We start from the raw sequence: 111,125 nt of genomic DNA, 5'->3' as shown, positions 1-111,125 counted from the left end.
ACAAGCTGAAGTCGATCCGCCAGCTCGATATCCTCGATTGCAATGGCGGCGATCACGGGCAGGCCTTCGCCACCAATTTCAATCCGGAAATCAACATCCGCGAAGTCACCGCGCCTGCGCGCCACTGGGAAAACGGCGAATTCGTCGAGACCCCGGCAATGGGCAAGAAGGTCGAATTCGACTTCGAGGCGGTCGGCCCGAAGAACATGTACATGATGTATCACGAGGAGCTCGAAAGCCTCGCCAAGTTCAACCCCGAGATGGAGCGGGCGCGCTTCTGGATGACCTTCGGCGATGAATACATCAAGCACCTGACCGTGCTGCAGAATGTCGGCATGACACGGATCGACCCGGTCAAGTATCAGGGCAAGGAAATCATCCCGCTGCAGTTCCTCGCCGCCGTGCTGCCCAAGCCCGAAACGCTGGGCGAAACCACCAAGGGCAACACCAATATCGGCGTGATCGCGACCGGCGAGGCGCTCGACGGCTCGGGTGAGAAGACCTTCTACATCAACAATATCTGCAGCCACGAAGCGGCTTACGAGGAAACCGGCAACCAGGCGGTTTCCTATACCACCGGCGTCCCCGCAATGATCGGCAGCGCGATGATGGTAACCGGAAAATGGACCGGCGACGGCGTGTTCAACATGGAAGAAATGGATCCCGATCCCTTCATGGACATGCTGAACGACCACGGCCTGCCCTGGCAGGTCAAGGAACTGGACGGCCCGGTCGGGTTCTAGCGGGCAAGCCCGGCGTGCGGACGCGACCTTGATCGCCGCGAGCGAGGGGGCGACGTCCGCCGCGGCAAGCCAGATGAATACCGCTTTAAAAGGGAATTGACGCCATGGAAACCAAAGCTGGCGATCCGGGCGCTTTTGCCCAGTTCGACCTCGACCGAGTGGACAGTCCCGCCTTCGTGGTCGACGCGGCGAAATTGCGCGCCAATTGCCAGGTGCTGGCCGAAGTGCGCGATGCGGCCGAGATCAAAATGCTCAGCGCGCTCAAGGCCTTCTCGATGTGGGCGACCGCGCCGATTATCGGCGAATATCTCGACGGCGTGTGCACGAGCGGTCTGTGGGAAGCGCGGCTGGCGAGCGAGTTCTACGACGGCGAGATCGCGACCTATTCGGCGGCCTACAAGCCCGAGGAACTCGACGAGGTCTGCCGCCTGTCCGACCATGTGATCTTCAATTCGCCCGGCCAGCTCGAACGCGCGACGCTGATCATGGAGAACGCGCGCGCCGCAGGGCAGGATTTCGATGTCGGGCTGCGGATCAACCCGCTGCACCCCACGGGCGAGGTGCCGCGTTACGATCCCTCCAGCCCGGGCAGCCGGCTGGGCTTCCCGCTCGACCAGCTGACCCCCGAAATCATGGCGCAGGTCGACGGGATCCATTTCCACAATCTGTGCGAGCAGGATTTCGAGCCGCTGCTGGCCACCTGGGACAAGGTGTTCGACGCCATCGAGCCGTGGTTCGGCCAGCTCAAATGGATCAACATGGGCGGCGGGCACCACATCACCCGCGCCGATTACCAGCGCGAGGAGCTGATCGAGTTCCTGCGCGATGCGAAGGATGATACCGGCGCCGAAATCCATCTCGAACCGGGCGAGGCGGTCGCGCTCGATGCGGGCATATTGGTGGGCACGATCCTCGATACCGGTTTCAACGGCCTGCCCGTCGCGGTGGCCGACGTATCGGCCACCTGCCACATGCCTGACGTGATCGAGGCGCCCTATCGCCCCGCCATGCTCGGCGAGAGCAGTGACGAGGCGGTCCCCGCGGTGCGGATCGGCGGCCCGTCCTGCCTCGCGGGCGATGTGATCGGCGATTACCGGATTCCCGGCGGGGCGGACGTCGGCAAGCGCTTCGCCTTCCTCGATCAGGCGCATTATTCGATGGTCAAGACCAACACCTTCAACGGCGTCCAGCTGCCCAGCATCTACCTCTGGGACAGCGACAGCGACCAGCTCGAACTGGTCAAGGAGTTCGGTTACGACACCTTCCGCGACCGGCTGAGCTAGGGTTGCGGCCGGGGTGCGGAACACAGCGCCGTCTCAGCCTTTGATAGGGTAAGACGACGAGGCTGAACGCTGCGATTCCGCTTGCTTTATCGCGCATCTCGCTTATGTGCGCCGCTCCGCTGCCCCAAGGGGATCCGATCCGCAAGGCAGCCTTGTCTGAAACCTAGCCGTTTTGGGGGTCCCTTGAGTTGCACACATTTCCTGACGCCCGGTCCGTAGTTCGCGCTCTCCAGCCGGACGAACCGATCATCCTTAATCGCCCGCACGCCGCCGCGCGCGCCGCCCGATTCTTCGTCGAGAAGTTTCCGGGCAAGTCGCTCTATGCGGTAAAGGCGAATCCCTCGCCCGACCTGCTGCAGGTGTTGTGGGACAATGGCGTGACGCATTACGACGTCGCCTCGATCGCCGAAGTGCGGCTGGTGCGCGCCACGCTGCCCGGCGCGACGCTGTGCTTCATGCACCCGGTCAAGGCGCCCAGCGCGATCCGCGAAGCCTACCGCCAGCACGGCGTGCGCACGTTCAGCCTTGATTCGGTCGAGGAACTGGAGAAGATCGTCGAAGCCTGCCGCGACGATGAAGGCGAGCCGGCGCAGGACCTGCGCCTGTGCGTCCGGCTGCGCGTGTCGAGCGAATATTCCGAACTCAGCCTCGCGTCGAAATTCGGCTGCGACCTGACCGAGGCGCCCGCGCTGCTGCAACAGGCGCGCCAGCATGCCGACTGGCTGGGAGTGTGTTTCCACGTGGGCAGCCAGGCCATGACGCCCTTTGCCTACGTCCAGGCGCTCGAACGCGTGCGTATCGCCATCGGCGAGGCCTCGGTGGTGATCGACATGATCGATGTCGGCGGGGGTTTCCCGTCGGTCTATCCGGGGATGGAGCCGCCGCCGCTGGAGGACTACTTCCAGATCATCCACCAGAACTTCTACAACCTGCCGATCGCGTACAACGCCGAGCTGTGGTGCGAACCCGGCCGTGCGCTGTGCGCCGAATACAGCTCGCTTATCGTCAAGGTCGAGAAGCGCCGCGGCGAGGAGCTGTACATCAACGACGGCGCCTATGGCGCGCTGTTCGATGCCGCGCATGTGGACTGGAAATTCCCCGTCCGCGCGCTCGAGGACGACCTCATCAAGCCGGACATGGATTTCGCCTTCTACGGCCCGACCTGCGACGATGCCGACTACATGCAGGGCCCCTTCGTCCTGCCCGAGGATATCCAGGCGGGCGACTATATCGAGATCGGCATGCTCGGTGCCTATGGCGCGGCGATGAAAACCGACTTCAACGGTTTCGGCGCGGCCGACCGCGTGCTCGTCACCGACGAGCCGATGGCCAGCCTCTACGACGGCAGCCGCCAACGTCCTGCGGCGGACAATGTGGTGAGCCTGCGCTAACCATTTGCTCGACGGATCGACTCAATAAGCCCCGGCAGCCTCGCGCTCGCCGGGGCTTTTTGCTTGCATCACCCGGCGCGGACCTGAATTCTCCCTCGCGAGAGAGAAGGGGAGAGACTGCCGCATGATCGAATTCTTCACCGCGCCTGCGCCCAATGGGTGGAAGGTCGCCATCATGCTCGAGGAATGCGGGCTCGCCTACGAGCCGCGCTGGGTTAATCTGGCGGCGGGCGACCAGCATTCGCAAGAATATCTCGCGATCAATCCCAATGGCCGTATTCCCGCGATCACCGACCACGCGCCCGCCGACGGCGGCGAGCCGGTGACGGTGTTCGAATCGGGTGCGGTGCTGCTGTATCTGGCGGAGAAGGCCGGGCGCTTCCTGCCGACCGATTTGCGCGGGCAATCGCGCGTGCGGCAGTGGCTGTTCTGGCAGGTCGGCCATCTCGGCCCGACGCTGGGCCAGCACGGCCACTTCCACCTCTATGCCGAAGAGAAACTGCCCTATGCGATCGAGCGGTTCCACCGCGAGGCGCTGCGTGTCTACGGCGTGATGGATCGGCAACTGGCACAGGAGGAACACCTCGCCGGGGCGGATTACACTATCGCCGACATGGCCTGTTTCCCGTGGGTGCGGACATGGAAGGCGCAGGGCATCCCGCTGGCCGACTTTCCGCATGTTAAGCGGTGGTACGATGCCCTCAAAACGCGCGAGGGGCTGCGTCGCGGGGTGGCGCTGGGCAGCGATATGGCGCGGCGCGGGGAAATGAGCGCGGCGGAACGCCAGAACCTGTTCGGCACTGCCAAGGCGCGCGTGCAATGACCGTGCGGGTGGAGTTCTTCTTCGACCTGTCGAGCCCGTGGACACGGCTGGCCTTCGCCAACATCCGTCCCGCGCTGGACGGACTGGACTATTCCATCGCCTGGCGGCCCTTCTTGGTCGGCGGGGTGTTCAACGCGGTGAACCCGTCGGTCTATGAAAGCCGCAAGCCTGAAAACGCCGCGCGGCTGGCGCGCAGTTTCGGCTGGCTGAAGCAGTGGGCCGAACTGGCAGGCGTGGGGATGAACTTCCCGTCCGAGCACCATCCGCTGAAATCGGTCAACGCGATGCGCTTCTGCTGCGCGCTCGAGGAAGAGCAGGAGGCGCTCGAGCGCTTTGCCCATGCCGCGTTCGAGGCCTATTTCACCCACGCCCGCAATCTCGACGACCCGGCCGTGCTGGTGGCGGTGGCCAATGAGGCAGGGCTGGGCGGCGCGGCGCTGGCCGAGCGCGCGGCCAGCCAGCCGGTCAAGGATTGCCTGCGCGCCAACACCGACGAGGCGATCGCGCGCGGGGCATTCGGGTCGCCGACGATCATCGTCCACGATCCCACCGGCGAGGAGCAGCTGTATTTCGGCAACGACCAGCTGCCGCTGGTGCGCGCGAAGGTGGCGGCGCTGGCCTAGCCGTATTCGGCGCGGTGGGCGTCGAGCACCGGTTTGACCCGGCCCAGCGCCGCGCCGATCAGCTCGGGCAGCTCTTCCGCGTCGAGCGGCAACAACGCATTGTGCGCGGCCGCGATGCAGCCCGCGTCGGCCCAGTCGATCCCCAGCTCGATCGCCCATTCGCGGAATTCGTCTGCCGCGCCCGCACGCGGTTCGAGCGCCTTGGCCAGCGTCGGGTGGAAGCCGAACCGTCCGGTAAAGGGCAGCAGCGACAGCGGGAAACCCTTGCGCAGGTAGACGAAGGTGTCGTCGACATGGACCGTGCCGCTCGCGCGGTGCAGCGCCAGCACCGAGGAGAAGTGCACGCTCTCGTCGTCGCTCACCAGCGTCACCCCGCGCGGGACCGAGAAGGCGAAATCCTCGGCATACAGCTCGGCCAGCGCATCGTGTTCGCAGCGCAGCGTTTCCCACGGCAGTTCGGGCAGGTGATCGACATGGCGCGCCGTGCCGTAAAGCTTGGCCTGCGGGAAAGCCGAATGCATCCATTCGCAGTGCAGCGTGTGGAAGGGGTGGAGGTTGAGAATCGCCTCGACCTTCGTCCCGCCATCGGTCAGCGCGTCCACTTGGGCGCGGATCGCGTCGGTCAGCGGATAGCTGTCGAGAAAGACGAAATTGCCGCTCGCCAGCCGGACGAGCGCGCATTGCGTGCCGATATCCACGATCCCGCCAAGCCGCAGGCTGCCGCGCAGGCTCCAGAAGCCTTCGCCGAGGTCGACGAGCCGGTCGCTCATGGAAAGCCTACGAAGCGCGCGGCCTCGTCCACGCTCTTGCGTTCGCTGACCACCGCATTGGCGGGGAAGCTCTCGTCGGGCCAGCCCAGCGCGACCGCCTTCATGATCACCTGGTCGTCCGGGATGCCCGCATGTTCGCGCACCACCGGGCTTTGCATGATTCCCTGGCTGTTGATCACGCAGCCGAGCCCGCGGCTCCATGCGGCATTGACCAGCGCGGTGGTGACCGCGCCGCAATCGAAAGGCGTGTCGTCGCTGCCCGACAGCTCGCGGTCGTAAGTCACGATGACGCAGACCGGCGCGTCGAACTGGCGGAAGCCGCGCAGCACCCAGTCCTGCCGCTTTTCCTTGTCGTCGCGTTCGATCCCCATCGCGCCGAACAATTGCTTGGCGACGCCGACCTGGCGTTCGCGGTGGACGCCCGCGAAGGGTTCGCCGCGGCGGAACTCGCGGCTGTCGGGCTCGCCCGCGAGGATGCGTTCGGTATTGCCCTTGCGGATCCGGTCGAGCGGTTCGCCGGTGATGACGTGGAAATGCCACGGCTGCGTGTTCATCGAGGTGGGCGAGCGCATGGCGAGCGTCAGCACTTCCTCGATCACCGCGCGCGGCACCGGCTTGTCGAGATAGCCGCGGATCGAGCGGCGTCCCATCACCACTTCGTCATAGGTCATATCCGGATTGCCGCTCATTCAGTCTCGCTCCCGTAAGTTTCACTGCCATGCCTAGCGCGCCATACCGACGCGGACAAATCCCCTACGGGATTGCGGGCAGGCAGGTTCCGATGTCCGGCGCGGAAAACAGGCGGCAATCGAAGAATATTGCTTCGCCGCCATTGGCATTCGCCGCGGCGAAACTGAACCGCAGGCTGCGCCGTGCTGCATCGCTCAGCGGCAGGCTGGCCGGGACCTGCGCGGGATCGCTCCAACCCTGCACGCGGCAGTAGCCGCCGCCCGCGCACAGGCTGCGCGCCCGCTCGAGCAGCGCGGCCGGCGAATCGCCCGGCGATACGAGGACGAAATGCACGCCTGCGCCCGGGCCGGGCTGGCCGGAGGATGCGGCTGCGCGCGGCGGCTCGCCGGCGGCGCGCGCCACGCTGTCGCGGGTGATGCTGCGCACCGCCTCGCCGCTGCCCAGCAGTCCGGGCAGCGCATTGGCGGCAGCGGTGGCAAGCGCGGTGTCGCGCAGCCGCAGCGGATCGGGTTCGCCGCCCGCATAGCGTGCCGAGAGCGCCTGCCGGCTGCCCCAGAAGCCGCGCCAGCGGAAGAAGATATGCGGCCCGACCTTGGCCACCTTGTCGAGCCGGTCGCTCCACCACGGGTAGACATAGTCGGCATGGAAATGCGTGGCATTGCCGACGGGGGCATGCGTCGCGCCGCCCAGCATGTCCTCCGCCCGTGCGCGCGCCGCATTCCATGCCGCGTCGGAATAGCGCCGCGCGAGCGAGCCGTCGCAGGTGAAGCTGAACTGGCAGCCGGTGGGCCGCTGCGAGCCTTCGAACACCACCCCGCAGACGGTGCCCGCAAAGGCCGGATGGCGCACGCGGTTGAGGATCACCTGCATCACCGCGCGCTGGTCGCCATCGGCGCCGCCCGCCTCCGCCATCCCGGCGAGCGCGAGGCAGTCGCGCGCGCGCAGGCGGTCGGCCGCATTCCCGGCAAAGCCGAAGGGTAGGGGCGCGCCCGGGCCGATGGCTGCGAACGCCACCGCGGCATTGCGCGCCTGCGCATCGCCGGCGGCCAGTTCGGTCCCGACCACAGTGTCTTCGGGCGAGGCGGGGAGGTCGGGAAGCGGTCCGTCCGCAGCGGCAGGTGCCGGGTCGGCCGGGGCCACGCCGGACGCAGACCAGCCGCTGACCACTGCGAGCAGGACGAGCGGGAGCAGCACCAGCGCCGCGAAGGCGGCCAGAGCGGCGCTATCGCGCGGCGGTTCGGCAGAGGGGGCGGCGCTGTCCATTACGGCTATCTAGGCGCAATTCGCGCCCGCACCAGCCGCAAGGCGCGCCGGTCAGGCCGCCTTGGCCAGTTCCATGTCCATCCGGTCCCAGATCTCGACCAGCGCGCCGACCAGATCGTCCATCATTTCGGCGGTGTGCGCAGGGCCGGGGGTGAAGCGCAGACGCTCGGTGCCGCGCGGGACGGTGGGGAAATTGATCGGCTGCACATAGACGCCGTATTCGGCGAGCAGGATGTCGCTGATCTTCTTGGCATGCACCGGGTCGCCGACCATCAGCGGGACGATATGCGTGACGCTGTCCATCACCGGCAAGCCCGCGTCGCGCATCTTGGTCTTGAGCAGTTCGGCGGCGGCCTGCTGGCCTTCGCGCTCGACGCTGCTTTCCTTAAGATGCCGCACCGAGGCAAGCACGCCCGCTACCAGCGCGGGGCTGAGCGAGGTGGTGAAGATGAAGCCCGGGGCATAGGAGCGGATGCAGTCGATGATCTTCTTGTCGGCCGCGACATAGCCGCCCATCACGCCGAAGGCCTTGCCCAGCGTGCCTTCGATGATGTCGATCCGGTGTGCGGCCTCGTCGCGCTCGGAAATCCCGCCGCCGCGCTTGCCGTACATGCCCACCGCGTGGACTTCGTCGATATAGGTCAGCGCGTTGTATTTTTCCGCAAGGTCGCAGATTTCGTGGATCGGGGCGACGTCGCCATCCATCGAATAGACGCTTTCGAAGGCGATCAGCTTGGGCGTGTCGGCATCCTCGGAGGCGAGCAGTTCTTCGAGGTGCTCGAGATCGTTGTGGCGGAAGACGCGCTTCTCGCAGCCCGAATTGCGGATCCCCGCGATCATGCTGGCATGGTTGAGTTCGTCGGAGAAGATCACGCAGCCGGGCAGCAGCTTGGCCACGGTCGACAGCGTCGCATCGTTCGAGACATAGCCGCTGGTGAACAGCAGCGCGGCGTCCTTGCCGTGCAGGTCCGAAAGCTCGGCCTCGAGCTGGACGTGGTAATGCGTGTTGCCGCCGATGTTGCGCGTGCCGCCCGAACCCGCGCCGACATCGTGCAGCGCCTCTTCCATGGCGGAGATCACCTTGGGGTGCTGGCCCATCGCGAGGTAGTCGTTCGAACACCAGACGGTGACCGGCTTGGGCCCGTTGTGACCCGCGAAACAGCGCGCGTTGGGGAAGGCGCCCTTGTTGCGCAGGATATCGATAAAGACGCGATAGCGGCCTTCCTCGTGCAGCCGGGAAATCGCTTCGTCGAAGATCTGGTCGTAGTTCACTGGCGTAGTCGCCCGTATCTGCGCCGCCTTCCGCGGCCATCCTGTGCGGGTCGCCCTAATCGAATACGTTGCAAATCGCCACCGCGATCTTTGCGAGTGGTTCGCAGATCAGAACGCGCGCAGATCGTCGATCCCGTAGCGCGCGAAGGCCGGCGCAAGTCGTTGGAAATCGGCCAGCTCTCCCGTTCCTACCGCGAAATCGGGGGCACTGCGCGCGAAATCCTGCCCCTCGGTCAGCGATACGATGCGCCGCGCGATCCCCTCGGCGCCGTGGATGAACGCCACGCCTTCGCCGAACGCCTGCCGCAATTCGTCCTCGAGCAGCGGGAAATGGGTGCAGGCGAGGATCACCGTGTCGAGTCGCTCACCGTGGTTCTGCAGCACCAGCCCCGCTGCAGCGCGCGCGACATCGTCGACATCGACGCTCTCGCCACGCAGCTTGGCCTCGCCCAGCGCGACGAGGTTGTTCGCGCCGCAGCGCAGCAGCGTGCAGTCGCCGACGAATTCGCGTTCGAGCTCGTCGACATAGGCCTGCCGCATCGTCGCCTCGGTGCCCAGCAGGCCGATTACGCCGGTCCGGGTCATCTTCGCCGCGGGCTTGATCGCGGGCACCGTGCCTACGATCGGCGTTTCGAGCACGTCGCGCACCATGCCCAGCGCGATCGTGCTGGCGGTGTTGCAGGCGATGCAGATCAGCCGCGGCTGGTAGCGTTCGGCCATCCGCCCGAGCAGCCCGGCAACCCGGGCGGCGATTTCGGCCTCGCTCTTCGCGCCATAGGGCAGGCCGGCCATGTCCGCGGCGTAGATCACCGGTGCCTGCGGCAGCAGCTCGCGCAGCTCGCCCAGCACGGTCAGCCCGCCGACACCCGAATCGAACAGCAGGATGGGTGAGTCTTGGGCCGGTTGATCCAATTCCGTGTGTCCTGCGCTTGTCGAGTGGCCGTGTTTCCATTTAGGGCGGTAGAAGAAAGTGCGGGGTTTCGACAAGCTCGGCTCGAACGGTTTCCTGTTTTGCGGAGTGTGCTGTGCCGACCGATATGACCACCAACCTGATCTGGGCCGCGCTGCTCGGCTATCTGATCGGCTCGATTCCCTTCGGTCTGCTGCTGACCAAGGCGGCGGGCATGGGCGACGTGCGCCAGATCGGCAGTGGCAATATCGGCGCCACCAACGTGCTGCGGACCGGCAACAAGGGGCTCGCGGCGGGCACGCTGGTGCTCGACCTGCTCAAAGGCTTCGCGCCGGTCGCGGTTGCCGGCCATCTGTGGGGCGAAGTGGCGATGGCGTTTGCCGCCGGGGCCGCGGTGCTCGGTCACTGCTTCCCCGTCTGGCTCGGCTTCAAGGGCGGCAAGGGCGTGGCGACCAATGCCGGCGTGGCCTTCGGGCTCGCCTGGCCGCTGGGGCTGGCCTACGCCTTCGTCTGGCTCAGCGTTTTGGCGATCTTCCGTATCTCCTCGCTTGCCGGAATGGCTGCGGTGGTCGCGGCGGCGGCCGCCGCGCCGCTGTTCGGCTATCCGCAGTTCTTCCCCGTGCTCGGCGCGATCGCGCTGTTGATCATCTACCTCCACCGCGAAAATATCGCGCGGCTGGCCAGGGGCGAGGAGCCCCGCGTCGGCGGCAGCAAGGACACCGCCGGGGGATGACCGGCGCGGCGACCTCGGCCCTGTCGCAGGACGAGGCTTTCGCCCGCATCCGACTGCTGCGCTCGCCCAATATCGGCCCGGTGAGCTATGCCATGCTGCTGCAGCGTTTCGGCAGTGCGGTGCAGGCGCTCGAGGCGCTGCCCGATCTGGGCCGGCGCGGCGGGCGCCAGTACCGCGCCACCGCCGCCGAGACGGTGGAGCGCGAGGTCGAGGCAGTGCGCAAGGCGGGCGCGAAATACCTGTTCCACGACCAGCCCGATTACCCCGCGCTGCTCGGCCAGCTCGAAAGCGCGCCGCCGATCCTGATCTGGCGCGGCGATCTGGCGCTGGCCGCACGCCCCTGCGTCGCCATGGTCGGAGCGCGCAATGCCAGCGCGGCAGCGGTCAAGCTGGCGCGCGATTTCGCCAGCGGGCTGGCCGAGGCGGGTTTCACCGTGGTTTCGGGGCTGGCGCGCGGGATCGACGGCGCCGCGCATGAGGGCGCCTTTCCGCACACCGTGGGCGTGATCGCCAGTGGGATCGACATTGCCTATCCGCCGCAGCACGCCGATCTGCAGGAGCGGATCGCCAGCGAAGGGCTGCTGCTGGCCGAACAGCCGCCGGGCACCGAACCGCGTGGCAGCCATTTCCCCAGCCGCAACCGGATCATCGCCGGGCTGGCAGGCGGGACGCTGGTGGTGGAGGCGGCGGTCAAATCGGGCAGCCTCATCACCGCGCGGCTCGCGGGCGAGGCGGGGCGCGAGGTCATGGCGATCCCCGGCAGCCCGCTCGAGCCGCGCAGCCACGGCTGCAACCACCTCATCCGCGAAGGCGCGGTGCTGGTGCAGGAGCCGGGTGAAGTGGTCGAACTGCTGAGCACCTTCGCCGGCGAACCGCGCTCGACCTTCCGCGAACCCGCCAATGGCTTCGACTACACGCCCGAGGACATCGCTGCGGCCGAGCCCGCCGATATCGCCGCGCGGCTCACGACCGCACCGGTGGGGATCGACGAACTGATCCGCCAGTCGGGTGAAAGCGCCGCCGCGGTGCAGCTCGCGCTGCTCGAACTGGAGATCGCCGGTCGGCTCCAGCGCCATGCCGGGGGCCGCGTCAGCGTACGCTGACGGCATGCGCGGCCAAGTCGGTGCGGGCGGGCCTGGGCGTTTTGCCGCTTGACGCCTTCCGAACCCCGGTCCCATTTTCGCGCGTATACGCACGTACACACGTAAGGGACTGCCCACACCACCATGCAACTGGTCATCGTCGAATCGCCCGCGAAGGCGAAAACCATCGAGAAATATCTCGGCAAGGACTTCAAGGTTCTCGCCAGCTACGGTCACGTCCGCGACCTGCCGCCCAAGGACGGCAGCGTGCGCCCCGACGAAGGCTTCGCGATGGACTGGGAACTCTATCGCGACAAGCAGAAGCGCTTCAAGGAAATCAGCGACGCGTCGAAACAGGCCACCCGCCTCGTCCTCGCGACTGACCCTGACCGCGAAGGCGAGGCGATTTCGTGGCACGTCCAGGAACTGCTCAGGAAGCGCAAGACGCTGCCCGAGAAGGTCGACCGCGTGACGTTCAACGCTATCACCAAGCAGGCGGTGACCGAGGCGATGAAGACCCCGCGCGAGCTCGACCAGCCGCTGATCGACGCCTATCTGGCGCGCCGCGCGCTCGACTATCTCTATGGCTTCACGCTGTCGCCGGTGCTCTGGCGCCGCCTGCCCGGCGCGAAAAGCGCGGGCCGCGTGCAGTCGGTCGCGCTGCGGCTGATCGTCGGCCGCGAAATCGAGATCGAGCATTTCCGCGCCGACGAATACTGGTCGGTGATCGCCAAGCTGCAGCAGGACGGCAGCGAGTTCGACGCGCGGCTGGTCAAGTACGGCGGCAAGAAGCTCGACAAGCTCACGCTGGGCGATGAAGCCAGCGCCATGGCCGCCAAGGCGGCGGTCGAAGCGGGCAATTTCACGATCGAGGAGATCGAGACCAAGCCGTTCAAGCGCAATCCCGCGCCGCCGTTCACCACCTCGACGCTGCAACAGGAAGCCGCGCGCAAGCTGGGCTTCTCCGCGAGCCACACGATGCGGCTCGCGCAATCGCTCTATGAAGCGGGCGCGATCACCTACATGCGTACCGACGGCGTGCAGATGGATGGCAGCGCGATTTCGGAATGCCGCAAGGCGGTGTCCGATCGCTATGGCGGCCATGCGCTGCCCGAAAAGCCGCGCATCTACCAGTCGAAGGCCAAGAACGCGCAAGAAGCGCACGAAGCGATCCGGCCGACCGATTTCTCGCGCGACCGCGTGGGTTCGGGCGACGAGGGCAAGCTTTACGATCTGGTGTTCAAGCGCGCGATGGCCAGCCAGATGGCGGCCGCGCAGCTCGAGCGCACCACGGTCACGCTGCGCGAAGCCACCGGCCAGCACGAATTGCGCGCCACCGGCCAGGTGGTGAAATATCCGGGCTTCTTCGCGGTCTACCAGGAAGGCCGCGACGATGCCGATGACGACGAGGACGGCCTGCTTCCCGCGATGAGCAAGGGCGACAGCCCGCTCAAGCGCGGCGTTGACGCCAACCAGCACTTCACCCAGCCGCCGCCGCGTTTTTCCGAAGCGAGCCTGGTCAAGCGGCTCGAGGAGCTCGGCATCGGCCGCCCCTCGACCTATGCCAGCACCATCCAGACGCTGCGCGACCGTGCCTATGTGCGAATGGAGAAGAACCGCTTCTTCGCCGAGGAAAGCGGGCGACTGCTGACTGCTTTCCTCGAACGCTTCTTCCCGCAATATGTCGCCTTCGACTACACCGCCGGGCTCGAGGACGAGCTCGACACCGTCAGCGACGGGCGCGAGGACTGGAAGAAGCTGCTCGAGGCCTTCTGGCGCGACTTCAAGCCCAAGACCGAAGAGGTGATGGACAAGAAGCCTTCGGAAGTGACCGAGGTGCTCGACGAATTCCTGTCCGACTACCTGTTCCCCGAACGCGCCGACGGCAAGGACCCGCGCCATTGCCCGCTGTGCGAAACCGAAGGCCGCGAAGGCGGCCGGCTGGCGCTGCGCGGTGGCCGCTATGGCGCGTTCGTCGCCTGCGCCAATTACCCCGACTGCAAGTTCACCCGCCAGTTCGCCAAACCCGGCGGCGACGGCGATGACGGCGCCGATGACGGGGTGATGGGCGAGGATCCCGAAACCGGCCTGCCGGTCGAACGCAAGACGGGGCGCTTCGGCCCCTACATCCAGCTGGGCGAAGGCAAGGAAGCCAAGCGCGCGAGCATCCCCAAGGACCTCGACGATTTCGATCTCGAATGGGCCCTCAAGCTGCTCAGCCTGCCGCGCATCGTCGGCCAGCATCCCGAGACCGGCAAGGATATTGAAGCCGCGATAGGACGTTACGGCCCGTACCTGCGGCATGATGGCAAATACGCCAAGCTGCAGAGCACGCGCGACGTGTTCGACACCGGCATGAACGCGGCGGTCACGCTGCTTGCCGAAGCCGCCAATCGCAAGGGCGGCACGCGCGGCAAGGCTGAGCCGATCAAGACGCTGGGCGAACACCCGACCAGCGGCGGCGAGATGAAGGTGATGCCGGGCCGCTACGGCCCCTATGTCACCGATGGCACCACCAATGCCACGATCCCCAAGGACATGAAGCCCGAGGACGTCACCGAGGCGCAGGCGATCGAACTGATCGATGCGCGCGCCGCCAAGGGCCCGGCAAAAAAGAAGAAGGCCGCGCCCAAGAAGAAGGCGGCAGCGAAGAAGAAGCCCGCCGCCAAGAAGGCCCCCGCGAAGAAGAAGGCCCCGGCCAAAAAGGCAGCTACCAAGAAGGCGGAGGCCGGTTGATGGCGAAGGAGCGCTTCGAACGCCACAAGCAGCCGTGGAAGTCCGAGGAAGCGGGGCAATTGCGGCTGCTCGCGGGCAAGGGCAAGGGCCTCAGGGAAATCGCCAAGGCGATCGGCCGCAGCGAGGAATCGACCAAGGACTTCGCCAAGAAGAACAAGATCGAGATCCTGAAGAAGCGGTAGGGGACCGCCCGATCAGAGGCGCACGTAACCCGCGGCGAGGGTTGCCGCCAGCGCCACCATGCTGGCGCCCAGCGCCCATGCCGCGGGGCGGGCCTCGCGTCCGCCATAGGCAAGCGTGACACCCAGTTTCACGCTCATATTGGCAAGGATCGTTCCCGCGATGGCAAGCGCGGCGAGCCGGGGGCGATGGTGCCCGGCTCCAGCCCGCCGGCGGTTACGATGGCGGCATCGACGTCCATGCTGCCCATCAGCAGCAGCAGGACTGCGATCCCTTCCTCGCCGAAGCGCGTTTCGGCCCAGCGCGCGGCGACCGCAGCCACGGCCACGAAGGCGACGAAGGTCAGCGCGGGCAGCATGGCGATCGGATTGCCGGGCGGGGCGGGGCCAGTGGTTGCGGGCGCCGCTCGGTAGAGCCACAGCGCCGCAGCGAAGCCCGCCAGCAGCGCCGGGGCGACGAGGATCGCGAAATCGGCCAGCAGGCTCGTTGCCAGCACCGCGACCAGGATGATCACCCGCAGATACATGACCGCGCTGGCCAGCGCGATGCCCGCGTTCTCCGCACCGTGCCCGGCGCCTGCGCCAAGCCGCTGGGCGAAGGAATGCGTCACCGCGGTGGAACTGTAGGCGCCGCCGATGACGGCGGTCGCAATGGTCCCGCGGCGCGCGCCGAACAGGCGGTTGGCGACATAGCCGGCGAAGGAAAAGCCGGTGACGATGATGACCACCAGCCACAAGGTGCGCGGCTCCCACGCGTCGTAGGGGCCGTAGCGCCCTTCGGGCAGGAAGGGGAACACCGCCAGCGCGATCACCGCATAACGCGTGAAGGCCTTGATATCGGCTTCGTCGAGCGCGCCGACCCAGCGGTGGACTTCGGTGCGCAGCGCTAGGATCAGCGTGACCACCGCCGCGCCCGCAACCGCGAGTGCCTCCTCGCCGATCCCGGCCAGGAACCCGAGGCCCAGCGTGACCATCGCGGCGATGGCGCTGGTCGCATCGGGCCGGCCGCTGTCGAGCACCGCGCGTGAATAGCCGATCGCGACGATGGCGGTGGCCGCTGCAACCAGGAGACCCGAGGCCGCTGCGAAGCCGTGGCCCGCGATGATTCCCGCGACGCCTGCCGCGGCGCCCAGCAGGGTGAATGTGCGAATCCCGGCAACCCGCATGCCGGGGGTTTCGTCACGCAGCTTCCATCCCCGTTCGATCCCCACCAGCAGCCCGGCCGCGAGCGCGGCAGCCATCTGGGGGAGGGAATCGATCGCGAACATCTGCTGGATGAAGAGCTCCTAGCTCTTCCAGTCCAATCCCATTTCCTCGAACATTTCCTTGTCCTCGCTCCAGCGTTCGTCGGTCTTCACGTGGAGGAACAGGTGGACCTTCTGGCCGAGCAGTTCGCTCAGCTCCTCGCGCGCGGCCTGGCCGATCGCCTTGATCCGGCTGCCACCCTTGCCGAGCACGATCATCCGCTGGTTGTCGCGCATCACCACGATCTGCTGGTGGATCTCGACGCTGCCGTCCTTGCGCTGGATGTATTTCTCGGGCCGCACCGCGCTGTCGTAGGGCAGTTCCTCGTGCAGCTGCTGGTACAGCTGCTCGCGCGTGATTTCGGTGGCGAGCAGGCGTTCGCTGGCATCGCTGACCTGGTCTTCGGGATACATCCACGCGCCTTCGGGCATCATGGCAGCCAGCGCGTCCTTCATCTCGTCCACTCCGTCGCCGGTCAGCGCAGAGACGAAATAGACCGTCTCGAATCCGACCTTTCCGGTCAGCTCCTGCGCCAGCGCCAGCAGCGGTTCCTTCTTCGCCCGGTCGACCTTGTTGAGCACGAGGATCTTGCGTTCGGGCCGCGCGGCGATCTGTTCGAGCAGCGGTTCCAGCTCGTGCCGCCGCTGCTTGAGCGGATCGACCAGCAGCAGCAGCGCATCGGCCGCCTCAGCGCCTTCCCAGGCAGCGCTGACCATCGCCCGGTCGAGCCGCCGCTTGGGCGCGAAGATGCCCGGCGTGTCGACGAGGATCATCTGTGTGTCGCCGTGCAGCGCGATGCCCATCATCCGCGCCCGCGTGGTCTGCGCCTTGGCGCTGGTGATCGCGACCTTCTGGCCGACCAGCTGGTTGACCAGCGTGCTCTTGCCCGCATTGGGCGCACCCAGCACTGCGACCACGCCGCATTTGGTTCTTTCCTGCGTCACCCGAATGTCTCCATGAATATGCGTGCCGCCTGTTTTTCGGCTTCCTGCTTGCTGCCCGCGGTGCCTTCGGCCTCGCCGACCTTGTGGACTTTCACCCGCACGGTGAAGCGCGCCGCGTGATCGGGGCCCGACCGCTCGATCAGCTCGTATTCGGGCGGGCGCCGCTGATTGCCCGCGGCCCATTCCTGCAACGCGCTCTTGGGGTGTTTCGACTTGCCCGCGCCGCTTTCCAGCGCCGGACGCCACAGCAGGCGCACGACGTCGCGCGCCGCGGCGAAGCCGTTGTCGAGGAATTGCGCGCCGAGCAGCGCTTCCATCACGTCGCCGAGGATGTTGTCGCTGTCGCGGCCGCCATCGCTGCTCGCCTGGCGCGAGATCCGGATATGCGGCGCCAACCCGATGCCGCGCGCCACCTGCGCGCACATCGCCCGGCTGACGATCGCGTTGAGCCGCTGCGCCAACTTGCCCTCGGGCGCTTCGCTTTGCGCATAGAGCCAGTCGGCGATCGCGAGGCCGAGCACGCGGTCGCCGAGGAATTCGAGCCGCTCGTAATCGCGCGTTTCGCCCATGCTGCCATGCGTCAGCGCGGCGAACCACAGCGCCTCGTCCTGCACGGTGAAGCCCGTGCGGGTCAGCCAGTCGCGGGCATCCGGGTCGAGCGCGCTCATATGTCGGCCCCGATCCGGTCCCAGCGCGCGGCGGTGAACCAGGTCCACGGCAGCAGCCATTCGGCGCTGCCGTCGGTCGACCACAGTACGCGGCTGGCGCGGCCCACCAGCAGGTCGGTATCGACCAGTCCGACGCCACCGTCGCGCACGGCCGGGAAGCGGCTGTCGAGCGAATTGTCGCGGTTGTCGCCCATCACGAACAGCTGGCCTGCGGGAACCACGATCGGCGCGGCATTGTCGGGGTCGATGCGCAGCGGGTTGCCGCGTTCGTCGGTGGCGACACCGCGCGCGCCATCGCTGAGGAAGCGCGGCCCGACGGTGCCGAAATCGATCGTCAGGTAGCTTTTGCCCGACGGCAGGGTCTCGCGGAACTGGCGGTAGCGGCAGGTGGTCCCGCCATCGACCACGACCCCGCCATCGCTGCGGCAGGCGGTGTTGGGGCCCATCGCGATATCGGCGGCGCCCGCGGGCTGCTTGGGCAGCGGCGCGCCGTTAAGGATCACGCGGCCGTTTTCCAGCGCCAGCGTATCGCCGGGCAGCCCGATCACGCGCTTGACGTAATCCGCGCCGGTCACCGGATGCTTGAAGATGACGACATCGCCGCGGTCGGGCAGGCTGGCGAAGATGCGCCCGTCGAACAGCGCCGGTTCGCCCGGCAGCGACAGGTTGGAAAAGCCGTAGGGCCATTTCGCCGCGACCAGGTAATCGCCATTGCGCAGGTTCGGCAGCATGCTTTCGCTGGGAATGGTGAAGGGCGAGAAGATGAAGCTGCGGAAGATCAGCACCGCGATCACCAGTTTGGTGACGAACCACAGGAAACTGCCAAGGCTTTCCTTTTTCTCGGTCTCGCCCGGGCCGGCGGCAGGCGTAGCGGTATCCAGCGTTTGCTGTGTCATGCGGGGTTCTCAATCATTGCCGAGTTCCCTAGTCGCAGGAGCGCAGCCATCAAAGGATTTTTGCCCGCCATGACCACCGCCGCCCAGCTCTGGACCCGCCTGGAAACCCTGCCGCGCCCGACACTGGGCGAATTGTTCAGCGCCGCGCGCGATGGCGGCGAAGGCGCTGACGAGCCCGGCGGCGCCGACCGGGTCGCGATGCTCTCGGGCCGGATCGAGCTCGAGGAGGGCGGGATCCTGTTCGACTGGTCGAAGACGCATCTCGACCGCGCCGTGGTCGCGGGCTTCGAAGAGCTGGCCGAGGCGATGGACTTCGCCGGCATGCGCGCAAAGTTGTTCGCCGGCGAAGTGGTCAACCCGACCGAAGGCCGCGCCGCCGACCACGCGACGCTGCGCGGCACGGGCGAAGGCGCCAAGGTCGAGGAGGCGATGGCGCTGATCGACCGCATGGGCATGCTGGTCGAGGCGATCCACCAGGGCGCGCTGGGCGAGATCGAGCACCTGATCCACATCGGGATCGGCGGCAGTGCACTCGGCCCCGCGCTGGGGGTCGACGCGCTCGGCCGCGACCTCAGCTATTGCGACGTCCATGTCGTCTCCAACATCGACGGGGTCGCGCTCGAGGCAGCCTTCGCGAAATGCGACCCGGCCAAGACGCTGATCGCGGTGGCGAGCAAGACCTTCACCACCATCGAGACCATGACCAATGCCGCCAGCGCGCTCAAATGGCTGGGTGACAATGGCGTCTCCGACCCCGGTGGGCGCGTCATCGCGCTGACTGCCAATCCCGAAGGCGCGGTCGAATGGGGCGTCGACGAAACGCGCATCCTGCCGTTCCAGGAAAGCGTCGGCGGGCGCTATTCGATCTGGTCCTCGATCGGCTTTCCGATCGCCATGGCGGTGGGGATGGACGATTTCCGCGCCATGCTCGCAGGCGCCAAGGCAGTGGACGAACATTTCCGCGACACCGACGGCGCGGCCAACCTCGTGCTGCGCGCGGCCTTTGCCGATCTCTACTACACCCGCGTGCGCGGCTGCCAGACCCGCGCGGTGTTCGCCTATGACGAACGGCTGGGGCTGTTCCCCGACTACCTCCAGCAGCTCGAGATGGAATCGAACGGCAAGCGCGTCACTGCCGACATGCAGCCGGTCGATGGCCCGACCGCGCCGATCACCTGGGGCGGGGTGGGTACCGATGCGCAGCACGCAGTGTTCCAGCTGCTCCACCAGGGCACGCATCTGGTGCCGGTCGATTTCATCGCCAGCATCGCCCCGGGCGACGAGCTCGACCCCGCGCACCACCGCATCCTGCTGATGAACTGCTTTGCGCAAGGCGCGGCGCTGATGGCGGGCAAGCAGGGCGAGGACCCCGCTCGCAATTACCCCGGAGACCGCCCCAGCGCGACGATCCTGTGCGACGACCTCGACGCCGCCGCACTGGGCGCGCTGATCGCCTTCCACGAACACCGCGTCTTCGCCAGCGCGGTGTTGATGGGGATCAATCCCTTCGACCAGTTCGGGGTCGAACTGGGCAAGCAGATGGCCAAGGCGATCGAACAGGGCGGCGAGGCGTTCGATGCAAGCACCGAGGCGCTGCTGGATGCCGCTGGGTTGGGGTGAGCAACTTCAAACCAGCACGAAATACATCACAGCCAACGCGCCCATCACCACTGTGCCCGTCAGGCTCAGCGCCTTGATTGCGGTGCTTGGCCTCGCGTCGGTGGGCAGTTCGCAGCGCGTCACAACGAGGTAGTTCAGCAGCGCGAGCAGCGGCGCGACCACGAAGGTGGCGCTGGTCACGAAGTCGAGGAAGCTCGTGAACGCGCCCATCGCGGTGAACAGCACTAAGATCGACAGTCCGGCCAGCGCCAGCGTGCTTAGTACATATTGCGTGCGCGTGCCGCTCTGCTGTTCCGCGCCGCGCAGGACTTGGATCGCGGCGGGCAGGGTGCGGGCATAGGCGTCGATCGCGGCGATCACCGTGGTCAGCATCACCGAGAGCGCGGCCACGGCGGCCAGCGCTGCGGCGGTCGGCCCGAGCGCTTCGCGGTAGAGGTTCACCAGCTGGCCCGCGAAGCCCGGCGCATCGGACAGCGGGGCGATATCCTGTGCATGCATCACGCCCGCGCCCATGATGCAGAAGCACAGCGCCATCAGCGTGGTCATGACATAGGGCCACAGGAAGCTGCTGCGCGCCTGCGCTAACGTGGGATGTGCGCCTGTGGGCAAAGTGCGGTCGGCTTCCACCTTCCACAGCGACAGAGCGACCGAGACGTCGAGCGGGTTGGGCATGAAGCCCGCCAGCGCGACGATGAACAGCAGCGCGGCGGTCTGCCGCGTCCAGCCGAAATCGGTCAGCGTCGCCCATTCGACGCGCGGCAGGACCATGATGGTGGCCGCCACCGTCGCGATGACGAGGAAGGCGAGCAGCACGCCGTTGACCCGGTCGAGCAGCCGGTACCCGCCGGCGAAGAGCAGCGCGGAGGCGAGCGCGATCACCAGCGATCCCATGACCGGCAGCGGCAGCAGCGGGCCGAACACGGCAGCGAAGATTCCTGCCGTCGCTGCGCCCAGCGCGGCATAGACGATCGGTACCAGCGGGATCACGGCGACGAGGAACAGCCACACCGCCCATGGGCCCAGCTCGCGATAGCCGGACAGCAGCGAACGCCCGCGTGCATGTGCGTAATCGACGCCGAAGCGGTAGGCGGGATATTTGAGCAAGGTCGAGAGCACGATCACGCCCAGCAGGGCGACCCCGAACATCGCACCCGCGCGGGTCGATTGCACGAGATGCGAAGTACCGATGGCAGAACCGGTAAAGATCAGGCCGGGGCCCGCCAGACGGCGCAGGATCGCGTTTCTCATCTTATATCCCCAAGGCTCCGCAAGGCGCGGACGATGCTTCCGAAATTGCCGGTCACGCAAGCGAAATGATCGTTCGTTCTTGCGAAACAAATTGACATTCCGCGCCTTTGCGCCCATCTGCACTCCATCGAAGCGCGCTAGCCAGCGTGAAGCGGCGATCGGTTTACAGCGATTGCCCCGGCCGCGCCTCGGTTCCTTTTTCCAGACTTCCCTATTCACGCGGGTGGTTTCAAACCCCGCGACCGCGCCCGGATTCCGTCATGGAACGCTGAGCGCGCCGCATTACGAATGCGAGTTTTCATGACACAGTTTTCCGATCTTGGGCTGTCGCAGCCCGTCCTTCAGGCGCTTGACCTCAAGGGCTATTCCACTCCCACACCGATCCAGGAAGGGGCGATCCCGCCCGTTCTCGAAGGGCGCGACCTGATGGGTATCGCGCAGACCGGCACCGGCAAGACCGCCGCCTTCATGCTGCCCAGCATCGACCGGCTGCGCGAAGCCGACAAGCAGACGCCGTTCAAATCCTGCCGCATGCTAGTGCTCGCCCCGACGCGTGAACTGGCTGGCCAGATCGCCCAGAGCGCGAAGGATTACGGCGCGCTGGCGGGCCTCAAGGTCCATTCGATCGTCGGTGGCACCTCGGTCAACAAGGACCGCAACAAGCTTCACCGCGGCACCGACATCCTCGTTGCCACGCCCGGCCGGCTGCTCGATCTGATCGACCAGAAGGCCTTCACGCTCGACAAGGTGGAAGTGCTGGTGCTCGACGAGGCCGACCAGATGCTCGACCTCGGCTTCATCCACGCGCTGCGCCGGATCAGCCAGCTGGTCCCCGAAGACCGCCAGACGCTGTTCTTCAGCGCCACCATGCCCAAGCAGATCCAGGAACTGGTCGGCAAATACTGCCGCAACCCGGTCAAGGTCTCGGTCACGCCCGAAAGCACCACTGCCGAACGCATCGACCAGTATCTCTTCATGGTGCAGCAGGACGAGAAGCAGACGCTGCTCGAGATGATCCTGTCCGAACGCCACCAGGTGCCGGGCAAGTTCGAGCGCGTGCTGATCTTCGCGCGCACCAAGCATGGCTGCGACCGGGTGGTAAAGAAGCTGGCGCAGGTCGGCATTCCCGCCAACGCCATCCACGGCAACAAGAGCCAGCCGCAGCGCGAACGCGCGCTCGACGAGTTCAAGCGCGCCAAGACGCCGATCCTGATCGCGACCGATGTCGCCGCGCGCGGGATCGACATCCCCGGCGTGAGCCATGTGATCAATTACGAACTGCCCAACGTGCCCGAGCAATACGTCCACCGCATCGGCCGGACCGCGCGCGCGGGCAAGGATGGCATCGCGATCGCCTTCTGCGCCGAGGACGAGCGCGATTACCTCAAGGACATCCGCAAGAAGACCGATGCCGAGTTCGAACGCCTGCCGCTGCCGGACAATTTCCGCGCGGTCGTCGAAGGCGTCGGCCCGACCAAGCGTGCGGCCCCCGGCCAGCGTATGGCCAAGCCCAAGGTTCGCCCCACCGGCGACGCGGCGAAGCGGGCCAAGCCCAAGGACAAGCATCCCGCCCGCAAGGGCCGTCCCAGCGGCGCAGGCGGTCCGGGCGGCGGCGGAAACGCCGGTGCCGGCAGGCCCGGCGGTGGCCGCAGCCGCAATCGCCGGCGCAGCAGCGCCGCACGCGGCTAACTGTCAGGGGCGGGGCCGGTCGTTTCCGGCTCCGCTTCCCCGTTCATCAGCCGCAGCCGCGCAAAGGCTGCGGGCTGGTGGTCGGCCAGCCATTCGAGCATCCCTTCGCGGATGTCGCAGCGCAGGTCGAACAGCGTGGGCGAATCCTTCGCGCTCATCAGCAGCCGCACCTCGATCGCATCGCGCTTCGTGTCGGTCACCTGCACCACCTGCACGCGGCCGTCCCAGCGCGGATTGTCCGCGATCTGGCGTTCGAATTCGGCGCGGATCGGGGCGATCCGGGTCGCCGGGTCGAGATAGAGCATCACCGAACCCAGCAGCTGCGCGGTTTTCTTGGTCCAGTTCTCGAACGCGCCCTCGAGGAATTGCGATGTCGGCACGATCAGCCGCCGCTCGTCCCAGACCTTGACCACCACATAGGTCGTGCGGATGTCCTCGATCCGCCCCCATTCGCCTTCGACGATCACCACGTCGTCGATATTGATCGGCTCGGTCAGCGCCATCTGAACGCCCGCGATCAGCGATTTGAGCGCGGGCTGCGCCGCCGCGCCCACCGCGAGGCCGGCCAGGCCCGCCGAGGCGACCAGGGTCACCCCGATATCGCGCACGCCGGGGATCGACAGCAGCACCAGCCCGACGGTCACGAAAATGATGATGAAGGTCGCGATGCGGCTGAGCATCGTCAGCTTGGTGCGCTGGCGCCGGGCAGAGAGATTGTCCTCCACCGAGATATCCGCGCGCAGCTTCATCGCCTCGATCAGCGCCTGCAAAATCGCCAGCGCGATCCACCCGATCACCGCGGGCATGACAAAGCCGGCGACGCGTTCCCACACCGTCTCGAAGGCGGGAATCTCGCGCGCGGTCAGCACCAGCGCCAGCGCCACCAGCGCAAAGCGCGTGGGCATGGCGAGCCGCCGCACCAGCATCTCGTCCGCCTCGCTCCGCGTGCGCCCAACGACGCGGCGGAGCAGGCGGAACACCACCCAGTGCAGAAGCAGCGCGGCCAGCGTCGCGGCCACGGCCAGCGCCAGCAGATTCCATGGATGCGGCAGGATCGCCGTCCCGCGGGCGGCGTAATCGGCAAGCGTATCGGTCATGCGGTCTCCCGTTGGATGCATGCGGACAGGGCCGGCATCCCCTCCCAGGGACTTGCCCTTCCAACCCCGGTTCCCGCCGCGCGGTTCCCGCTTGCCTCTTGTGCCGCTGCGCGCGAGGCCCCAAGTGCGGCGCGCATTCACAACGGAGACAGGCTTTGGCGTCAGCACCCACCGGCGAGTACGATTTCGACCTTTTCACCATCGGCGCCGGTTCGGGCGGGGTGCGCGCCAGCCGCGTGGCGGCCGCGCACGGCGCGAAGGTGGCCGTGGCCGAGGAACACCGCGTCGGCGGGACCTGCGTCATCCGCGGTTGCGTGCCTAAGAAGATGCTCGTCTACGGCGCGCATTTCGCCGAAGACCTGAAGGACGCGCGCAATTTCGGCTGGTCGACCGAGAATGCGACCTTCGACTGGATCACGCTGCGCGACAATGTGCTGAAGGATGTCGAGCGGATCGAGGGCGCCTATACCAACACGCTCGAAAGCCACGAGGTGACGATCTTCAAGGAACGCGCCGAGATCACCGGCCCGCATGAGATCACGCTGGCGAGCGGCAAGGTCGTGACCGCGAAAACCATCTTGATCGCCACCGGTGCGCGCCCGCGTATGCCCGAATGCCAGGGCGCCGAACATGCGATCAGTTCGAACGAGGCGTTCCATCTCGACGAATTGCCAAAGAAGATCATCATCGCGGGCGGCGGCTATATCGCCAATGAATTCGCCGGCATCTTCAACGAGTTCGGCAGCGAAGTTCACATCGTCAATCGCGGCGACCGGTTGTTGCGCAGCTATGACGAGGCGGTGCGCGACCGGCTGCTGCAGATCTCGACGATGAAGGGAATCCAGTTCCGCTTCAACACCACCTTCGAATACATCAAGCCGTGTTCGGAAGGCGGCTATTTCGTGAAAATGTCCGATTGCGACGAGGAGAAGGCCGATCTGGTCATGTTCGCGGTCGGCCGCGTGCCAAACACCGAGGGGCTCGGCCTCGAGAATGCCGGCGTCGAACTGGGCGAGGGCGGCGAGGTCAAGGTCGACCGCTTCAGCAAGACCAATGTCGATCACATCTATGCCGTCGGCGACGTGACCGACCGCGTGCAGCTGACCCCGGTCGCGATCCGCGAGGGCCAGGCCTTTGCCGACAGCGTGTTCGGCGACGGCGACCCGGTGGCGGTCGACCACAGCTGCATCCCCAGCGCGGTGTTCAGCCACCCGCCGATCGCCGCGGTCGGCATGACCGAGGGCGAGGCCAAGAACCAGCTCGGCAGCGTGAAGGTCTATCTGTCGGACTTCCGCCCGATGAAGAACGTGCTTGCCGGGCGCAACGAACGCAGCCTGATCAAGATGATCTGCGACGGCGACAGCGGGCGCATCGTCGGCATCCACATGATCGCCCCCGAAGCGCCCGAGATGATGCAGGCTGCCGCGATCGCGGTGAAGGCCGGGCTGACCAAGGAAGACTTCGACGCCACCACCGCAATCCATCCGACCATGGCGGAGGAACTGGTGCTGATGCGCTAGGGCGCGGCGCCTTCCGCCTCGATCAACAGCACCCAGTCTTCGCCATCGCCCGAGGACGGCGGTACGAAGGACTGGATGCCCTGGCTCTGTTCGCTGCGGAAGCGGTAGGTCGCGCCGTAGCGCGGGTCGAACCAAGACTGCGTGTGCATCCCCCCGTCCAGCGCGCCGAGGTCGATGGTGAAGGGTGCGCCGCGCGGCGAATAGGCGATGATCCGCTGCCCGTCCGCCGCCCGCGCCAGCCGCACCTTGGCGGCGCCATGCCGTGGCCCGTCGAGGATCAGGTCCTGCCGCGGTTCGAGTGTGGCGAAGTCCTGCGCTTCCATGAAGCGGCGCAGCAATCCCATCTGGCGCGCCCCCGGATCGTCGATCGCATCGGACCATGGCCGGTTCGCGCCGATCGCGGGATCGCGCCCCGGTGCCCACATCTGCCACACATTGTTATTGCCATAGGTGTGCCCCGCCGCCCCTGCGAGCACTGCCCACCATGCCGCCTGCCGGGCATCGTCATCGTCGAAGCGCAGCCGCGGGTCGTGGCCATGGTTGTAGAAGCCGACCGGAATGCCTTCATACCGCGGTTCGCCGTCGATCACGGGGCGGCGCGGGGTCAGCGCGCGGTCGTGCTCGACATAGAGCCCCGTATCGAGATCGCGCGCCGCATGCGACGACTGGTTCATGTAGAAATCGAGCCAGTCCGCATCGCGCACCTGCGCCGATGAGAGCCCCGGGCCGCGGGGGTGGAAAGTGATCAGATGCCGGCCGCCGTCGACCTCGCGCAGGCCGCGCGCCATCGCGTCGATGATCGCGCGTTCATCGGCGGTGCGCACGTTCGAATCGCCGCCGAGGATCCAGATCACCCCCGCATCGCGGTAGCGTTGCCCGAGGAACCGCCCATAGGCATGCGCGCTGGCCGGCGTGAAAATCTGCGTGTCCCCATCACGCCAGTACCGCCCCCACGAAGGCAGCAGGCCCACGGTCAGCCCCAGCGCATTGGCACGCGCCACCACATGGTCAATATGCGCGAAATAGGCCTCGTTGGGCTGCGCCGGATCGCGCACGATCAGCGGCAGGTCGCCATAGGCATTGGGTTCGTCCAGGCCGCGCAGTTCGGCCAGCGCCACCGCCTGGATCACGGTGAACCCCTTGTCCGCGCGGTCCCGCAGATAGATTTCGGCCTCCTCGCGCGTCAGCCGGTGAAACAGCGCCCAGGCGGTATCGCCGAGGTAGAAGAACGGCTTGCCCTCGCTGGTCTGCAGGTGACGCCCGCCGGGGGCGATTTCGAGCGTGGGCCGGGGGTGTGCCGCCGTGGCCGGACCGCCGACCGCGGCAGCGACCCCGGCCAGCACCAGCGCCGCCGCCGCCGCGCGCCGTATCGATTTCGGATATGCGAATGTCGTCATGCTGTCCTCCCCGCCCGGCTCGCCACCACATGGTAACCGGTGTCATAAAGCCTGTTCGGGCACTGCCGCAAGCTGAAAAACGGGCGGCTGCGGCATGGTCACGACTGGGGATGGGACGGCGGGACGTCGGCGTGGTACGGTGCGCCATCGCGCGGCGCAGGCATGTCCGCTTTGCAGGAGTACAGCATATGACCACCGCACCCGATGCTTTCCGCATCCGCGAGGCCGTCGCCTATTTCGACGCCAGCACGGATCTCGAGGAAGCGATCGACGAGCTGCTCAGCTCGGGTTTCGACCGCGCGGAAATCAGCCTGCTGGCGACCGAGAGGGCGGTCGAGGACCAGCTCGGTCACCGCTATCACAAGGTTGCCGAGCTGGAGGACGATCCCGCCGTGCCGCGCGCGATCTACATTCCCAGGGAAGCGATCGGCGAGGCGCAGGGCGCACTGGTCGCCACGCCGCTCTACCTGGCGGCGATGACCGCGATCGGCGGTATCGTGGCCTCGGGTGGCTCGCTGCTGGCAGTGATCGTCGGCGCGGCGGTTGCAGGCGGGGCAGGGGGCGCGCTGGGCGCCGGGGTGGCCCGATTGGTGGGTGACCGGCACGCCGAAAACCTGCAGAACCAGCTTGAACATGGCGGGCTGCTGCTCTGGGTGCGCACCTGGGACAGCGGCGACGAACAACGCGCGGTCGACATCCTGACGAAGCATTCGGGTCACGATGTCCATGTGCATGGCTCGCCGCAGAACTGACCGTATGATGGGAGAATTACAGTGATTGCGAAGATGGTGGCACTCGGGCTCGCAGGGTTTACCGGATACGCGCTGTTCAAGCGCAAGGACGCATCCCGCAATGCTGCCTTTGCGGAAGACCAGCCGCATAATTTCCATACCGACGTGCGCGATGCCGGTCCCGGCGCTATGCGCGACCCGGAGGCGCGCGAATGGACCGAGACCGACGAGGATCTCGACGAAAGCTTCCCCGCCAGCGATCCGCCGGGTGGCTATTGATCCGCGCGGGGCATGACCGGGTGAATTGAATGGCGGCCAGGCTCGTCCAGATCTATCTGCCCGAAGACCGGGTACGCGATCTGGAGGTGATCCTCGATCGCCACACGCGCCGGTTCTGGCGGGAAACCGTGCCCGGGGCGCAGGAAAAATACACCTGCATCGTCCAGCAACGCTATACCGAACGCCTGCTCGCCGATCTGGACGAAGCCTTCGCAGACCTGCCCAACTTCTCCGCGCTCGTGTCCGAGCTGCAGGCGGTCCTTCCGATGGTCGAAGAAACGCCGGTCACCGAATTGCCGCTGTCGCCCGACCTGCCGACCCCCACGCGGATCGAGCGGTTCTTCAGCCGAGACCGGCTCAGCACCGATGAACTCTACGACGACATCGAGGAAAGCCTGCATCCCGGGCCCGCCTATTTGCTGACGGTGACGCTGTCGGCGATCATCGCCGGCCTGGGGATGCGCAGCGGGCAGGCCGCGGTGGTCATCGGCGCAATGATCATCGCGCCGCTGCTCGGGCCGACGATGGGGTTGGCGCTGGCGGCCACGGTCGGCAATTGGAAGCTGGGCCGGCAGGCGGCCGCGACGCTCGCCATCGGCTGCGTCCTCGCAGTGCTCGCGGGTGTCGTCCTCGGCATGACGGTGGCAATCGATCCGCTGGTGCCCGAATTGAAGAACCGCACGCTGGTCCAGCCCGCCGATATCGCGCTGGCGCTGGCCTGCGGTGCCGCGGGCGTGCTGGCGTTCAGTCGCGGCGCCTCGCTTGCGCTGGTCGGAGTGATGATCGCCGTCGCGCTGGTTCCGCCCCTGACCGCAGCAGGCATCTATACCGGTGCGGGCATTCCCGAAGCGGGCGCCAACGCGCTGTTCCTGTTCACCGTCAACCTCGTCTGCGTCAATGTCGCGGGGATCGCGATGTTCTTGATCCAGGGCCTGCCGCCGACCAGCTGGCGGATGACCAGCGGGATCATGCTGGTGTGGGTGGTGCTGCTGATCCTGCTGATGTCGATGATGGCGGGGCGGATTTTCCTCGGCTTCGGCTCGTGGGACTTCGTTATGGACTACCTGACCGCCAGCCGCTGAACGGTGGGGATTGCCGCCGCGGTAGCGCCCGGCGGCTGCGCTGCGCCCGTGCGGCACACCTGCCCGGGGGACCTGGCAGCGGACCAATAAACCTAGGCCCGGCGGATTTCCCTGCTATCGGTGCGGGATGACACCACGTCTCCATCCCCGGGAAGAAGAACGGCTGCGCGAGCTGCGCCGCTACAATATCCTCGACACCGAGCGTGAACGCGATTTCGACGATCTGGTCGAGATCGCGTCGCAGATCTGCGAGGTCCCGGTTTCGGTCGTCAATTTCATCGACGAGGGCCGGCAGTGGTTCAAGGCCGAGGTCGGGCTGGGCGTGCGCTCCACCCCGATCGAAACCAGCCTGTGCGGGCATGTGATCCTCGAAGGCGATTTCGTCGAGATCCCCGACACGCTGAAAGACGAGCGCATGGCCGACAACCCGCTGTGCACCGAGGACCCCGGTTTCCGGTTCTACGCCGGCGCGGTGCTGCGCACCGAGAAGGGGCTGCCGCTGGGGACGCTGTGCGTGCTCGATCACAAGCCGCGCACGCTCACGCCGCACCAGCGCCGCGTGCTCGAGGTGTTGTCCAAGCACGTGATGCGCGAACTCGAACTCCGGCTTGCGCTGGCGCAGGAACAGACGCTCCGGCGCGAGGTCGACCACCGGGTCAAGAATTCGCTTGCCTCGATCGGGGCGCTGCTGTCGATGAAGGCGCAGCGGGCAACCGATGAAGCGGTGCAGACCGCGCTCGAAGACGCCAGCATCCGTATCCGCTCGCTCTCATCGCTGCATGCCGAACTGCACGATCTGGCGCAGGGCGAGCGGGTGGAGCTGCGCTCGCTGTTCGAACGAATCGAACGCGATTTGCGCCAGCTGCTGCCCGACGGGATCAGGCTGGTGATCGAGGTCGGCGACGACCGCGTCTCGCCCAGCCTCGCCAATGCGCTGCTGCTGATCGTGAACGAATTCGTGTCGAACAGCGTCAAGCACGGGCTGCAGGACCGCAGCGGATCGATCGCCATCGCCATCCGCGTGGGCGACGACGGCTGGTCGATCGCCTGCAGCGACGATGGCAGCGCCACCGGTGCGGATGCCGAACGCGCGGCGCTGGCCAAGGGGCTGGGCACGCGTGTTATCCAATCGCTCGCCTCATCCTTCGGCGTGACGCCCGACTGGAGCGCAAACGGGTCGGGGATGCACCTGAGGATCGACGCTGCAGCCTAGGCGGGCTGCTATGCCGGCGGCGTTCGGAGGCGTTCCACTGCCAGCATCGCGCGGGTCACGCCCACCGCGCGCAGCTCCTCGGGCCACGGCCCGCCGGTCGCGGCCGCTTCCACGGCCAGCGCCATGGCGGGCGAGGTCTGCAGGCCGAACCCGCCCTGTCCCGCCAGCCAGAAGAAACCCGGCGCTTGCCGGTCGAAGCCCGCCACGGGCAGCCGGTCGGGGGCAAAGCTCCTGAGACCCGCCCATTTGCTCGCCAGCTGCCGGATTGTCAGCGTGGTGGCCTGTTCGACATTCCACGCCGCCAGCGCGACGTCTTCCTCTTCGGGCTGCGCGTCGCAGGGCGCGCTCGGGCCTTCCTCCATCGGGCTGGCGAGCAGCCGGCCATTGCCCTCGGGCTCGAGATAGAAGCCGGGGCCCACGGTCTTGGTGAAGGGCCAGTCGCGCACCGCGTGCTCGGTGTCGAAAGTGATCACCGTGCGCCGCAGCGGGGTGATCCCCAGCGGCGCGATACCGCCCAGCGCCGCGACCGGGTCGGCCCAGGCGCCCGCGGCATTGACCACCACGCGTGCGCTGTAGCTTGCCCCCGGCGTATCGGCAGTCCAGCGCTCGCCCGCGCGCGCCAGCCCCTCCACCGGGACGCCGTTCGCCAGCTTGCCGCCGCGCGCCAGCAGCTCCTTGCGATGCGCCTCGAGCATGGCATGCGCGTCGAGCTTGCGTGCATGCCGGTCGAGCAGCGCGCCGCTGATGGCGCCGTCGCCCTCGCGCAGCACCGGGGTGAACGCGCGCGCCTCGGCGGGGGTCAGTCGTTCGACGCGCGGCTCCCAGTCCCGGTAATTGGCTTCCAGCCTGTCGAGCGCCGCTTCCTGTCCTTCAAGCGCGATGAACAGCGCGGGATGCGGCGTTGCCCCGGGTTCGGCCAGCAGCGGCATGCTCGCCGCGGTCAGCGCGCGCACCAGCCAGGCGTCCATGTCGAAATGCGCGAAGGCGGCGCTGCGGCCCGAGGAATGCACACCGGGCGCGGTTTCGGCCTCGACCACCTGCGTGGTCCCGTGCCGTGCCAGCCGCGCAGCGGCGGACAGCCCCGCGATCCCGGCGCCCACCACGAGGAAATCGACCTGTTCCATAGCGACTCCGTTGCCCGCTGCGGCCATTCTGCCTAGTCTCGCGCCTAGCAAAACAGCGGGGGCGCAGACAGATGGCAATGACGATCCTGGTGACCGGGGGCACCGGCTATATCGGCGGCGAGGTGATCGAGCAGCTGCTGGCGCGCGGACACAGCGTCCACACCACGGTCCGCGATGCCGCGAAGAGCGAACCGCGGCTGCGCGCGCGCTGGAGCGATGCGGGTGAGCGGCTGAAGGTGTTCCAGGCCGATCTGCTCGACGATGCCGGCTGGGCCGAGGCCAATGCCGGCTGCGACGCGGTGGCGCATGTCGCCTCGCCGTTTCCGCTGGCGACGCCCCGGGACAAGGACGAGCTGGTGGTGCCCGCGCGCGAAGGCACGCTGCGCGCGCTCGATTTCGCGCACCGCGCGGGCATCACACGCTTCGTCCAGACCAGCAGCGCGGCCGCGATCGCCTATGGCCAGCCGGACAAGGACCATTTCACCCATCTCGACTGGACCGACCTGACCGCCGGCGTGCCGCCCTATATCGAGAGCAAGACCGTGGCCGAACGCGCCGCGCGCGACTGGGTCGCGATGCACGCGCCGGGCATGGCATTCTGCTCGATCAATCCGGTGGCGGTGTTCGGTCCCGTCCATGACGACGACCTGTCGACCAGCGTCGCGATGGTGAAGAAGATCATCGACGGTTCGATCCCGCTGCTGCCCGACATGGGAATCTGCGTGACCGACGTGCGCGATGTGGCCGAAGCGCATGTCCGCGCGCTCGAGGCCCCGGCACAGCAGGTTCGCGGCGAGCGTTTCCCGACCAGCCAGAAATTCCTCTGGCTGCGCGAAATGGCGGCGATCATCCGCCAGCGCGTGCCCGAGCATGCGGGCAGGGTGCCGAGACGCGGCATGCCCAACTGGCTGGTGCACATGCTTGCGCCCTTCATGGACGAAATGAAGCAGGTGCGCGGCGAGCTCGGCAATGTCCGCGACGTTTCCGGTCGCCACACCGAAGAGGTGCTCGGCTTCACCTTCATCGCCGCCGAACAGACGCTGGAGGACACCGTGCGGAGCCTCGTGGCAAAGGGCATCGTCACGCACTGACGGGGGCATTGCATTGCCAGTCCGCCGGGGCTTCGGCACAAGACGCATGAAACGAATCGTTGACGGGAAATTGACATGAACATGCTGGCGTCGCGCGGGCAGCTGCGCGCAAGTTTCCTTCGCTGGGCGCTCTTCACCGTGCCGCTCTGCGTGCTGCTCGGCTTTCTGTCCGGCCAGCTGGGCAGCCCCGACACCGCTTGGTTCCAGTCGCTCGTCAAGCCCGGCATCTATCCCGAACCCAAGTGGTTCGGCATCGTCTGGACGATCCTCTATGTCATGATCGGCTTCGCGCTGGCTCTGGTCGCCTCGGCATGGGGCGCGCGCGGCCGCACTGCGGCGCTGTGGGTCTTCGCCGTGCATTTCGCACTCAACCTCGCGTGGAGCTATGTCTTCTTCGGCGCCCAGCAGATCAGCGGCGCGCTGGCACTGCTGGTGGCGATCGTGCTGACGCTGCTGGTGGTGATCGCGCTGTTCTGGCGCGTCCGCCGGCTCGCCGCGGTGCTGCTGCTGCCCTATCTCGCCTGGGTCTGCTTCGCCACCGCGCTGAATTACCAGTTCCTCCAGCTCAATCCGCAAGCCGATGGCGGCACGCCGGAAGGCGCGGTCGAGCGGGTGAGGATCTAGTTTTTGCTTTTCGCACCGACATCCGTCGGTGCATCCTCGGGGCTGTTCCTTCGCTTCGCTACGGGCCCCTGCGGGCGCGCGGTCGCGCTTGCCGTTCGCTGGTCGCGAACGGGACTCGCTCGTTACCATAGCGGGTCGCACTGGTCCCGAGCCGCAGGCGAGGCAAGGGCGACCGCCCGCCCGCAGTGGAATCGAAGCGACAGCTGAGATGGCTGAAAGCCACCCGACCTTCAGGTCGCATGAGCGAGGATAGCCTAAGGCCGCGGACGCGGCCGCCGGCGCTTGAGGCTAGACAAAAGCAGCATCCCGTCCCATCTGAACCCTATGCAGAGCCAGAATCCCCTGATCGCCGATTTCGTCAAACTCGCCAATTCGGCAGCCGGTACGCTGGCCGGCATGGGGCGCGAGGCCCGCGACGCCGCGCGCGAACGCGCCAAGGAAAGCTTCGGCGGGATGGACTTCGTCACCCGCGAGGAATTCGACGCGGTGAAGACGATGGCCAGCAAGGCGCGCACCGAAGCGGAAGACCTCAAGGCCCGCGTCGCAGCGCTGGAAGCCAAGATCAAGTGACCGTCGCCCCTGCGCAGGCAGGGGCCCAACTGACGTCGCAGTCCGCGATAGAACGCTCCATAAGTCGACTTCGCCGTCTTCGCAGGATCGATGCGAGCGGCTAAGGCCGCCCCATGCAGCTTTCCGCTCCCGCCATCCTGCTTGCCGCGCGTGCGCATGGCGAGACCGCGGTCATTGCGCGGATGCTGACCGAGCAGCATGGCATGGTCGCCGCTTATGTCGCAGGCGGGCGCGGGCGGCAGCTGCGGCCGGTGGTGATCCCCGGCAATATCGTCCAGGCGGAAATCCGCGCGAAGTCGGATAGCCAGCTGCCCTTCGCCCGGCTCGAACTGGTCGCCAGCCGCGGGCCGTGGCTGGGCGAGCCGCTGGCGGCTTCGGCGATCAACTGGGTCACCGCGCTCACTGCGAGCGCGCTGCCCGAGCGCAATCCCTATCCCACGCTCCATTCCGCGCTCGGCGGCTTGCTCGATGCGATCTGTTCTGCCGACAGCGCACGGCAGTGGGTCGAGGCGCTGGCGGTCTATGAAGCGCTGCTGCTGCGCGAGCTGGGCTATGGCGGCCAGCGGCCCGCGATAGCCGGCCTCGGGCAGGCCTTGGAAATTCTTGATCGGCAGGAGCCGCTGATCGCGCGCTATTTGCTTGCCGACACCCGCGCCGACGTGATGGGCGCGCGAACGCTGCTGCGCCAGCGACTGGAACGGATGGTTTAGCCGCGTTCAAGAATGGTTCGTCGCCCCGGCCCATGCAGGGGCTTAGACACTGTCCGTTGAGCGCCCCAAGGGGCAGAAAGGCTCCTGCGCAGGAGCGACGAGGCTGGAGAAACACGCTTGAAAATCGCAATTTTCGCCGGCGACGGCATCGGGCCCGAAGTGATCGCACAGGCGCGCCGCTTGCTCGAAACGCTGGAGCTGTCCGGGCTGACGCTGTTCGAGGGCGATGTCGGCGCCGCCGCCTATCGCCGCCATGGCCACCCGCTGCCGCAAGAGACGCTCGACATGGCGCGCGCCGCCGATGCGGTGCTGTTCGGCGCGGTGGGCGATTTTTCCTGCGACGACCTGCCGCGCGAACTGCGCCCCGAACAGGCGATTCTCGGTCTGCGCAGCGAGCTGGGGCTGTTCGCCAATTTGCGGCCAGCGGCCGGCTTCCCGGGGCTCGAACACCTGTCCTCGCTCAAGCCCGAAGTCGCGCGCAGCATCGACCTGCTGGTGGTGCGCGAACTCAATGGCGATGTCTATTTCGGCGACAAGGGCGAACGCGGCAGCGCGGGCGGGCGCGAGGGCTGGGACATGATGTCCTATAACGAAGCCGAGGTTCGCCGTATCGCGCACAGCGCGTTTCGCGCCGCGATGGGGCGCGGCAAGAAACTGACCAGCGTCGACAAGGCCAATGTCCTCGAAACCAGCCGCATCTGGCGCGAAACCGTGATCGAAGTCGCGCAGGAATATCCAGAGGTCGAACTTGACCACATGTATGTCGACAATGCCGCAATGCAGCTGGTCAAGTCGCCGGGCCAGTTCGACACGATCGTCACCGGCAATCTGTTCGGCGATATCCTGTCCGACCAGGCCAGCGCCTGCGTCGGCTCGATCGGCCTGCTCGCCAGCGCGTCGCTGGGCGAACGGCGGACCGACTACGGCACCTTCGGCCTGTACGAGCCGATCCACGGCAGCGCGCCCGATATTGCCGGGCAAGGCAAGGCCAATCCGGTCGCGGCCGTGCTCAGTCTCGCCATGCTGCTGCGTCACTCGTTGGGGCGCGAGGAGGACGCCGTCCGGATCGAGCGTGCGGTTGAGGCGATCCTTGCCGATGGCGTGCTGGGCGGTGACCTCGGCGGCAGCGCTACGACGCAGGAAGTCGGCGATGCGATTGTTAGGAAGATTGTAACCATATCTTGAGGATTGCCGCATAACCGGGTCATGCAATGGACATGACACCGCAGATGCAGCCCGATCCGGCTACCTCCACCGCTGCCAGCGCTCGCCCGCTGGAGCTGGCGATCATCCTGCCCACGCTCAACGAGCGCGACAATCTCGCCCCGCTGGTCGAGCGGATCGAAGGCGCGCTGGGCGCATCGGGCTGGGAAGTGCTGGTGGTGGACGACAATTCCGCCGACGGTACCAGCGACGAAGCACGGCGTCTGTCGCTCTCGGATCCGCGCGTGCGGGTACTGCAGCGCATCGGCCGGCGCGGCTTGTCGAGCGCGGCGATCGAGGGCTTCTGCGCCACTGCGGCGCCCTATGTCGCGGTGATGGATGCTGACCACCAGCACGATCCCAAGCTGCTGGTCGACATGCTTGGCGCGGTGAAAGCGGGGGACGCGGATGTCGCGGTCGCCAGCCGCTTCGCCGAAGGCGCGAGCATGGAGGAATGGGGCCGCCCCGACCGCGAGAAGCTTTCCAGCGTCGCCAACATGCTGGCGCGCAAGCTCACCGGGGTCGAACTCAGCGACCCGATGAGCGGCTTCTTCCTGCTGCCCAGCGCGACGGCTCGGCGGCTGGTGCCCAGCCTTTCGGGCATCGGCTTCAAGATCCTGCTCGACCTGCTCGCCACTTCCGAAACACCGCTCAAGGTGAAGGATTTCCCGATGAATTTCTCCGCCCGCCGCTCCGGCGAAAGCAAGCTCGACCGCGCGATCGCGCTCGATTTCCTCGCCGGGCTGTACGACAAGAGCTTCGGTCGGATCATTCCGACGCGCTTCGCGCTGTTCGGCACGGTCGGGGTCATCGGCATCGGCGTGCACATGGCGATCCTCTATGCCTTCATGCTGGTGGCAGGGACCAATTTCGGCTGGAGCCAGGCGGTCGCGACTTTCGGGGCGATGACCTTCAACTTCTGGCTCAACAATTTCCTCACCTATCGCGACCGCCGGCTGAAAGAGGCGGACCGCCTGTTCTGGGGCTGGCTCAGCTTCATCGCCGCATGTTCGATCGGCGCCTTCGCCAATGTCGCGGTGGCCACCACGCTCAACGACCGGGGCTTGCACGAAGTCTTCGCCGCGCTGGTCGGGATCGGCATCGGCTCGGTATGGAACTACGCGCTGTCGAGCCGCTTCGTGTGGGGGCGGTATTAGGTTTGCCGCCGCAAGGTTAGGACATCCGTCCTGACTCTGCGGCGGCCTCAGCCCACGCCTGAGTTTTTGTTGTGTGCGCCTTCGACATCCGTCGAAGGCTTGCGGCACCAGCCCACTCCCCCACCCGGCCACCCAGTCAGTATGATCCCGTGGGTGGCCGGGTGGGGGAGTGGGCCGGTGCCGCCGCAAGGGAAGCGCGGATGTGCTTCACGCACCCCACCAAAACCCTACCGCCAGCTTTCCATCCAGGTCCACACGGCGAAGCTGTCGGGGCCGGCGAGCGGCGCGGCGCTGATGATCGGGTAGAACCACGCGAACACCAGCACGCTGCCGATCACCGGCGCCAGCGCGCTCTTGCGCCAGCCGCCCTGCCACAGCGCATCGCACACCAGTGCCAGCGCGGCGAGCAGCGCCATGCTCGGCAATGCGTAATGGTAGTAGAACTGCACCGGCTTGGTTGCGACCACCCAGAAACCCAGGCTCGCCGCATAGAGCAGCGCCGTGCCCAGCGCCGCCCAGTGACGGCGCATCACCCCGTGCCAGGCGCACCACGCCAGCGCGGGCAGGCCGAGCAGCATGGTCAGCGGATTGCCGATCAGCATGATCCCGCGCTGAATCCCCGCGACCGGTTCGTAGAGATACCAGATCGATCGCGCATTGAGCACCCATTGCTCCCAGGTCGACTGGTAGGGATGGGGCTTCAGCACCTGCTCCTGCTGCGACAGCATGAACTGGTGGTGGAATACCAGCCCCTCGGTGATCGGGTGCAGGCGGAAGAAGAAGGCCGGCAGGTAGGTCGCGGCATAGACCGCCAGCGGCACTGCGCCAAGCCACAGTGCGGCCTCGAGCAGCGTGGTCCCCGGGACGGGCGCGCCGCGGCGGCTGAGCAGCAGCCGGCGGCGACCCGCCAGAGTGCGCGCGACGAGGAAGGTCAGCCCCGGGAGCATGGCGACAACCAGCGCGTTCCATTTCGCGCCCATCGCCAGCCCCAGTGCGATCCCGGTCAGAGCCAGCCGCCAGCGACCTTGCTCCGGTTGCCGGATCGCGGCGGCGAACTGCCATGCGGCCAGCGCGAGGAAGGCGAGGTAGACGATGTCGAGCATGGCGATGCGCGCATGCACGAACAGGTGGAAACCGGTCGCCAGCAGCACGCCGTAGGCGAGGGTGGCGAAGCGGCTGGCGCTGGCGAACCACAGCGCCCGCATCGCGCCGAACAGCGCCAGCGTGCCCAGCAGCGTGGGCAGCAGCCGCCAGCCGACCGGATTGTCGCCGAACAGCGCGATCCCCAGCGCGATCAGCTGCTTGCCCAGCAGCGGGTGTTCGCGATTGGTGAATTCGCCCAGCACCAGGAGCTCGCGCGCGGCGGGGAGGTAGTGGACCTCGTCGAAATAGGGATGCGGCACCGCGGTCAGATACGGCAGGCAGCCGAGCCAGAAGACGAGCGCCAGCGCGGCGCACCAGCGAAGCGGATCCTGGACCTGTTCGGGCGCGCGGCTCATCGCGGACCGGCTTAGGTAAGCCGCGCACCCGCATCAAGGCGGATCAGCCGGTTGTGCGCCGTTCCAGCCAGAACAACCGGGCGACCATGACGAGCAGCCCGATGCTGGCAGTCGCCGCCACGAACAACAGCCACTGCGGCACCGCCATCCCCTGCGCGCGGGCGCGCGGAACGACGAAAAAGCACGCGATGCCCAGCGCGAACAGCAGGTCCCACCACACCTGGATGCCCCACAGGTTCGAAGTGTGGTTAACCCACACCGGCATCACGCCGTCGCGGGCGATCGTCACGGCGGTAAAGAGCCCGAAGCCCGCCGCAAGCAATGCGGCGAGGAGCGGATTGCCCGTCTCGGCACGAGCGGTCAGGATATGGGCGAGGGCGGCCAGCACTCCCACCAGCCCGGCAAGGAAGAGGATTACGTAGGGTGTCACGGTAGTCGGCTCCCGAATCGGATGTAGCGAGTGCTACACTTGTAGCCCCTTGTAGCGACTGCTACAAGATGCGCATGTCACCCGCCCGCATGTCCCGCGAAACGCTGCTGCCATTGCTGGCGGCGCATGTGATGGCGCACGGGCTCGCCGATGCCTCGCTGCGTCCGCTTGCCAGGGCGGCAGGGACCAGCGACCGCATGCTGATCTACCATTTCGGTAATAAGGACGCGCTGGTCGCAGCGCTGCTCGATTACCTTGTCGCCCGGTTCGCCGACGCGCTCGATTCCGCTTTCCCGCAAGCGCGCAGTGCCTCGCGCCGCGCCTGTGCGGAAACGGTCTATGCGGTTACGGGGCAGCCCGCATTCGCACCCTTCCTGCGGGTATGGTGGGACATCGTCGCGGGCTGCTCGGCCGGGAATGCCGCCTATCTCGCGGCGGCCGGCGGGATGATGGAGGTCCTGCTCGAATGGGTGGTCGATCACCTGCCGGCGAGCGATCCCGATCCGGCTGCGGGCGCCCGTGCGGTGCTGACCGCGATCGAGGGTGCCCAGGCGCTGCGCGCGGTGGGGCGCGGCGACATTGCCGAAGCGGGGCTTGCAGCCTTGGAAGGGCGACCCGCTTGATGCGCGCCGCGCGCGTGCTATCGCGCCTGCCATGAAGAACACCACCGGCACCGACCGTTCGATCACCTCCCGCTGGCGGCCCGCGACGCAGGCGGTGCGCGGGGGCACCTGGCGCAGCGAGCAGGGCGAGACCAGCGAAGCGCTGTTTCTCACCTCGGGCTACAGCTACGACAATGCGCAGACCGTCGCCGACCGCTTCGCGGGCGAGGATGCGGGCATGACCTATTCGCGCCTGCAGAACCCCACGGTCGCCATGCTCGAGGAGCGCATCGCGTTGATGGAAGGTGCCGAGGCATGCCGCGCGCAGGCCAGCGGGATGGCGGCGATGACCACCGCGCTGCTGTGCCAGCTTTCGGCGGGCGACCACGTGGTCGGCGCGCGCGCGGCCTTCGGTTCGTGCCGCTGGCTGCTCGATCACCTGCTGCCGCGCTTCGGGATCGAGACCACCGTGGTCGACAGCGCCGATAACGATGCGTGGGAAGCCGCGATCCGGCCCAACACCAAGGTGTTCTTCTTCGAAACCCCCGCCAACCCCACGCTCGACGTGGTCGATCTGGCGCATGTCTGCGCCGTCGCCAGGGCGCATGGCATCACCACCGTGGTCGACAACGCCTTCGCCACCAGCGCGCTGCAGCGCCCGATGGATTACGGCGCCGACGTGGTCGCTTACTCGGCCACCAAGCTGATGGACGGGCAGGGCCGCGTGCTCGCGGGCGCAGTGTGCGGATCGCAGCAATGGATCGACGAGGTGTTGCTGCCCTTCCAGCGCAACACCGGCCCCAATATCTCGCCGTTCAACGCCTGGGTGGTGCTCAAGGGGCTCGAAACGCTCGACCTGCGCGCTCGCCGCCAGAGCGCGAATGCGGTCGAACTGGGCACCTTCATCGAACCGCGGCTGCCGCGAATCCTGCACCCCGGGCTGGCCAGCCACCCGCGGCACGATCTGGCAATGGAACAGATGGTCGCCACCGGCCCGATCTTCGCGCTCGACGTGGGCGACCGGGCGACCGCATTCAAGCTGCTCGATGCGCTGCAGCTGGTCGATATCTCGAACAATATCGGCGACTCGCGCAGCCTGATGTGCCATCCCGCCAGCACCACGCACGCGGGCATGACGCAGGAGGCGCGCGACGCGATGGGCGTGACCGAAGGCCTACTGCGGATCAACGTGGGGCTCGAGGATGTCGAGGACGTAAAGGAAGACCTCGACCGCGCGCTTACCGCCGCGGGGCTCTAACCCGCCGCCGCGTTCAGCCGCGCCACGCGTTGCGTGTCGCCACCCGCTCCAGTTCCTCGCCCAGCGCATGCGCGGTGGTGAGCGCATCGGTGCAGCGCGCATCGTCGGTCAGCGCGCCATGCACGTCGAGCCCGCCGCCGCCGATCAGCGCCATCAGCAGCCCTTCGTCGCGCGTCATCCCTGCTGCGCAGCACGGCGCGAGCAGGATCTTGCGCCGCGAGGTGCGCGCCAGGTCGACGACCAGCGCGCGCGTCAGCACCAGCAGCCGCCGGAACTTCGCGCCGCTGGCATCGAGCGCGAGCATGGTCGCCCGCGCATCGTGCAGCCCGTGACCGGCGATCCGGCGGACGAGGACAAGCCCCAGCGTCTGGTGCCGCCGCGCAGGGAGCGGAAGGTCGAGTGTGGTCGAGATCGTGCGAATGGGCCATGCAATCTCCTTTGCCGGCCACCATCCTATGCTATTGCAAATCACTCGCAAGTATTATTTGCGGCTCTTCCACCGCCCGATCTCCCCCGCGGCACGCCCTATCGCCCGCGATAGGGTTCGCAGGCGACTCCGTCATTGTCGCGGTCGAGCGCGGGGCGATAGCCCGGCTGTCCGCGCAGGATCGGCGCGGCGCGTGCGGCGCGGGCCGCATCGCAATTAGCGAAATAGACGCCCCCGCGCAGCTGCGCAGTGGGGGCTTGCGGGCTGGATCGGCGGTTGCGGTGACAGTGATAGCCGCCGCTCTGCCGGTTGTTGTGGCATCCCTCGGCGTTCAGTCCGCCCGGGTGCGCCTGTGCGGGCGGTGACGGCAGGGCCAGCAGTGCACAGGGCAGCAGCAGGGAAAGATGTTTCATCCTCGCCTCCCTAGCACGCAGGCGTTATCGCAGTGAAAAGGGGAGGAACACGATGACTGCAACCGTCGAATTCATTTTCGATATCGCCGCGCCCAATGGCTATCTCGCCTGGTATCCGCTCAAGGACATCGCCGCGCGCACCGGGGCGCGGCTGGAGGTCACGCCGGTGTTCCTCGGCGGGATGCACAAGCTGACCGGCAATGCCCCGCCGATGATCCGCGATGCCGGGGTCAAGGGGAAGGTCGCCTATGCGGCGCTCGAGTTCCAGCGCTTCGTCGACCGTCACGGCATGCACCGGTTCAGGATGCACCCGGCATTGCCGTTCAATTCGATCCTGCTCCAGCGCGTGCTGGCGGCGGCGGCTGACGAAGCGCAGCGCCAGGCGCTCGTCGAAGCGCTGCTGCCGGCAGTGTGGGAACGCAACATCGATTGCAGCGATGCCGACGCGGTGGGTGCGGAATTGACGCAGGCGGGCTTCGATGCACGGGCGCTGCTGGCCGCGGCGCAGGACCCGGCAGTGAAGGCGCGGCTGGCCCAAAACACCGAACGCGCGGTCGAGCGCGGCGCCTTCGGCATCCCGACCTTTTTCGTCGATGGCGAGATGTGGTTCGGCAAGGAACGCCTGGGCCAGCTCGAGGATTTCCTCGGCGGCGGACAGCCTTAACCGAGCAATACCGCGATGATCGGCAAGGGCAGCGCCAGCGCCATACCCGATAGCAGATCGCCGCCTTCGTCGCGCACAAGACGCCTCAGCAATGCATAGAACATATTCCGACTCCCCCCGGTTGTCGGACCAACCAATCGGCCGTGCGACCCGAATGGCTCCGGCAATAATCAGGTGCGACCCTGCCATCCGTAATGCACCCGAGGGCTTGGGAATATCTCTACGATCCCGGTAAACCGATGTTAACTTGCCGCATTGCGGAGGAAAATTTTGCCCGTTTCCTTGCGCCACACGGTTGGCGCGCTAGATTGGGGGGTGATCAAGGAGCTCTTCCAGCATGCCGCCATGACCGACGGGATTACCGTCCGGGTCGCGGTGAACTTCCTGCCCGAACAATCGCAGCCCGACGCGGGCAAGTGGTTCTGGGTCTATCACATCCGCATCGAAAACGGCTCGCACGAACAGGTCCAGCTGATGACGCGCCACTGGCGCATCACCGATGGGGCCGGGCTGGTCAGCCATGTCGATGGCGAAGGCGTGGTCGGCGAACAGCCGGTGCTGAAGCCCGGGCAGAGCCACGATTACGTTTCGGGCTGTCCGCTCGACACGCCGCATGGCTCGATGGAAGGGTTCTACACCTTCAAGGCCGAAGATGGCTCGCCGCGCGAAGTGCGCATTCCCTTCTTCCCGCTCGCCGCGCCCGCCACGGCAAACTAGGCCGCGCGGCCGCAGGCACGCAAGCGGCGCGGGCTGGCTAGCGCGCCAGGCCCGCCTCGGCTTCGACGGGGCCCGATACCGGGCGATCGAGCACGGCTTTCGCCTCGGCTTCCAGCCGGGGCGTCAATTTCGCGGTACGCGGTTCCAGCGGCGTGCCGTCCCCGCGTTCGCCATTGGCCTCGATATCGGCCAGCAGCAGTTTCATTTCGGCGATTTCCCTCACCTGGGCCTCGATGATGGCATCGGCCAGTTCGCGCACGCGCGGATCGCTGATCGCGGCGCGCTCGCTGGTGAGGATCGCGATCGAATGGTGGGGGATCATGGCCTTCATCCACGCCTCGTCCTCGACCGTGTGCTGGCTGCGCACGAGGAACAGGAACAGCGCGAAGCCAACGCAGGCGAGGGCCATCACGGCGATCTTGGTGGCGAGGCTGCGGTACATGCCCCACATGAAGCCGAGCATGATCACGATCATGGCCATGCCCATCATCAGCGCCATCCACATGCGCGTCTGGCTGAAGAAGGCGTGGTCGAGCTCCCACAGCGCCGAATATTTCAGCACGAACATGGTCACGATGGAGGTCGCGATCATGGCGAAGAAGGTGGGCCACATGCCGTGGCCGGAACTGCGCTGTTCGTCGGTCATCGATTCTCCCCTTGTCGGGAAAGCCAACGGGCGGGCGCCGCGCGTTGTTCCGGCCCGCGGGGGTTACTCTTCTTCTTCCTCTTCCTCGCCGCCGAACTTGAAGCTGCCGACCTTGACCTTCGGTTTCAGGCCGAGCCAGTCGGCCAGTGCCTCGAACTCGCGCATGGCGGGATAAGTGGCCAGCGCCGCGCGGCTTTCGTCGAGCCGCAGGACGAGGCTCTTCTTCTTGCGCCTCAGCGCGCTGGTGGTGAGCGACATGCGGCTGCCGCCGCCCAGCCGCCGGGCGAGGCGGTAGCCCAGGCCCCAGGTGATGCCTTCGCGCAGGTCGTCGTCACTTGCCAGTTCGCTCAGCTTCTCGGGCACGTCGGTGCGGCCCATGCTGCCGAACAATGCGGCGCAGATCATCGCACGGCCGCGCGCGTCGAGGTCGATCCAGCGCTTGCCCAGCGGCCATTCGATCGCATGGCTGACGCGCAGGTTGGGTTCGACCCGCTGCAACGCGCCCGACAGCTGCGCGGCGGCCAGCCGCAGCCGCTCGTTGACGCTGCCATCGCCATCGGTGAGGCTGACCGTCCAGGCGGACAACAGCGTCGCATCGGTGATCGAGGCGTCGCGCGGCGAGGCATAGGCGGTAACCCCCGCGAGCAGCGGGTCGGCCTTCATCTGCGCCGGTTCGAGGCGCGCGTAGAGCAGGCCCTCGCGCAGGCCCCAGGACGAGAATATCAGCTCCTCGGGACCGATCGTGTCGAGTAGCGGGCGCAGCAGCGCGGCGGCGTCGGGCAGGTAATGCGCGCGCATCGCGCTGATGCCCGAGATTTCCATCAGCTGCTCGGGGTCGGCGGCGACCAGCTCCTGCGCCAGCCGGTGCGCGTCCTCGGGGGCGAGGGAAAAGCCGTGCGGGTCGGTCAGCGGATAGTCGAAATAGCGCATCGCATAGGCCGCCAGCGCGCGCCACGTGCCGCCGATCATGTACATCGGCCCGGGGTGCGCCGCGGCCCAGCCGGCCGAGCCGAGCTGCTTGCGCACCGCCTGTTCGAACGCTTCGGACCCGCGCGCGCGCAAGGCCGGCAGGCGCAGCGTGCCGAGCTGCAGGCTGGCGGCCTCGTGGCAGCTGTTGTCCGCCACCGAGACGAGTTCGAGGCTGCCCCCGCCGAGGTCGGCAACCACGCCGCGCGCGCCCGGGAACGCGCCGAGCGCGCCCATCGCCGAGGCGGTGGCTTCCTCCTCGCCCGAGAGCAGGCGCGGCTCCAGGCCGAGCGCAGTCACCCTGGCCAGGAATTCGCTGCCATTCGTCGCGTCGCGCGCGGCGGCGGTGGCGACGGTCTGGACGTCCTCCACCCCCAGGTCATGCAGGATCAGCGCATAGCGCGCCAGCGCGGCCAGCGCTTCCTCGGCGGCTTCCTCGGGGATCGCGCCGCTATCCGCCAGATCGCGGCCGAGCCGGGCGGAGACCTTCTCGTTCCACACCACTTCGGGCGCGCGCGCGGTGCCTTCGTAGATCACCATGCGCACGGTGTTCGAACCGATGTCGATGACCGCGCGCGGCGGCTGGATCAGGCGGCGCTGCCACTTGGCCGAACGCGACTTGTTCATTCGCTCGCTCCTCCCAGCGTGAGGCGCGGGACCTCGTGCTCGGCCAGCGCCGCACCGCGGCCCGACAGCGAGGGGTTGGCCATGAAATACTGGTGGCAGTTGAACCCGCCGTCGCCTTGCCGCAGCCGGTGGTACTGGCCATCGGGTTCGAGCTGCCAGCTCTGTTCGGTATCGAGGATATTGGCGAGCATGACCTGTCCCAGCACCTGATCGTGCACTGTTTTGTTGGTGATCGGCATCATCACCTCGACCCGCCGCAGCAGGTTGCGGCTCATGGCGTCGGCGCTGGTCAGATAGACCTTCGCCTGCCGGCTCGGCAGCGCCTTGCCATTGGCAAAGGCCCAGACGCGCGAATGTTCGAGAAAGCGGCCGATGATCGACTTGACGCGGATGTTCTCCGACACGCCCGGCAGGCCCGCGCGCAGGCTGCAGATGCCGCGCACCATCATGTGGATCTCGACCCCCGCCTGGCTGGCTTCGTAGAGCTTGTCGATCATCGGCCGGTAGGTGATCGAATTGAGCTTCGCCCAGATCCCCGCCGGCTTGCCCGCGCGCGCATTGGCGATCTCGGCGTCGATCAGGCTGAACAACCGCGCCTGCAGGTCGATCGGCGACAGCGACAGCTTTTCCAGATCGTCGGGCTCGATATAGCCGGTGATGAAATTGAACACCTTGGCCGCATCGCGCCCCAGCGCCGGATCGGCGGTGAAGAAGCTGAGGTCGGTGTAGATCTTGGCGTTGATCGGGTGGTAATTGCCCGTCCCGAAATGGCAGTAGGTGCGATAGCCGTCCTCTTCGCGGCGCACCACCAGGCTGACCTTGGCGTGCGTCTTCCATTCGGTAAAGCCGTAGATCACCTGCACGCCGACGCGTTCGAGCTCGCTGGCCCACTGGATGTTGCGTTCCTCGTCGAAACGCGCCTTCAGTTCGACCACCGCGGTCACTGCCTTCCCGTTCTGCGCCGCCTCGATCAGCGCCGCGATCACCGGCGACTGGTCGCCCGCACGGTACAGCGTCTGCTTGATCGACATCACCGCCGGGTCGCGCGCGGCCTGCCGCAGGAAGTCGACCACCACGTCGAAACTCTCGAACGGGTGATGGATCACGAGGTCCTTCTCGCGAATGGCGGAAAAACAGTCGCCGTCATGTTCGAGGATCCGCTCGGGATAGCGCGGGCTGAAGGGTTCGAATTTCAGATCGGGCCGCGGTTCGTTGCAGATCGTGGCGAGATCGGCGAGGCCGAGCATCCCGCCCGACTTGACAATCATGTTCTCTTGCACCTCGAGCTCCTCGCGCAGCATCGTCTCGGCGATGTCGTCGCATTCGTCGTCGAGTTCGAGCAGCACGGTACGGCCGCGGCGGCGCCGCTGGATCGCCGTGCGGAAGTAGCGCACGAGGTCCTCGGCTTCCTCCTCGACCTCGATATCGCTGTCGCGCAGCACGCGGAACACCCCGTCGCCGAGCACCTTGAAGCCGGGGAACAGCTGGTCGGCAAAGCGCGTCACCAGCTGTTCGATCGCGACATAAATCGCCTTTTCCCCCGGCACGCGGACGAAGCGCGGCGCACCGCTGGGGATCAGCACCATTTCGATCAGGTCGGCCTGGCGCTTGCCGCGCTTGAGCCGGAAGATCACGCCGATCCCCTTGTTGGCAACGAAGGGGAAGGGGTGGCTGGGGTCGATCGCCTGCGGGGTGATCAGCGGCAGGATGTCGCTTTCGAAATATTCGGCCAGCCAGTCCTGCTGTTCGGCGGCCAGCGCGCTGGCCGGGGCCAGCACGATGCCTTCTTCGGCCAGCAGCCCGCTCAGCCGGTCGAGGCTCTCCTGCTGGCGGTCTTCCAGCCGCAGCAGCTCGTCGCGGATCGCGGCCAACTGCTGGCGCGGGCTGGCCCCGTCGATCGCCTGCGTTTCGATCCCGCGGTTCACCTGGCCTTCCAGCCCGGCGATGCGGACCATGGTGAATTCGTCGAGATTGCTCGCCGAAATCGACAGGAAGCGCAGCCGTTCGAGCAGCGGGTAGCGTTCGTTCTCGCTTTCGGCGAGCACGCGCCGGTTGAACGACAGCCAGCTCAGCTCGCGGTTGGTGTAAAGGTCCTGCGCGGCGGCCGGGACGTCTTGCGCTCCGGCATCATTGGCCGGCGCCTGGGGGGAGGTTTCTGCAGTCATGGTGGTGCGGTGTGGAACATGGTCCTCGCATATGACGGTTGCGCGACAGTGTGGCCGACCGGCGCGCTAAAAGAAAGGGCGGGCGGTGGCATCTTGTTTCCTGCGGCTGCCGCATTTATGTCGCAACGCGCAATGAAGCGTACACACCTGCCTCTCAACGCCCTGCGCGTTTACGATGCCGCCGCGCGGCATCTCTCCTTCACCCGCGCCGCGGACGAGCTGGCAGTGACGCCCGCCGCCGTTGGCCAGCAGATCCGCGCGCTCGAGGATCACCTCGGCACGGTGCTGTTCCGCCGCACCAGCAAGGGGCTGGAGCTGACGCAGGAAGGCGCCGCGGGCCTCGACGCGCTGCGCGAAGGGTTCCTCAAGTTCGAGGAAAGCGTCTCCGCCATGCAGGCGGGCCAGGCTTCCGACAGCTATACGATCGCCTGTCCGCGCGAATTCTACGCGCAATGGCTGGCTCCGCGGCTGGCAACCTTCGGCGAGGCCAACCCCGATATCCGTTTCACCTTCGTTGCCGACGAGAACGCCGATTTCACCGAGGCGAACCTCGATTGCGCGATCCGGCTGGTCGACGGGCCGGGCGACCTGCAGGGCATCGAACTCGACGAGGCGCGCCGCGTCACGGTGGCCCGGCCCGCGCAGCACGGCGGCGCCCCCGACCAGTGGATCGATTGGGGCCTGCCCCTGCAGGACGGGATTGCGGCGCATGTAAGCGTGTCCAACGCGGGCCAGGCGCTGTCCTCGGCACTGGCCGGGCTGGGCAAGGCGATCCTGCCCGAACTGCTGGTCAAGGATGCGATCGATGCGGGCCGGCTCGAAGTGCTCGACGGGCCGCACACCGGCACACGCGCCTACTGGATGGTGGCACCGACGCCGCAATGGCGGACCAAGAAGGTCCGCACGCTGGTCGAATTCCTGTCCGCGGAACTGTAATCCGGCCGCGCGCGGCGCGCGCCAAGCCGTCACGGCAGGCATCGCCGAAGACGGCGGCCGTTAGCGTCCAACTTCCCCCGTTCCACCCGCCCCGCGGCAGGCGCGACCGCGAGCGCATGGTGAACCGATTTCAACCGGTTCTTAACCCGCGCAGGTAAGGTGATCTTAACGGTGCAACGGTTAGTCCGGGGCCACAGGGGGCTGGCTTTGTGAACCGTATGCTGCAAAATCTTCGTACCGACACCAAGGGCAACGCGCTGGCGATTTTCGCCGCAGCCTTGGTGCCGCTTGTCCTTGTGGTCGGCAGCGGGCTCGACCTGAGCTTCGCCTACATGGCGAAAGCCAAGCTGCAAAACGCCTGTGACGCCGCGGCGCTCGCGGGTCGCCAGTCAATGGACGGCACCAGATGGACGAGCGCGAACGAAGCGGAAGCCGATAAGTTCTTCGACTTCAACTTCCCCGAAGGAACGCTGGGCGCGCGCGACCGGGTCTTCGATATCGGCAAGGATCCCCTCGACAACACGCAGCTCCTGGGTGAGGCAAGCGCCACGATCCCCACGATGCTGATGTATATTTTCGGCTATGACGCAATCCCGATCGAGGCCGAGTGCAACGCCAAGCGCGACCTGGGCCATAACGACGTGATGCTGGTGCTCGACACCACGGGGTCGATGGCCCAGCGTCCCTCGACCGGCGGAAGCAAGGACAAGATCGAATTGCTGCGCACGGGCACCGCGGGACTGTTTCGCGCGCTCGACGATACCAGCAACGGCTCGATCACCCGCTTCGGCATCGTGTCCTATTCGCACACGGTGAACGTCGCGAGCAGCCTGGGGAATCACGATGTCCTCAAGGACCAGCTCTACGCAGGCGAGCAGTGGGAGCAGACCGTTTGCTCCCAGACCAAAGACGGCTGGTGGTGGCGGACCGATTCTTGCACGACGAACACCTATAATGACCGAGACAACGCACCTAGCAGTGGCTACAGAAACCAGAGCAGTACGCGGCGCACCTATACCTACGATCCGCAGTACAAATATCCCGGCGACGTTACGGTAAAGATCAACGATACCAAGTGGAAAAACACCAACGGTTTCCGCAGCACGAGCGAAGGGTGCATCGAGGAACGCTCGAGTGTCGGGCAGCGGGGCAGCCCGGTGACTATCCTGCAGACGGTTAGCCAGGCTGACATCGACGAAACCGCTTCGAACAACGGCAACAGCGCCGCCTATCAATGGGGCCGCTACGATCCTGACAGTCAGAACGGCCAGTCGCAGAACGGGTGCCCTTCGCAGTCGCAGAAGCTGAAAACCTACGCGTCCGAAACCGCGTTCCAGAACGCCGTGAATGCCGCCACCGCCAACGTCACCGGCGGTACCTATCACGACATCGGTATGCTGTGGGGGGCACGCTTCCTGTCGCCGACGGGCATGTTCGCCTCCGAAAATCCGACGCAGCACGGTATCGTGCCCGTCAACCGCCATATCGTCTTCATGACCGACGGGAAGCTCGATACCGGCGATACGCTGTATTCGGCCTTCGGCGTCGATCGCTATCACAACCGGATCCAGGGGTCGCAGTCGCAGACGACCAAGCACATCAACCGCTTCGATTCGATATGCGACCGCGTGAAGTCGACCGGCACGACCATCTGGGTGATTGCGCTCGACGTCACCGATACCGACGATATCGAAGACTGCGCAACGACCTCCGACCATTTCTATACTTCCGACGGATCGGACCTCGAGAGCATCTTTGAACGGATCGGTCGCGGGATCGGCAATCTGAGGCTGACGCGGTGAGGCAGGCGATGTCCAGGCTGCGCGGCATCCGCCGGGACGATAGCGGCGCGACGATCGTCGAGTTCGCGATCATCCTCGTTCCGATGGTCATCCTGCTGATGGGCGGGATCGAACTGGGGTACAACAGCTACGTGCGCTCGGTCCTGCAGGGGTCCCTCAACGATGCGGCGCGCCGGGCTGCGGTGGAAGCCCCCGCGATCAACGCTTCGGGTTCGACAGTGGAGGAAAAGGTCGAGAACCTTATCCGCGGCACGGTGCGCAAGGTCTCGCCGAATGCGACGGTAAACGTCACCCAGCAAAGCTATTTCGATTTCTCGAACATCGGGAACCCGGAAAAGCTGATGACCGATCACAACAGCAACGGCCAGTTCGATGCCGCCGACGGCGATTGCTGGGAAGACGCGAACGGCAACGGCCAGTTCGATACCGATGCGGGCAAGACCGGGCAGGGCGGGGCCGAGGATGTCGTGCACTATGTCGCCGATGTCAGCGCGCCGCGGTTATTTCCGCTTCACGCGTTCATTCCCACGATCAACCCGACCATCGAATTCGAACTGCAGGCTGCAGTGCGCAACCAGCCCTTCGGGCAGCAGGCCAACGCGGCGGTGATCTGTGCTTGAGATGCTGCGCTCCCTGCGCCGCGACAGCCGCGGCCTCGCCCTGACCGAGTTCGCCTTTGCGGCGCCGATCTTCCTCACACTGGTGCTGGCCGGTCTGGAACTGACGAACCTCGCCCTGGCCCACCTGCGGGTCAGCCAGATGGCGATGACCGTGGCCGATAATGCGGGCCGCGTGACCTCGGGGATCGACGAAGCCAATATCTACGAAGTGTTCAGCGGGGCGGAAGCGAATTCCAGCGCGCTGGGGTTCAAGGAAAACGGCCGTATCGTGCTGTCCAGCCTCGAGCACAACGGGCGCTCGGGCAGCAGGGAAGGGCAGACCATCGTCTGGCAACGCTGCTGGGGCGACGATACGGCTGTCTCGTCGTCCTATGGCGTCGAAGGCGACGGCAAGAACAACGACGACCTCGAGTTCGGGATGGGCAATGGGAGCAACACGATCACTGCGCTCGAAGGCACCGCGGTGATGTTCGTCGAGGCCACCTACGACTATCAGCCGCTGGTCGACACCGGTTTCTTCGATCCGCCGACGATCCGCTACGAAAGCGCGTTCAACGTGCGCGGGCGCCAGAACAACGAGATCAGCAACACGCAGAACCTCGACGAGATGGACTGCTGAGCGCAGCCCGCGCGGTTCCCGCCGTTCCTAGCCTGCCGGGCCATCGAAATGCGCGAAGATGTCGCTCACCCCGGGCGGGTGGCGTTCCTCGCGCAGCCGGTCGAGCGCGGGGGCGACCTCGAGCCGGTATTCGGCCTGCGGTCCGTCCTGCCCGACATGCACACCGCCGAGCCGCTTGATGAAGCTGCGCGCGGCGTCGTTTTCCGACAGTACATGCGCCCGCAGCGCCTCCATCCGGCCCGCCGCGGCGTCGATCAGCAGCGTCGCAGTGAGCAGCCGGCCCACGCCGAGCCCGTGGTAGGCATCGACCACCCCGACCGAGAATTCCGCCACCGCGTCGCCCGCATCGGGGCGCATCGCGTGGACCACGCCCATCGCCGGCTGCGCGGGATCGGTCAGGTCGAGCGCGCCCCAGGCGAGGTGCAGCACGCCATCGGCATCAAGCAATCGTTCGATCACCCAGTCGGGCGGGCTCGCCCCGCCGGAGAAGAACCGCAGGTAGCGCGAGCGCGGGCTCATCGCCGCAATGCCGGCGCGCAGGCGTCCCTCGTCGCCCGGGGTCACCGTGCGGATGCAGATCGCGCGCCCGTCTTCCAGCCGGGTGACGATCGACGCCTCGCCGCAATCGTCCGGCGCGCGCAGTCCCGCAGGTATGTCGCCGCTGTCGGCCATCGATCCTCTCCACGCTGTGCGGCACCCGCCGCGCGCGGCCGAGCCTAAAGCCATTCGCCGCGCCGCGCCAGCACCTGCGTCGCCCACAGATCGCTCACCCGGCCGAACCCCCGCGCAGCCACGCCAGCGCGCCCGCCGCCATGCCCTTGAACTTGGGCCAGCCGTCCGCATCGTCCGCCAGCGGCGCACAGGCGAGCGCGGCGTCGCCGGGCAATTGCCACTTGATCCGGTGATACAGCTTCGAGCGGCTCAGCGGCGAGCGGATCAGCCACAGCCCGTCGGCCAGCGGATGCCCGTCGCCATGCAGGTCGAGCGGCCCCGCGGGCGCGGCCTCGGGGTCGTGCCACACGAGGTACAGCGCCGCCGCGTCCCCGGCGGTATCGGTGGCTGCGGCGGGCGAATCGCTTGCGGTTGGCGGCATCGTCGATCTCCTTTGTAACTCAAAGGTAAAGGCCGCTTCGTGGTTCCACCTGCTTGACCGACTCGCGGTGCCATTTTACCCCGTCGGCATGACCTTGGCCTCTCCCTGTATCGGCGTTTGCCGCCTCGATCCGGCCCAGACCCATTGCACCGGCTGCGGCCGCAGCTGGGACGAGATCGGCGAATGGACCGTGGCGAGCGAGGCGCGCCAGCGCGAGATCCTCGCCGCTGCCGAGGTACGCGCCGCCGCCGCGCTGGCCGGCGATCCGCCCACGGGCGTGCTGCGGCTGGAACGCCGCGCGCCCGCGCACACCCCGCGCGACATCACGCATCTGGTCGACCCGATGACCGGCGGCCGCGCGCTGCAGCGCTGAACCGTTCCGCCATATCCCCGGCGCCTTGCGCATAGCGGTCAGAACGGCGGGTCCGCTTCCATCTCCGCCAGGATCGTCCGCGCGCGGCGCACCGCGGCATCGTCCCACGCGGGCAGCTGCGGCTTGCCATCGGCGTCCTCGGCCTCCCACGCATCGGTGATGTCGCCCGCCCTGGCGCCCGCCGCCTGCCGCTGGCGCCACAGCCGCCGCCGGCGGAAGGTCTGCAAGGCGATCGCGCGCGCGGCGACCTCGTCCTGCAAGGTTCGCTTGATCTCGGCCACTTCGGCGCGCGCCTGCGCGGCCAGCTCCTCCCACACCGGGTGGCCGGGGCCGATTTCGCGCGCCTGCGCGCCGTAGCGCGCGGGCAGGCGGTGCGCGAGGAGGAAGCGCAGCAGCGCATTGTCGGGCTTGTCCCAATGGCCGAGGATCTCGCCGCCCGAGACGATCGGCGTGCGCGTGCCCAGCATGGCGCGCTCCATCGCCATGTCCTCGAGCCGCGCCGCCCCGCGCTCGAGCGCCGCGTCCCAGGCCCCGGCGAACCCCTCCGCCCCCGGCCGCGCGCGCAGCTTGTACAGCGCCTCGAGGCTCTTCCCGATCCGCTTGGCCGCAACCTTTACGATGCCGGTCGCGGCGAGCGTGGATACGAAGCGCCGCTGGAGCTCGGGCGTGATCGAATTGCGGCGTGGGGCCGTGTGGAGGAAGGGCGCGAAGCCGAGGAGCGGATCGTCGTCCTCGGGCACGTCGCCGCAGTAAGCCACCACCGAAGTGGCTTGTCGTGCGATCTTACGGGTGGGTTCGTCCATAACCTGCCTTAACATGCAGGTTTTGGCGAAGTAGGAAAAAGCTTTCTAACTGAACAGCTGATCCAAACGCAGGGTTGAGCACGTAGATCGGCGGCCAATATTATAGCTAAGGTTTTTGAGAGAAGACGGTAAAGACGAAGCGAAGTGCGACCTAGAAGAAACAGACGCTCTCCGCCCGCCGTAGAAGAACGAAGTAATTCCGACTTGACGAATTATTTCACGTATTTCTATGCGGATCGCTTGGATTCAATTAATCCAGCGAGGTTGGGTCGGGGGAAATCTACTGGCGAAATCCAAGACGTCGCTAGCGATGCTGCTTTCGTTACCCACATCTACGGTGAAATCGAAGGGCAATTCTTTTAAATCTTCATAGGATACCTCGAAAGCATCACGATGAGATCCCTCGGCCGTTTGGGGTAGCTTCAATGGTAAAAGTAATCGACCCTCAAAGAGATTCCCTTTGTCAAGATGATAAGAAAGTCGCTTCTTCCAGTGGGCTCCATAATCGATAATATGTAGTGGGTTTTTGTGATCGAAAGCTAAAGGCTTTATGGCGGCTAGGTGCTCGTTCTTATAGCCCAGAGGAAGCTTAAGAGGTATAAGATCATCATTGATTGAGATGCCCTTAAAGTGCGTCAAGCCTCCCCGCTTCAATATCTGTCGAATATCTCGAACTAATGCGGATTCGAGTGCTTCAGGCTTTTCGAAATTTCGTTTGATAAATCTATCAAAAAGCTGATTTGTAAGTTCCGTGAGATGAAGGTCGCTCCTAATCACTCTTGGAGTAGAAAATAGGATGCTAGATTCTTTTAGATCCCAGAAGTGATCCTTTTCGCTAACTGAGTGTGAAGCGATTGCTTCCGGCAGATATTCGACAATTCTTGGAATTTCGATCCGCAAATTCTGGATAGCAAGTGAGTACGCGCCATGGGCTTTAGGGTCGAAAAAATGTCCGATTCTCGCAAAGCGCCGATTCGCCAAACGAAAATCCGCCTCATCGTTTTCAAGATCGAAAACGATCACACCAATGTTCGCAAATTCACCTGTTTCGGCATACGGGCGAAATCGCACAATAAGATACCGAAAAATGCCCACTAACCCATCTCATCCCAGAATTGATCAGAAGCTGACCTAGCTAGGGTCTTCGCAATCTGGTCTGCCAATCCATCTTCCGCATCTAGCCAGTCAGTTGGAAGATCGTCGATGAAGTGCCGCAAACCAGATGATGCTTCGTCAAATTTGCGTTCACACTCTCCTCTAAACACCAAGTTTTTGCTCTCGTCCAGCCACGCCTCGCGGCATGCATGAACCTCTAATTCTGTGGGGGAGTAGCTCTCTGAAAATGCGAGATTATGATCAAAAGCAATTAGGGAGTTCGACCCCAGCTCGATCATGAGATTTGGGTTGCCCCCATGCTCAGTCAGGCTCCGGTCGCCGTTCTTAATCCAGTGATCGAACGCATAGATGGTGGCCATGAGGCGGCTATCGAGTTCTGGGATTAGGGACCGTGGCAACGGTTGCGTCGGTTCAATCCACAACGATGCGAAACCATATCCTGCGCCTATCGAAGAATTAAACTGCGGATCACCTGCCGCTGTGATTAATACCTGATCGATGTGCGCGATCGCGAAGTCTGGAATTGGTATCCCCATTTTGCGTGCTAAGTGAGCACAAACAGTTTCGGAGATGAGCCCCTTTATGAGAGCTTGGCGGCCTTTGACTGCGTATAGGTTATCATCAGAAAGGCGGCACCGATAGGGCTCTGTCATGCCACTTGCGATTGGATCAATCACTTCAATGACTGATAGTGTCTCAATCAAATGCGGCATCCTTCGCTCGGGCTAGAGCTAAGCACATTTAGAGGGTGCGACAATAACTTCATTCTAGTTCCCCACACCCATGACCCATTGTAAGCCCCGCACGCTGCCCCCATCTTAAGGTCAGCTACCAGTCGTGATCGACGGTCCCGAGGGCCAGTTGCCTTCCCTTCTTTCCATTCCGCCTCTTAGCCCGCGCACAAGCGGTCGCTGATGAACGCCTGCGCGCAATTGAAGGAATGATCCCATGTCCCATTTTGGCAACATCAAGACCTATGACACCGGCAAGGGCAGCGGCACCATCTCGCCCGAAAAGGGCGGCGAACCGCTCGCCTTCGTCAAGGCCGATCTGCACAAGGACGCAGCCGCCCCCGAACAGGGCCAGCGCTTCGGCTACGAAACCCGCCAGGTCGACGGCAAGAAGCCCGAAGCCATGAACCTGCGCCGCGAAACGCAGGCAGTCGGCGACAAGCCCAAGCAGGCTGCTGCACAGACCAACTGATCGGGTCGGGGACCCGGGCGCATCGCAAGGTGCGCCCGGGCTTTTCCCACCGCGCCCGCCGCGCTCCGCCGACAGGGGCAATTCGCCGAAAGGGACTGTGCCATGGATCTCAACGAACTGCTCCACGCCCACCAGGTCTCGGTGATGCAAGCCAGCGCCGCCGGCGACGACCGGGGCCGCGACGACCATTTTACCAAAGTGGCGGAATATGCCGAACGGATCCGCCAGCTGCGCGCATTGCGGCAGGATCACGAGGCACCCATGCGGCTGGCCGAGCCCGACACGATCATCTACGGCACCTATGCCGGGGCGGCCGGGCAGCCGGCCGCAGCGGCGGCGGTCAATTCATGGGAAGGGGAGGGCGGTGCGCTCGACCCGCCCGAGGGGATCGCGCCCGCCGCGGTGCGGACCACGCTGCTGCGCCAGTACCATGTCGGCGCCTATGTCTATCAGGATCTCGACCTTGCGGTGGCCGAACACATGCGGCAGCTTTCGCACACGGGTGCAGCGGACGAATGCCGGACGGCTTGACCGCGCACCCCCATCCAACTATGTGCGCCCCCATCCGGTGCAGGAACCGCCTCGCGTGATTCCCTCACAGGGCAGATAGAGCTGAACATTGCCGGTCATGTCCCGGAGCCTGGTGCGTCATGCGCCCGGGCTTTTTCTATTGCAGCGATCCCCCTGGGAACGCTCGGGGCAGCCGTCAAAGTAACCCGGTGGCCATGTGGGCCGTGGGTGGAGTGATTCAGTTCAGTCGTCATTCCAGCGAACGCTGGAATCTCGTGCCGCTTGCGTCGTGCTTGCGGAAACAGACCCCAGCCTGCGCTGGGGTGACGCTGGACCAAATCACACCGCCGATAACCCGCTAGTCGTCACCTCCAACGCTTTGGCCCATCCGGGCCGGGCACACGGTGAAGAGAGAACTCATGCCGACGATCAACCAGCTGGTCCGCAAGGGCCGCGTTCCGCAGAAGGCCAAGAGCAAGGTCCCTGCGATGGAACAGAACCCGCAGAAGCGCGGTGTCTGCACCCGCGTCTATACGACGACCCCGAAGAAGCCGAACTCGGCTCTGCGTAAAGTGGCCAAGGTCCGCCTGACCAACCAGCGCGAAGTCATCTCCTACATCCCCGGCGAAGGCCACAACCTGCAGGAACACAGCGTCGTGCTGATCCGCGGCGGCCGTGTGCGCGACCTTCCCGGCGTGCGCTACCACGTGCTGCGCGGCGTGCTCGACACGCAGGGTGTCAAGGACCGCAAGCAGAGCCGTTCGAAGTACGGCGCCAAGCGTCCGAAGTAGGGTTTTTGTTTTCGGGTGCGGTCGACACATCCGTGTCGACCTCTGCGCCAGCCCGTCTCCCCCTCCCGACCACCCATGGCATTGTCCGATAGGGTGGTCGGGAGAGGGAGCCGGGCCGACACAGAGCCCGGGAATTCGTTTTCACGCGGATCCGGTTCGATCCTCCTCCCGGCTACCCCACCGAGGTAGTCTCTGGGTGGCCGGGAGGGGGAGCGGGCCGGAGCCGCAAGGCGAAACGGAGGTTTCGCCGCACTCCGAAGGAGTTTGAAAAAATGTCACGTCGTCGTCGTCCCGAGAAGCGGGAAATCCTGCCCGATCCCAAGTTTGGTGATCAGGTGCTGTCGAAGTTCATGAACAACCTGATGTATGACGGCCGCAAGGCGGTTGCCGAAGGCATCGTCTACACCGCGCTCGACGTGGTCGAGGCCAAGGCCAAGGCGAACCCGGTGGAAATGTTCCACACCGCGCTGGAAAACATCAAGCCGCAGGTCGAAGTGCGCAGCCGCCGCGTCGGCGGTGCGACCTACCAGGTCCCCGTCGAAGTGCGTCCCGAACGCGCCCAGGCGCTGGCCATCCGCTGGCTGATCTCGGCGGCACGCAGCCGTCCGGAAACCACCATGTCGGCACGCCTCTCGGGCGAGCTCATGGATGCCGCCAACAACCGCGGCAATGCGGTCAAGAAGCGCGAAGACACGCACCGCATGGCGGACGCCAACCGCGCCTTCTCGCATTATCGCTGGTAGGGCGCCCTGCTTGTAAGGCCGGGGGAGGGGGTTTCCTTCCCCGCGGTCTTCAAGCGGTCATACTGATACCCATATGGGGCGTGCAGCTGCGCTAACCCCGAAATCGAGGAAATCCACATGGCTCGCGAATATCCGCTGGAGCGGTACCGCAACATCGGCATCATGGCCCACATCGATGCCGGCAAGACCACCACGACCGAGCGTATCCTCTACTACACCGGCAAGTCCTACAAGATCGGCGAAGTCCATGACGGCGCCGCGACGATGGACTGGATGGAGCAGGAGCAGGAACGCGGCATCACCATCACCTCGGCCGCGACGACCACGTTCTGGCAGAACGAGGACGGCAAGGGCGAGAAGCACCGCATCAACATCATCGACACTCCCGGGCACGTCGACTTCACCATCGAAGTCGAACGCAGCCTGCGCGTGCTCGACGGTGCGGTTGCCGTGTTCGACGGCGTGGCCGGGGTCGAACCCCAGTCCGAAACCGTCTGGCGTCAGGCCGACAAGTACGGCGTCCCGCGCATGTGCTTCATCAACAAACTCGACCGCACCGGCGCCGATTTTTACTATTGCGTGCAGTCGATCATCGACCGTCTCGGCGCCACCCCGCTGGTGCTCTACCTCCCGATCGGCGCGGAAAGCGATCTGTCGGGCGTGGTCGACCTCGTGAATAACCGCGGTATCGTCTGGGAAAACGACGGGCTTGGCGCTGACTTCAAGTATGTCGACATCCCCGCCGACCTCGCTGACAAGGCCGCCGAATATCGCGAAAAGCTGATCGAGACCGCCGTCGAACAGGACGACGATGTCATGGAAGCCTATCTCGAAGGCGAAGAGCCCGACGCAGCGACGCTCAAGAAGCTGATCCGCAAGGGCACCATGGCGCGCGACTTCGTGCCCGTGATCTGCGGCTCGGCGTTCAAGAACAAGGGCGTCCAGCCCCTGCTCGACGCGGTGGTCGACTACATGCCGAGCCCGCTCGACGTGCCGGCCATCAAGGGCGTGCTGCCCGACAGCGACGAAGAGCAGACGCGCCCGTCTTCGGACGAAGCGCCGTTCTCGGCCCTGGCCTTCAAGATCATGAACGACCCGTTCGTCGGCTCGCTCACCTTCACCCGTGTCTATTCGGGTCACCTGACCAAGGGTTCGGTCCTGAACTCGGTCAAGGAGAAGAAGGAAAAGATCGGCCGCATGTTGCTGATGCACTCGAACAATCGCGAAGACATCGATGAGGCCTTCGCGGGCGACATCGTGGCGATTGCCGGCCTGAAGGAAACCACCACCGGCGACACGCTGTGCGATCCGGCCAACCCGATCATTCTCGAACGGATGGAGTTCCCCGAACCGGTCATCGAACTGTCGGTCGAACCCAAGACCAAGGCCGACCAGGAAAAGATGGGCGTCGCGCTCAACCGCCTGGCTGCCGAGGATCCCAGCTTCCGCGTGTCGACCGACCACGAAAGCGGTCAGACGATCATCAAGGGCATGGGCGAGCTTCACCTCGACATCCTCGTCGATCGCATGAAGCGCGAGTTCAAGGTCGAGGCCAATGTCGGTGCGCCGCAGGTGGCTTACCGCGAATATCTCGGCAAGCCGGTCGACGTCGACTACACCCACAAGAAACAGTCGGGTGGCTCGGGCCAGTTCGGCCGCGTCAAGGTCAAGGTCACCCCGGGTGAGCGCGGCCAGGGCTTCGTCTTCGAAGACGAGATCAAGGGCGGTAACATTCCGAAGGAATACATTCCCGCGATCGAGAAGGGCTTCCGCGAGCAGGCCGAAAGCGGCCATCTTGTCGGCTTCCCGATCATCGACTTCAGCGTCACGCTGTACGACGGTGCGTATCACGATGTCGACTCGTCGGCGATCGCGTTCGAAATCGCCGGTCGCGGTGCGATGCGCGAAGTGGCCGAGCGTGCCGGTATCAAGCTGCTCGAGCCGGTGATGAAGGTCGAAGTCGTGACTCCCGAGGACTACCTCGGGGACGTCATCGGCGATATCAACTCGCGTCGTGGCCAGATCCAGGGCACCGACAGCCGCGGCAATGCCCAGGCGGTCGATGCTTTCGTCCCGCTGGCCAACATGTTCGGCTACGTGAACGAGCTGCGTTCGTTCACTCAGGGCCGTGCGCAGTACTCGATGCAGTTCAGCCACTACGACGAAGTGCCGGCGAGTGTCGCGCAGGAAGTCAAGGAGAAGCTTGCGTAAGCGAGCTTTGAGGTCTAGGGGCGGCGCCTGATTCAGCGGGCGCCGTTTCCTCCCCGCAGAAATCCCAAATTTTAAGACAGAGGTTATTGGAAAATGGCGAAGGAAAAGTTCGAGCGTAACAAGCCGCACGTCAACGTGGGCACCATCGGTCACGTTGACCATGGCAAGACCACGCTGACCGCGGCGATCACGAAGGTGATGGCCGAAACCTATGGTGGTGCGGCTGTTGATTTCGCAAACATCGACAAGGCGCCCGAAGAGCGCGAGCGTGGTATCACCATCTCGACCGCGCACGTCGAATACGAAACGGACGGACGTCACTACGCGCACGTCGACTGCCCGGGTCACGCCGACTACGTGAAGAACATGATCACCGGTGCCGCCCAGATGGACGGCGCGATCCTGGTCGTGAACGCAGCCGACGGCCCCATGCCCCAGACCCGCGAGCACATCCTGCTTTCGCGTCAGGTCGGCGTTCCTGCGCTGGTCGTTTACCTCAACAAGGTCGACCAGGTCGACGACGAGGAAATCCTCGAGCTCGTCGAACTCGAAGTTCGCGAACTGCTCACCGCTTACGATTTCGATGGTGACAACATTCCGATCATCAAGGGCTCGGCTCTGGCCGCTCTTGAAGGCCGTGACGACAACATCGGCAAGGAATCGATCATCGAGCTGATGAAGGCCGTCGACGAGCACATCCCGCAGCCGGAACGTCCGGTCGACCAGGCATTCCTGATGCCGATCGAAGACGTGTTCTCGATCTCGGGTCGTGGTACGGTTGTCACCGGCCGTGTCGAAACCGGCGTTGTGAACGTCGGCGACGAATGTGAAATCGTCGGCATCAAGGACACCACCAAGACGACCGTCACCGGCGTTGAAATGTTCCGCAAGCTGCTCGATCGCGGCGAAGCCGGCGACAACATCGGTGCGCTCATCCGCGGTGTTGCACGTGACGACGTCGAGCGTGGCCAGGTTCTGGCCAAGCCCGGTTCGGTTACGCCGCACACCGAGTTCAGCGCAGAAGTCTACGTCCTGTCGAAGGACGAAGGCGGCCGTCACACGCCGTTCTTTGCGAACTACCGTCCGCAGTTCTACTTCCGCACCACCGACGTCACCGGCGAAGTGATCCTTCCCGAAGGCACCGAAATGGTGATGCCGGGCGACAACGTGACGATCAACGTCAAGCTGATCGCGCCGATCGCCATGGACGAAGGCCTGCGCTTCGCAATCCGCGAAGGCGGTCGTACCGTCGGCTCGGGCGTCGTGGCCAACATCACGAAGTAAGCTTCGTCGATCACAGTCAAATCGCGGGCCCGCTCCTCGTCACGAGGGGCGGGCCTTCGTTTTATGAGGGCGTGCTAACCGTTCTTCGGGCACGGGTCGCCGTGTCATATTCCGTCATCTTCAGATCGGCGGGATTGAGGGGTTGCCAGACCGGTGACTCACCCGTATAGGCGCGCTCACAGGATGAGGAATCACCGCCATTGGCGGCCTCGACAACGAATTCATGAAAGGTCGCCCGTTCCGGGAAACCGGGCGCTGACAGGGTGGGCCTTTCTTTTTTGTGGACCTTTGTTGGTCCATTGGCTCTTTCGCATCGGTGTAGGTAATGGAAGCTCAGAATATCCGCATTCGCCTCAAGGCGTTCGACCATCGCGTTCTCGACCAGGCAACTGGCGAAATTGCAGACACCGCGCGTCGTACAGGTGCACTTATTCGCGGCCCCATTCCCATGCCGACGCGCATCGAGAAGTTCACCGTGAACCGCGGCCCGCACATCGACAAGAAGTCGCGCGAGCAGTTCGAGGTGCGTACCTACAAGCGGCTGCTCGACATCGTGCAGCCGAACGCCCAGACGGTCGACGCGCTGATGAAGCTCGACCTTGCTGCGGGCGTGAACGTCGAAATCAAGCTCGCTTAAGAGTTTGCCGCAAGTCCCGCATGGCGGGATTTGCCGTCGAGCTGGCCAGACGCTAACTGGCCGCAAAGTTTCGGGGCACTCGATAGCCCCGCTGGACCGCGAGGTTCGGCAAGACATCGGGATACCGCCGGATTGATCCGGGTCTGCGTCCCCCGTCTCGCTGCCAAGGCAATTTGCCGAGGTGGCACTCAGCCCGGACGGGGCGACGCATCTTAAAACGGGCTGGCAAGCACCTCGGATGGGCCGGGGTGCCTCTGTGTTAGGAGTTTTACGATGCGCACAGGCGTTATCGCAAAGAAAGTCGGGATGACCCGCCTCTTCCAGGAGGACGGCCGGCACGTGCCGGTTACCGTTCTCGCTCTGGAAAATTGCCAGGTTACTGCTCACCGCACCGAAGATCGCGATGGTTATTTCGCGGTTCAGGTCGGCTCGGGCGAAGCCAAGCAGAAGAACGTCAACAAGCCGCAGCGCGAAGCTTTCGCCAAGGCTGAAGTTCCGCTCAAGATGAAGGTCGCCGAATTCCGCGTCGACACCGAAGAAGCCCTGCTTCCGGTCGGTGCCCGCATTTCGGCCGAACACTTCATCGCCGGCCAGAAGGTCGACATCACCGGTCACACCCAGGGTAAGGGTTTCGCCGGCGCGATGAAGCGCTGGGGCTTCGGTGGTCTGCGTGCAACGCACGGCGTTTCGCTCTCGCACCGTTCGCACGGTTCGACGGGTAACCGTCAGGATCCGGGTCGCGTGTTCAAGGGCAAGAAGATGGCCGGCCACATGGGCGACCGTCAGCGCACCCAGCAGAACCTCGAGATCGTTCGCACCGACGCCGATCGCGGCCTGCTCTTCGTCAAGGGTTCGGTCCCGGGTGCGAAGAACGGTTGGCTGCTGGTCAAGGATGCGGTCAAGATCGCGCACGGCGAACTCCCGTTCCCCGGCGTGATGTATCGCAACCGCGACGAGTTCGAGCATCAGGAAGCTGATGCCGGCCTGGTCGAGAGCGCTGCCGAGCACGAGCCCGGTACGGAAGTTTCCCCCGAGCAGCAGGAAGCGCTGCTGAAGGAACAGGAAGCTGGTGCCGAAACCGAAAACACCACCGATACGCCCGCAGCCGACACCGGCTCGGACGAAAACAAGGAGGGCTGATCCGTGAAGGTGAAGGTCCAGAAAATCGACGGCAAGGCGTCGGGCGACATCGAACTGAACGATGACGTCTTCGGTGTCGAGCCGCGTGCCGATATCCTGCATCGCGTTGTCACCTGGCAGCTCGAAAACCGCCGCGGCACCGCCCGTCCGACGCGTGAGCGTTCGGATGTCGCGCGTACCGGCAAGAAGTTCGGCCCGCAGAAGGGTTCGGGCGGCGCTCGTCACGGCGACCGCGGCGCTCCGATCTTCATTGGCGGCGGTAAGGCTCATGGCGCGCGCAAGCGTGACTTCGAGCAGTCGCTGAACAAGAAGGTCCGCGCACTCGGCCTCAAGATGGCTCTGTCGAGCAAGGCGAAGGACGGCCTCGTCGTCGTCGACAGCCTCGAGCTCAAGGACGCCAAGACCAAGGCGCTCAAGGGCCTGTTCGGCAAGGCTGGCTGGAACGGCAAGGTTCTGGTCATCGACGGCGCAAGCGTCGACGATGGCTTCAGCAAGGCGGCCCGCAACCTGCCCGGCGTCAACGTACTGCCGGCCATGGGCGCGAACGTCTACGACATCCTGAAGCACGACACGCTGGTCCTCACCAAGGACGCGGTCGAAAAGCTGGAGGCCCGGTTCAATGGCTAAGAAGCAGGAAGTGGAAGCGCGTCACTACGACGTCGTGCTCGCACCGCACATCACCGAGAAGGCCACGCTGGCGTCGGAAAACAACGCCGTCGTCTTCAAGGTCGCCAATGATGCGAGCAAGCCGCAGATCAAGGAAGCGATCGAGGCTATCTTCGACGTCAAGGTCATGGGCGTGAACACCATCGTGACGAAGGGCAAGACCAAGCGCTGGAAGGGCAAGCCCTACAAGCGCACGGACATGAAGAAAGCCATCGTCACTCTGAAAGACGGCGATTCCATCGACGTCACCAGCGGTATCTGAGGGGCTAGAGAGAAATGGCACTCAAGAACTACAAACCAACGAGCCCGGGCCGTCGCGGCCTGATCCTCGTCGACAAGTCGGGCCTCTACAAGGGCAAGCCGGTCAAGTCGCTCGTCGAAGGCAAGCGCAAGACCGGTGGCCGCAACAACAAGGGTCACGTCACTTCGCGCGGCATGGCCGGCGGCCACAAGCAGAAGTACCGCTACGTCGACTTCAAGCGTCGCAAGTGGGACGTCGAAGGCACCGTCGAACGGCTTGAATACGATCCCAACCGGACCGCGTTCATCGCCCTGGTCAAGTACACCGATGGCGAACTGGCCTACATCCTCGCTCCGCAGCGTCTCGCTGTCGGCGACAAGGTCATCGCTGCCGAGAAGGCCGACACTAAGCCCGGCAACGCCATGCTGCTCGGCCAGATGCCGGTCGGTACGATCTGCCACAACGTGGAAATGAAGCCGGGCAAGGGCGGCCAGATCGCCCGCGCAGCCGGTTCCTACGTCCAGCTGGTCGGTCGTGACCGCGGCATGGTCATCGTGCGTCTCAACAGCGGCGAGCAGCGTTACCTGCGCGCCGACTGCATGGGAACGGTCGGTGCCGTGTCGAACCCGGACAACCAGAACCAGAACCTGGGCAAGGCCGGTCGTCGTCGCTGGATGGGCGTCAAGCCGCTGACCCGCGGTGTCGCCAAGAACCCGGTCGACCACCCGCACGGCGGCGGTGAAGGCCGCACCAGCGGTGGCCGTCATCCGGTCACTCCGTGGGGCAAGCCGACCAAGGGCGCCCGTACCCGCAAGAACAAGCAGACGGACAAGATGATCATCCGTTCGCGCCACGCGAAGAAAAAGAGGTAATCCGACATGGCTCGTTCCGTCTGGAAAGGTCCGTTCGTCGAGCTCAGCCTTCTGAAGAAGGCAGAGACCGCCCAGGACGCCGGTGGCTCCAAGCCGATCAAGACTTGGTCGCGCCGTTCCACCATCCTGCCGCAGTTCGTTGGTCTGACGTTCAACGTCTACAACGGACACAAGTTCATCCCGGTCTCCGTCTCGGAAGAGATGGTCGGCCACAAGCTCGGCGAGTTCGCGCCCACGCGCACCTTCCCGGGTCATGCTGCCGACAAGAAGGGTAAGCGCTGATGAGCAAGCAGAAAGCACCCCGCCGCGTTGCGGATAACGAGGCTCTGGCCGTTGGTACCACGATCCGTGGTTCGGCGCAGAAGCTCAATCTCGTTGCCGGTCTGATCCGCGGCAAGAAGGCCGAAGAGGCGCTCAATATCCTCGCTTTCTCGAAGAAGGCGATGGCTAGGGACGCCACCAAGGTCCTCGCATCGGCGATCGCCAATGCGGAAAACAACCACAACCTCGATGTTGACGCGCTGGTCGTTGCCGAGGCTTCCGTGGGCAAGTCGATCACCATGAAGCGGTTCCACACGCGTGGCCGCGGCAAGTCGACGCGCATCCTGAAGCCGTTCAGCCGCCTGCGCATCGTCGTCCGCGAGCAGGAAGAGGCGTAAGATGGGTCAGAAGAGCAATCCGATCGGTCTGCGTCTGCAGATCAACCGCACCTGGGACAGCCGCTGGTACGCCGAAGGGCGCGACTATGCCAAGCTGCTCAGCGAAGACATCGAAATCCGCAAGCACATCGTGAACAGCCTGCCGCAGGCGGCGATCTCGAAGGTCGTGATCGAACGTCCGGCCAAGCTGTGCCGCATCTCGATCTATGCTGCCCGTCCCGGTGTCATCATCGGCAAGAAGGGCGCAGACATCGAAAAGCTGCGCACCAAGCTGGCCAAGATGACCGCAAGCGAAGTGAAGCTGAACATCGTTGAAATCCGCAAGCCGGAAATCGATGCCAAGCTCGTCGCCCAGGGCATTGCCGATCAGCTGATCCGCCGTGTCGCCTTCCGCCGCGCCATGAAGCGTGCGGTGCAGTCGGCCCTGCGGCTTGGCGCCGAAGGCATCAAGATCGTTTGCGGTGGCCGTCTGGGCGGTGCCGAAATCGCCCGCGTGGAATGGTATCGCGAAGGCCGCGTTCCGCTTCACACGCTGCGTGCAAACGTCGACTATGCGGAAGCCGAAGCGCTGACCGCCTACGGGATCATCGGCATCAAGTGCTGGATCTTCAAGGGCGAAATCCTGGCGCATGACCCGACTGCCCATGACCGCCTGATGATGGAAGCCCAGACCTCGGGCGTCCGTCCGGCGCGCTGATTGCAGGATTAGGAAAGAACCATGCTGCAACCGAAGAAAACCAAGTACCGCAAGGCGTTCAAGGGTAAGATCCATGGCCAGGCCAAGGGTGGCACCACGCTGAACTTCGGGTCCTACGGCCTGAAGGCGCTCGAGCCCGAGCGGATCACTGCACGCCAGATCGAAGCGGCTCGCCGCGCGATCACGCGCCACATCAAGCGTCAGGGCCGTCTCTGGATCCGCGTCTTCCCCGATGTGCCCGTGTCGAAGAAGCCTGCCGAAGTCCGTCAGGGTAAGGGCAAGGGTTCGGTCGAATACTGGGCTGCTCGCGTCAAGCCGGGCCGCATCCTGTTCGAACTCGATGGCGTTGCCGGCCCGCTGGCCGCCGAAGCATTCGAACGTGCAGCAATGAAGCTGCCGATCAAGACCAAGGTCGTTGCCCGTCTGGGCGACACCGCCCACCTGGGAGGCGAATGATGGCCAAGACCGAAGACCTGCGCCAGAAGTCGGACGACCAGCTGTCCGAAGAGCTGACGGCGCTCAAGCGCGAGCAGTTCAACCTCCGCTTCCAGGCGGCGACGAACCAGCTCGAAGCTCCGGCCCGCATCCGCGAAGTTCGCCGGACGATCGCCAAGATCAAGACGCTGCAGAGCGAGCGTTCGCGCTCGGCTGAAGCGAAGGCTTAAGGAGTAGACCATGCCCAAGCGTATCCTGATCGGGACCGTCACCTCCGACAAGACCGACAAGACCGTTACCGTGCTCGTCGAGCGCAAGGTGAAGCATCCCCTCTACGGGAAGATCATCCGCCGCTCGAAGAAGTACCATGCCCATGACGAGAAGAACGAGTTCACGCTCGGCGACGTCGTGCGCATCGAAGAAACCAAGCCGATCTCCAAGACCAAGACCTGGCAGGTGATCGACCGCGTTACCGCAGGTGGCACGCAGGCTGTCGAGGCTGACCTCGCTGTCGAAGCCGCCGGTAACTGAGCTTTATTGACGTAGGAACTGCCGGGCAATCGTCCCGGCAAGCCATTGAGAAGGAAACGGATCGATGATCCAGATGCAATCCAATCTCGACGTCGCGGACAACAGCGGCGCAAAGCGCGTCCAGTGCATCAAGGTGCTGGGCGGCTCGAAGCGCCGGACTGCTTCCGTAGGCGACGTGATCGTGGTTTCCGTCAAGGAAGCCCAGCCGCGCACGAAGGTGAAGAAGGGCGATGTCCATCGCGCCGTCATCGTGCGCACGAGGAAGGACGTACGCCGCCCCGATGGCAGCGTGATCCGCTTCGACAGCAATGCCGCGGTGCTCGTGAACAAGAGCGAAGAGCCGATCGGTACCCGTATCTTCGGCCCGGTGGTCCGCGAACTGCGCGGCCGCGGCTTCATGAAGATCATCTCGCTTGCTCCGGAGGTGCTGTAATGGCTGCCGCAAAGATCAAGAAGGGTGACAGCGTCGTCGTCCTGTCCGGCAAGGACAAGGGCAAGACCGGCACCGTCGCGAAGGTCATGCCGAAGGATGGCAAGATCGTCGTCGAAGGCGTCAACATCGCCGCGCGTCACCGCAAGCCGACCCAGCAGAACCCGCAGGGTGGCATCGACCGCTTCGAAGCGCCGATGCACCTGAGCAAGGTTGCGCTGGCAGACCCTAAGGATGGCAAGCCCACTCGCGTCCGTTTCGAAGAAAAGGACGGCAAGAAGGTTCGTGTCGCCGTAAAGTCCGGGGAGACTATCGATGGCTGATTATACGCCCCGCATGAAGCAGCGCTATGACGACCAGGTCGTCAAGGCGATGACCGAGAAGTTCGGCTACAAGAACGCTCTCGAAGTCCCCAGGCTGGAAAAGATCACGCTCAACATGGGCGTCGGCGAAGCCAGCCAGGACAAGAAGAAGGTCCAGACTGCGGCCGAGGAAATGGCCCTGATCGCCGGTCAGAAGCCGGTTATCACCAAGGCCAAGAAGTCGATCGCGCAGTTCAAGCTGCGTGAAGGCATGCCGATCGGTTGCAAGGTCACCCTGCGCCGCGAACGCATGTACGAGTTTCTCGATCGTCTGGTGACCGTGGCCATGCCGCGCATCCGTGACTTTCGCGGGCTCAACCCGAAGTCGTTCGACGGCCACGGCAACTATGCCATGGGCCTGAAGGAACAGATCATCTTTCCCGAGATCAGCTACGACCAGATCGACAAGGTCCGGGGGATGGACATCATCGTAACCACGACGGCGAAGACCGACGACGAGGCGCGCGAACTGCTCCGCCTGTTCGGTTTCCCGTTCCCGGCTGAAGAGTCGGCAGAGAAGGAGGCGGCGTGAGCCGCTAATAGAGGAACTTAAGTCCAATGGCGAAACTGAGTTCGATCAACAAGAACGAGCGTCGTAAGAAGCTCGTCAAGCAGTATGCGGAAAAGTTCGCGAAGCTTAAGGCTATCGCTGACGATGAATCGCTCGACGAGACCGAACGCCTGATGGCGCGTCTCAAGATGGCGGAACTGCCGCGCAATGCGAACCCGACCCGGGTGCGCAACCGCTGCTCCACCACCGGCCGCCCGCGCGGCTACTACCGCAAGTTCGGGCTCAACCGCATCGAACTGCGCGACCTCGGCAACAAGGGCCTGATTCCGGGCCTGACCAAGTCGAGCTGGTGAGGTAAAGACAAATGGCTATGACCGATCCCCTGGGTGATATGCTCACCCGTATCCGCAACGGCCAGCGCGCGAAGAAGGACAGTGTCCTCTCGCCCGCCAGCAAGCTGCGTGCGAACGTCCTCGAAGTGCTCCAGCGCGAAGGCTACATCCGTGGCTACAGCGATGACGCTTCGGCCAAGCATGCACAGCTGCGGATCGAACTGAAATATTTCGAGGGCGAACCTGCTATCAAGCACGTTGCCCGCGTCTCCAAGCCGGGCCGCCGCGTCTATTCGGGTTCGAAGGAACTTCCGATCGTGCGCAATGGCCTTGGCATCACCATCGTCTCGACGCCCAAGGGTGTGCTTTCGGACGCCGAAGCGCGCACCGAAAACGTCGGCGGCGAAGTGCTGGCGGAGGTGTTCTGATGAGCCGCATCGGCAAACGTTCGGTGGCGATCCCCAGCGGGGTCACTGCCAACATCAATGGCAACACGCTCAGCGTGAAGGGTCCCAAGGGCTCGCTCGAAATGGGTCTTTCCGACCTGATCGAATACAAGCTGGAAGACGGCGAGATCTCGGTCAAGCCGGCTAACGACACCCGTCAGGCGCGCAACCACTGGGGCATGCAGCGCACGATGGTTTCGAACCTGGTCGAAGGCGTGACCGAAGGCTTCACCAAGGTCCTCGAGATCAACGGTGTCGGTTACCGTGCGCAGGCGCAGGGCAAGAAGCTCAAGCTTCAGCTCGGCTATTCGCACGACGTCGATCTCGACGTGCCCGAGGGCATCGAGGTCAAGACGCCCGACCAGACTACCGTCGAAATCAGCGGTATCGACAAGCAGGCCGTGGGCCAGTTTGCGGCGAACGTCCGCAAGTGGCGCAAGCCCGAGCCCTACAAGGGCAAGGGTATCAAGTACCGCGGCGAGTATATCTTCCGCAAGGAAGGGAAGAAGAAGTAAGATGGCAAAGCTCTCTCTCTTTGAACGTCGCCGTCGCCGCGTCCGCACCGCGCTCCGCAACGTGTCGGGTGGCAGGCCCCGCCTGTCGGTGCACCGCACCGGCCAGCATATCTATGCGCAGATCATCGACGATTCGGCCGGCAAGACGCTCGCCGCAGCATCGACGCTTGGCGCGGACGGTACGGGTGCCAATATCGAAGCCGCCAAGAAGGTTGGCAGCGATATCGCCGCTGCTGCCCAGAAAGCCGGCGTAACCTCCGTCGTGTTCGATCGCGGTGGTTTCCTGTTCCATGGCCGCGTCAAGGCGCTGGCCGACGCCGCTCGTGAAGGCGGGCTGGAGTTCTGATGATGGCTGACGAAAACAAAACCGAAAACACCGAAGCCGAAACCAAGGTCGAAACGACTGAGGCCAAGGCCGAGACCACGCCTGCGGTCACGAAGGAAGAGCCGGCTGTCGCCGACACGCCTTCGGAAGCTGCAGCGAACCAGAGCCCTGCACAGGGTGCCGAAGGGCAGCCGCAGCAGCGCGAAGGTCGTGGCCGTGGCGGTCGTGACAACCGTGGCGGCGGTGGCCGTGGCCGCGGTGGCCGCGACAACAACCGTCGTGGCGGACGCCGCGAGGAAGAAGACGACGGCATCATCGAGAAGCTCGTCCACATCAACCGCGTCAGCAAGACGGTGAAGGGCGGTAAGCGCTTCGGGTTTGCTGCGCTGGTCGTGGTGGGTGACGGCCAGGGCCGCGTCGGGTTCGGCAAGGGCAAGGCCCGCGAAGTCCCCGAGGCGATCAGCAAGGCGACTGCCGCTGCACGCAAGATGATGGTCCGCGTCCCGCTGAAGGAGGGTCGTACCCTCCATCACGACGGCAAGGGTCGTTTCGGCGCGGGCAAGGTTACCGTTCGTACCGCGCCTCCGGGTACTGGCATCATCGCCGGCGGTCCGATGCGTGCCGTGTTCGAAAGCCTCGGCGTTGCCGACGTGGTGACCAAGTCGGTCGGTACGTCGAACCCCTACAACATGATCCGCGCCACGTTCGACGCGCTGACCAACCAGACTTCGCCGAAGTCGGTGGCCCAGCGTCGCGGCAAGAAGGTCGCTGACCTGCTTGGCCGTGGTGGCGCTTCGGTAGCAGAGGCTGAAGCCGACGCCGCCGCTATTGCGGAGTAAGATCGATGGCCAAAGCGAAAACCGTCAAGATCAAGCAGATCGGTTCGCCGATCCGGCGCCCGGAAAGCCAGAAGAAAATTCTGATCGGCCTGGGCCTCAACAAGATGCACAAGATCGTCGAGCGCCAGGACACCCCCGAGGTGCGCGGCGCAATCGCCAAGATCCCGCATCTGGTGACCGTGGTCGACTGATCAGGCAGCCTGTCTGCCGAACAAAAGGGCCGGGCCGCGTTCGATCGCTGCCCGGCCTTTTCGTTTGGACGACAATTTCGTTTACCGCGTGCGCGCCGTCCAATTGAGAGTCGACATGATCGGCCAAACAGACTATCGGCGCGCACTTCCCAACAGCGCGAACCCCGTCACGGGGCGTTAGAAAGCGAAAGCGAGTGCACTATGAAACTGAATGATATCCGCGACAATCCCGGCGCACGCAAGACCCGCATCCGTATCGGACGCGGCATCGGCTCGGGCAAGGGCAAGACCGGTGGCCGCGGCCAGAAGGGCCAGAAGAGCCGTTCGGGCGTCGCCATCAAGGGCTTCGAAGGCGGCCAGATGCCGCTGCACATGCGCCTGCCGAAACGCGGCTTCAACAATCCGTTCGGCAAGGACTTCGCCGAAGTGAACATCGGCATGGTCCAGAAGTTCATCGATGCCGAAAAGCTCGACGGTTCGAAGGTCCTCGACCATGAAACGCTGCGGGCCGCCGGCCTCGCGCGCGGTGGCAAGGACGGTGTCCGTCTGCTGGGCAAGGGCGAGCTCAAGGCCAAGGTCACCTTCAAGGTCGCCGGTGCCTCGAAGGGCGCCATCGAAGCGGTCGAAAAGGCTGGCGGCAAGGTCGAAGTGATCGCCGCCGACAAGCCCGAGCACGAGAAAAAGGCTGCTCGCGCCGAAGCCAACAAGGCTAAGAAGGCGAAGTAAGCGGGATAATTCGGGGGGACGGGTTCGACAATCCGTCCCCCTGTCCCTATCTAGCCTTCCTGTGCCGGGAGGGGCCGGCGCCAATTCAGGATTGAACAGATTCCCATGGCATCACGCGCCGACAATATCGCGAGCAATATGAGCCTCGCAAACTTCACCAAGGCCACCGAGCTGAAGAACCGTATCTGGTTCACCATCGGGGCCCTGATCGTCTTCCGTTTCCTCAGCTTCGTTCCGCTTCCGGGTGTGAACCCGCTGATCTTGAGCGATCTCTACGATCAGACGCGGGGCGGGATCCTCGACCTTTTCAATACCTTTTCGGGCGGCAGCCTTGAGCGGATGAGCCTCATCGCGCTCGGCGTCATGCCCTACATCACTGCCTCGATCGTCGTGCAGCTGGCAGCCGCGCTGCATCCCAGCCTCGCCGCGCTCAAGAAGGAAGGCACGGTCGGGCGGCAGAAGCTTAACCAGTACACCCGGTACGGCACCGTGTTTCTGTGCGCGATCCAGGGCTGGTTCCTCGCCTCGGGTCTCGAAAGCTTCGGCGCGCAGAGCGGGCTGCAGGCGGTGGTCGACCCGGGCATCATGTTCCGTGTCGGCGCTGTCATCAGCCTGGTGGGCGGGACCATGTTCCTGCTGTGGCTGGGCGAGCAGATCACCAGTCGCGGCATCGGCAACGGCGTGTCGCTGATCATCATGGCAGGCATCGTCGCCCAGTTCCCGACCTTCGTCTCGAATCTTGGGCAGGGGTATTCGGAAGGCTCGATCCCGACCGGCATCATCGTCGGCCTGATCGCCATGGTCGTCGTGCTGATCCTGGTCATTTGCTTCATGGAGCGCGCCCAGCGCCGCCTGCTGATCCAGTACCCCAAGCGTGCGACGCAGCGCGGCGTGATGCAGGCCGATCGTTCGCACCTGCCGCTCAAGCTCAACACTGCAGGCGTGATCCCGCCGATCTTTGCCAGTTCGCTGCTGCTGCTTCCGCTGACAATCACCCAGTTCGCGGGCAATTCGGTCGATACCGACAGCGCCGCGGGCGGGGTGCTCCAGTCGACGCTGCAATATCTGCAGCACGGTCAGCCGCTCTACATGACGCTCTATGGCCTCGGCATCATCTTCTTCTGCTTCTTCTACACCGCGATCGTCTTCAATCCCGAGGAAACCGCGGACAATCTGAAGAAGAACGGCGGGTTCATTCCGGGCATCCGACCGGGCAAGCGGACCGAGGAATATCTCGATTACGTGCTGACGCGCATTACCGTGATCGGCGCAATCTACCTGACGCTGGTCTGCGTGCTGCCGGAATACATGATCGCCCAGACCGGCGTGCCTCTGTTCCTCGGCGGCACCAGCCTGCTCATCGTGGTCAATGTCACGGTCGACACGATCAGCCAGATCCAGTCGCACCTGCTGGCGCACCAATATGGTGACCTCATCAAAAAAGCGAAGTTGAAGGGACGCCTGCGTTAAGGCACAGCACGGGCGAAGGGGACTTTACGCAATGGATATCATCCTCCTGGGCCCTCCGGGCGCCGGCAAGGGGACGCAGGCCCAGCGCCTGGTCGAACACCACGGAATGCTGCAGCTTTCGACCGGCGACATGCTGCGCGAAACACGCAAAGCCGATACCGAGCTGGGCCACAAGGTCGCTGACATCATGGATTCGGGCGGGCTCGTATCGGACGAGATCGTGTCGGCGATGATCGATGCCAAGCTGGCCGATATGGGGCCGGAAACGGGTGCGATCTTCGACGGCTATCCCCGCACTGCGGCCCAGGCCGACCAGCTCGACGATATCCTTGCTCGGCACGGCCGCAAGCTCGACCATGTGATCGAGCTCGAAGTGAACGAGGAAGCTCTGGTCGAACGGATCACGGGCCGCTTCACCTGCGCCAATTGCGGCGCCGGCTATCACGACGTGTTCAAGCAGCCGGCGACACCCGGCGTATGCGACAAGTGCGGATCGACCGAGTTCAAGCGCCGTCCCGACGACAATGAGGAGACGGTGCGCAAGCGGATGCAGGAATATCGCGGCAAGACCGCGCCGATCCTGCCCGGCTACGAACAGCGCGGCATCGTCAGCCGGGTCGATGGCATGGACTCGATCGAAGACGTTACGCACGCGATCGACGCTATCCTCACCCGCTGATCCCACTCGGGTTTCCATGACCCGGTACTTGGCCTAAGGCCGACCTCTCGACAGAGGGAGATTGGTCTTATGCGCCTTGCCGGAACCCTGTTTGCCGCTGCTGCGCTTGGCTTTACGGCGCCATTGTCCGCCGAGGTTGCGGAAACCACCGCCAGCGGCTTCGTCACGCGTGACATGGCCGAGGTTGCGGCTACCCCGATGCAGACCTGGCTGGCATTGATCCGTCCGGGCGCGTGGTGGAACGATGCGCATACATGGTCGGCAGATGCGGCCAACATGACGCTGACCCCGCAGGCGGGCGGCTGCCTGTGTGAACGCGTGCCGGGCGAGGACCGTGCCGACGGCTTTTCGCTCGATGGCAGTGTGCAGCACATGGTCGTGGTCCAGTCTTACCCGTTGAAGAACCTGCGCATGCGCGGGGGACTGGGTCCATTGCAGGGCGAACCCGCCACCGGTGTACTGACGATTACTCTGGAAGAGATCGACGGCGGGACACGGATCCGCTGGGAATATGTTGTCGGCGGCTACATGCGTTACGAAGTGCCGACTATCGCTGCCGCGGTCGATCAGGTGATGAGCCAGCAATTGCACGGGCTGCGCGATCATCTGGGCGCGCTCGGCGGAGCCGCGGCGACCGTGCCACGAGACAGCGATCCTGCGGCTGCTGAGGACGCAAGCCTCGAAGACCAGATCGACGCGTTGGACGGGGCGGGGTAGGCCAAGAGCCAGGTCGGGGACACCACGGCCGGGCGCCGATCATGCTTCCCTCAGGGTTTTGACGTATGGCGGCCGATGGGCTAGGGCGTGATCTTCTCGGACGACAGCGGCCGCATGGGTCGCTGTGGATCTCGCTGCGTGCTGGGCAGTTGACCTCGGCGTCGAATCCCCCTAAGCGCGCGGTTCATTCGACATTGCGGCGATTCCGGCGGATGGCAGTGATATCTGCGTCGAGCCGGATTTTGCGTTAGGCAGGGGCTGCAAGCGTCGGATTGAGCGATGAGATAGGACCGCCGGCCTCACCGGCGCCTGTGGAGCATGGAGAAGTAAGTGGCTCGTATTGCCGGGGTAAACATCCCCACCAACAAGCGCGTGATCATCGCGCTCACCTATATTCACGGTATCGGCCGAAACAACGCCGTCGAGATCGCCGACAAGCTCGGTATCGATCACACCCGCCGCGTGCAGGACCTGTCCGACGAGGAAGTCCTGCGCATCCGCGAGACGATCGATGCGGATTACACCGTGGAAGGCGACCTTCGCCGCGAAACCGCGATGAACATCAAGCGGCTCATGGACCTGCGGTCCTACCGCGGTCTGCGTCACCGTGCCGGTCTGCCCGTTCGCGGCCAGCGCACTCACACCAACGCCCGCACCCGCAAGGGCAAGGCCAAGCCGATCGCTGGCAAGAAGAAGTAAGCGCAGGGGCATTCCCCGCGCTTTTGCCTTCTTGATAGATTAGAGGAATACAGACCATGGCACGCGAACCCGGCCGCGTTAGGCGCCGCGACAAAAAGAACATTTCCAGCGGCGTTGCGCATATCAACGCCAGCTTCAACAACACAATGATCACCATCACCGACGCACAGGGCAATGCGATCAGCTGGTCCAGCGCCGGCATGATGGGCTTCAAGGGCAGCCGCAAGTCGACTCCCTATGCTGCGCAGGTCGCCGCCGACGACGCGGGCCGCAAGGCCGCCGAGCATGGCGTGCGCACCCTCGAAGTCGAAGTGAAGGGTCCGGGCTCGGGCCGCGAAAGCGCGCTGCGCGGTCTCGCGGCAGTGGGCTTCACCATCACTTCGATTCGCGACGTGACGCCGATCCCGCACAACGGGGTCCGTCCTTCCAAGCGTCGTCGCGTCTGATCCGTACCTGCCTGGCGGCTCGCTGACGCGGGCCGCCGACACCCTCTCACGGACCGGACGCTCTTACCGAAGAGCGCCGGTCCTGCCCGCATCCGAACCAGGGGATTTTCATGTCCGTCAACATTAAGAACTGGCAGGAACTCAAGAAACCCAGCGTCCTTGATATCAAGGCAGCTAGCGACAAGCCTCACAAGGTCACCTTCGTCGCCGAACCGCTCGAGCGGGGCTTCGGCCTGACGCTCGGCAATGCGCTGCGGCGCGTGCTCCTGAGCTCGCTGCAGGGCGCTGCGATCACTTCGATCAAGATCGAAAACGTACTCCACGAATTCAGCTCGCTCGCCGGCGTGCGCGAAGACGTGACCGACATCGTCCTCAACGTGAAGCAGATCGCGCTGAAGATGGAAGGCGAAGGCATGAAGCGCCTGCAGCTTTCCGCAACCGGCCCGGGTGAAGTGACCGCGGGTGATATCGCCGTTTCGGGCGACATCGAAGTGATGAACAAGGATCTCGTGATCTGTCATCTCGATGAAGGCGCGACGCTCAACATGGAACTGACCGCGGACACCGGCAAGGGCTACAGCCCCGCCGTGATGAACCGTCCGGCCGACGCGCCGATCGGCCTGATCCCGGTCGACAGCCTGTATTCGCCGGTTCGCCAGGTCAGCTACAAGGTCGAGAACGCCCGTGTTGGCCAGGAACTCGACTACGACAAGCTGTCGATCACCATCGAAACCGACGGCACCGTCTCGCCCGAAGATGCCGTGGCCTATGCCGCGCGCATCCTTCAGGACCAGCTGACGCTCTACGTCCACTTCGAAGACGGCATCCCGCAGCCGACCTCGGCCATGATCGGCCAGGCCGCCGAGCCGCAGGAAAGCGACACCAACCAGCTCAACCGTTACCTGCTCAAGAAGGTCGACGAGCTGGAACTGTCGGTCCGTTCGGCCAACTGCCTCAAGAACGACAACATCATCTATATCGGCGACCTGGTCCAGAAGACCGAAGCCGAGATGCTCCGTACGCCGAACTTCGGCCGCAAGTCCTTGAACGAAATCAAGGAAGTGCTCTCGTCGATGGGTCTGCGCCTCGGCATGGACATCCCCGGATGGCCGCCGGAGAACATCGAGGAAATGGCCAAGAAGCTCGAACAGGAACTCCTGGGCTAACGCAATCAGGGTGCCCCGGCGCAGGTCGGGGCTCCCTTCCATCGGCACAGCGCCGGTGGAAATACGAATGGGCGTAGGTGACGGCCCGCAACGGTCACCGGCTTCGGGCTACCTAGAACGGGCCCTTATCGAACAAAGGAAGAGATACGATGCGTCACAAGATTTCCGGCCGCAAGCTGCAGCGCAAGACCGGCCACCGTCATGCCATGCTGCGCAACATGGCTGCCGCGCTGATCAAGCACGAGCAGATCATGACCACGCTGCCCAAGGCCAAGGAAATGCGGCCCTACATCGAAAAGCTGATCACGCTCGCGAAGCGTGGCGGCCTGTCGAACCGTCGTCTGGCAATGAGCCGCCTGCAGGACGAAACGCAGCTCAAGAAGCTGTTCGACATCCTTGCCGAACGTTATTCGGACCGTGAAGGCGGCTACAGCCGCGTCATCAAGGCCGGCTACCGTGCCAGCGACGCCGCCCAGATGGCAATCATCGAGCTGGTCGACCGCGACGAAGACGCCAAGGGCCAGGATTCGGGCCCGGTGATGAATGAAGACAGCGAGTTCGAAGACGCCTGAGGCGCTCTCGAATGAAGACATGCGGGGCCGGGCGGGAAACTGTCCGGCCCTTTTGTTTTGCATGGGTGCGGCGGCATGGCACAAGGCGCGCATGATCAGACATGCCATCACCGCCGCCGCGCTGCTCGCCGCTGTTCCGCTTGCCGCCCAGTCCGTCACGCAGGAGCAGATCGTGACGCGCTACGACCGCTCCTTCGCTGCAGGGTACAAGGCGCTGTTCCTGTGCAGCGCAATCGCGAATGCTGAGCGCAACGGTGCATCGCGGACTGCCGAAAGCGTCTTCGAATGGGAACTGTCGGGCATTCAGGCACCCCTGGGGCCGCTGGCCGATGCGATGCCCTACCGGATCGCGCGCGGCGCAGACGGGACTGTCGAAACGGTCTCGGTCGAATGGGCTGATGACGCACCGCCGCGGATTGCCGTGCATGATTCGCGAATGGGCTGCGCGCAGCTTCCGATAGGGGGACGCCCCGATCCGGTCGTCACCAAGCGGCCCGCCAGCACGATCGAACGCAGTGCGCCGATTGCTGCCACGGGCGCATTGGCTGGCACGTTCGCGCATGGGTTCGGCGATACCTATGGCGAGGGAACGCGCACGACGGCGGTGCTCGCAATGCGCGATGGCGAGGTACTGGGCGAACTTTATGCGCCAGGGTTCGGGCCCGCCGTGCCGCAGCGCACATGGTCGGTCGCGAAAAGCATCGCCGCGACGCTGGTCGGCATGGCAGTGCACCGCGGCGAGGCGGCAGTGGACCAGTCCGCCGGGCTGGGGATCGACATCAATGACGCGCGCTCGCAGATAACGCTCGATCACCTGCTGCGCATGGCATCGGGACGCTATTCGGACACCGCGGGCAACCGCACCGATCCCCTGTATTATGGCGGATCGACCGTGGCCGAAACCGCTCTGCACTGGCCACTGGTGCATGAACCGGGCAGCATCTTCCGCTATGCCAACAACGACACGCTGGCCGCAGTCAATGCGATCGAAGCGTCGCTGGCGAAGCAGCCGCCCGCGCAGGTTTTCGCGCAGCTCAGCATGTTCGATACGGTCGCGGAAACCGACTGGCGCGGCGATTACATCCTGTCGAGCCAGGTATGGTCCACCGCGCGCGATCTCGCGCGGCTCGGACAGCTCTATCTGGATGACGGCGTGCTGGCGGATGGCACGCGGGTGCTGCCGGAAGATTGGGCGGATTACGTCTCCGCCCCCGACGGCCCGCAGCCCGATGGCCCCTTCGGCTACGGTGCCGGCTTCTGGCTGCTTGATGCGGTGAACGGCGTCCCAGCCGGTACCTTCGCCGCGATGGGGAACCGTGGGCAGTTCATCGTGATCGTGCCGAGCCGTGACACGGTCATCGTCCGGCGGGGCGAGGACCTGGCCGGGCACCGGTTCGATATCGCCGCCTTCACGCGCGACGTGCTGGCTTCGCTGGAATGAACCATTCATAAAAACGTCGCCTAAACTGAACAAAGGCTGTCGTCCAAGTTCAGCCTCGTCTCACGCCCGTTCATCTAGACCGATTCTCACAGCCGGGGCATTCCCGCCGCGGCCCTGATGAGGAGACCCTCGAGATGAAACAGTTCAGCAAAACGTTCGCGAAGGGTGGGATCGCAGCGGCAACGGTCGGGGCAATGGCCCTGGCGGGTGCCACACCGGCACAGGCACGCGGCGACGACGACGGGATTTCGGTCGGCGAGGTAATCGCCGGCGCAGTGATCATCGGCGGTATTGCTGCCATCGCCGGTGCTGCCAGCAAGGACCGCAACCGCGACCGCTACGGCTATAATGGCGGCGCCTACCGCTATGACAATGACTACCGCCGCGATGCCTACGCCAGGCGCGGCAATCCGCGCGCCGCAGTGCAGCGCTGCGTCAACGCCGCACAGGTCGATGCGCGCCGCTCCGGCTATCGCCACGCGTCGGTCACCGATATCCGTAGCGTGAAGGACACGCGCTATGGCTGGAAGGTCAGGGGCACGATGGTTGTCGATGGCCAGCGCGGTTACCGCGATGCGCGCTACGATCGCCGCCGCGACCGGTACAGCGCCCGCGATAGCGGCAAGTTCACCTGCTACATCGAACGCGGCCGCGTTGCCGATGTCGACTACAGCGGTATTCGCGGACTGCGCTGATCGCGTTGCACGCACCACCACGGGCGGTTCAGGCCTCGTTTAGCCCGGGCCGCCCATTCTTGCCGTATTGCCATACGCGTGCCGGGGTGAGCGCGCGACCGTAGGGGATCCATATGCTGACCAGACCATCCATTGCCGCGCTGCCGGCGCTGCTGGCAGCCACCTCGCTGGTGGCCATGCCCGCGCAGGCGGCCGAACTGCCGATCCCGCCCGCGATAGCCCAGCCGGTTGCCGCGGCTCCGGCCTGGACCCCGGGCGACGACGATGCCGCGAAGCATCGCCGCTACCGCGATCGCCGTTACCGCGACCGCGGGACCGATGTCGGCGACATCCTCACCGGACTGCTGATCATCGGCGGCATCGCTGCGGTCGCCAGCGCGGTCGACAAGTCGGACGAGCGTGAATACCCGCGCGATGCGCGTTATCCCGATCCCCGCCGCGACACCGATCGCGCCGACGATGCACGGGGGCTCGACCGCGCCGCCGCGATGTGTGTCGAAGCCATCGAACGCGATGCGCGGGTCGACACGGTCGATGCGGTCAACCGCGATGCGAGTGGCTGGAGGGTCGATGGCCGCATGTATGATGGCCAGGCCTTCACTTGCCGGATCGGACCGGACGGGCGGATCGATGGGATCGATTACGGCAGTGGCATGGCCAGTTACGACGCGGGCGGGGCAGGCAGCTACGGCTATCAGCCGGCGACCGACCGGCAATACGGCGCCGACGTCTACGCGGCGGCACGCGCGCGGGCCGATGGCGCGCAGCCTGCCTATCCGGGCGGCCCCCTGCCGGGCGACGACGTGATCGACGGGGATCTCGAATACGGGACCGCCTATCGCGGCACCGGCGGCTAGTCGCGGCCGTAGGCCGGCAGCGCGAGGTTCCAGCGGATCGCCGCAAGCCGCAGGCCATATCCCGCGGCGGTTGCAGCCACCCACACCCATTCGCGGCGGATGCCTGCCAGATCGCCCAGCACGGTAACGCTGGCGGAAAGCGCGGCGGCGGTGACATAGAGTTCGGGGCGCATGAGGATCGATGGACGCCCTGCCACCACATCGCGGATGATCCCGCCGACGCAGCCGGTGATCACGCCCATCAGCGCGGCGGTTACGGGCGGTATCCCATATTCGAGCGCCTTGGCCGCGCCAAGCACGGCGTAGGCCGCCAGCCCGAGGCCGTCGGCAATCGAGAGGAACCGGCCGGCCCACCATCTCGTCGGGATGAACCACGCGAACAGCGAGACCGCGAGGCAGACCACGGCCACCCCGCCATCGTGGATCCAGAACACCGGGGCACCGATCAGCAGGTCGCGCACGGTGCCGCCGCCAACCCCCGTGACCAGCGCGAAAAATGCCAGCGTGACGAAGGTCTGCCGCTCCTTCGCCGCCACCAGCGCACCGGTCAGCGCGAAGATGGCGACGCCGGCAAGATCGAGCCAGTCGAGCAGGGGGGTCAGGACCTCGGGATTCATGCGATAGCCGCGTGCGCGCCGTGCCCTGGCACGATCGCGTCCTCGCCGGCCATCCGGCCCGGCTGCTGTTTCCGCTTGCGGGCAGGGCGCTGAAGGCCGCGCTGGTATTCCATGTCGTCGAGGCTCCCTAGCCGTGGAGTATCGTGCCGATCGACTCCGCCGCGGCGATGCAGTCGAGATCGGCCCACCTGCGCGAGATCACCTGCATTCCGCAAGGCAGCCCGCCGGTTTCGCCCACAGGCAGGACGGTAGAAGGCAGGTTGGGATAGGTCGCGAGCCCCGCCCAGCACAGCGTGCTGCCACCGGGCTGCTGCGTCCCGTTTATCATCACGGGGCCATCGAACACGCGCCCTTCGCTGTGTTCGACCGCGAGGACGGGGGCGGGGGGCGCTAGCACGAAGTCGTAAACTGCGAACAGGCGGGCCCAGGCATTCTCGCTGCGCGCCTGCAGGTCGAGCATGTCGAACCAGTCGCTGGCGCTGGCCCGCTTGCCGCCGGGCCCGGGCATGCCGCGCGCCATCGCGACATTGAGCATCCGCATATATTCGGCATGCTCGGTTGCCAGATCGGGGACGAGCTCGCTTGCGCGGTCGATGGCCATGCCCGCGCGCTCGAGCTCTGCCGCGGCCGCTTCGATGGGTGCGCGCACCGCTGCATCGGTCGGGCAGGATGGGTGGTCGAGCAGCAGCAGCGCCCGGCAGTCTTTCAGCGGCTTGCCGCTTGCCTGAAGCGGGACCGAGCGGGTCAGTTCGACCAGCAATCGCAGATCGGCCGCATTGCGCGCTAGCGGGCCGGCAATGCCCAGCGCGCCATCATGCGCATTCCTGCCGGCAAGTTGCGGGTGCACATGGCCCTGCAAGGGGACGAGGCCCCAGCTGCTCTTGTGCCCCCAGATGCCGCAGAAATGCGCGGGCACGCGGACCGACCCCCCGATGTCGGTGCCGAAGTCGCACGCGACCATGCCGCTGGCCACTGCCGCCGCCGCGCCGCCCGACGATCCGCCCGGAGAACGGCCTGCATCATGCGGGTTGTTGGTCCGGCCGTAGACCGGATTGCGCGATTGCCAGTCGGCCAGGTCGGGCGGGACATTGGTCTTGCCGAGGATAACCGCGCCCGCGCCCTTCAGCAGGCTGACCACGCGGGCATCGGCTTTCGCGATATTGTCGGCATAGGCCTGATGCCCCCAGCAGGTGGGAAGGCCTTCGACATCGAAGCTTTCCTTGATCGTCATGGGCACACCGAACAGGGGCTGGTCGGCGGCGATCCCCGTGTCGGTCAGCGTGCGCGCGCGCTCGAGCGCGCGGTCGAAGTCGGTGGCCACCACCGCGTTGATGTGCGCATCGAGCCGTTCGATCCGCGCGATGGCCGCTTCCACGGCCTCGTATGGGGACATCTCGCCATTGCGAATGGCGGTTGCCGTGGCGATCGCGCCGGGCTTGTCGGTAAGTGCGGGGTAACCCATGCTGTCTCCTCTTGCCCCCAATGTCGGACAAGCGGCCAGCGTGGTCAATCGCGCTGTTCTAATCCTGGCGCGTATGCCGCGCGAGCGCCAGCGCGAGCCCATATCCAAGGATCGGCGCGGCGCCGTAGCCGATCAGCACGCTGGGATAATTCGACACGAACGCCGCGAGCGAAAAGCCGAACAGCGATCCCGCCAGCGCATGGCGCGTGGATTTTGCCGCGGGCAGGGCATGCGCAAACATCAGGAAACCGGCAAGCAGTGCCATGCCGAGACCGAGTGCAGCCAGCGGCTCGCGCAGCGCCAGATCGACCAGCACGCGCTCGACGAAGGGCTGTGCGGGCAGTTCGCCGCGCAGCACCGCGCCGATGCTGGCAAGAAAGGCTATTCCCGCGACGGGCACCATGCGCCAATCCTGGCCGGCATTGTAAAGCCCCACGGCGGCCATCATCACGGCAAGCGCGGTCGCGGCATCGGGTTGGAGGCTGGCGGCGAGCAGCGCGGCCAGCAGGATCGGTGGAGCGTAATCCTCGTCTCGCGCTGCCAGCACGACCAGCGCGGGCAGCGCAAGCGCCCCTGCATGCAAATTGACCGGCCCCAGGGGCAGCCATCGCGCCACTGCGCCGAGATGGGGCCCGCTGACTAGCGGGACGAACAACAGGGCGAGCAGGACCAGCGTAAGGACGCGCCGCTCGCGCTCGGCAAGCCGCAGCGGCGCAAACGCCGCGATCGGCACAGCTATGAGCAGGGCCAGTGCGTTGGCTAAGGGATAGGCGAGCGGTGCGCTGCCCAGCACGAGGTAGAGCAGTCCCGCAGCTACGGGAATGCCGAGCGCGAGCATGATCGCCGCGCGCCCGGCCATTCAGCGGTCCTTGCTCGTCGCAGGAAGGGCCGCGCCGTCAGCCACCCGATCAGACGTGGATGGGCTTGCCCTGGACCGCCATCGCCGCTTCCTTGATCGCTTCGGAATGCGTCGGGTGGGCATGGCAGGTATAGGCGATATCTTCGGACGTAGCGCCGAATTCCATCGCCTGGGTCGCCTGCGCGATCATCGTCCCGGCAACGCTGGCAATCGCCCAGACGCCGAGCACGCGGTCGCTTTCGGCTTCGGCGATGATCTTCACGAAGCCGTCGGGTTCGTGATTGGTCTTGGCGCGGCTGTTGGCCATCATCGGGAACTTGCCGACTTTGACCTTGGACTTGTCGCCGCCCATCTTTTCGATGGCTTCTTCCTGCGTCAGGCCGACACCGGCAAACTCGGGCCAGGTGTAAACCACGCCGGGGATGAGATCGTGGTTCACGATGCCCGTCTGCCCGGCGACATTCTCGGCGCAGGCAATGCCTTCATCCTCGGCCTTGTGCGCCAGCATCGGACCCGGCACCACATCACCGATCGCCCAAACGCCGTCGACCTTGGTGCGGAAATCGTGATCGATCTCGATCTGGCCGCGCTGGTTGGTTTCCAGACCGATGTTTTCCAGCCCCAGCCCATCGGTGTTCGGGCGGCGGCCGATCGATACCAGCACGCAATCCGCCTCGAGCGTTTCCTCGTCCCCGCCAGCGGCGGGTTCGAGCGTGAGCGTGGCTTTCTTGCCCTTGACCGTGCAGCCGGTGACCTTGGTCGACAGGCGCAGTTCCATGCCCTGCTTCTTGAAGATCTTGGCTGCTTCCTTGCGAACATCGTCGTCCATGCCGGGCAGCAGCTTGTCGAGATATTCGACGACGGTCACCTGCGCGCCGAGCCTGCACCAGACCGAACCGAGTTCGAGCCCGATCACGCCGCCGCCGATGACGACCATCTTTTTCGGCACTGCGTTGAGTTCGAGCGCCCCGGTGGAATCAACCACCACCTGCTTGTCGTTATCGACCTCGACACCGGGCAGCGGGGTCACCGAGGAGCCGGTTGCGATGATGATGTTCTTCGCGGTGACCGTTTCGTCACCGACCTTGACCGTATGCGCGTCCTGGAAGGTGGCGTGGCCGTTCTTCCAGTCGACCTTGTTCTTCTTGAACAGGAAAGCGACGCCCTTGGTCAGCCCCTCGACCGCATCGCGGCGCTGCGCATGCATCTTGTCGAGATCGAGCTTGGGCATGACCTCGATGCCCATCTCCGCCATCGTGCCGTTGCTGGCGGCGTTGAAGTATTCCGACGCGTGCAGCATCGCCTTCGACGGGATGCAGCCGACATTGAGGCAGGTCCCGCCCAACGTGTCGCGGCTTTCGGCGCAGGCGGTCTTCAGGCCGAGCTGGGCCGCGCGGATCGCAGCGACATAGCCCCCCGGGCCAGCGCCGATGACAAGGACGTCGTAGTCGTATTCAGCCATTATTCTTTCCTCAAAGGTCGATCAGCATCCGGGTCGGATCTTCGATCGCTTCCTTGATGATCTTGAGTGCGGTGACAGCCTCGCGGCCGTCGATCAGGCGGTGGTCGTAGGACAGCGCGATATACATCATCGGGCGGATGACGATCTCGCCGTCGACCACGACCGGGCGGTCCTCGATGCGGTGCAGGCCGAGGACGGCGCTCTGCGGCGGGTTGATGATCGGCGTCGACATCAGCGATCCGAACACGCCGCCGTTGGAGATGGTGAAGGTGCCGCCCTTCATGTCGTCCATCGTCAGCGTGCCTTCCTTGGCGCGCTTGCCGAAATCGGCGATGTCCTTCTCGATCCGCGCGAAACCTTTGTCCTGCGCGTCACGGATGACCGGAACGACGAGGCCGTTGGGTGCCGACACGGCGACCGAGATGTCGACATAGTCGTGATAGACGATCTCGTCGCCCTCGATATAGGCGTTGACCGAGGGGACGTCCTTCAGCGCCAGGCAGGCGGCCTTGGCGAAGAAGCCCATGAAGCCGAGCCGGATGTCGTGCTTCTTGGCGAACATGTCCTTGTACTTGCCGCGCGCCTCCATCACCGCCGACATGTCGACGTCGTTGAAGGTGGTCAGCAGCGCGGCGCTTTCCTGCGCGCCCTTCAGCCGCTTGGCGATGGTCTGGCGCATGCGCGTCATTTTGACGCGTTCCTCGCGGCGTTCGCCGCCCGTGGACGCGGGTGCCGGGGCGGAGGATGCCGGCGTGCTGCCGCCGGCGCGCTTGGCGTTGGCGGCGGCGATGACGTCTTCCTTGGTCAGGCGGCCATCGCGGCCCGTGCCCTTGATCGTTGACGGGTCGACCCCGTGTTCGAGCACTGCGCGGCGCACAGCCGGCGAAAGCGTCTGCGCGGCGTCCGACGAAGCGGCGGGTGCAGGTGCAGGCGTGTCGGCGCGTTCCTGCTTGCCTTCTTCGCGCTCTTCCTGCGCACGGCCGGCCTCGGCGCCCTTGGCGGCGGGCGCGGCGCCTTCCTCGATCACCGCGATGATGGCGTCGATCTCGACCGTGTCACCGACCGCGACCTTGAATTCCTTGATCACCCCGGCGACGGGCGAGGGGGCCTCGACCGCGACCTTGTCGGTTTCGAGACTGACGATCGGCTCGTCGACGGCAACGGCATCGCCGACGTTCTTGAGCAATTCGCCGACGGTCGCTTCGGTGACCGATTCACCCAGCGTGGGAACTTTGACTTCGGTGGCCATAATCTCGCTTTCCCGAGTTACTTGCAGTCACTGCGGACGTTGGGCGCGGTGCCGTTCAGTCCGAGTGCGATGTTGACGAGGGCTTCCTGCTGCACCTGGTGGCGGCTGGCGTAACCCGTGGCGGGCGAGGCAGCGACTTCGCGTCCCGCATAGCACGGGCGCATGCCCGACTTGCCGGCGGCTTCGGCCGCTTCCTCGATCAGGCGATCGACGAAGAACCATGCACCGTTGTTCTTCGGTTCTTCCTGGCACCAGACGATCTGTTCCAGATTGGTCATCCGGCTCAGACGCTTTGCCAGCGGTTCGCCCGGGAAGGGGTAAAGCTGCTCGATCCGCACGATCGAGACGTCTTCGAGCTCGGTCTCGTCGCGGCGCTGTAGCAGGTCGTAGGCGACCTTGCCGCTGCACAGTACGAGGCGCTTCACCTTCTCGTCGGGAATGGTCTTCGTGTCGGACTTGATCCGCATGAAGTGGTGATCGCCCATGAACTCGGCCGCGTCCGACTTGGCCATCGGATGGCGCAGCAGGCTCTTCGGCGTCATGATTACCAGCGGCTTGCGGAAGCTGCGCAGCATCTGGCGGCGCAGCACGTGGAAATAATTGGCGGGCGTGGTGATGTTGCAGACCTGGATGTTGTCGTTCGCGCACAGCTGCAGGAAGCGCTCGAGACGCGCCGAACTGTGTTCCGGGCCCTGGCCCTCGTAGCCATGCGGCAGCAGCAGGACGAGCCCGTTTGCGCGGAGCCACTTGGCTTCGCCGGCGGCGATGAACTGGTCGATCATGATCTGCGCGCCATTGGCGAAATCGCCGAACTGCGCTTCCCACATCACCAGGCTCTTCGGATCCGCCATGGCAAACCCGTATTCGAAGCCAAGCACGCCGTATTCGGACAGCGGGCTGTCATAGACCTCGAACTTGCCGTGCGGCAGCGTGGTCAGCGGGATGTACTTGTGCTCGTCCTTCTGGTCGACCCAGACGGCGTGACGCTGGCTGAACGTGCCGCGCCCCGAATCCTGGCCCGACAGACGCACGCCGAAGCCTTCGGTGACGAGGCTGCCGAACGCAAGCGCTTCGGCGGTGGCCCAGTCGAACCCTTCGCCGCTGGAGAACATGTCTTCCTTGGCCTTGAGCACGCGGCCCAGGGTCTTGTGGATCGTCAGGTCGTCGGGGGTCGTGGTCAGTGTCCGGCCGAGGCTGTCGAACAGCTTCTTCTCGATCGCGGTTTCGACGTTCCGGCGGGCGGTTTCCGGATCGGCGGGCTTGTTCATGCCCGACCACCGGCCACCGAACCAGTCGGCCTGGTCCGGCTTGTAATCCTTGGCTTCCTTGAATTCCTTTTCGAGGTGATCGGTGAATTCGGCGATCAGCCCGTCGGCGAAGCCCTTCTCGATCACGCCTTCGTCCTCGAGCCGCGCGGAATAGATCGCGCTGACCTTCGGGTGCTGGCGGATCTCGTCATACATCAGCGGCTGGGTGAACTTGGGCTCATCACCCTCGTTGTGGCCGAAGCGGCGGTAGCACCACATGTCGATCACGATGTCGCGGCCGAAGGTCTGGCGGTATTCGACCGCCAGCTTGCACGCGAAGGTGACCGCTTCGGGATCGTCGCCATTGACGTGCAGGATCGGCGCCTGGACGCCCTTGGCCACGTCGCTGGGATAGGGCGAGGAGCGCGCGAACTGCGGGCTGGTGGTGAAGCCGATCTGGTTGTTGATGACGAAGTGCAGGCAGCCGCCGGTGTTGTAGCCGCGCACGCCCGAGAAGCCGAGGCATTCCCAGACGATGCCCTGGCCGGCAAAGGCCGCATCGCCGTGCAGCAGCACGGGCAGGACCTGTTCGTGCTGCTTGAGATCGTCGCGGATCGCCTGCTGCGCACGGCTCTTGCCGAGCACCACCGGGTTGACCGCCTCGAGGTGGCTGGGGTTGGGAACCAGCGACATGTGCACGTTGATACCGTCGAATTCGCGGTCGGTGCTGGTGCCGAGGTGGTATTTCACATCGCCCGAACCGCCGACGTCGTCGGGATTGGCACTGCCGCCCGAAAATTCGTGAAAGATGACCTTGTACGGCTTGCCCATGACGTTGGCGAGCACGTTGAGGCGGCCGCGGTGGGCCATGCCGTAGATGATTTCGCGCACGCCCAGCTGGCCACCGTATTTGATGACCGCTTCGAGCGCGGGGATCATGCTTTCGCCGCCATCGAGACCGAAGCGCTTGGTGCCGACGTATTTCTTGCCGAGGAAGGCTTCGTACTGTTCGCCGCGGATCACTGCCGCGAGGATGGCCTTCTTGCCTTCCTCGGTGAACTGGATCGTGTCTTCGGGGGTCTCGAACTTGTCCTGCAGGAAACGGCGTTCTTCCGTATCCGTGATGTGCATGTATTCGAGGCCGACATTGCCGCAATAGGTTGCGCGCAGCGCGTCATAAAGCTCGCTGACCTTGACCCATTCGAAGCCGAACACGCCGCCGACATAGACCTCGCGGCCTTCCTGTCCGTCGAAACCGTGCCATTCGAGCGTCAGGTCCTCGGGCACCTCGCGATGCGACAGGCCCAGCGGATCGAGATTGGCGGCCAGATGGCCGCGCACGCGATAGAGCCGGATGAGCAGCATGGCGCGGATCGAGATCGTCCGCCGCCTGCTCGATCGCCTTGGGGTCGAGCGTCTTGCCCGCCTTCTGAGCCGCCTGCGCAACCGCCGCACGCATCTGCGTGGGGTCGAGCGCGGCGGTCAGATCCGCCCCGCTGTCGACCACTTCGGCGAGCCATTTGGGGTTGCCCCAGCTCGGGCCCGGCTGCGGGCCTTCCTGGTCACCCATTTCGGGAAGGAAATCGTGGCTTTCGTTACCCATCCGGGTCACCTTTCGCGCGCCGACCTGCTGTCGGCTCTCTATGGCAATGCCTCAGCGGCGCGGACGGTCCCGGGGAGGAGGGGGTCCGCGCCGAATGTCAGGCGTGTTCCTTCAACAGTGCGTCGAGCGTGGTGCCGAGTTCGCTCGGGCTCGGCGAGACGCGGATGCCCGCATCTTCCATGGCCGCGATCTTGTCGTCGGCGCCGCCCTGGCCGCCCGAGACGATGGCGCCCGCGTGACCCATGCGGCGGCCCGGAGGCGCCGTGCGGCCGGCGATGAAACCGACCATCGGCTTCTTGCGGCCCTTGGCGGCTTCCTGCTTGATGAATTCGGCGGCTTCTTCCTCGGCGCTGCCGCCGATTTCGCCGATCATGATGATCGATTCGGTTTCCTCGTCGTCGAGGAAGAGATCGAGCACGTCGATGAAATTGGTGCCATTGACCGGATCGCCGCCGATGCCGACTGCGGTGGTCTGGCCGAGGCCGACCTGCGTCGTCTGGTGGACGGCTTCATAGGTCAGCGTGCCCGAGCGCGACACCACGCCGACGCTGCCCTTCTTGAAGATGCTGCCGGGCATGATGCCGATCTTGCATTCGCCCGGGGTCAGGACGCCGGGGCAGTTCGGGCCGATGAGGCGCGACTTCGAGCCCTGCAGTGCGCGCTTGACGCGAACCATGTCGAGTACGGGAATGCCTTCGGTGATCGCGATGATCAGCTCGATCTCGGCGTCGATCGCCTCGAGGATCGAATCCGCGGCGAACGGCGGCGGGACGTAGATGCACGAAGCGGTCGCACCGGTTTCGGCCTTGGCTTCGGACACGGTGTTGTAAACGGGGAGGCCGATATGCTCGCTGCCGCCCTTGCCGGGGGTCACGCCCGCGACCATCTGCGTGCCATAAGCAAGCGCCTGCTCGGTGTGGAACGTGCCGGTATCACCGGTCATGCCCTGCGTGATGACCTTGGTGTCTTTGTTTACGAGGATGGACATTCACTTGTTCTCCGTTCGGGTTCCCACGACCAGTCGCATGGCCGGGGCTTCACGTGATCCTGTGGGGGCGATCTGAACGATGCGCCCTTGGGCACCGAACAGGATTTCGCCGTTTTCGTTCGCGTCTGGAAGCTTGCCTCCAAAGGCAGCCTTGAATTCGTTGTAGGTGTCGAAGCTCTCGATACGGGCATTGACCACGCAGAAGCCATCACTGCTGAGATTGCTCAGAATGATGATCGGGGCGCGTTCGCTGTGGCCGTAGATGATGGGGCCATCTTCGATCGTGCTGCCATCGCCGTCGCGCATCGTTGCGCGTGCCCAGCCGAGCTCTTCGAGAGACGATGCGGAAATCGAACCGCTGTCGGTTGCCGCGAAGCAATCCTTGTAGCTTTGCAAAATGTCCGGGAGCGCAGCCTCGCGAAGCTGCGCCGACGCCGGCGCAGCAAGCAAAGCCGCACTACCCAGAAAGATCAAAGCACGCTTAAGCAAGGCTGCTATCCAAGCCCTTGCAGGCTTCGAGCAGCTCCTCGACCGCGTCGGTCGAGACCTTGAGGTTGGCCTTTTCCTCGTCGCTGAGTTCGATCTCGATCACCTCTTCGGTGCCGCCCGCGCCGATCATCGTCGGTACGCCGACATACAGCCCGTCGAGGCCGTACTTGCCTTCGACATAGCTGGCGCAGGGCAGGATGCGCTTGGTGTCGCCGAGATAAGCTTCGGCCATCGCGATCGCGCTGGTGGCGGGGGCGTAATAGGCCGAGCCGTTGCCGAGCAGGCCGACGATCTCGCCGCCGCCTTTGCGGGTGCGGTCGACGATTTCGTCGATGCGGCTTGCCGACACGCCCTTGATCTTGGCGAAGTCGTTGACCGGGATGCCGTTGATCGTGGTGTAGCTGGTGACCGGAACCATGGTGTCGCCGTGGCCGCCGAGCACGAAGGCGTTCACATCCTTCACCGACACGTCGAATTCCCAGGCGAGGAAGGTGGCGAAGCGTGCGCTGTCGAGCACGCCGGCCATGCCGACGACCTTGTTGTGCGGCAGTCCGCTGAATTCGCGCAGCGCCCAGACCATCGCGTCGAGCGGGTTGGTGATGCAGATGACGAATGCGTCGGGGCAGTTGTTCTTGATGCCTTCGCCGACCGCCTTCATCACTTTGAGGTTGATGCCGAGCAGATCGTCGCGGCTCATGCCGGGCTTGCGCGGCACGCCTGCGGTGACGATCACCACGTCGGCACCGGCGATGTCGGCATAGTCGTTGGTGCCGGTGATCTTGGCGTCAAAGCCTTCGACCGGGCCGCACTGGCTGAGGTCGAGCGCCTTGCCCTGTGGCATGCCTTCGGCGATGTCGAACAGGACGATGTCGCCCATTTCCTTCTTCGCCGCGAGGTGGGCGAGCGTTCCGCCGATCATGCCGGCGCCGATGAGGGCGATCTTCTTGCGTGCCATGGAAATGAGGGTCCTTGTTCCTGCCGTGCGGGACAGTAATGATACCCGGACCGATGAGCGGGCCGTGCTTCACGTGTCCCGCAAAGGAGGCACAGCACCCGGTCGATTGCGAATGCGCCCTAGGCCCGTGCCCGAGCGATTGCAACCGCCAATACCAAGCGGCGCAAAACTATGTTTGCAAATAGTTATCAATTGCAATAAGCGCGCGTGCGCGTCGTGATACCATGGCCGGGAGCGGGGTGGTTTGCCGGTGGTCCTGGTGCCCCGCGAAGCACGCGGCAAGCCAACGTGCGATGGCGTTCAGCGAGCGCGCGAAGTCAGCCGATCAGCGCGGTTTCCGGCATCACCCGGCTTTCGAGTTGCCGCGCGAGGCGCGCGTCGAGCGTGCGGCAGATGCCGAGCCACCAGCGATAGCTGTCCTCGTCACCGGCACGGAATGCCTCTTCGGCCATGTCGCGCGCGGTTTCCGCCGCCTTGAGGCCATGCGCGCCGAAATGGCGCAGCGCCGCGCGCATTGCGCGGTCTAGCCCGGCTACCGGTGGCTGCGACGACGATCCCGCGGCCCCGCCATTGTCGTTCGCTGCCCTGCCATGGGCCTTCCTCGCCAATGCGCGCGCGATCGGCGAATGGGCGGTGGAGCGGGCGGCAGCGAAATGGAGGGGCATGCCTGGAACCTCGTGTAGCGACTGGGGGACGTTCTCCCTAGCGCAGCGCGCGCTAAACTTCGGTTCCGTGACATGGTTGGGGAGATGTAAAGGCCCCCCTGTGCCAATCCCTTAGGGTTGCTGCCCGGGCTGCGAAATCCAGCGTCCCGAATTGGCGTATTCCTCGCGCACGGTGCCCGATTGCGGCAGCTTGCCCGCGTCCCGCGGCGTATCGGCGGCCGCGGTTGCGCTGGCTGCCGGGGCGGCGGCCTCGAAGCCGGTCCGGGCCGTGGCAGCACTCGAGACGGGGCCGCTGTCCAGTTCGCGAACATCGGCGCGGCGGACGGTGGGCGCTGCCAGCGGTTCGCTGCCCGCATAGGCGTCGGTGAAGGCGCCTGCGGTCCCGGCGCCGCCCTTCCAGCGGTAGAAGCGATGCGCCCCGATCGTGCGGATATAGTCGAGGCTCGCCGCCCAATAGGGGTTCACGTAATTGGTGTGGTAATGCGTCGCCAGCCCGATCGGCCGATAGACCTCGCCCGCCAGTGCAGCCAGTGCGACCGACTGCGCAACCGCCCAGCCGCGCCGCGCCGGCGTGCGCCTGAGCGATCCGTCGCAGGTGAAGCTGAACTGGCACCCGGTCGTGCGTTCGGCCCCCTGGAACACGACACCGCACACGCTTGCCGGATAGGCCGGATGCGCCACCCGGTTGAGCACCACCTGCGCCACCGCCTGCTGCCCGCCGTAGCTCTCGCTCGCCGCCTCGTAATAGACGGCCATCGACAGGCATTGCAGCGCGCGCGCCTTGTCGACCCCGCTGCCCGCCTGGCGGAAGGCCTCGGCTGCGGCGCCCGCGCCGTGGCTTTCGGCAAACTCGACCGTTTCCAGCGCGCCTTCGTCCCCGCGCAGCTCCGCATAGTCCGTCGCCAGGCGCGGCGCGTCCTCGAGATAGTAGAAAGCGGAACCGGGAAAGCTTTCCCCCGGCGTCTCGAACGGCATGGCGGTGAGGCCAGCCTGTTCGTCCACCTTCCCCATGGCGCCGGCGAAATCCCACCATTCGCCCTGCGCTGCAAAGGTCGGCAGGGCGATCGCGGCTGCCAGCAACCCGCCGCGGGCCGCGATCTTGCGGCGCTGGCGCCGGCGCGCCTCGTGGCGCAGCGCACGCGGCGAGGGCGCGCGCCGGGCGCGCCGCTGATCCCTCGCTGCTGGTGTCCTCTGGCTCACGTTCGGTCCTGTTCTGCGCCGCAGCAATATAGCGTGCCCGCGCCATTCTTACAGGTGCACGGGCGGGGCATCCCGCGGCGGGACGCCGGTCTCGCGCCATGCTTAACAGATATTTGCTTAACGAAGAGCGTCTCTTGTGCATTGCAAAAACCCGCGTTAAGCGCCTCGGCGAGTCACGGGTTGGCCTGTTCACGCAGGCCCGAAGAGGGAAGGAGGTGCAAACCCTCCGCTGCCCCCGCAACTGTGACCGGGGAGCGATCCCGCCACATGCCACTGGGCCCTGGCCCGGGAAGGCGGCGGGAAAGCGTCGATCCGGGAGCCAGGAGACCTGCCCATGACTGTCGTTCGGCCGCGGGCGGGGTGTATCGTAGGCAAACGTGGAAGGAGCAATACTGCTCCCTCCCGTCATGGACGGCATTTCGTCTGTGATAGGAGGTTACGTGTACAAATACCTGTTTTTCCTGACGGCTTCGGCCGTGCCCGCTGCTGCATTGGCGCAAAGCTCGAGCGAACAGGCGCTCGCTGAGATCATCGATCGGCAGGATGCGGAAGGGGCCACGCCGGCCGCAGTCTATGCTCCGGCAGCGGCGCCGCGCGATGCGGCGGTGATCACGGTTACCGCCAACGGGCTCGGCACCGATCTGCGCAACACCGGCCAGTCGGTCACCGTCATCGAACGCGACGAGATCGAGCAGGTGCAAGGGGCCGACCCGGCGCGGGCATTGAACCGTGTCCCCGGCCTGTCGCTGTCGCGCAGCGGCGGGATCGGCCGGGTGACCAGCGTCAATCTGCGCGGGGCCAGTTCGGACCAGGTGCTGGTCCTGATCGACGGCGTGCGCGTGGCCGACCAGGCCAGCCCCTCGGGCGGGTTCGACTTCGGCAATCTGCTGCTCGGCACTGCGGGCAAGATCGATGTGCTGCGAGGTTCGAACAGCACGATTTGGGGTTCCGAAGCGGTCGGCGGCGTCATTGATATTTCCACGCGGACCGATCGCGGGCTCAGCGGCAGCATCGAATACGGCGCGCGCGATACGCTGTTCGCCAGTGCGGCGGCAGGCGCGGGCAATGATCGCGTGTTCATCGGCCTGACCGGTTCGTGGTACGAAACCGACGGCTTTTCGGCAGCCGCCTCGGGCACCGAGGCCGACGGTTCGCAGCAATTCGCGCTGGGCACGACCGCCTTCGTCAATCTGACACCGAGCCTCGAGCTGTTCGCGCATGGTAATTTCGCCGAGGGCGAGGTCGAGATCGATGGCTTCCCCGCACCCGCTTTCGTGCTTGCGGATACCGAGGATACGCAGAAGACCACCCGCTACTGGGGCGATGTCGGGCTGGCCTATTACGGCAACGACCTCACGCTGCGCGCCGCCTACAGCCGTTCGGACACCGAACGCGCCAATCGCAATGGCGCAGGCACCGAAACCTTCGCCAGCGACGGCAGCTCAGAACGCGTTTCGCTGCGCGGCGAATACCGTCTGCTGGGCGGACTGGCGCTGGCCTTCGGCGGCGACCACGAATGGACCGCGTTCGAAACCAGCTTCGATGCTTCGGCCGAAACCGAGATCAGCGGCGCCTATGCGCAGCTTGGCTGGGTGATGGGTCGGCTGGCCGCGCATGCCGGCGCGCGCGTGGACGACCACGAACAGTTCGGCACGCATGTCAGTTTCGGCGGCGATGTCAGCTATGGCTTCGGCAGCGACTGGCGGCTGCGCGCCAGCGTGGGCGAAGGCTTCAAGGCGCCGACGCTCTACCAGCTGCTGTCCTTCTACGGGAACACCGAGCTCGAACCCGAGGAAAGCACCAGCTATGACCTCGGGATCGAGAAGGGCCAGCGCGGTTCGGGCCTGCATCTGGCGCTCACCGGGTTTCGCCGCGACAGCGACAATCTGATCGGCTTCGGCTTCACTGCCGAGCGCCCGTCGGGTGTCTATCTCAACACGGCGCGCGCGCGGGCGCAGGGTGTCGAGGCCGAAGCCGGCATCGACCTGCTGCGCGGGCTGCGGCTGGCGGGGATCTATTCCTATGTCGATGCCGAGGACCGCACCACCGGGCTCGACCTTGCGCGCAGGCCCGAGCATTTCGGGACGATCTACGCCGACTGGCAAAGCGCTTTCGGCCTCGGTCTGGGCGCGGACCTGCGCATCGTCGGTCCGAGCTGGGATAATGGCGCCAACACCAACCGGCTCGACGGATTTGAACTGTTCGACCTGCGCGCTTCCTTCGGGATCGGCGACAATCTCGAGCTGTTCGGCCGGGTAGAGAACGTCTTCGATGCCGATTACCAGACCGTGGCCGGTTACGGCACTGCCGGACGCAGCGTGTTCGGCGGGATCAGGGCGAAGATGTGAAACCGCTGATCGTCGCATCGGTCCTGCTGCTCGCCGCTTGCGCGGGGGCGGGGCCGGTGCGCCGCCTCCCGAACGCGGGCCGACGATCGTCAGCCTCAATCCCTGCACCGACGCGATCCTTGCCGAGGTTGCGGCTCCCGGGCAGTTGCTGGCGATTTCGCACTACAGCAAGGACCCCCGCGCCAGCTCGATGGAAGCGGCAGTCGCGGCGCGGTTCGCGGCGACTGGCGGGACGGTCGAGGAAGTGCTCGCGCTCGATCCCGACGTGGTAGTCGCGGGCAGTTTCCTCGCGCCAGCGACCCGTGCGGCGCTGGCCGAACTGGGGATGGAGGTCGTCACCTTCGATATCGCTGCCGATGTCGCTGCCAGCAAAGAGCAGATCCGCGATCTCGCCGCGCTGGCGGGCGATGCATCCGCGGGCGCGCGCCTGATCGCCCGCATCGACGCTGCACTTGCTGCCGCCGCGCCCGCGGAGGGCGAAAGCGTCGCCACGCTGCTGTGGCAGCCGGGCGGGATCGTCGCCGGAGAGCACACACTGGTCAGCGACCTGCTGGTCCGCACCGGCTTCGCCAATGCCGCCCCTGCGCGCGGGCTGTTGCAGGCAGATTATGTCGCCCTCGAAGACGTCGTCGCCGCACCGCCCGAGGTCCTGTTGATCGCAGGCGGCGAACTGGGGCAGTCGCATCCGGTCCTTGGCCGCCTGGGCGATATGCACCGGGCGCGGTTCGATACCAGCCTGCTCTATTGCGGCGGGCCCACGATCATCCGGGCGGCCGAGCGGTTGGCCGCGATCCGGGCGGCCGCATCGTGAACCGCGCGATTCCGATCTTCGCCGGACTATTGGCCATCGCATTGCCCCTGTCGCTGCTGGCGGGGCGGGTGTGGCTCGACCCCGCAAGCACGCCCAATGCCGCGCTCATCCTCGCCGAATTGCGCCTGCCGCGCGCGGTGCTGGCGATCGTTGTCGGCGCGGGGCTGGGCGCGAGCGGCGCGGCCATGCAGGGCTATCTGCGCAATCCGCTGGCCGATCCGGGCTTGTTCGGCATCGCGCCGGGCGCGGCACTGGGCGCGGTCGCCGCGCTGTGGTTCGGCTATGCCGCTGCGCCCTATCTGCTCCCCGCCTTCGCGCTGGTCGGCGCGGGCGGCGCCATGGCGCTGCTGGCCGCGATTGCCGGCCGGACCGGAGGGATCGCGCTGTTCACGCTTGCCGGGCTGATGGTCGCCAGCCTTGCCGGGGCGCTGACCGCACTGGCGATCAGCATGGCGCCCAATGCCTTTGCGATGAGCGAGATCGTCATGTGGCTCAATGGCGCGCTGACCGATCGCAGCTGGCGCGATGTCTGGGTGGCCGCGCCGCTGGTGGTGCTGGGGGTGGCAGTGCTGTGGCGCAGCGGCCGCTCGCTCGATGCGCTGACGCTGGGCGAACCGGTCGCCCGGTCGCTGGGGGTCGATACCAACCGCCTGCTGTGGCTGCTGATTGCGGGGGTCGGATTGACCGTGGGCGCCAGCGTCGCGGTGGCGGGCATCATCGGCTTCGTCGGGCTGATCGTGCCGCATCTCGTCCGCCCGCTGACCGATCGGCGGCCCTCGCAGCTGATCCTGCCCAGCGCGCTTGCGGGGGCGCTGCTGGTGCTGGTGGCTGACAGCGCGGTGCGCGTTCTGCCGCTGGTTACCGAATTGCGGCTGGGCATCGCGCTCAGCCTGCTCGGCGCGCCGTTCTTCCTGTGGCTGCTGCTGCGCATGCGCCGGGGGCTGGCATGAGGCTGGCGGCGGCACAGCTGTCGATCGCCGAGCGGTTGGACCGGGTCTCGCTGATCCTCGAACCCGGCACGATCACCGCGATCTGCGGGCCCAATGGCGCGGGCAAGTCGAGCCTGCTCGAAGCGCTTGCCGGGCTGCTTCCGGCCGGCGACGGAGCGGTGTTTCTCGACCGGCAGCAGATCGCCGCGCTGCCCCTGCGCGAGCGGGCACGGCGTATCGGCTATCTGCCGCAAGCGCATGAAATCGCATGGGATGTGCCCGTGCGCAGCGTGGTCGAACTCGGCCGGCTGCCGCATGGCGACCGGCTGGCGGCACCGGTCGGTGCCGCGCTCGACGCGCTCGACATCCGGGACCTTGAAAATCGCCGCGCGCAGTCGCTGTCGGGCGGCGAGACTGCGCGGGTCCTGCTGGCGCGGGTGCTGGCGGGCGAACCGCAATGGATCCTCGCCGACGAACCGCTCGCCGCGCTCGATATCGCGCACCAGCTCGCGCTGCTGAGGCATTTGCGGCGGGCGGCGCAGGGCGGGGCGGGCGTGGTGCTCGTGCTGCACGATCTCGCGCATGCGATGAACCATGCCGACCGCGTGGTGGTGCTCGACCGCGGCGTGGTGGCCGCCGACGGCGCATGCGAAGACGCGCTCGACCAGCAGGTGATCGAGCGCGTCTGGAAGGTGCCCGTCCGGTGGATCGGCGAACCGCGCCACCGGGCCTTGGTCAGCCGGTGATCAGTTGACCGTGCGCGGCGGCAGCTTGCCGTCGGAAGCCTCGCTGTCCGCCGCTTCGTCACCCGCGATCAGGCCGCGCGCTTCGAGCATCGGGGTCACGTCGGGCTCGCGCCCGGCGAAGTTCCGGAACATCTCGAAATAGTCCATGGTCCCGCCCGTGCTCAGCACGGTCTTGCGATAATGGTCGCCATTGGCGCGCGTGAGCCCGCCATTGTCCATGAACCACTTGCGGCTGTCGCGGTCGAGCATCTCGGTCCACAGATAGCTGTAATAACCAGCGCTATAGCCGCTGGGCGAGCTGAAGATGTGGTTGAAATAGGTCGTCCGGTACCGCGGCGGCACCAGGTCGATTTCCAGCCCCAGTTCCTCGAGCGACTTGCGTTCGAAGGCGGTGACCTTCTCGGGCGTGTCGATCGCGGCGGCTTCCGCCTGCGACAGCGCGGCCCACTTCATGTCGAGCAGGGCAGCTTCGACGACTTCGCCGAAATCGTACCCCTGATTGAACTTCGAGGCGGCCTCGAGCTTCTCGATCATCTCGGCGGGGATGGTTTCCCCCGTCCGGTAATGCTTGGCGTAGTTCGACAGCACTTCGGGATAGGTGGCCCACATCTCGTTGACCTGGCTCGGATACTCGACGAAGTCGCGCGCGACCGCGGTACCCGACAGGCTTTCGTAGCGCTGGTCGGCGAAGAAGCCGTGCAGCGCATGGCCGAATTCGTGGAACAGCGTGTTGACGTTGTCGAAGCTGACCAGCTGCACCTCGCCCTGGGGCGCCTTGGGGATGTTGAGCACGTTGTAGATCACCGGCTTGGTGCCCCACAGATCGCTCTGGTCGACGAAGTTGCTCATCCACGCCCCGCCGCGCTTGGACTCGCGCTGGAACGGGTCGAAATAGAACAGACCCAGCTCGCTGCCATCGCGGTCGAACACCGTGTAGGTCGTTACATCGGGATGATAGACGGGCAGGTCGCTGCGCTTCTGGAAGGTCAGGCCGTAGAGCTTTTCGGCGGCATAGAACACGCCGTCCTCAAGCACGGTATCGAGCTGGAAATATTCCGCCATCGCGTCTTCGTCGAGGTCGTAGCGTTCCGCCTTGACCTTGTTGGCATAGCGGTACCAGTCCCACGGCTGGACTTCGAAATCACCCCCTTCGGCAGCGATCGCTTCGTTGAGCATGGCGGCTTCGCGGCGCTGCGTGTTGGCGAGCGCGGGGACCATGCGTTCCATGAAGCCGAGCGCGGTGGCGGGTTTTTCGGCCATGCGATCCCACATCGCGTAGCTGGCCCAGTCGGCTTCACCGAACAGCGCGGCTTTCTCGGCGCGCAATTCGGCGATCCTGGCAACCAGCGGGCGGGTGTCGATCGCGGTCGTGCCATTGGCGCGGTTGTAGCTTGCCTTGAAGAGCTTCTCGCGCGCGGCGCGATTTGTCATCGTCGGCAGCAGCGGCTGCTGCGTCGTGTTCTGCAGCGCGATCGCATATTTGCCCGCATAGCCCTTTTCGGCAGCAAGGTCGGCAGCCGCCTTGATGTCCGAATCGGTCAGCCCGGCGAGTTCGGCGCGGGTGTCGAAGATGACCGGCTGGTCGGCCATTGCGGCGCGTGCCTGCTGGCCGAATTCGGTCGTGATCTCGGACAGTTCGGAATTGATCTGCTTGACCCGCTCGCGCTCGGCTTCGGTCAGCAGCGCGCCGGCGTGGACCATGCCCTGGTAGGTCTCTTCGAGCAGCCTGGCGTCTTCGCGGGTCATCGCCATGGCGGCGCGGTTGTCGTACACCGCCTTCACCCGCGCGAAGAGTTCGGGGTTGAGCGTGATGGAATCGCCATGCGCGGTCAGCTTGGGACTGATTTCGGTGTTGATCTCATCGAGCCGGTCGGTGGTGTTCGACCCCGTCACGGCAAAGAACACGCGCGCCACCCGGCCGAGCATGCGGCCCGACTTTTCCAGCGCGACGATGGTGTTGCTCATCGTCGGCGGTGCGGGATTGTCGATGATCGCCTGGATCTCGGCCTTCTGGATCGCCATGCCCTGTTCGAAAGCGGGTAGGTAATCGTCTTCCGAGATCTTCGAGAAATCGGGCGTCTGGAAGGGAAGCGTGCTGTCCGCGGCAAAATAGCCGGTTGCCTCGGGCAGGTCGGCGGCCGCCATGTCCGGCTGGCCGATGGTATCGAGGTCTTCGCCGTAAGCGGCGGAGCACCCTGCCAGCAGTGCGGCGGATGCGACGGTGGCCAGTATCTGGGCCTTCATAGTGTTCCCCTCAGGATTGGCGCGCCGGCGGGTAAGCCCGGCGCTGGAATGCGAAGATGACTTGCGCGGATGGACGCCCCGGCACGCGCGCGCAAGCGTGGACACGTCACCGGTCGGCGCGTTTCCTACATTGGTCGAACGGCACGCGCTAACGCTGGTTCCGACCGGCTGGCGCAGACGCTGCGTCACGCGCCTCGCCCAGCGCGCGGCGATTGACGGTCATCAACCGCGGACGGCCGCCTTCGCGGTCGACCACCAGCCATACTGCACCCAGTTCGAAAAACCCGCCCTGGTCTTTCGCCACGCTCATTTGCGACAGGTCCAGCCGTTCCAGCAGCGCAAGCATGTCGGCATCGAAAATTTCGTCGAACACGGCTTCGATCCCGGCGCGATCGGCGATCTCGCGGCGGTCCCCATCGCCGTCGATATACAGCAGCGGCAGGCCGACCTCGCGGAGCAGCTTCGCCTTGTCGCCGCTGCGCGCTGCGGCGCGCAATGCAGTGATCGCGGCCTCGAACTGGCTCGCGCTGGTGCCGGTTGCGCAGGAAATCGCGCCGCCGTCGACGATATCGTGCGCGCGGTCGAATTCGGTGCGGCGTTCCTCCTGCGTGGACCACACCAGCAGCAGGCAATCGTCGGGCTGTGCGCTGCCTTCGGCAAGCAGGTGGGCGCGCACTTCGCTCTCGCGCTCGTCCTCGGGCATGCATCCGGCGAGCGCGCAGCCAAGGGCCAGCGACAGGGGAAAGGCGGTTGTCGGTTTCATTCCGGTTCCAGCGCATATCGCATTACGGGCTCGTAGACAGAGCCTTCGGGACGCAGGAAGCTTTCGTACAACAGATAGGCATCGACCTCCCACGGACCAAGACGCAAGCCCGCGGTCCGGGCCAGGAATGGCTCGAGCGAGCCGCTGGCTCGGTTGGTGCGCGCAAGGGTGACATGCGGATGGTACTTGCGGTGATCGGGTTCGACGCCGGCGGCAACGCAAATCTGTTCGATCCGGCGCCGCAGGCGCTGCAAGGTGACGTTGGGTTCCACGCCCGCCCACAGCGTATGCGTGCGGCCACTGCGGGCGAAGATACCGGTGCCCGAAAGCGCCATCCGGAAGCGGGGGAGGGCGGCAGCGCGCAGGCGCTCGGCCAGCTCGTCCGCCAGATGGGCGTCGACCTCACCGATGTAACGCAGCGTAACATGCAGTTGGTCGTCATCCTGCCACCGCACCGCATCGACGCCCTCCATCAGGTCGATCAGCGCGTCGCGGATCGCTGCGGGAGGGCGGATGCCGACGAAAAGGCGGTGGTACATGGTTCGGGTCTACAGGACGGTAGGGGAAAGTCCGCCGCCTTTGGCGGAAAATCCCGTGGATGATTAGCTGAAAGCGATCAGGTGGAGGCGAGCCCGGGCGTCTCGCGCGGGTCTTCATAGGCCGCTTCCATGAAGATTTTCGCGCGACGTTCGCTGCGATATTGCAAGCCCTTGGCGAATTGGCCGCCGGCATGCGTATAGTCCAGCTCGGCCGCGATCGCGTCGTAATCGCCGGCATCGATCGCGGCGTTCAGCCGCGGGCTCTCGCTCGGCGACACGTTGCCGATACCGACATTGTAAACCAGGTCGAGAAGCGCATCGAATTCGTGCTGGTGCAGCGGCAGGTCGCCGACCAGCTGGCGCACGCCTTCCTCGGCTTCGGCGAGATCGGCATCGAGAAACGCCAGCACCCGTTCCTCGCTGACCCGGTCACCGACGCGCAGCCTGTCTTCCGGTTCGACCAGATGGCCGACGCCCACCGTGGGGTAGCCCGCGACATCGCGGTAGACGGTGTAGCGCACGCCTTCTTCTTCGATCAGCGCCTGTTTGAACGTGTCGCTCGCTGTCAGCAGCGGTGCCGGCTTGCGCACGCCTTCGGCATATTGCGCGGTCATGTCCGCCGTATTGGACGGGGCGACGGGCGCTGGGCGGGGTGGACCGGTAAAGGCTGCAAGGCCGAGCGCCCCCGCACCCAGCATCAGTGTTGCCCGCTTGCGCGTCGATAGCTGCGGCCTGACATCGAAGGCCTGTGCGGCGGCCCGGCGCGCACGGCGCAATTCACGGCGGTGCTGGCGTTCGCGGCGCAACCGCTTGAGCAGGCTTCGCGGGCCTTCGCCGCGGCTGCCGCGCAATGTCGTATGCGACCAGTCGACCGCGTCGAGCGGCCGGTCCAGTTCGTCGAGAATCGCCTGCAGTGCATCGGCGTTCCGGTTGTTTCGCGCTGTGTTCTGCCCGTTGGGGCCTGATGGTTGCTTCCTGTGCGCGGTGTCCATTTCCATTGGCAGGGCACCTTTCGTTGATATTCGAATGAAGACACCTGCAAGTCTGGTCCGGGGTACGCGATTTCGTGAACCCGGCGCGGTGTCGGTCTTTCCCAATCAACGGGTAGGGCGGCTGGACGGTCCTCGGCTCGTCCCGGCGGGGCAACGCCCGGTCGGTGGCGGGTGCCCGTCAGGCGGCGCGGCGCACGCGGTTGCGGCCGGTGTTCTTCGCTTCGTAGCACGCCGCGTCGGCGCGCAGCAGCGCATCGTCCAGGCCCTCGCCGAAGCGCCAGCCGGTCAGGCCGATCGAAGCCGAAATACGGATATCGGGGTGCTCGCTGAACCCGCGGGCGATCTGCGCGATCGCGCCGCGGAGGCGTTCGGCAGCGTCGGCCGCCGTGCCATCGTCCAGCCCGCGCGTGATCACGAGGAATTCCTCGCCGCCCAGCCGAAAAGCCTGTTGACCGGCGGCTGCGGGCAGGGTGCCGCCCCATTCGCGAATGGCATCGGCCGTCGCGATCAGCACGTGGTCGCCCACGCCGTGACCGTATGTGTCGTTGATCGCCTTGAACCGGTCGAGATCGATGGTCATCAGGTGGCGCGGCTGGGTGCTGCGTTCGATCCGCGTTTCCTCGAACAGCTTGCGGCGGTTGAACAGACCCGTAAGCGGATCGCGCCAGCTGAGGAATTCCGCATGCGCCAGCGCATCGGCCAGGTCTTCCGACAACTGGCGGTTCTCGACCAGCACTTTCGCCGCGCTCTGGATGTGCTCGCCGGTGGAAGCGCTGTAGATGCGTATCCCGATGACGATCAGCGCAAGAATGACCACCAGCGCAGGATGCTGCACCCCGGGATGCAGGACAATCATCCCCAGCACGGTGAGCCAGAAGCTCGCCAACATGGCGTCGCGTGCCACTGGCAGGGCGGCAAGGGTGACGGCGATGAGCGTCACGACGATTACCACTACGCCGCGCACCAGATTGACGGCCACGACCGAACTGTCGGGCGGCGGCGGCCACAGCATCAGCGCCAGCGTGATGCCGGTCAGACACATGGCGAACAGGACGACCCGTCTGGCCGATTGCGCAGGCTTGCGTGCTCGCATCACGCGTTCGAGCTCGCCGACGGCCTTATGTGTATAGACGAAGGACGTCGCGCGCAGCAGCAGGAGGACCGTCATGGCAGCCGCGTTGGGCAGCATGGCGACACCGGCGGCGAGCATGGCCAGCCCGATCATGCTCGCCAGAACTGAGCGACGCTCGCGCTCGAGCATGGCAATTACCGCCTCGCGCTCGATCTCGAAAGGATCGACCGCCAGCCGCGTGAGCCCCTGGCTCGCAGTGTCGTCAAAACGGCTATCGGTGAACAATGGTGCGACCCTTCGTGTCCCGCGCATCGCGGGCGCTGCGGCATAGCGCCAATTGGTTAACGAACTCCAACGCGAAAATCACCATGTAGTAGCCTGCCACGACCGTGCCCCTACCGGTAGCTCGATTGTGACAATGGTTTGACAATCGATCGGTGCCCGCTGCCCGCTGCAATCGATCGGCAGCGTTGTAAATCGCGCCGGCGAACCCACATTCGCGGCACCACTGCGGCCGCCCATGCGTTCGGCCCGTACCCGCCCTTGACCCTAGCGAACAATTCGGGAACACGTTTCCTTCATGGCACTCACCAAAATTTCCGTCCGCGGCGCGCGTGAACACAATCTCAAGGGCGTCGACATCGACCTGCCGCGCGACAGCCTGATCGTGATCACCGGCCTCAGCGGTTCGGGCAAGTCGAGCCTCGCCTTCGACACGATCTATGCCGAAGGGCAGCGGCGCTATGTCGAGAGCCTCAGCGCCTATGCGCGCCAGTTCCTCGAGATGATGCAGAAGCCCAATGTCGAGCATATCGATGGGCTCTCACCCGCCATCTCGATCGAGCAGAAGACCACCAGCCGCAACCCGCGCTCGACCGTCGCGACAGTGACCGAGATCTACGACTACATGCGCCTGCTGTGGGCGCGCGTGGGCGTACCCTATTCGCCCGCCACGGGACTGCCGATCGAGGCGCAGACCGTCTCCAACATGGTCGACCGGGTAATGGAACTGCCCGAGGGCACACGCATCTACCTGCTCGCCCCCGTGGTGCGCGGGCGCAAGGGCGAATACCGCAAGGAACTGGCCGAATGGCAGAAGGCGGGCTTCACCCGCGTGCGCGTCGACGGCGAGCTCCATGCGATCGAGGACGCGCCCGCGCTCGACAAGAAGTTCAAGCACGACATCGAGGTGGTGGTCGACCGGCTGGCGGTGAAGGAGGGCATCGAGACCCGCCTTGCCGACAGTTTCGAAACCGCGCTCAAGCTGGCCGAGGGGCTCGCCTATGTCGATCTCGCTGATGGCGCGGTGCCCGGGCGCGAGGACGAGGGGGCCGCGGCCGGCGGCGCGATGAAGGGCGCGGGGCTGCCCGCCAACCGCATCGTCTTTTCCGAGAAATTCTCCTGCCCGGTCAGCGGCTTCACGATCGAGGAGGTCGAACCGCGCCTGTTCTCCTTCAACGCGCCGCAGGGCGCCTGCCCGACCTGTGACGGCATCGGCGAGAAGCAGCTGTTCGACCCGCAGCTGGTCGTCCCCAACGAAGCGCTCAGCCTCAAGAAGGGTGCGGTGGTGCCCTGGGCCAAGAGCAACCCGCCGTCGCCCTATTACATGCAGGTGCTCGCCAGCCTCGCGAAGGAATACGAGTTCGACCTGACCACCCCGTGGCAGGAGTTCGACGCCGAGATCCGCGACATCATCCTCCACGGCACAAAAGGCCGCGCGATCCCGCTGACCTTCAAGGACGGGCGCAAGAGCTACACCGTCAAGAAGCCGTTCGAGGGCGTGATCGGCAATCTCAACCGCCGCATGCTCCAGACCGAGAGCGCGTGGATGCGCGAGGAACTGGCCAAGTTCCAGACCGCGCAGCCCTGCGAGACCTGCAACGGCAAGCGGCTCAACCCCAAGGCGCTCAGCGTCAAGATCCCCGGCCCCGCGGGCCCCACCGACATCGCCACCCCCACGCAGATGAGCGTCGCCGATGCCAAGGCGTGGTTCCTCGGCCTCGACGGGCACCTGACCGACCAGCAGGCGCAGATCGCCAAGGCCATCCTCAAGGAAATCAACGAGCGGCTGGGCTTCCTCGACAATGTCGGGCTCGACTATCTAAACCTCGACCGCACTTCAGGTACGCTGAGCGGGGGCGAGAGCCAGCGCATCCGCCTCGCCAGCCAGATCGGCAGCGGTCTCTCGGGCGTGCTCTACGTGCTCGACGAACCCAGCATCGGCCTCCACCAGCGCGACAACGACCGCCTGCTCGAAACGCTGAAGCGCCTGCGCGACCTCGGCAATACGGTGATCGTGGTCGAGCACGATGAAGACGCGATCCGCGCCGCCGATTACGTGGTGGATCTCGGCCCCGGGGCGGGGGTCCACGGGGGCGAGGTGGTCGCCGAAGGCACGCTCAAGCAGGTGCTGAAGAACAAGAAATCGCTCACCGCCGCCTATCTCACCGGCCGCCGCGAAATCGCGGTCCCGCCCAAGCGGCGCAAGGGCAACGGGCACCAGCTCACCGTCCACGGCGCGCGCGCCAACAACCTTGCCAACGTCACCGCCAGCCTGCCGCTGGGCACCTTCACCTGCGTCACCGGCGTCTCGGGCTCGGGCAAGTCCAGCTTCACCATCGACACGCTCTACGCCTCCGCCGCGCGCGAACTCAACGGCGCGCGTATCGTCGCGGGCGCGCACGACAAGGTCACCGGGCTCGAATATTGCGACAAGGTGATCGAGATCGACCAGTCGCCGATCGGCCGCACCCCGCGCTCCAACCCCGCCACCTACACCGGCGCCTTCACCCAGATCCGCGACTGGTTCGCCGGCCTCCCCGAAAGCCAGGCGCGCGGCTACAAGCCCGGGCGCTTCAGCTTCAACGTTAAGGGCGGCCGCTGCGAGGCGTGCCAGGGCGACGGCCTCATCAAGATCGAGATGCACTTCCTGCCCGACGTCTACGTCACCTGCGAACAATGCGGCGGCAAGCGCTACAACCGCGAAACGCTCGAGGTGAAGTTCAAGGGCCACTCGATCGCCGATGTGCTCGACATGACGATCGAGGATGCGGAGGAATTCTTCAAGGCAGTCCCGCCGATCCGCGACAAGATGCACATGCTCAACGAGGTCGGGCTCGGCTACGTCAAGGTCGGCCAGCAGGCGACCACGCTGTCGGGCGGCGAGGCGCAGCGCGTCAAGCTCGCCAAGGAACTCGCCAAGCGCAGCACCGGGCAGACGCTCTACATCCTCGACGAGCCCACCACGGGCCTGCATTTCGAGGACGTGCGCAAGCTGCTGGAAGTGCTCCACCGGCTGGTCGAGCAGGGGAACTCTGTCGTGGTGATCGAGCACAATCTCGATGTGATCAAGACGGCGGACCATGTGCTCGACCTCGGGCCGGGCGGAGGTGTGCGCGGCGGTGAGGTGGTTGCGCAAGGGACGCCCGAGGAAGTGGCGGCAGTCGACGCGTCCTACACCGGTCATTATCTGCGCCCGATGCTCGACCGCGCGAAGGAAGCAGCAGAATAGCTCACCGTCGCCCCGGACCTGATCCGGGGCCGGTGCTACCACTTCCTACTACCGAGCGGTTTCTACCCGCCGTCTCACCATTCCTTTTCGGGCGCGGCGGCGACCATGGGTAAGCACATTCCCAAGGCCGTCGGCGTTGCCATCCTCGCCGTGATCACACCGCTCATCATCTGGGACGCAAGCCGCACCAGCGACGCGCTCGACGAGCTCGACCGCGATGTGCGCGCCTCGCGCTACGAGGCCTGCCGCGACAAGAGCCACGAACTCGGCCTCCCGCTGCACAAGGCGCAGCCCTTCTGCCGCTGCGTGACTTATGTTCGTACTGAAGGATTTCATCAGCGGAAACGAAGGGATTTTGCGCGGCAGTTTTGAGTGCGGTTTGATGTTGTCCTAACTCGGGCAGCGGCTGGGGATAATCCTCTTTCTACTTAGACATTGTAGGTCTTAGACAATACACAAAACAACTCAGCAAAGTTGGACAGCATTCTGGTGTCAGTATCACGCCGTTTTGATAAATTTCTCGCTGATGCGAGGCTCACTGCAACTCAACTGGCGGAGGGGCGGCGAGCGAAGGAAAGCGTCGTAGCAACCTTAAATCGGCATTACTATGGCATCCGTTCCTCGGACCAACACAGCCGATTTATTGGATCATGGGCAAAATCCACACGGATACGGCCGCCTCGTGACGTCGACGTTCAATTTATACTTCCTCAATCGGTACGGGACAGATTCGATCTGCGCGTAGGCAATAAGCAGTCGCAGATTTTGCAAGAAGTTAAAGGCGTCCTTTCAAAAGAATATTACTCTACGTCCATTCGCGGGGATGGCCCCGTTGTCCAAAAACCTTTCTCAAAAATTCTCGTCGAGGTGGTGCCCGCTTTTGTTCGATATCCCAGTGGGACATATGTCTGCGTGACGTCGTATGGGGGCTATTACAAAGCAGAGGACTATCCTGCTCAAGAGGCTCATATAAACGCTAGCAATTCTCGTACGAATGGTAATACAAAAGATCTGATTAGAATGTTGAAGGTCTGGCAGCGCCATTGCAATGTGCCTCTCCGCTCATTCCTAATTGAGCTAACTTCCGTTGGTTTCCTTGATAATTGGGGGAGTTCCGGAAAGTCGTCGACATACTACGACTGGATGATCCGAGACTATTTTCAATATCTGTTGAGGCTTCAGAATGGCACGGCTTACGCTCCGGGTACGGGTGAAGCGATATCTTTGGGCGATGCGTGGGCTAGCCGCGCGGAGACAGCACTTGCTAGAGCGCGTAGAGGCTGTGAATTCGAGAGCGCAGAATTAATAATTTCTGCGGGCGAAGAGTGGCAGAAGATATTCGGGGCTAATATACCAAAATATGTCTGAGAAACAGCGAGAAGCATTAATAGCTGAGTGCCAGCGACAATACGAGTCCTGCTTGTATACGGCAGCGAGCCTTTGGATCTATCAAAGATCAGCTAGAAGGCAAAAACTGTTCTTTATAGTAGCCCCAATTATATTCGCTGCGTTGGCAGGATCGGATATTTTGGGGTATTTTGGGTCTGGTGAGACTGGTTTGGCGCTCTTTTTCGCGCTTCTAGCTGGTTTTTTTCCGTCGATATATTCTGCGCTAGAGTTGGGCCTGCGCGAGAAAGAAATTGGTAGAGCGGCAGCTGATTTCACGAAGCTACGGGATGACTTTCGACAACTGGCCCATGTGCATAGTCATGAATCATTTTCCGATTTCTTCGCCAAATTCGAGCGTGTTAAGGAACGGAAAGAGTTTGTCCGCTGTGATGCACCAAACGCTCCAGAGCGGTTTTTCAAAGACGCTCAGGCGAAGATAAACAAAGGCGATTATACCTTTTGGGTTGATGATCAACGAGACCCTACGCTGCCTGACGCGGTAGAGGATCCGCGATTGGAGGGTTAAAGTCGCGTGATTATAAGCAATAGCCTTTCCTTCATTTGGTTCAGTTTGTATTACTCCTCAAACGAACATAACTAACCCAGTTCGCTCCAAACGAGGACGGACCGTGAGCGCTTTTTTTGTTCGCGCCCATAAGCGCTGTTCGCGACGCGTCCGCGCTCTTTGGATTGGCGCTTCGCACTATCGCCCCGAATTCCGCGCATAAGCTCGTTCGGCCGGTCGATCTTGCTTCGGCGTTGGCTTGGCTACCTTCACCAGTCAGCGAGTAGGTGCCATCTGGGTTGAACGAGTAATCCTGTCCTACACGTCCCTCACTGTCTAAATAACCCGGTTCCCTTCCTCGCAAGCAAGGCGAACCGATGCAGACCTCCCCCTATATTCCCGCAAACCACCCCATCATCCTTCACGCCGACCTCCATGCCGAGGACGAGCGCGCGCCGCAGACGCAGTTCGTGGTCGAGCGGCAGGTGGCCTTTCTCGAGGCGCTGGCGACCACCGGCAGCGTGCGCGCGGCGGCGGCGCGGGCGCGGGTGTCGCACCAGACCTGCTACCGCGCGCGCCGCGCCCAGCGCGGGCTTCGGGCGCGCCTGGGATGCGGCGCTGGTGGTCGCGCGCGGCGCGGCCGAGGCCAAGCTCGCCGATTACGCCATGAACGGGATCGAGGAGGAGGTGTGGTATCACGGCGAGCACAGGGGCGAGCGCCGGCGCTTCTCCGACCGGCTGCTGCTCGCGCATCTCGCGCGGCTCGACCGGATGCGCGGCGATGAACGGATCGAGGCACTCGCGGAGGATTTCGACGGCATGATCCTGCGGCTGCGCCGCGGCGGGCCGATCGAGCCCGAAGTGGCCGATCCCGCCCCCGCCGAGCCCGCGCAGGAGGGGTGCGGCACTTCTTCGCCTGGACCGTGTAACAGGCGGTCCATGTCTCCGGCGGACCCGCAGGACGATGAGGGGGCGGGGGCAGCCTCCGACCCAGGCGAACCGCGCTGCGACTGCGCCGGTGCGCGCCACGGGACCGATCGCGGGCAGAAGCATTACCGGCGCGGGGCGCAGGGGCCCGAACCGGTGATCAATGTCGCGGGCGAGGGGCCCTGCTGCGACGCGCCCGACTGGCCGCAGTGCCGCGATTGCCCGCACTATCCCCCCGTGGGCCGGATCCTGCGCGAAATGGAGGAAGCACGCCCCGCCGGCGCCCCCGCTCCGCACGAACAGGGCAACGGCGCCGCGGTCGAGGGCGTGCAGATCGAGGCCTTCTGCGCGGGGCTCGCGCAGTGGTGGCTGCTGACCAGCGAAGAAGAGCTGCAGCGCGCGCTGGCGGAGGGGATGGGGGAGGATGAGGAAGGGTAGGGAGTGAGAGAGGGAGAGAGAATCCTTGTCTTACGCACCCGCATCCGCGGGCGCATCCTCGGGGCTGTTCCTTCGTCGCTGCGCTCCTACGGGCCCCTGCGGGCGGCCGGTCGGCCTTGCCGGGCCTGCGCCGGCCCGGTTCTCGTACGCATCGGACAGGTTGCGCTGGTCCCGAGCCGCAGGCGAGGCAAGCGCGGAAGCGTAGTCGAAGACGCAGCTGGCCGAAGGCCACCTGCACGCCCGCCCGCAGCGGGTGCAGCTTGCTGCACGTCTAGCGAGGACGAACCGACGGATGTCGGTTCGAAACACAAAGACTCCCCCGCGGATGCGGCTTCGCAAACCTACACGTTGATCAGCCCGAACTTGAGCCCCTTGACCGCGGCCGAGGCGCGGTCGGTCACGTCGAGCTTGGCGAAGATGCGCTTGATGTGCGTGGCGATGGTGGGGCGCTTGTTGCCGAGGATCATCGCGATCTCCTCATTGCTCTTGCCGCGCGCGATCCAGTGCAGGATGGTGATCTCGCGCGGGGCGAGGTGCGGGCGCTCGACCTCTTCGGACGCCAGCTGGTCGATCCGCAAATGGGTTGCCTGCGCGACGCTGTGGAGGATCGGCACATCGGCATGCGCGATGCGGTCCTCGTGGTCGATCATGGTGATGGAGAACACCGCGATGTGCTGGCGCGGGCCGAAGGTCG

General features: G+C 65.3%; 119 protein-coding genes, 1 pseudogene and 1 riboswitch (2 of these 121 only partly in view). Of the genes and pseudogenes, 77 read left to right on the top strand and 43 right to left on the bottom strand.

Annotation, left to right across the window (positions count from 1 at the left end):
* From WKH79_RS06025 to WKH79_RS06005, 5 genes are all read left to right on the top strand, one after another.
* On the top strand, positions 1–743 hold the 3' portion of the coding sequence (locus WKH79_RS06025; RefSeq protein WP_063505084.1) for a saccharopine dehydrogenase family protein. 469 nt of this gene lie to the left of the window's left edge; 743 of the gene's 1,212 nt are visible here — the last part of the coding sequence; its start codon lies off the left edge, out of view; its stop codon occupies positions 741–743.
* 104 nt (positions 744–847) lie between these two features.
* Positions 848–2,026, top strand: coding sequence for a carboxynorspermidine decarboxylase (locus tag WKH79_RS06020; RefSeq protein WP_341859909.1), 1,179 nt, complete (start codon positions 848–850; stop codon positions 2,024–2,026).
* Positions 2,027–2,214: 188 nt separating this feature from the next.
* Positions 2,215–3,417: a type III PLP-dependent enzyme gene (locus tag WKH79_RS06015; RefSeq protein ID WP_341859908.1), complete on the top strand. Its 1,203-nt coding sequence runs from the start codon at positions 2,215–2,217 to the stop codon at positions 3,415–3,417.
* Positions 3,418–3,541: 124 nt separating this feature from the next.
* Complete coding sequence (locus WKH79_RS06010) at positions 3,542–4,240, top strand: glutathione S-transferase N-terminal domain-containing protein (protein ID WP_341859907.1); 699 nt, start codon at positions 3,542–3,544, stop codon at positions 4,238–4,240.
* Complete coding sequence (locus WKH79_RS06005; protein WP_050600333.1) at positions 4,237–4,863, top strand: 2-hydroxychromene-2-carboxylate isomerase; 627 nt, start codon at positions 4,237–4,239, stop codon at positions 4,861–4,863. Before WKH79_RS06010 ends, WKH79_RS06005 begins: the two co-directional genes overlap by 4 nt.
* On the opposite strand, the gene WKH79_RS06000 is transcribed toward WKH79_RS06005, so the two are convergent.
* From WKH79_RS06000 to murI, 5 genes are all read right to left on the bottom strand, one after another.
* A complete protein-coding gene (locus WKH79_RS06000) occupies positions 4,860–5,633 on the bottom strand; it encodes a hypothetical protein (protein ID WP_230833772.1) in 774 nt (257 codons plus the stop codon). The two genes, WKH79_RS06005 and WKH79_RS06000, sit on opposite strands and share 4 nt — an antisense overlap.
* On the bottom strand, positions 5,630–6,322 hold the full coding sequence (locus tag WKH79_RS05995; protein WP_202392394.1) for a nitroreductase: 693 nt from the start codon (positions 6,320–6,322) through the stop codon (positions 5,630–5,632). The genes WKH79_RS06000 and WKH79_RS05995 overlap by 4 nt, the downstream gene beginning before the upstream one ends.
* A 64-nt stretch (positions 6,323–6,386) precedes the next feature.
* A complete protein-coding gene (locus WKH79_RS05990; RefSeq protein WP_341859905.1) occupies positions 6,387–7,586 on the bottom strand; it encodes a cell wall hydrolase in 1,200 nt (399 codons plus the stop codon).
* Positions 7,587–7,637: 51 nt separating this feature from the next.
* A complete protein-coding gene (gene hemA / locus WKH79_RS05985) occupies positions 7,638–8,858 on the bottom strand; it encodes a 5-aminolevulinate synthase (RefSeq protein WP_050599270.1) in 1,221 nt (406 codons plus the stop codon).
* A 108-nt stretch (positions 8,859–8,966) separates the two neighbouring features.
* Positions 8,967–9,770 (bottom strand): glutamate racemase, encoded by an 804-nt coding sequence (gene murI / locus WKH79_RS05980; protein ID WP_341859904.1) that lies wholly within the window; start codon positions 9,768–9,770, stop codon positions 8,967–8,969.
* A 125-nt stretch (positions 9,771–9,895) separates the two neighbouring features.
* On the opposite strand from murI, the gene plsY reads away from it, so the two are divergent.
* The 4 genes from plsY (at position 9,896) to WKH79_RS05960 (ending at position 14,501) form a co-directional block, all read left to right on the top strand.
* Positions 9,896–10,501: a glycerol-3-phosphate 1-O-acyltransferase PlsY gene (gene plsY / locus WKH79_RS05975; RefSeq protein WP_341859903.1), complete on the top strand. Its 606-nt coding sequence runs from the start codon at positions 9,896–9,898 to the stop codon at positions 10,499–10,501.
* The gene (gene dprA / locus WKH79_RS05970) at positions 10,498–11,604 is read left to right on the top strand and encodes a DNA-processing protein DprA (protein WP_341859902.1); all 1,107 of its coding nucleotides are present in this window, start codon (positions 10,498–10,500) and stop codon (positions 11,602–11,604) included. Before plsY ends, dprA begins: the two co-directional genes overlap by 4 nt.
* Before the next feature lie 123 nt (positions 11,605–11,727).
* On the top strand, positions 11,728–14,319 hold the full coding sequence (gene topA, locus WKH79_RS05965) for a type I DNA topoisomerase (RefSeq protein ID WP_341859901.1): 2,592 nt from the start codon (positions 11,728–11,730) through the stop codon (positions 14,317–14,319).
* Positions 14,319–14,501 (top strand): hypothetical protein, encoded by a 183-nt coding sequence (locus WKH79_RS05960; protein ID WP_050599265.1) that lies wholly within the window; start codon positions 14,319–14,321, stop codon positions 14,499–14,501. The genes topA and WKH79_RS05960 overlap by 1 nt, the downstream gene beginning before the upstream one ends.
* 12 nt (positions 14,502–14,513) lie before the next feature.
* Here the strand turns inward: WKH79_RS05960 and WKH79_RS05955 are convergent, their stop codons facing one another.
* From WKH79_RS05955 to lepB, 5 genes are read right to left on the bottom strand one after another with little or no spacing between them, the layout of a single operon-like run.
* Complete coding sequence (locus WKH79_RS05955; RefSeq protein WP_341859900.1) at positions 14,514–14,639, bottom strand: hypothetical protein; 126 nt, start codon at positions 14,637–14,639, stop codon at positions 14,514–14,516.
* Positions 14,636–15,766, bottom strand: a complete 1,131-nt coding sequence (locus WKH79_RS05950; protein WP_341859899.1) for a DUF4010 domain-containing protein — start codon at positions 15,764–15,766, stop codon at positions 14,636–14,638. Before WKH79_RS05950 ends, WKH79_RS05955 begins: the two co-directional genes overlap by 4 nt.
* An 18-nt stretch (positions 15,767–15,784) precedes the next feature.
* Positions 15,785–16,687 (bottom strand): GTPase Era, encoded by a 903-nt coding sequence (gene era / locus WKH79_RS05945; RefSeq protein ID WP_341859898.1) that lies wholly within the window; start codon positions 16,685–16,687, stop codon positions 15,785–15,787.
* A complete protein-coding gene (gene rnc, locus WKH79_RS05940; RefSeq protein ID WP_050599274.1) occupies positions 16,684–17,355 on the bottom strand; it encodes a ribonuclease III in 672 nt (223 codons plus the stop codon). Before rnc ends, era begins: the two co-directional genes overlap by 4 nt.
* Positions 17,352–18,251 (bottom strand): signal peptidase I, encoded by a 900-nt coding sequence (gene lepB, locus WKH79_RS05935; protein ID WP_341859897.1) that lies wholly within the window; start codon positions 18,249–18,251, stop codon positions 17,352–17,354. The genes rnc and lepB overlap by 4 nt, the downstream gene beginning before the upstream one ends.
* Before the next feature lie 69 nt (positions 18,252–18,320).
* On the opposite strand from lepB, the gene pgi reads away from it, so the two are divergent.
* Positions 18,321–19,871, top strand: coding sequence for a glucose-6-phosphate isomerase (pgi, locus tag WKH79_RS05930; RefSeq protein WP_341859896.1), 1,551 nt, complete (start codon positions 18,321–18,323; stop codon positions 19,869–19,871).
* Between the two features lie 6 nt (positions 19,872–19,877).
* On the opposite strand, the gene WKH79_RS05925 is transcribed toward pgi, so the two are convergent.
* Positions 19,878–21,119 carry a hypothetical protein gene (locus WKH79_RS05925; RefSeq protein WP_341859895.1) on the bottom strand — a complete coding sequence of 414 codons (1,242 nt, stop codon included), beginning with the start codon at positions 21,117–21,119 and terminating at the stop codon, positions 19,878–19,880.
* 300 nt (positions 21,120–21,419) lie between these two features.
* Between WKH79_RS05925 and WKH79_RS05920 the strand changes: the two genes are divergently transcribed.
* Entirely contained in the window at positions 21,420–22,808 is a 1,389-nt protein-coding gene (locus WKH79_RS05920; RefSeq protein WP_063506879.1) for a DEAD/DEAH box helicase, read from the top strand.
* On the opposite strand, the gene WKH79_RS05915 is transcribed toward WKH79_RS05920, so the two are convergent.
* Complete coding sequence (locus WKH79_RS05915) at positions 22,805–23,905, bottom strand: mechanosensitive ion channel domain-containing protein (protein ID WP_341859894.1); 1,101 nt, start codon at positions 23,903–23,905, stop codon at positions 22,805–22,807. The two genes, WKH79_RS05920 and WKH79_RS05915, sit on opposite strands and share 4 nt — an antisense overlap.
* 155 nt (positions 23,906–24,060) lie before the next feature.
* Between WKH79_RS05915 and gorA the strand changes: the two genes are divergently transcribed.
* Positions 24,061–25,425 (top strand): glutathione-disulfide reductase, encoded by a 1,365-nt coding sequence (gorA, locus tag WKH79_RS05910; RefSeq protein WP_341859893.1) that lies wholly within the window; start codon positions 24,061–24,063, stop codon positions 25,423–25,425.
* Here the strand turns inward: gorA and WKH79_RS05905 are convergent.
* Positions 25,422–26,822, bottom strand: a complete 1,401-nt coding sequence (locus WKH79_RS05905) for a glycoside hydrolase family 140 protein (RefSeq protein WP_341859892.1) — start codon at positions 26,820–26,822, stop codon at positions 25,422–25,424. The genes gorA and WKH79_RS05905 overlap by 4 nt on opposite strands.
* A 188-nt stretch (positions 26,823–27,010) precedes the next feature.
* On the opposite strand from WKH79_RS05905, the gene WKH79_RS05900 reads away from it, so the two are divergent.
* The 4 genes from WKH79_RS05900 (at position 27,011) to WKH79_RS05885 (ending at position 30,127) form a co-directional block, all read left to right on the top strand.
* Positions 27,011–27,574: a hypothetical protein gene (locus tag WKH79_RS05900; RefSeq protein WP_230833712.1), complete on the top strand. Its 564-nt coding sequence runs from the start codon at positions 27,011–27,013 to the stop codon at positions 27,572–27,574.
* A 36-nt stretch (positions 27,575–27,610) separates the two neighbouring features.
* Entirely contained in the window at positions 27,611–27,832 is a 222-nt protein-coding gene (locus WKH79_RS05895; RefSeq protein WP_341859891.1) for a hypothetical protein, read from the top strand.
* A gap of 29 nt (positions 27,833–27,861) precedes the next feature.
* Positions 27,862–28,914, top strand: coding sequence for a TIGR00341 family protein (locus WKH79_RS05890; RefSeq protein WP_341859890.1), 1,053 nt, complete (start codon positions 27,862–27,864; stop codon positions 28,912–28,914).
* A 127-nt stretch (positions 28,915–29,041) separates the two neighbouring features.
* Positions 29,042–30,127, top strand: coding sequence for a histidine kinase dimerization/phosphoacceptor domain -containing protein (locus WKH79_RS05885; RefSeq protein WP_341859889.1), 1,086 nt, complete (start codon positions 29,042–29,044; stop codon positions 30,125–30,127).
* Positions 30,128–30,135: 8 nt separating this feature from the next.
* Here WKH79_RS05885 and WKH79_RS05880 read toward each other — a convergent pair whose 3' ends face one another.
* On the bottom strand, positions 30,136–31,251 hold the full coding sequence (locus tag WKH79_RS05880) for an FAD-dependent oxidoreductase (protein ID WP_341859888.1): 1,116 nt from the start codon (positions 31,249–31,251) through the stop codon (positions 30,136–30,138).
* A gap of 71 nt (positions 31,252–31,322) precedes the next feature.
* Between WKH79_RS05880 and WKH79_RS05875 the strand changes: the two genes are divergently transcribed.
* The 6 genes from WKH79_RS05875 to WKH79_RS05850 all read left to right on the top strand — a co-directional run bounded on the left by WKH79_RS05875 (position 31,323) and on the right by WKH79_RS05850 (position 36,606).
* Positions 31,323–32,342, top strand: coding sequence for an NAD-dependent epimerase/dehydratase family protein (locus tag WKH79_RS05875; RefSeq protein ID WP_341859887.1), 1,020 nt, complete (start codon positions 31,323–31,325; stop codon positions 32,340–32,342).
* Between the two features lie 75 nt (positions 32,343–32,417).
* Entirely contained in the window at positions 32,418–32,966 is a 549-nt protein-coding gene (locus WKH79_RS05870) for a TspO/MBR family protein (protein WP_050599250.1), read from the top strand.
* A gap of 324 nt (positions 32,967–33,290) precedes the next feature.
* A complete protein-coding gene (locus tag WKH79_RS05865; RefSeq protein WP_050599249.1) occupies positions 33,291–33,536 on the top strand; it encodes an accessory factor UbiK family protein in 246 nt (81 codons plus the stop codon).
* Positions 33,537–33,649: 113 nt separating this feature from the next.
* Positions 33,650–34,246: a recombination protein O N-terminal domain-containing protein gene (locus tag WKH79_RS05860; RefSeq protein WP_160766602.1), complete on the top strand. Its 597-nt coding sequence runs from the start codon at positions 33,650–33,652 to the stop codon at positions 34,244–34,246.
* 117 nt (positions 34,247–34,363) lie between these two features.
* Positions 34,364–35,431: a 3-isopropylmalate dehydrogenase gene (leuB, locus tag WKH79_RS05855; protein ID WP_341859886.1), complete on the top strand. Its 1,068-nt coding sequence runs from the start codon at positions 34,364–34,366 to the stop codon at positions 35,429–35,431.
* Positions 35,432–35,463: 32 nt separating this feature from the next.
* Positions 35,464–36,606, top strand: a complete 1,143-nt coding sequence (locus WKH79_RS05850) for a glycosyltransferase family 2 protein (RefSeq protein ID WP_228135177.1) — start codon at positions 35,464–35,466, stop codon at positions 36,604–36,606.
* 227 nt (positions 36,607–36,833) lie between these two features.
* On the opposite strand, the gene WKH79_RS05845 is transcribed toward WKH79_RS05850, so the two are convergent.
* Positions 36,834–38,105, bottom strand: a complete 1,272-nt coding sequence (locus tag WKH79_RS05845; protein ID WP_341859885.1) for a phospholipid carrier-dependent glycosyltransferase — start codon at positions 38,103–38,105, stop codon at positions 36,834–36,836.
* 43 nt (positions 38,106–38,148) lie between these two features.
* Positions 38,149–38,535: a hypothetical protein gene (locus WKH79_RS05840; protein WP_341859884.1), complete on the bottom strand. Its 387-nt coding sequence runs from the start codon at positions 38,533–38,535 to the stop codon at positions 38,149–38,151.
* 74 nt (positions 38,536–38,609) lie between these two features.
* Between WKH79_RS05840 and WKH79_RS05835 the strand changes: the two genes are divergently transcribed.
* The gene (locus tag WKH79_RS05835; RefSeq protein WP_341859883.1) at positions 38,610–39,158 is read left to right on the top strand and encodes a TetR/AcrR family transcriptional regulator; all 549 of its coding nucleotides are present in this window, start codon (positions 38,610–38,612) and stop codon (positions 39,156–39,158) included.
* 31 nt (positions 39,159–39,189) lie between these two features.
* Complete coding sequence (locus WKH79_RS05830) at positions 39,190–40,395, top strand: aminotransferase class I/II-fold pyridoxal phosphate-dependent enzyme (RefSeq protein ID WP_269420775.1); 1,206 nt, start codon at positions 39,190–39,192, stop codon at positions 40,393–40,395.
* 13 nt (positions 40,396–40,408) lie between these two features.
* Here WKH79_RS05830 and WKH79_RS05825 read toward each other — a convergent pair whose 3' ends face one another.
* A complete protein-coding gene (locus WKH79_RS05825; RefSeq protein WP_341859882.1) occupies positions 40,409–40,867 on the bottom strand; it encodes a DUF6628 family protein in 459 nt (152 codons plus the stop codon).
* 53 nt (positions 40,868–40,920) lie between these two features.
* Positions 40,921–41,235: an excalibur calcium-binding domain-containing protein gene (locus WKH79_RS05820; protein WP_156488997.1), complete on the bottom strand. Its 315-nt coding sequence runs from the start codon at positions 41,233–41,235 to the stop codon at positions 40,921–40,923.
* Between the two features lie 52 nt (positions 41,236–41,287).
* Here WKH79_RS05820 and WKH79_RS05815 point away from each other — a divergent pair, with 52 nt between their 5' ends.
* Both WKH79_RS05815 and apaG read left to right on the top strand, forming a co-directional pair.
* Positions 41,288–41,899: a 2-hydroxychromene-2-carboxylate isomerase gene (locus WKH79_RS05815; protein ID WP_341859881.1), complete on the top strand. Its 612-nt coding sequence runs from the start codon at positions 41,288–41,290 to the stop codon at positions 41,897–41,899.
* A 318-nt stretch (positions 41,900–42,217) separates the two neighbouring features.
* Positions 42,218–42,616, top strand: coding sequence for a Co2+/Mg2+ efflux protein ApaG (gene apaG, locus WKH79_RS05810; protein ID WP_050599272.1), 399 nt, complete (start codon positions 42,218–42,220; stop codon positions 42,614–42,616).
* Positions 42,617–42,653: 37 nt separating this feature from the next.
* Here apaG and WKH79_RS05805 read toward each other — a convergent pair whose 3' ends face one another.
* The 3 genes from WKH79_RS05805 to WKH79_RS05795 form a co-directional block, all read right to left on the bottom strand.
* A complete protein-coding gene (locus WKH79_RS05805) occupies positions 42,654–43,262 on the bottom strand; it encodes a DUF305 domain-containing protein (protein WP_050599238.1) in 609 nt (202 codons plus the stop codon).
* Between the two features lie 63 nt (positions 43,263–43,325).
* Positions 43,326–44,855, bottom strand: a complete 1,530-nt coding sequence (locus WKH79_RS05800) for a Ppx/GppA family phosphatase (RefSeq protein ID WP_341859880.1) — start codon at positions 44,853–44,855, stop codon at positions 43,326–43,328.
* The gene (locus tag WKH79_RS05795; protein ID WP_341859879.1) at positions 44,852–47,020 is read right to left on the bottom strand and encodes an RNA degradosome polyphosphate kinase; all 2,169 of its coding nucleotides are present in this window, start codon (positions 47,018–47,020) and stop codon (positions 44,852–44,854) included. Before WKH79_RS05795 ends, WKH79_RS05800 begins: the two co-directional genes overlap by 4 nt.
* 132 nt (positions 47,021–47,152) lie before the next feature.
* Here WKH79_RS05795 and WKH79_RS05790 point away from each other — a divergent pair, with 132 nt between their 5' ends.
* From WKH79_RS05790 to WKH79_RS05775, 4 genes are all read left to right on the top strand, one after another.
* Positions 47,153–47,956 (top strand): LysR substrate-binding domain-containing protein, encoded by an 804-nt coding sequence (locus WKH79_RS05790; RefSeq protein ID WP_063511389.1) that lies wholly within the window; start codon positions 47,153–47,155, stop codon positions 47,954–47,956.
* A gap of 218 nt (positions 47,957–48,174) precedes the next feature.
* Complete coding sequence (locus WKH79_RS05785) at positions 48,175–49,758, top strand: Tad domain-containing protein (protein WP_341860094.1); 1,584 nt, start codon at positions 48,175–48,177, stop codon at positions 49,756–49,758.
* Positions 49,759–49,766: 8 nt separating this feature from the next.
* The gene (locus tag WKH79_RS05780) at positions 49,767–50,378 is read left to right on the top strand and encodes a TadE/TadG family type IV pilus assembly protein (RefSeq protein ID WP_050599233.1); all 612 of its coding nucleotides are present in this window, start codon (positions 49,767–49,769) and stop codon (positions 50,376–50,378) included.
* Position 50,379: 1 nt separating this feature from the next.
* A complete protein-coding gene (locus tag WKH79_RS05775) occupies positions 50,380–50,997 on the top strand; it encodes a TadE/TadG family type IV pilus assembly protein (RefSeq protein ID WP_050599232.1) in 618 nt (205 codons plus the stop codon).
* A 27-nt stretch (positions 50,998–51,024) separates the two neighbouring features.
* On the opposite strand, the gene WKH79_RS05770 is transcribed toward WKH79_RS05775, so the two are convergent.
* Entirely contained in the window at positions 51,025–51,669 is a 645-nt protein-coding gene (locus WKH79_RS05770) for a GNAT family N-acetyltransferase (protein WP_228135176.1), read from the bottom strand.
* Between the two features lie 94 nt (positions 51,670–51,763).
* Positions 51,764–52,090, bottom strand: a complete 327-nt coding sequence (locus WKH79_RS05765) for a hypothetical protein (RefSeq protein WP_341859878.1) — start codon at positions 52,088–52,090, stop codon at positions 51,764–51,766.
* 88 nt (positions 52,091–52,178) lie between these two features.
* On the opposite strand from WKH79_RS05765, the gene WKH79_RS05760 reads away from it, so the two are divergent.
* Entirely contained in the window at positions 52,179–52,463 is a 285-nt protein-coding gene (locus WKH79_RS05760) for a DUF1289 domain-containing protein (protein ID WP_341859877.1), read from the top strand.
* A gap of 38 nt (positions 52,464–52,501) precedes the next feature.
* Here WKH79_RS05760 and WKH79_RS05755 read toward each other — a convergent pair whose 3' ends face one another.
* The 3 genes from WKH79_RS05755 to WKH79_RS05745 form a co-directional block, all read right to left on the bottom strand.
* Positions 52,502–53,266: a hypothetical protein gene (locus WKH79_RS05755; protein WP_341859876.1), complete on the bottom strand. Its 765-nt coding sequence runs from the start codon at positions 53,264–53,266 to the stop codon at positions 52,502–52,504.
* A 246-nt stretch (positions 53,267–53,512) separates the two neighbouring features.
* Positions 53,513–54,361: a DUF3037 domain-containing protein gene (locus WKH79_RS05750; RefSeq protein ID WP_341859875.1), complete on the bottom strand. Its 849-nt coding sequence runs from the start codon at positions 54,359–54,361 to the stop codon at positions 53,513–53,515.
* Positions 54,361–55,086 carry a HipA family kinase gene (locus WKH79_RS05745; RefSeq protein ID WP_341859874.1) on the bottom strand — a complete coding sequence of 242 codons (726 nt, stop codon included), beginning with the start codon at positions 55,084–55,086 and terminating at the stop codon, positions 54,361–54,363. Before WKH79_RS05745 ends, WKH79_RS05750 begins: the two co-directional genes overlap by 1 nt.
* 244 nt (positions 55,087–55,330) lie before the next feature.
* Here WKH79_RS05745 and WKH79_RS05740 point away from each other — a divergent pair, with 244 nt between their 5' ends.
* The 37 genes from WKH79_RS05740 to WKH79_RS05560 all read left to right on the top strand — a co-directional run bounded on the left by WKH79_RS05740 (position 55,331) and on the right by WKH79_RS05560 (position 80,421).
* Entirely contained in the window at positions 55,331–55,585 is a 255-nt protein-coding gene (locus WKH79_RS05740) for a cold-shock protein (RefSeq protein ID WP_230833688.1), read from the top strand.
* A gap of 102 nt (positions 55,586–55,687) precedes the next feature.
* Positions 55,688–56,116, top strand: coding sequence for a hypothetical protein (locus WKH79_RS05735; protein ID WP_341859873.1), 429 nt, complete (start codon positions 55,688–55,690; stop codon positions 56,114–56,116).
* A 398-nt stretch (positions 56,117–56,514) separates the two neighbouring features.
* A complete protein-coding gene (rpsL, locus tag WKH79_RS05730; protein WP_006831873.1) occupies positions 56,515–56,886 on the top strand; it encodes a 30S ribosomal protein S12 in 372 nt (123 codons plus the stop codon).
* A gap of 272 nt (positions 56,887–57,158) precedes the next feature.
* Positions 57,159–57,629 (top strand): 30S ribosomal protein S7, encoded by a 471-nt coding sequence (rpsG, locus tag WKH79_RS05725; RefSeq protein ID WP_050599060.1) that lies wholly within the window; start codon positions 57,159–57,161, stop codon positions 57,627–57,629.
* A gap of 117 nt (positions 57,630–57,746) precedes the next feature.
* Complete coding sequence (gene fusA / locus WKH79_RS05720) at positions 57,747–59,840, top strand: elongation factor G (protein ID WP_050599059.1); 2,094 nt, start codon at positions 57,747–57,749, stop codon at positions 59,838–59,840.
* Positions 59,841–59,933: 93 nt separating this feature from the next.
* Positions 59,934–61,124 carry an elongation factor Tu gene (gene tuf, locus WKH79_RS05715; RefSeq protein WP_050599058.1) on the top strand — a complete coding sequence of 397 codons (1,191 nt, stop codon included), beginning with the start codon at positions 59,934–59,936 and terminating at the stop codon, positions 61,122–61,124.
* Positions 61,125–61,449: 325 nt separating this feature from the next.
* Positions 61,450–61,761, top strand: a complete 312-nt coding sequence (gene rpsJ / locus WKH79_RS05710) for a 30S ribosomal protein S10 (protein ID WP_006831877.1) — start codon at positions 61,450–61,452, stop codon at positions 61,759–61,761.
* Positions 61,762–62,034: 273 nt separating this feature from the next.
* Positions 62,035–62,901, top strand: coding sequence for a 50S ribosomal protein L3 (gene rplC / locus WKH79_RS05705; protein ID WP_050599057.1), 867 nt, complete (start codon positions 62,035–62,037; stop codon positions 62,899–62,901).
* 3 nt (positions 62,902–62,904) lie between these two features.
* Positions 62,905–63,528, top strand: a complete 624-nt coding sequence (rplD, locus tag WKH79_RS05700; protein ID WP_341859872.1) for a 50S ribosomal protein L4 — start codon at positions 62,905–62,907, stop codon at positions 63,526–63,528.
* On the top strand, positions 63,521–63,829 hold the full coding sequence (locus WKH79_RS05695; RefSeq protein ID WP_050599055.1) for a 50S ribosomal protein L23: 309 nt from the start codon (positions 63,521–63,523) through the stop codon (positions 63,827–63,829). The genes rplD and WKH79_RS05695 overlap by 8 nt, the downstream gene beginning before the upstream one ends.
* 14 nt (positions 63,830–63,843) lie before the next feature.
* Positions 63,844–64,680, top strand: a complete 837-nt coding sequence (rplB, locus tag WKH79_RS05690) for a 50S ribosomal protein L2 (RefSeq protein ID WP_341859871.1) — start codon at positions 63,844–63,846, stop codon at positions 64,678–64,680.
* A gap of 6 nt (positions 64,681–64,686) precedes the next feature.
* Positions 64,687–64,962: a 30S ribosomal protein S19 gene (rpsS, locus tag WKH79_RS05685; RefSeq protein ID WP_050599053.1), complete on the top strand. Its 276-nt coding sequence runs from the start codon at positions 64,687–64,689 to the stop codon at positions 64,960–64,962.
* A complete protein-coding gene (gene rplV / locus WKH79_RS05680; protein WP_050599052.1) occupies positions 64,962–65,339 on the top strand; it encodes a 50S ribosomal protein L22 in 378 nt (125 codons plus the stop codon). The genes rpsS and rplV overlap by 1 nt, the downstream gene beginning before the upstream one ends.
* Before the next feature lies 1 nt (position 65,340).
* Positions 65,341–66,036 carry a 30S ribosomal protein S3 gene (gene rpsC / locus WKH79_RS05675; protein WP_050599051.1) on the top strand — a complete coding sequence of 232 codons (696 nt, stop codon included), beginning with the start codon at positions 65,341–65,343 and terminating at the stop codon, positions 66,034–66,036.
* 21 nt (positions 66,037–66,057) lie between these two features.
* On the top strand, positions 66,058–66,492 hold the full coding sequence (rplP, locus tag WKH79_RS05670; protein WP_050599050.1) for a 50S ribosomal protein L16: 435 nt from the start codon (positions 66,058–66,060) through the stop codon (positions 66,490–66,492).
* Positions 66,492–66,701, top strand: a complete 210-nt coding sequence (gene rpmC, locus WKH79_RS05665) for a 50S ribosomal protein L29 (protein ID WP_063505569.1) — start codon at positions 66,492–66,494, stop codon at positions 66,699–66,701. Before rplP ends, rpmC begins: the two co-directional genes overlap by 1 nt.
* A 10-nt stretch (positions 66,702–66,711) precedes the next feature.
* Complete coding sequence (gene rpsQ, locus WKH79_RS05660; protein ID WP_050599049.1) at positions 66,712–67,002, top strand: 30S ribosomal protein S17; 291 nt, start codon at positions 66,712–66,714, stop codon at positions 67,000–67,002.
* Between the two features lie 64 nt (positions 67,003–67,066).
* Entirely contained in the window at positions 67,067–67,435 is a 369-nt protein-coding gene (gene rplN, locus WKH79_RS05655) for a 50S ribosomal protein L14 (RefSeq protein ID WP_050599048.1), read from the top strand.
* Positions 67,435–67,755 carry a 50S ribosomal protein L24 gene (rplX, locus tag WKH79_RS05650; protein ID WP_050599047.1) on the top strand — a complete coding sequence of 107 codons (321 nt, stop codon included), beginning with the start codon at positions 67,435–67,437 and terminating at the stop codon, positions 67,753–67,755. Before rplN ends, rplX begins: the two co-directional genes overlap by 1 nt.
* Positions 67,748–68,326 carry a 50S ribosomal protein L5 gene (gene rplE / locus WKH79_RS05645; RefSeq protein WP_050599046.1) on the top strand — a complete coding sequence of 193 codons (579 nt, stop codon included), beginning with the start codon at positions 67,748–67,750 and terminating at the stop codon, positions 68,324–68,326. Before rplX ends, rplE begins: the two co-directional genes overlap by 8 nt.
* 26 nt (positions 68,327–68,352) lie before the next feature.
* Positions 68,353–68,658, top strand: a complete 306-nt coding sequence (rpsN, locus tag WKH79_RS05640; protein ID WP_050599045.1) for a 30S ribosomal protein S14 — start codon at positions 68,353–68,355, stop codon at positions 68,656–68,658.
* A gap of 11 nt (positions 68,659–68,669) precedes the next feature.
* Entirely contained in the window at positions 68,670–69,065 is a 396-nt protein-coding gene (rpsH, locus tag WKH79_RS05635; RefSeq protein WP_050599044.1) for a 30S ribosomal protein S8, read from the top strand.
* Positions 69,065–69,598, top strand: coding sequence for a 50S ribosomal protein L6 (rplF, locus tag WKH79_RS05630; protein ID WP_063512193.1), 534 nt, complete (start codon positions 69,065–69,067; stop codon positions 69,596–69,598). Before rpsH ends, rplF begins: the two co-directional genes overlap by 1 nt.
* A gap of 1 nt (position 69,599) precedes the next feature.
* Positions 69,600–69,944, top strand: a complete 345-nt coding sequence (gene rplR / locus WKH79_RS05625; RefSeq protein ID WP_050599042.1) for a 50S ribosomal protein L18 — start codon at positions 69,600–69,602, stop codon at positions 69,942–69,944.
* Positions 69,944–70,762: a 30S ribosomal protein S5 gene (gene rpsE, locus WKH79_RS05620; protein WP_063505561.1), complete on the top strand. Its 819-nt coding sequence runs from the start codon at positions 69,944–69,946 to the stop codon at positions 70,760–70,762. The genes rplR and rpsE overlap by 1 nt, the downstream gene beginning before the upstream one ends.
* A 5-nt stretch (positions 70,763–70,767) precedes the next feature.
* Positions 70,768–70,953 carry a 50S ribosomal protein L30 gene (gene rpmD, locus WKH79_RS05615; protein ID WP_050599040.1) on the top strand — a complete coding sequence of 62 codons (186 nt, stop codon included), beginning with the start codon at positions 70,768–70,770 and terminating at the stop codon, positions 70,951–70,953.
* A gap of 201 nt (positions 70,954–71,154) precedes the next feature.
* Positions 71,155–71,679 (top strand): 50S ribosomal protein L15, encoded by a 525-nt coding sequence (rplO, locus tag WKH79_RS05610; protein ID WP_050599039.1) that lies wholly within the window; start codon positions 71,155–71,157, stop codon positions 71,677–71,679.
* Positions 71,680–71,784: 105 nt separating this feature from the next.
* Positions 71,785–73,149 (top strand): preprotein translocase subunit SecY, encoded by a 1,365-nt coding sequence (gene secY, locus WKH79_RS05605; RefSeq protein ID WP_050599038.1) that lies wholly within the window; start codon positions 71,785–71,787, stop codon positions 73,147–73,149.
* 31 nt (positions 73,150–73,180) lie between these two features.
* Positions 73,181–73,828 carry an adenylate kinase gene (locus WKH79_RS05600; protein ID WP_341859870.1) on the top strand — a complete coding sequence of 216 codons (648 nt, stop codon included), beginning with the start codon at positions 73,181–73,183 and terminating at the stop codon, positions 73,826–73,828.
* A gap of 69 nt (positions 73,829–73,897) precedes the next feature.
* Positions 73,898–74,545, top strand: a complete 648-nt coding sequence (locus WKH79_RS05595; RefSeq protein ID WP_341859869.1) for an SRPBCC family protein — start codon at positions 73,898–73,900, stop codon at positions 74,543–74,545.
* Between the two features lie 330 nt (positions 74,546–74,875).
* Positions 74,876–75,244, top strand: coding sequence for a 30S ribosomal protein S13 (rpsM, locus tag WKH79_RS05590; RefSeq protein WP_050599036.1), 369 nt, complete (start codon positions 74,876–74,878; stop codon positions 75,242–75,244).
* A 56-nt stretch (positions 75,245–75,300) separates the two neighbouring features.
* Entirely contained in the window at positions 75,301–75,690 is a 390-nt protein-coding gene (gene rpsK, locus WKH79_RS05585) for a 30S ribosomal protein S11 (protein WP_006831904.1), read from the top strand.
* A gap of 110 nt (positions 75,691–75,800) precedes the next feature.
* On the top strand, positions 75,801–76,856 hold the full coding sequence (locus WKH79_RS05580; RefSeq protein WP_050599035.1) for a DNA-directed RNA polymerase subunit alpha: 1,056 nt from the start codon (positions 75,801–75,803) through the stop codon (positions 76,854–76,856).
* Positions 76,857–77,005: 149 nt separating this feature from the next.
* Positions 77,006–77,428: a 50S ribosomal protein L17 gene (gene rplQ, locus WKH79_RS05575; protein ID WP_063512196.1), complete on the top strand. Its 423-nt coding sequence runs from the start codon at positions 77,006–77,008 to the stop codon at positions 77,426–77,428.
* A gap of 91 nt (positions 77,429–77,519) precedes the next feature.
* Positions 77,520–78,869, top strand: coding sequence for a serine hydrolase (locus tag WKH79_RS05570; protein WP_341859868.1), 1,350 nt, complete (start codon positions 77,520–77,522; stop codon positions 78,867–78,869).
* A 134-nt stretch (positions 78,870–79,003) separates the two neighbouring features.
* The gene (locus WKH79_RS05565; RefSeq protein WP_341859867.1) at positions 79,004–79,564 is read left to right on the top strand and encodes a hypothetical protein; all 561 of its coding nucleotides are present in this window, start codon (positions 79,004–79,006) and stop codon (positions 79,562–79,564) included.
* Between the two features lie 113 nt (positions 79,565–79,677).
* Positions 79,678–80,421 (top strand): hypothetical protein, encoded by a 744-nt coding sequence (locus WKH79_RS05560; RefSeq protein WP_341859866.1) that lies wholly within the window; start codon positions 79,678–79,680, stop codon positions 80,419–80,421.
* On the opposite strand, the gene WKH79_RS05555 is transcribed toward WKH79_RS05560, so the two are convergent.
* The 11 genes and pseudogenes from WKH79_RS05555 to WKH79_RS05505 all read right to left on the bottom strand — a co-directional run bounded on the left by WKH79_RS05555 (position 80,418) and on the right by WKH79_RS05505 (position 93,217).
* Positions 80,418–81,038, bottom strand: a complete 621-nt coding sequence (locus WKH79_RS05555) for a trimeric intracellular cation channel family protein (RefSeq protein WP_050599031.1) — start codon at positions 81,036–81,038, stop codon at positions 80,418–80,420. The genes WKH79_RS05560 and WKH79_RS05555 overlap by 4 nt on opposite strands.
* A 127-nt stretch (positions 81,039–81,165) precedes the next feature.
* Positions 81,166–82,500: an amidase family protein gene (locus WKH79_RS05550; protein ID WP_341859865.1), complete on the bottom strand. Its 1,335-nt coding sequence runs from the start codon at positions 82,498–82,500 to the stop codon at positions 81,166–81,168.
* A 58-nt stretch (positions 82,501–82,558) separates the two neighbouring features.
* A complete protein-coding gene (locus tag WKH79_RS05545) occupies positions 82,559–83,359 on the bottom strand; it encodes a hypothetical protein (protein ID WP_341859864.1) in 801 nt (266 codons plus the stop codon).
* A gap of 49 nt (positions 83,360–83,408) precedes the next feature.
* The gene (gene lpdA / locus WKH79_RS05540; protein WP_341859863.1) at positions 83,409–84,821 is read right to left on the bottom strand and encodes a dihydrolipoyl dehydrogenase; all 1,413 of its coding nucleotides are present in this window, start codon (positions 84,819–84,821) and stop codon (positions 83,409–83,411) included.
* Positions 84,822–84,831: 10 nt separating this feature from the next.
* Positions 84,832–86,070, bottom strand: coding sequence for a 2-oxoglutarate dehydrogenase complex dihydrolipoyllysine-residue succinyltransferase (gene odhB / locus WKH79_RS05535; protein WP_341859862.1), 1,239 nt, complete (start codon positions 86,068–86,070; stop codon positions 84,832–84,834).
* 17 nt (positions 86,071–86,087) lie between these two features.
* Positions 86,088–88,920 (bottom strand): annotated as a pseudogene (locus WKH79_RS05530) (2-oxoglutarate dehydrogenase E1 component).
* Positions 88,921–89,017: 97 nt separating this feature from the next.
* On the bottom strand, positions 89,018–89,908 hold the full coding sequence (sucD, locus tag WKH79_RS05525; RefSeq protein ID WP_050599025.1) for a succinate--CoA ligase subunit alpha: 891 nt from the start codon (positions 89,906–89,908) through the stop codon (positions 89,018–89,020).
* Positions 89,909–90,397 carry a hypothetical protein gene (locus WKH79_RS05520; protein ID WP_160766624.1) on the bottom strand — a complete coding sequence of 163 codons (489 nt, stop codon included), beginning with the start codon at positions 90,395–90,397 and terminating at the stop codon, positions 89,909–89,911. It abuts the gene before it with no gap.
* A complete protein-coding gene (gene mdh, locus WKH79_RS05515; protein WP_063512386.1) occupies positions 90,390–91,352 on the bottom strand; it encodes a malate dehydrogenase in 963 nt (320 codons plus the stop codon). Before mdh ends, WKH79_RS05520 begins: the two co-directional genes overlap by 8 nt.
* A gap of 317 nt (positions 91,353–91,669) precedes the next feature.
* Complete coding sequence (locus WKH79_RS05510; protein ID WP_063505568.1) at positions 91,670–92,017, bottom strand: hypothetical protein; 348 nt, start codon at positions 92,015–92,017, stop codon at positions 91,670–91,672.
* A gap of 111 nt (positions 92,018–92,128) precedes the next feature.
* Positions 92,129–93,217, bottom strand: a complete 1,089-nt coding sequence (locus WKH79_RS05505; protein ID WP_341859861.1) for a cell wall hydrolase — start codon at positions 93,215–93,217, stop codon at positions 92,129–92,131.
* A 160-nt stretch (positions 93,218–93,377) separates the two neighbouring features.
* Positions 93,378–93,568, top strand: a riboswitch (cobalamin riboswitch).
* 89 nt (positions 93,569–93,657) lie between these two features.
* Here WKH79_RS05505 and WKH79_RS05500 point away from each other — a divergent pair.
* From WKH79_RS05500 to WKH79_RS05485, 4 genes are read left to right on the top strand one after another with little or no spacing between them, the layout of a single operon-like run.
* On the top strand, positions 93,658–95,565 hold the full coding sequence (locus tag WKH79_RS05500; protein WP_341859860.1) for a TonB-dependent receptor: 1,908 nt from the start codon (positions 93,658–93,660) through the stop codon (positions 95,563–95,565).
* A 37-nt stretch (positions 95,566–95,602) separates the two neighbouring features.
* Complete coding sequence (locus WKH79_RS05495; RefSeq protein WP_341859859.1) at positions 95,603–96,376, top strand: ABC transporter substrate-binding protein; 774 nt, start codon at positions 95,603–95,605, stop codon at positions 96,374–96,376.
* Positions 96,373–97,326: an iron ABC transporter permease gene (locus WKH79_RS05490; protein WP_341859858.1), complete on the top strand. Its 954-nt coding sequence runs from the start codon at positions 96,373–96,375 to the stop codon at positions 97,324–97,326. Before WKH79_RS05495 ends, WKH79_RS05490 begins: the two co-directional genes overlap by 4 nt.
* A complete protein-coding gene (locus WKH79_RS05485) occupies positions 97,323–98,051 on the top strand; it encodes an ABC transporter ATP-binding protein (RefSeq protein ID WP_341859857.1) in 729 nt (242 codons plus the stop codon). The genes WKH79_RS05490 and WKH79_RS05485 overlap by 4 nt, the downstream gene beginning before the upstream one ends.
* Here WKH79_RS05485 and WKH79_RS05480 read toward each other — a convergent pair whose 3' ends face one another.
* The 5 genes from WKH79_RS05480 to WKH79_RS05460 form a co-directional block, all read right to left on the bottom strand.
* Positions 98,052–100,295, bottom strand: coding sequence for a M3 family metallopeptidase (locus WKH79_RS05480; RefSeq protein ID WP_341859856.1), 2,244 nt, complete (start codon positions 100,293–100,295; stop codon positions 98,052–98,054). It lies immediately after the preceding gene.
* A 148-nt stretch (positions 100,296–100,443) separates the two neighbouring features.
* Complete coding sequence (locus WKH79_RS05475; RefSeq protein WP_341859855.1) at positions 100,444–101,058, bottom strand: hypothetical protein; 615 nt, start codon at positions 101,056–101,058, stop codon at positions 100,444–100,446.
* The gene (gene thpR, locus WKH79_RS05470) at positions 101,055–101,597 is read right to left on the bottom strand and encodes an RNA 2',3'-cyclic phosphodiesterase (protein WP_269420799.1); all 543 of its coding nucleotides are present in this window, start codon (positions 101,595–101,597) and stop codon (positions 101,055–101,057) included. Before thpR ends, WKH79_RS05475 begins: the two co-directional genes overlap by 4 nt.
* A gap of 77 nt (positions 101,598–101,674) precedes the next feature.
* On the bottom strand, positions 101,675–102,595 hold the full coding sequence (locus WKH79_RS05465; protein ID WP_341859854.1) for a lysozyme: 921 nt from the start codon (positions 102,593–102,595) through the stop codon (positions 101,675–101,677).
* Positions 102,596–102,767: 172 nt separating this feature from the next.
* On the bottom strand, positions 102,768–103,946 hold the full coding sequence (locus WKH79_RS05460; RefSeq protein ID WP_341859853.1) for a diguanylate cyclase: 1,179 nt from the start codon (positions 103,944–103,946) through the stop codon (positions 102,768–102,770).
* A 295-nt stretch (positions 103,947–104,241) separates the two neighbouring features.
* On the opposite strand from WKH79_RS05460, the gene uvrA reads away from it, so the two are divergent.
* The 5 genes from uvrA (at position 104,242) to WKH79_RS05435 (ending at position 110,431) form a co-directional block, all read left to right on the top strand.
* Positions 104,242–107,172, top strand: a complete 2,931-nt coding sequence (gene uvrA, locus WKH79_RS05455) for an excinuclease ABC subunit UvrA (protein WP_341859852.1) — start codon at positions 104,242–104,244, stop codon at positions 107,170–107,172.
* A 105-nt stretch (positions 107,173–107,277) separates the two neighbouring features.
* Positions 107,278–107,544, top strand: coding sequence for a hypothetical protein (locus WKH79_RS05450; protein ID WP_341859851.1), 267 nt, complete (start codon positions 107,278–107,280; stop codon positions 107,542–107,544).
* A 102-nt stretch (positions 107,545–107,646) separates the two neighbouring features.
* Positions 107,647–108,540, top strand: coding sequence for a hypothetical protein (locus WKH79_RS05445; RefSeq protein WP_341859850.1), 894 nt, complete (start codon positions 107,647–107,649; stop codon positions 108,538–108,540).
* Positions 108,533–109,087, top strand: a complete 555-nt coding sequence (locus WKH79_RS05440; RefSeq protein WP_341859849.1) for a hypothetical protein — start codon at positions 108,533–108,535, stop codon at positions 109,085–109,087. The genes WKH79_RS05445 and WKH79_RS05440 overlap by 8 nt, the downstream gene beginning before the upstream one ends.
* A gap of 600 nt (positions 109,088–109,687) precedes the next feature.
* Entirely contained in the window at positions 109,688–110,431 is a 744-nt protein-coding gene (locus WKH79_RS05435; RefSeq protein WP_341859848.1) for a hypothetical protein, read from the top strand.
* A gap of 341 nt (positions 110,432–110,772) precedes the next feature.
* Here the strand turns inward: WKH79_RS05435 and WKH79_RS05430 are convergent, their stop codons facing one another.
* A protein-coding gene (locus tag WKH79_RS05430) for a LuxR family transcriptional regulator (RefSeq protein WP_063505782.1) crosses the window boundary here: on the bottom strand, positions 110,773–111,125 show its 3' portion. 349 nt of this gene lie beyond the right edge of the window; the window shows 353 of its 702 coding nt (coding positions 350–702); the start codon falls outside the window, past its right edge; it ends in the stop codon at positions 110,773–110,775.

Source organism: Qipengyuania sp. GPGPB31, assembly GCF_038396345.1.
In the GTDB taxonomy this organism is placed as follows: Bacteria; Pseudomonadota; Alphaproteobacteria; order Sphingomonadales; family Sphingomonadaceae; genus Qipengyuania; species Qipengyuania citrea.
The sequence above is the reverse complement of the archived record's forward strand: the minus strand, read 5'-3'. Positions and strand labels throughout refer to the sequence as shown.

Coding starts and splice junctions, on each gene's coding strand:
- rplQ (WP_063512196.1), top strand. CDS start 77,006: ATGCGTCACAAGATTTCCGGCCGCAAGCTGCAGCGCAAGACCGGCCAC.
- rplX (WP_050599047.1), top strand. CDS start 67,435: ATGGCTGCCGCAAAGATCAAGAAGGGTGACAGCGTCGTCGTCCTGTCC.
- WKH79_RS05555 (WP_050599031.1), bottom strand. CDS start 81,038: ATGAATCCCGAGGTCCTGACCCCCCTGCTCGACTGGCTCGATCTTGCC.
- rplC (WP_050599057.1), top strand. CDS start 62,035: ATGCGCACAGGCGTTATCGCAAAGAAAGTCGGGATGACCCGCCTCTTC.
- WKH79_RS05990 (WP_341859905.1), bottom strand. CDS start 7,586: ATGGACAGCGCCGCCCCCTCTGCCGAACCGCCGCGCGATAGCGCCGCT.
- WKH79_RS05995 (WP_202392394.1), bottom strand. CDS start 6,322: ATGAGCGGCAATCCGGATATGACCTATGACGAAGTGGTGATGGGACGC.
- WKH79_RS05805 (WP_050599238.1), bottom strand. CDS start 43,262: ATGACCGACGAACAGCGCAGTTCCGGCCACGGCATGTGGCCCACCTTC.
- WKH79_RS05835 (WP_341859883.1), top strand. CDS start 38,610: ATGTCACCCGCCCGCATGTCCCGCGAAACGCTGCTGCCATTGCTGGCG.
- odhB (WP_341859862.1), bottom strand. CDS start 86,070: ATGGCCACCGAAGTCAAAGTTCCCACGCTGGGTGAATCGGTCACCGAA.
- WKH79_RS05595 (WP_341859869.1), top strand. CDS start 73,898: ATGCGCCTTGCCGGAACCCTGTTTGCCGCTGCTGCGCTTGGCTTTACG.
- rpsH (WP_050599044.1), top strand. CDS start 68,670: ATGGCTATGACCGATCCCCTGGGTGATATGCTCACCCGTATCCGCAAC.
- WKH79_RS05550 (WP_341859865.1), bottom strand. CDS start 82,500: ATGGGTTACCCCGCACTTACCGACAAGCCCGGCGCGATCGCCACGGCA.
- WKH79_RS05760 (WP_341859877.1), top strand. CDS start 52,179: ATGACCTTGGCCTCTCCCTGTATCGGCGTTTGCCGCCTCGATCCGGCC.
- tuf (WP_050599058.1), top strand. CDS start 59,934: ATGGCGAAGGAAAAGTTCGAGCGTAACAAGCCGCACGTCAACGTGGGC.
- rpmC (WP_063505569.1), top strand. CDS start 66,492: ATGGCCAAGACCGAAGACCTGCGCCAGAAGTCGGACGACCAGCTGTCC.
- rplE (WP_050599046.1), top strand. CDS start 67,748: ATGGCTGATTATACGCCCCGCATGAAGCAGCGCTATGACGACCAGGTC.
- rpsE (WP_063505561.1), top strand. CDS start 69,944: ATGATGGCTGACGAAAACAAAACCGAAAACACCGAAGCCGAAACCAAG.
- rpmD (WP_050599040.1), top strand. CDS start 70,768: ATGGCCAAAGCGAAAACCGTCAAGATCAAGCAGATCGGTTCGCCGATC.
- WKH79_RS05795 (WP_341859879.1), bottom strand. CDS start 47,020: ATGACTGCAGAAACCTCCCCCCAGGCGCCGGCCAATGATGCCGGAGCG.
- WKH79_RS05465 (WP_341859854.1), bottom strand. CDS start 102,595: ATGGAAATGGACACCGCGCACAGGAAGCAACCATCAGGCCCCAACGGG.
- rpsN (WP_050599045.1), top strand. CDS start 68,353: ATGGCGAAACTGAGTTCGATCAACAAGAACGAGCGTCGTAAGAAGCTC.
- WKH79_RS05545 (WP_341859864.1), bottom strand. CDS start 83,359: ATGGCCGGGCGCGCGGCGATCATGCTCGCGCTCGGCATTCCCGTAGCT.
- WKH79_RS05815 (WP_341859881.1), top strand. CDS start 41,288: ATGACTGCAACCGTCGAATTCATTTTCGATATCGCCGCGCCCAATGGC.
- WKH79_RS06010 (WP_341859907.1), top strand. CDS start 3,542: ATGATCGAATTCTTCACCGCGCCTGCGCCCAATGGGTGGAAGGTCGCC.
- WKH79_RS05475 (WP_341859855.1), bottom strand. CDS start 101,058: ATGAAACCGACAACCGCCTTTCCCCTGTCGCTGGCCCTTGGCTGCGCG.
- WKH79_RS05735 (WP_341859873.1), top strand. CDS start 55,688: ATGGATCTCAACGAACTGCTCCACGCCCACCAGGTCTCGGTGATGCAA.
- WKH79_RS05925 (WP_341859895.1), bottom strand. CDS start 21,119: ATGAGAAACGCGATCCTGCGCCGTCTGGCGGGCCCCGGCCTGATCTTT.
- WKH79_RS05860 (WP_160766602.1), top strand. CDS start 33,650: ATGCAGCTTTCCGCTCCCGCCATCCTGCTTGCCGCGCGTGCGCATGGC.
- rplB (WP_341859871.1), top strand. CDS start 63,844: ATGGCACTCAAGAACTACAAACCAACGAGCCCGGGCCGTCGCGGCCTG.
- WKH79_RS05785 (WP_341860094.1), top strand. CDS start 48,175: ATGCTGCAAAATCTTCGTACCGACACCAAGGGCAACGCGCTGGCGATT.
- WKH79_RS06000 (WP_230833772.1), bottom strand. CDS start 5,633: ATGAGCGACCGGCTCGTCGACCTCGGCGAAGGCTTCTGGAGCCTGCGC.
- WKH79_RS05955 (WP_341859900.1), bottom strand. CDS start 14,639: ATGAGCGTGAAACTGGGTGTCACGCTTGCCTATGGCGGACGCGAGGCC.
- pgi (WP_341859896.1), top strand. CDS start 18,321: ATGACCACCGCCGCCCAGCTCTGGACCCGCCTGGAAACCCTGCCGCGC.
- WKH79_RS05600 (WP_341859870.1), top strand. CDS start 73,181: ATGGATATCATCCTCCTGGGCCCTCCGGGCGCCGGCAAGGGGACGCAG.
- rpsQ (WP_050599049.1), top strand. CDS start 66,712: ATGCCCAAGCGTATCCTGATCGGGACCGTCACCTCCGACAAGACCGAC.
- rplF (WP_063512193.1), top strand. CDS start 69,065: ATGAGCCGCATCGGCAAACGTTCGGTGGCGATCCCCAGCGGGGTCACT.
- rpsJ (WP_006831877.1), top strand. CDS start 61,450: ATGGAAGCTCAGAATATCCGCATTCGCCTCAAGGCGTTCGACCATCGC.
- WKH79_RS06005 (WP_050600333.1), top strand. CDS start 4,237: ATGACCGTGCGGGTGGAGTTCTTCTTCGACCTGTCGAGCCCGTGGACA.
- WKH79_RS05800 (WP_341859880.1), bottom strand. CDS start 44,855: ATGAACAAGTCGCGTTCGGCCAAGTGGCAGCGCCGCCTGATCCAGCCG.
- WKH79_RS05780 (WP_050599233.1), top strand. CDS start 49,767: ATGTCCAGGCTGCGCGGCATCCGCCGGGACGATAGCGGCGCGACGATC.
- WKH79_RS05440 (WP_341859849.1), top strand. CDS start 108,533: ATGTCTGAGAAACAGCGAGAAGCATTAATAGCTGAGTGCCAGCGACAA.
- WKH79_RS05790 (WP_063511389.1), top strand. CDS start 47,153: ATGAAGCGTACACACCTGCCTCTCAACGCCCTGCGCGTTTACGATGCC.
- plsY (WP_341859903.1), top strand. CDS start 9,896: ATGACCACCAACCTGATCTGGGCCGCGCTGCTCGGCTATCTGATCGGC.
- WKH79_RS05875 (WP_341859887.1), top strand. CDS start 31,323: ATGGCAATGACGATCCTGGTGACCGGGGGCACCGGCTATATCGGCGGC.
- sucD (WP_050599025.1), bottom strand. CDS start 89,908: ATGTCCATCCTCGTAAACAAAGACACCAAGGTCATCACGCAGGGCATG.
- WKH79_RS05775 (WP_050599232.1), top strand. CDS start 50,380: ATGCTGCGCTCCCTGCGCCGCGACAGCCGCGGCCTCGCCCTGACCGAG.
- WKH79_RS05485 (WP_341859857.1), top strand. CDS start 97,323: ATGAGGCTGGCGGCGGCACAGCTGTCGATCGCCGAGCGGTTGGACCGG.
- dprA (WP_341859902.1), top strand. CDS start 10,498: ATGACCGGCGCGGCGACCTCGGCCCTGTCGCAGGACGAGGCTTTCGCC.
- WKH79_RS05770 (WP_228135176.1), bottom strand. CDS start 51,669: ATGGCCGACAGCGGCGACATACCTGCGGGACTGCGCGCGCCGGACGAT.
- WKH79_RS05450 (WP_341859851.1), top strand. CDS start 107,278: ATGGGTAAGCACATTCCCAAGGCCGTCGGCGTTGCCATCCTCGCCGTG.
- WKH79_RS05905 (WP_341859892.1), bottom strand. CDS start 26,822: ATGACGACATTCGCATATCCGAAATCGATACGGCGCGCGGCGGCGGCG.
- WKH79_RS05480 (WP_341859856.1), bottom strand. CDS start 100,295: ATGAAGGCCCAGATACTGGCCACCGTCGCATCCGCCGCACTGCTGGCA.
- WKH79_RS05865 (WP_050599249.1), top strand. CDS start 33,291: ATGCAGAGCCAGAATCCCCTGATCGCCGATTTCGTCAAACTCGCCAAT.
- WKH79_RS05570 (WP_341859868.1), top strand. CDS start 77,520: ATGATCAGACATGCCATCACCGCCGCCGCGCTGCTCGCCGCTGTTCCG.
- WKH79_RS05820 (WP_156488997.1), bottom strand. CDS start 41,235: ATGAAACATCTTTCCCTGCTGCTGCCCTGTGCACTGCTGGCCCTGCCG.
- rplR (WP_050599042.1), top strand. CDS start 69,600: ATGGCAAAGCTCTCTCTCTTTGAACGTCGCCGTCGCCGCGTCCGCACC.
- WKH79_RS05580 (WP_050599035.1), top strand. CDS start 75,801: ATGTCCGTCAACATTAAGAACTGGCAGGAACTCAAGAAACCCAGCGTC.
- rpsG (WP_050599060.1), top strand. CDS start 57,159: ATGTCACGTCGTCGTCGTCCCGAGAAGCGGGAAATCCTGCCCGATCCC.
- rplP (WP_050599050.1), top strand. CDS start 66,058: ATGCTGCAACCGAAGAAAACCAAGTACCGCAAGGCGTTCAAGGGTAAG.
- rpsL (WP_006831873.1), top strand. CDS start 56,515: ATGCCGACGATCAACCAGCTGGTCCGCAAGGGCCGCGTTCCGCAGAAG.
- rnc (WP_050599274.1), bottom strand. CDS start 17,355: ATGAGCGCGCTCGACCCGGATGCCCGCGACTGGCTGACCCGCACGGGC.
- WKH79_RS05740 (WP_230833688.1), top strand. CDS start 55,331: ATGTCCCATTTTGGCAACATCAAGACCTATGACACCGGCAAGGGCAGC.
- WKH79_RS05880 (WP_341859888.1), bottom strand. CDS start 31,251: ATGGAACAGGTCGATTTCCTCGTGGTGGGCGCCGGGATCGCGGGGCTG.
- uvrA (WP_341859852.1), top strand. CDS start 104,242: ATGGCACTCACCAAAATTTCCGTCCGCGGCGCGCGTGAACACAATCTC.
- secY (WP_050599038.1), top strand. CDS start 71,785: ATGGCATCACGCGCCGACAATATCGCGAGCAATATGAGCCTCGCAAAC.
- WKH79_RS05890 (WP_341859890.1), top strand. CDS start 27,862: ATGGCGGCCAGGCTCGTCCAGATCTATCTGCCCGAAGACCGGGTACGC.
- fusA (WP_050599059.1), top strand. CDS start 57,747: ATGGCTCGCGAATATCCGCTGGAGCGGTACCGCAACATCGGCATCATG.
- topA (WP_341859901.1), top strand. CDS start 11,728: ATGCAACTGGTCATCGTCGAATCGCCCGCGAAGGCGAAAACCATCGAG.
- thpR (WP_269420799.1), bottom strand. CDS start 101,597: ATGTACCACCGCCTTTTCGTCGGCATCCGCCCTCCCGCAGCGATCCGC.
- rpsS (WP_050599053.1), top strand. CDS start 64,687: ATGGCTCGTTCCGTCTGGAAAGGTCCGTTCGTCGAGCTCAGCCTTCTG.
- WKH79_RS05920 (WP_063506879.1), top strand. CDS start 21,420: ATGACACAGTTTTCCGATCTTGGGCTGTCGCAGCCCGTCCTTCAGGCG.
- WKH79_RS05960 (WP_050599265.1), top strand. CDS start 14,319: ATGGCGAAGGAGCGCTTCGAACGCCACAAGCAGCCGTGGAAGTCCGAG.
- WKH79_RS05560 (WP_341859866.1), top strand. CDS start 79,678: ATGCTGACCAGACCATCCATTGCCGCGCTGCCGGCGCTGCTGGCAGCC.
- WKH79_RS05885 (WP_341859889.1), top strand. CDS start 29,042: ATGACACCACGTCTCCATCCCCGGGAAGAAGAACGGCTGCGCGAGCTG.
- WKH79_RS05845 (WP_341859885.1), bottom strand. CDS start 38,105: ATGAGCCGCGCGCCCGAACAGGTCCAGGATCCGCTTCGCTGGTGCGCC.
- WKH79_RS05765 (WP_341859878.1), bottom strand. CDS start 52,090: ATGCCGCCAACCGCAAGCGATTCGCCCGCCGCAGCCACCGATACCGCC.
- WKH79_RS05900 (WP_230833712.1), top strand. CDS start 27,011: ATGACCACCGCACCCGATGCTTTCCGCATCCGCGAGGCCGTCGCCTAT.
- WKH79_RS05755 (WP_341859876.1), bottom strand. CDS start 53,266: ATGGACGAACCCACCCGTAAGATCGCACGACAAGCCACTTCGGTGGTG.
- WKH79_RS05695 (WP_050599055.1), top strand. CDS start 63,521: ATGGCTAAGAAGCAGGAAGTGGAAGCGCGTCACTACGACGTCGTGCTC.
- WKH79_RS05915 (WP_341859894.1), bottom strand. CDS start 23,905: ATGACCGATACGCTTGCCGATTACGCCGCCCGCGGGACGGCGATCCTG.
- rplO (WP_050599039.1), top strand. CDS start 71,155: ATGAAACTGAATGATATCCGCGACAATCCCGGCGCACGCAAGACCCGC.
- rplV (WP_050599052.1), top strand. CDS start 64,962: ATGAGCAAGCAGAAAGCACCCCGCCGCGTTGCGGATAACGAGGCTCTG.
- WKH79_RS05830 (WP_269420775.1), top strand. CDS start 39,190: ATGAAGAACACCACCGGCACCGACCGTTCGATCACCTCCCGCTGGCGG.
- lpdA (WP_341859863.1), bottom strand. CDS start 84,821: ATGGCTGAATACGACTACGACGTCCTTGTCATCGGCGCTGGCCCGGGG.
- WKH79_RS05565 (WP_341859867.1), top strand. CDS start 79,004: ATGAAACAGTTCAGCAAAACGTTCGCGAAGGGTGGGATCGCAGCGGCA.
- WKH79_RS06020 (WP_341859909.1), top strand. CDS start 848: ATGGAAACCAAAGCTGGCGATCCGGGCGCTTTTGCCCAGTTCGACCTC.
- rpsK (WP_006831904.1), top strand. CDS start 75,301: ATGGCACGCGAACCCGGCCGCGTTAGGCGCCGCGACAAAAAGAACATT.
- WKH79_RS05870 (WP_050599250.1), top strand. CDS start 32,418: ATGAACATGCTGGCGTCGCGCGGGCAGCTGCGCGCAAGTTTCCTTCGC.
- mdh (WP_063512386.1), bottom strand. CDS start 91,352: ATGGCACGCAAGAAGATCGCCCTCATCGGCGCCGGCATGATCGGCGGA.
- lepB (WP_341859897.1), bottom strand. CDS start 18,251: ATGACACAGCAAACGCTGGATACCGCTACGCCTGCCGCCGGCCCGGGC.
- WKH79_RS05510 (WP_063505568.1), bottom strand. CDS start 92,017: ATGCCCCTCCATTTCGCTGCCGCCCGCTCCACCGCCCATTCGCCGATC.
- WKH79_RS05950 (WP_341859899.1), bottom strand. CDS start 15,766: ATGTTCGCGATCGATTCCCTCCCCCAGATGGCTGCCGCGCTCGCGGCC.
- rplN (WP_050599048.1), top strand. CDS start 67,067: ATGATCCAGATGCAATCCAATCTCGACGTCGCGGACAACAGCGGCGCA.
- WKH79_RS05850 (WP_228135177.1), top strand. CDS start 35,464: ATGACACCGCAGATGCAGCCCGATCCGGCTACCTCCACCGCTGCCAGC.
- rpsC (WP_050599051.1), top strand. CDS start 65,341: ATGGGTCAGAAGAGCAATCCGATCGGTCTGCGTCTGCAGATCAACCGC.